78 protein-coding genes, 1 tRNA gene and 1 pseudogene are annotated in these 84,186 nt (G+C 73.0%); 36 read left to right on the plus strand and 44 right to left on the minus strand.

What is annotated here, in order from left to right:
- Nucleotides 1–98 precede the first annotated feature (98 nt).
- On the minus strand, nucleotides 99–1,388 hold the full coding sequence (locus tag ABTW87_RS25215; protein WP_350653436.1) for an adenylosuccinate synthase: 1,290 nt from the start codon (nucleotides 1,386–1,388) through the stop codon (nucleotides 99–101).
- A gap of 126 nt (nucleotides 1,389–1,514) precedes the next feature.
- Here ABTW87_RS25215 and ABTW87_RS25220 point away from each other — a divergent pair, with 126 nt between their 5' ends.
- Both ABTW87_RS25220 and ABTW87_RS25225 read left to right on the plus strand, forming a co-directional pair.
- On the plus strand, nucleotides 1,515–2,510 hold the full coding sequence (locus ABTW87_RS25220) for a hypothetical protein (protein ID WP_350653437.1): 996 nt from the start codon (nucleotides 1,515–1,517) through the stop codon (nucleotides 2,508–2,510).
- Between the two features lie 265 nt (nucleotides 2,511–2,775).
- Nucleotides 2,776–4,677, plus strand: a complete 1,902-nt coding sequence (locus ABTW87_RS25225) for a MinD/ParA family ATP-binding protein (RefSeq protein ID WP_502891642.1) — start codon at nucleotides 2,776–2,778, stop codon at nucleotides 4,675–4,677.
- Between the two features lie 43 nt (nucleotides 4,678–4,720).
- Here the strand turns inward: ABTW87_RS25225 and ABTW87_RS25230 are convergent, their stop codons facing one another.
- Entirely contained in the window at nucleotides 4,721–5,149 is a 429-nt protein-coding gene (locus ABTW87_RS25230; protein ID WP_350653439.1) for a DUF3151 domain-containing protein, read from the minus strand.
- Nucleotides 5,150–5,376: 227 nt separating this feature from the next.
- Between ABTW87_RS25230 and ABTW87_RS25235 the strand changes: the two genes are divergently transcribed.
- Nucleotides 5,377–6,621: an LOG family protein gene (locus ABTW87_RS25235; RefSeq protein ID WP_350653440.1), complete on the plus strand. Its 1,245-nt coding sequence runs from the start codon at nucleotides 5,377–5,379 to the stop codon at nucleotides 6,619–6,621.
- Nucleotides 6,622–6,675: 54 nt separating this feature from the next.
- Here ABTW87_RS25235 and fbaA read toward each other — a convergent pair whose 3' ends face one another.
- Together fbaA and ABTW87_RS25245 are read right to left on the minus strand one after the other, a co-directional pair.
- Complete coding sequence (gene fbaA / locus ABTW87_RS25240; protein WP_350653441.1) at nucleotides 6,676–7,698, minus strand: class II fructose-bisphosphate aldolase; 1,023 nt, start codon at nucleotides 7,696–7,698, stop codon at nucleotides 6,676–6,678.
- A 131-nt stretch (nucleotides 7,699–7,829) separates the two neighbouring features.
- Nucleotides 7,830–8,213: a phage holin family protein gene (locus ABTW87_RS25245; protein ID WP_350653442.1), complete on the minus strand. Its 384-nt coding sequence runs from the start codon at nucleotides 8,211–8,213 to the stop codon at nucleotides 7,830–7,832.
- Between the two features lie 146 nt (nucleotides 8,214–8,359).
- On the opposite strand from ABTW87_RS25245, the gene ABTW87_RS25250 reads away from it, so the two are divergent.
- The 6 genes from ABTW87_RS25250 (at nucleotide 8,360) to ABTW87_RS25275 (ending at nucleotide 16,009) form a co-directional block, all read left to right on the plus strand.
- Nucleotides 8,360–8,572 (plus strand): hypothetical protein, encoded by a 213-nt coding sequence (locus ABTW87_RS25250; RefSeq protein WP_350653443.1) that lies wholly within the window; start codon nucleotides 8,360–8,362, stop codon nucleotides 8,570–8,572.
- A gap of 184 nt (nucleotides 8,573–8,756) precedes the next feature.
- Complete coding sequence (locus ABTW87_RS25255) at nucleotides 8,757–10,325, plus strand: LPXTG cell wall anchor domain-containing protein (RefSeq protein WP_350653444.1); 1,569 nt, start codon at nucleotides 8,757–8,759, stop codon at nucleotides 10,323–10,325.
- A 102-nt stretch (nucleotides 10,326–10,427) separates the two neighbouring features.
- Nucleotides 10,428–11,861 carry a 3' terminal RNA ribose 2'-O-methyltransferase Hen1 gene (locus ABTW87_RS25260; RefSeq protein ID WP_350653445.1) on the plus strand — a complete coding sequence of 478 codons (1,434 nt, stop codon included), beginning with the start codon at nucleotides 10,428–10,430 and terminating at the stop codon, nucleotides 11,859–11,861.
- Nucleotides 11,858–14,377, plus strand: a complete 2,520-nt coding sequence (locus tag ABTW87_RS25265; protein WP_350653446.1) for a polynucleotide kinase-phosphatase — start codon at nucleotides 11,858–11,860, stop codon at nucleotides 14,375–14,377. Before ABTW87_RS25260 ends, ABTW87_RS25265 begins: the two co-directional genes overlap by 4 nt.
- Before the next feature lie 11 nt (nucleotides 14,378–14,388).
- Nucleotides 14,389–15,174 carry a thioesterase family protein gene (locus ABTW87_RS25270; RefSeq protein WP_350653447.1) on the plus strand — a complete coding sequence of 262 codons (786 nt, stop codon included), beginning with the start codon at nucleotides 14,389–14,391 and terminating at the stop codon, nucleotides 15,172–15,174.
- 121 nt (nucleotides 15,175–15,295) lie between these two features.
- The gene (locus ABTW87_RS25275; protein WP_350653448.1) at nucleotides 15,296–16,009 is read left to right on the plus strand and encodes a DedA family protein; all 714 of its coding nucleotides are present in this window, start codon (nucleotides 15,296–15,298) and stop codon (nucleotides 16,007–16,009) included.
- A 79-nt stretch (nucleotides 16,010–16,088) separates the two neighbouring features.
- Here the strand turns inward: ABTW87_RS25275 and ABTW87_RS25280 are convergent, their stop codons facing one another.
- From ABTW87_RS25280 to ABTW87_RS25350, 15 genes are all read right to left on the minus strand, one after another.
- On the minus strand, nucleotides 16,089–16,466 hold the full coding sequence (locus ABTW87_RS25280) for an ArsR/SmtB family transcription factor (RefSeq protein WP_007454255.1): 378 nt from the start codon (nucleotides 16,464–16,466) through the stop codon (nucleotides 16,089–16,091).
- A gap of 57 nt (nucleotides 16,467–16,523) precedes the next feature.
- On the minus strand, nucleotides 16,524–17,057 hold the full coding sequence (locus ABTW87_RS25285) for an orotate phosphoribosyltransferase (RefSeq protein ID WP_350653449.1): 534 nt from the start codon (nucleotides 17,055–17,057) through the stop codon (nucleotides 16,524–16,526).
- Nucleotides 17,058–17,190: 133 nt separating this feature from the next.
- Nucleotides 17,191–18,000 (minus strand): SDR family NAD(P)-dependent oxidoreductase, encoded by an 810-nt coding sequence (locus ABTW87_RS25290; RefSeq protein ID WP_350653450.1) that lies wholly within the window; start codon nucleotides 17,998–18,000, stop codon nucleotides 17,191–17,193.
- A 9-nt stretch (nucleotides 18,001–18,009) separates the two neighbouring features.
- Entirely contained in the window at nucleotides 18,010–18,618 is a 609-nt protein-coding gene (locus ABTW87_RS25295; RefSeq protein WP_350653451.1) for a hypothetical protein, read from the minus strand.
- 72 nt (nucleotides 18,619–18,690) lie between these two features.
- Entirely contained in the window at nucleotides 18,691–19,467 is a 777-nt protein-coding gene (locus ABTW87_RS25300) for an inorganic phosphate transporter (protein WP_350653452.1), read from the minus strand.
- A gap of 78 nt (nucleotides 19,468–19,545) precedes the next feature.
- The gene (locus tag ABTW87_RS25305) at nucleotides 19,546–21,108 is read right to left on the minus strand and encodes a polyamine aminopropyltransferase (protein ID WP_350653453.1); all 1,563 of its coding nucleotides are present in this window, start codon (nucleotides 21,106–21,108) and stop codon (nucleotides 19,546–19,548) included.
- A complete protein-coding gene (locus ABTW87_RS25310; protein ID WP_502891643.1) occupies nucleotides 21,105–21,836 on the minus strand; it encodes a hypothetical protein in 732 nt (243 codons plus the stop codon). Before ABTW87_RS25310 ends, ABTW87_RS25305 begins: the two co-directional genes overlap by 4 nt.
- A gap of 59 nt (nucleotides 21,837–21,895) precedes the next feature.
- Nucleotides 21,896–22,318 (minus strand): DUF350 domain-containing protein, encoded by a 423-nt coding sequence (locus ABTW87_RS25315; RefSeq protein ID WP_350653455.1) that lies wholly within the window; start codon nucleotides 22,316–22,318, stop codon nucleotides 21,896–21,898.
- Nucleotides 22,319–22,351: 33 nt separating this feature from the next.
- On the minus strand, nucleotides 22,352–22,777 hold the full coding sequence (locus tag ABTW87_RS25320) for a DUF4247 domain-containing protein (protein ID WP_350653456.1): 426 nt from the start codon (nucleotides 22,775–22,777) through the stop codon (nucleotides 22,352–22,354).
- Complete coding sequence (locus tag ABTW87_RS25325; protein ID WP_350653457.1) at nucleotides 22,774–23,280, minus strand: DUF2617 family protein; 507 nt, start codon at nucleotides 23,278–23,280, stop codon at nucleotides 22,774–22,776. Before ABTW87_RS25325 ends, ABTW87_RS25320 begins: the two co-directional genes overlap by 4 nt.
- Nucleotides 23,281–23,904 carry a DUF4178 domain-containing protein gene (locus ABTW87_RS25330; protein ID WP_350653458.1) on the minus strand — a complete coding sequence of 208 codons (624 nt, stop codon included), beginning with the start codon at nucleotides 23,902–23,904 and terminating at the stop codon, nucleotides 23,281–23,283.
- 139 nt (nucleotides 23,905–24,043) lie between these two features.
- A complete protein-coding gene (locus ABTW87_RS25335) occupies nucleotides 24,044–24,943 on the minus strand; it encodes a hypothetical protein (RefSeq protein ID WP_350653459.1) in 900 nt (299 codons plus the stop codon).
- Between the two features lie 69 nt (nucleotides 24,944–25,012).
- The gene (locus tag ABTW87_RS25340; RefSeq protein WP_350653460.1) at nucleotides 25,013–25,393 is read right to left on the minus strand and encodes a hypothetical protein; all 381 of its coding nucleotides are present in this window, start codon (nucleotides 25,391–25,393) and stop codon (nucleotides 25,013–25,015) included.
- Between the two features lie 97 nt (nucleotides 25,394–25,490).
- On the minus strand, nucleotides 25,491–28,082 hold the full coding sequence (clpB, locus tag ABTW87_RS25345) for an ATP-dependent chaperone ClpB (protein ID WP_350653461.1): 2,592 nt from the start codon (nucleotides 28,080–28,082) through the stop codon (nucleotides 25,491–25,493).
- A gap of 86 nt (nucleotides 28,083–28,168) precedes the next feature.
- Nucleotides 28,169–28,801: a CGNR zinc finger domain-containing protein gene (locus ABTW87_RS25350; RefSeq protein WP_350653462.1), complete on the minus strand. Its 633-nt coding sequence runs from the start codon at nucleotides 28,799–28,801 to the stop codon at nucleotides 28,169–28,171.
- Nucleotides 28,802–28,888: 87 nt separating this feature from the next.
- Between ABTW87_RS25350 and ABTW87_RS25355 the strand changes: the two genes are divergently transcribed.
- From ABTW87_RS25355 to ABTW87_RS25370, 4 genes are all read left to right on the plus strand, one after another.
- Nucleotides 28,889–29,419 carry a hypothetical protein gene (locus tag ABTW87_RS25355; protein WP_350653463.1) on the plus strand — a complete coding sequence of 177 codons (531 nt, stop codon included), beginning with the start codon at nucleotides 28,889–28,891 and terminating at the stop codon, nucleotides 29,417–29,419.
- Nucleotides 29,420–29,537: 118 nt separating this feature from the next.
- On the plus strand, nucleotides 29,538–30,038 hold the full coding sequence (locus tag ABTW87_RS25360) for a cation:proton antiporter regulatory subunit (protein WP_350653464.1): 501 nt from the start codon (nucleotides 29,538–29,540) through the stop codon (nucleotides 30,036–30,038).
- A 5-nt stretch (nucleotides 30,039–30,043) separates the two neighbouring features.
- Complete coding sequence (locus ABTW87_RS25365) at nucleotides 30,044–31,249, plus strand: cation:proton antiporter (RefSeq protein WP_350653465.1); 1,206 nt, start codon at nucleotides 30,044–30,046, stop codon at nucleotides 31,247–31,249.
- 181 nt (nucleotides 31,250–31,430) lie between these two features.
- On the plus strand, nucleotides 31,431–31,862 hold the full coding sequence (locus tag ABTW87_RS25370; protein ID WP_350653466.1) for a hypothetical protein: 432 nt from the start codon (nucleotides 31,431–31,433) through the stop codon (nucleotides 31,860–31,862).
- 83 nt (nucleotides 31,863–31,945) lie between these two features.
- Here the strand turns inward: ABTW87_RS25370 and ABTW87_RS25375 are convergent, their stop codons facing one another.
- The 5 genes from ABTW87_RS25375 to dnaK all read right to left on the minus strand — a co-directional run bounded on the left by ABTW87_RS25375 (nucleotide 31,946) and on the right by dnaK (nucleotide 36,702).
- Entirely contained in the window at nucleotides 31,946–32,143 is a 198-nt protein-coding gene (locus ABTW87_RS25375) for a hypothetical protein (protein ID WP_350653467.1), read from the minus strand.
- A gap of 132 nt (nucleotides 32,144–32,275) precedes the next feature.
- Complete coding sequence (locus tag ABTW87_RS25380; RefSeq protein WP_350653468.1) at nucleotides 32,276–32,716, minus strand: heat shock protein transcriptional repressor HspR; 441 nt, start codon at nucleotides 32,714–32,716, stop codon at nucleotides 32,276–32,278.
- A 28-nt stretch (nucleotides 32,717–32,744) separates the two neighbouring features.
- Nucleotides 32,745–33,920 (minus strand): molecular chaperone DnaJ, encoded by a 1,176-nt coding sequence (dnaJ, locus tag ABTW87_RS25385; protein WP_350653469.1) that lies wholly within the window; start codon nucleotides 33,918–33,920, stop codon nucleotides 32,745–32,747.
- Nucleotides 33,921–34,003: 83 nt separating this feature from the next.
- Nucleotides 34,004–34,756 (minus strand): nucleotide exchange factor GrpE, encoded by a 753-nt coding sequence (grpE, locus tag ABTW87_RS25390; protein WP_350653470.1) that lies wholly within the window; start codon nucleotides 34,754–34,756, stop codon nucleotides 34,004–34,006.
- Nucleotides 34,757–34,803: 47 nt separating this feature from the next.
- Complete coding sequence (dnaK, locus tag ABTW87_RS25395) at nucleotides 34,804–36,702, minus strand: molecular chaperone DnaK (RefSeq protein ID WP_350653471.1); 1,899 nt, start codon at nucleotides 36,700–36,702, stop codon at nucleotides 34,804–34,806.
- 196 nt (nucleotides 36,703–36,898) lie between these two features.
- On the opposite strand from dnaK, the gene ABTW87_RS25400 reads away from it, so the two are divergent.
- From ABTW87_RS25400 to ABTW87_RS25410, 3 genes are all read left to right on the plus strand, one after another.
- Nucleotides 36,899–38,725 (plus strand): GTPase family protein, encoded by a 1,827-nt coding sequence (locus ABTW87_RS25400; protein WP_350653472.1) that lies wholly within the window; start codon nucleotides 36,899–36,901, stop codon nucleotides 38,723–38,725.
- A 17-nt stretch (nucleotides 38,726–38,742) separates the two neighbouring features.
- Nucleotides 38,743–40,404 carry a GTPase gene (locus ABTW87_RS25405; protein ID WP_350653509.1) on the plus strand — a complete coding sequence of 554 codons (1,662 nt, stop codon included), beginning with the start codon at nucleotides 38,743–38,745 and terminating at the stop codon, nucleotides 40,402–40,404.
- Between the two features lie 86 nt (nucleotides 40,405–40,490).
- The gene (locus tag ABTW87_RS25410) at nucleotides 40,491–41,711 is read left to right on the plus strand and encodes a hypothetical protein (RefSeq protein ID WP_350653473.1); all 1,221 of its coding nucleotides are present in this window, start codon (nucleotides 40,491–40,493) and stop codon (nucleotides 41,709–41,711) included.
- Between the two features lie 73 nt (nucleotides 41,712–41,784).
- Here ABTW87_RS25410 and ABTW87_RS25415 read toward each other — a convergent pair whose 3' ends face one another.
- Nucleotides 41,785–42,771 carry an NAD(+)/NADH kinase gene (locus tag ABTW87_RS25415; RefSeq protein WP_350653474.1) on the minus strand — a complete coding sequence of 329 codons (987 nt, stop codon included), beginning with the start codon at nucleotides 42,769–42,771 and terminating at the stop codon, nucleotides 41,785–41,787.
- Nucleotides 42,768–43,829, minus strand: coding sequence for an SPFH domain-containing protein (locus ABTW87_RS25420; protein ID WP_350653475.1), 1,062 nt, complete (start codon nucleotides 43,827–43,829; stop codon nucleotides 42,768–42,770). The genes ABTW87_RS25415 and ABTW87_RS25420 overlap by 4 nt, the downstream gene beginning before the upstream one ends.
- A 71-nt stretch (nucleotides 43,830–43,900) precedes the next feature.
- On the opposite strand from ABTW87_RS25420, the gene ABTW87_RS25425 reads away from it, so the two are divergent.
- Complete coding sequence (locus tag ABTW87_RS25425) at nucleotides 43,901–44,587, plus strand: NUDIX hydrolase (protein ID WP_350653476.1); 687 nt, start codon at nucleotides 43,901–43,903, stop codon at nucleotides 44,585–44,587.
- 44 nt (nucleotides 44,588–44,631) lie between these two features.
- Here the strand turns inward: ABTW87_RS25425 and ABTW87_RS25430 are convergent, their stop codons facing one another.
- A complete protein-coding gene (locus ABTW87_RS25430; protein ID WP_350653477.1) occupies nucleotides 44,632–45,357 on the minus strand; it encodes a hypothetical protein in 726 nt (241 codons plus the stop codon).
- 527 nt (nucleotides 45,358–45,884) lie between these two features.
- Between ABTW87_RS25430 and pdhA the strand changes: the two genes are divergently transcribed.
- The 6 genes from pdhA (at nucleotide 45,885) to ABTW87_RS25460 (ending at nucleotide 54,823) form a co-directional block, all read left to right on the plus strand.
- A complete protein-coding gene (gene pdhA, locus ABTW87_RS25435) occupies nucleotides 45,885–47,060 on the plus strand; it encodes a pyruvate dehydrogenase (acetyl-transferring) E1 component subunit alpha (protein WP_350653478.1) in 1,176 nt (391 codons plus the stop codon).
- A complete protein-coding gene (locus ABTW87_RS25440; RefSeq protein WP_350653479.1) occupies nucleotides 47,060–48,049 on the plus strand; it encodes an alpha-ketoacid dehydrogenase subunit beta in 990 nt (329 codons plus the stop codon). The genes pdhA and ABTW87_RS25440 overlap by 1 nt, the downstream gene beginning before the upstream one ends.
- A 5-nt stretch (nucleotides 48,050–48,054) precedes the next feature.
- Nucleotides 48,055–49,527, plus strand: coding sequence for a dihydrolipoamide acetyltransferase family protein (locus ABTW87_RS25445; protein WP_350653510.1), 1,473 nt, complete (start codon nucleotides 48,055–48,057; stop codon nucleotides 49,525–49,527).
- 222 nt (nucleotides 49,528–49,749) lie between these two features.
- Entirely contained in the window at nucleotides 49,750–49,887 is a 138-nt protein-coding gene (locus ABTW87_RS25450) for a hypothetical protein (protein WP_350653480.1), read from the plus strand.
- Nucleotides 49,888–50,250: 363 nt separating this feature from the next.
- Entirely contained in the window at nucleotides 50,251–52,875 is a 2,625-nt protein-coding gene (locus ABTW87_RS25455; RefSeq protein WP_350653481.1) for a hypothetical protein, read from the plus strand.
- A 115-nt stretch (nucleotides 52,876–52,990) separates the two neighbouring features.
- The gene (locus ABTW87_RS25460) at nucleotides 52,991–54,823 is read left to right on the plus strand and encodes an NHL domain-containing thioredoxin family protein (RefSeq protein WP_350653482.1); all 1,833 of its coding nucleotides are present in this window, start codon (nucleotides 52,991–52,993) and stop codon (nucleotides 54,821–54,823) included.
- A gap of 55 nt (nucleotides 54,824–54,878) precedes the next feature.
- Here ABTW87_RS25460 and ABTW87_RS25465 read toward each other — a convergent pair whose 3' ends face one another.
- From ABTW87_RS25465 to ABTW87_RS25475, 3 genes are read right to left on the minus strand one after another with little or no spacing between them, the layout of a single operon-like run.
- Nucleotides 54,879–55,628, minus strand: coding sequence for a LamB/YcsF family protein (locus ABTW87_RS25465; protein WP_350653483.1), 750 nt, complete (start codon nucleotides 55,626–55,628; stop codon nucleotides 54,879–54,881).
- Complete coding sequence (locus ABTW87_RS25470; protein WP_502891644.1) at nucleotides 55,612–56,532, minus strand: 5-oxoprolinase subunit C family protein; 921 nt, start codon at nucleotides 56,530–56,532, stop codon at nucleotides 55,612–55,614. The genes ABTW87_RS25465 and ABTW87_RS25470 overlap by 17 nt, the downstream gene beginning before the upstream one ends.
- A 53-nt stretch (nucleotides 56,533–56,585) precedes the next feature.
- A complete protein-coding gene (locus ABTW87_RS25475; RefSeq protein ID WP_350653485.1) occupies nucleotides 56,586–57,230 on the minus strand; it encodes a 5-oxoprolinase subunit B family protein in 645 nt (214 codons plus the stop codon).
- 107 nt (nucleotides 57,231–57,337) lie between these two features.
- Between ABTW87_RS25475 and trhA the strand changes: the two genes are divergently transcribed.
- A complete protein-coding gene (gene trhA / locus ABTW87_RS25480) occupies nucleotides 57,338–58,015 on the plus strand; it encodes a PAQR family membrane homeostasis protein TrhA (protein WP_350653486.1) in 678 nt (225 codons plus the stop codon).
- A 61-nt stretch (nucleotides 58,016–58,076) separates the two neighbouring features.
- On the opposite strand, the gene ABTW87_RS25485 is transcribed toward trhA, so the two are convergent.
- Nucleotides 58,077–58,361, minus strand: coding sequence for a DUF6458 family protein (locus tag ABTW87_RS25485; protein ID WP_350653487.1), 285 nt, complete (start codon nucleotides 58,359–58,361; stop codon nucleotides 58,077–58,079).
- Between the two features lie 113 nt (nucleotides 58,362–58,474).
- Here ABTW87_RS25485 and ABTW87_RS25490 point away from each other — a divergent pair, with 113 nt between their 5' ends.
- Nucleotides 58,475–59,011, plus strand: coding sequence for a SixA phosphatase family protein (locus tag ABTW87_RS25490; RefSeq protein WP_350653488.1), 537 nt, complete (start codon nucleotides 58,475–58,477; stop codon nucleotides 59,009–59,011).
- A 39-nt stretch (nucleotides 59,012–59,050) separates the two neighbouring features.
- Here ABTW87_RS25490 and ABTW87_RS25495 read toward each other — a convergent pair whose 3' ends face one another.
- The 4 genes from ABTW87_RS25495 to ABTW87_RS25510 all read right to left on the minus strand — a co-directional run bounded on the left by ABTW87_RS25495 (nucleotide 59,051) and on the right by ABTW87_RS25510 (nucleotide 63,395).
- Nucleotides 59,051–59,320, minus strand: coding sequence for a DUF6458 family protein (locus tag ABTW87_RS25495; RefSeq protein ID WP_012180335.1), 270 nt, complete (start codon nucleotides 59,318–59,320; stop codon nucleotides 59,051–59,053).
- Nucleotides 59,321–59,529: 209 nt separating this feature from the next.
- Nucleotides 59,530–61,386, minus strand: coding sequence for an acyl-CoA dehydrogenase (locus ABTW87_RS25500; protein ID WP_350653489.1), 1,857 nt, complete (start codon nucleotides 61,384–61,386; stop codon nucleotides 59,530–59,532).
- Nucleotides 61,387–61,537: 151 nt separating this feature from the next.
- Nucleotides 61,538–62,665 (minus strand): PP2C family protein-serine/threonine phosphatase, encoded by a 1,128-nt coding sequence (locus ABTW87_RS25505; RefSeq protein WP_350653490.1) that lies wholly within the window; start codon nucleotides 62,663–62,665, stop codon nucleotides 61,538–61,540.
- 100 nt (nucleotides 62,666–62,765) lie between these two features.
- On the minus strand, nucleotides 62,766–63,395 hold the full coding sequence (locus tag ABTW87_RS25510; RefSeq protein ID WP_350653491.1) for a septal ring lytic transglycosylase RlpA family protein: 630 nt from the start codon (nucleotides 63,393–63,395) through the stop codon (nucleotides 62,766–62,768).
- A gap of 185 nt (nucleotides 63,396–63,580) precedes the next feature.
- Here ABTW87_RS25510 and ABTW87_RS25515 point away from each other — a divergent pair, with 185 nt between their 5' ends.
- Both ABTW87_RS25515 and ABTW87_RS25520 read left to right on the plus strand, forming a co-directional pair.
- The gene (locus ABTW87_RS25515) at nucleotides 63,581–64,132 is read left to right on the plus strand and encodes a phosphoribosyltransferase family protein (protein ID WP_350653492.1); all 552 of its coding nucleotides are present in this window, start codon (nucleotides 63,581–63,583) and stop codon (nucleotides 64,130–64,132) included.
- A 133-nt stretch (nucleotides 64,133–64,265) separates the two neighbouring features.
- Nucleotides 64,266–64,697 carry an ASCH domain-containing protein gene (locus tag ABTW87_RS25520; RefSeq protein WP_350653493.1) on the plus strand — a complete coding sequence of 144 codons (432 nt, stop codon included), beginning with the start codon at nucleotides 64,266–64,268 and terminating at the stop codon, nucleotides 64,695–64,697.
- Nucleotides 64,698–64,706: 9 nt separating this feature from the next.
- Here ABTW87_RS25520 and ABTW87_RS25525 read toward each other — a convergent pair whose 3' ends face one another.
- Nucleotides 64,707–65,600: an LLM class flavin-dependent oxidoreductase gene (locus ABTW87_RS25525; RefSeq protein WP_350653494.1), complete on the minus strand. Its 894-nt coding sequence runs from the start codon at nucleotides 65,598–65,600 to the stop codon at nucleotides 64,707–64,709.
- Nucleotides 65,601–65,702: 102 nt separating this feature from the next.
- Nucleotides 65,703–67,730, minus strand: coding sequence for a cell wall-binding repeat-containing protein (locus ABTW87_RS25530; protein WP_350653495.1), 2,028 nt, complete (start codon nucleotides 67,728–67,730; stop codon nucleotides 65,703–65,705).
- 344 nt (nucleotides 67,731–68,074) lie between these two features.
- On the opposite strand from ABTW87_RS25530, the gene ABTW87_RS25535 reads away from it, so the two are divergent.
- Both ABTW87_RS25535 and ABTW87_RS25540 read left to right on the plus strand, forming a co-directional pair.
- Nucleotides 68,075–70,069 carry a cell wall-binding repeat-containing protein gene (locus tag ABTW87_RS25535; RefSeq protein WP_350653496.1) on the plus strand — a complete coding sequence of 665 codons (1,995 nt, stop codon included), beginning with the start codon at nucleotides 68,075–68,077 and terminating at the stop codon, nucleotides 70,067–70,069.
- A 348-nt stretch (nucleotides 70,070–70,417) separates the two neighbouring features.
- Nucleotides 70,418–70,765, plus strand: coding sequence for a hypothetical protein (locus ABTW87_RS25540; RefSeq protein WP_350653497.1), 348 nt, complete (start codon nucleotides 70,418–70,420; stop codon nucleotides 70,763–70,765).
- A 60-nt stretch (nucleotides 70,766–70,825) separates the two neighbouring features.
- On the opposite strand, the gene ABTW87_RS25545 is transcribed toward ABTW87_RS25540, so the two are convergent.
- Nucleotides 70,826–70,899: transfer RNA gene (locus ABTW87_RS25545), tRNA-Gly, on the minus strand.
- A 269-nt stretch (nucleotides 70,900–71,168) separates the two neighbouring features.
- On the opposite strand from ABTW87_RS25545, the gene ABTW87_RS25550 reads away from it, so the two are divergent.
- Nucleotides 71,169–72,176, plus strand: coding sequence for a zinc metalloprotease (locus ABTW87_RS25550; RefSeq protein WP_350653498.1), 1,008 nt, complete (start codon nucleotides 71,169–71,171; stop codon nucleotides 72,174–72,176).
- 75 nt (nucleotides 72,177–72,251) lie between these two features.
- On the opposite strand, the gene ABTW87_RS25555 is transcribed toward ABTW87_RS25550, so the two are convergent.
- Nucleotides 72,252–72,764: a pyridoxamine 5'-phosphate oxidase family protein gene (locus tag ABTW87_RS25555; RefSeq protein ID WP_350653499.1), complete on the minus strand. Its 513-nt coding sequence runs from the start codon at nucleotides 72,762–72,764 to the stop codon at nucleotides 72,252–72,254.
- Between the two features lie 78 nt (nucleotides 72,765–72,842).
- On the opposite strand from ABTW87_RS25555, the gene dcd reads away from it, so the two are divergent.
- Entirely contained in the window at nucleotides 72,843–73,421 is a 579-nt protein-coding gene (gene dcd, locus ABTW87_RS25560) for a dCTP deaminase (RefSeq protein ID WP_350653500.1), read from the plus strand.
- 109 nt (nucleotides 73,422–73,530) lie between these two features.
- Here the strand turns inward: dcd and ABTW87_RS25565 are convergent, their stop codons facing one another.
- A complete protein-coding gene (locus ABTW87_RS25565; RefSeq protein ID WP_502891641.1) occupies nucleotides 73,531–74,544 on the minus strand; it encodes a C40 family peptidase in 1,014 nt (337 codons plus the stop codon).
- A gap of 226 nt (nucleotides 74,545–74,770) precedes the next feature.
- Here ABTW87_RS25565 and ABTW87_RS25570 point away from each other — a divergent pair, with 226 nt between their 5' ends.
- Nucleotides 74,771–75,445, plus strand: a complete 675-nt coding sequence (locus ABTW87_RS25570; protein ID WP_350653501.1) for a GOLPH3/VPS74 family protein — start codon at nucleotides 74,771–74,773, stop codon at nucleotides 75,443–75,445.
- A gap of 54 nt (nucleotides 75,446–75,499) precedes the next feature.
- Here the strand turns inward: ABTW87_RS25570 and ABTW87_RS25575 are convergent, their stop codons facing one another.
- Nucleotides 75,500–77,698, minus strand: coding sequence for a (Fe-S)-binding protein (locus ABTW87_RS25575; protein ID WP_350653502.1), 2,199 nt, complete (start codon nucleotides 77,696–77,698; stop codon nucleotides 75,500–75,502).
- 304 nt (nucleotides 77,699–78,002) lie between these two features.
- Entirely contained in the window at nucleotides 78,003–78,266 is a 264-nt protein-coding gene (locus tag ABTW87_RS25580; protein WP_350653503.1) for a cell division protein CrgA, read from the minus strand.
- Between the two features lie 194 nt (nucleotides 78,267–78,460).
- Between ABTW87_RS25580 and ABTW87_RS25585 the strand changes: the two genes are divergently transcribed.
- From ABTW87_RS25585 to ABTW87_RS25600, 4 genes are read left to right on the plus strand one after another with little or no spacing between them, the layout of a single operon-like run.
- On the plus strand, nucleotides 78,461–79,267 hold the full coding sequence (locus ABTW87_RS25585) for a DUF881 domain-containing protein (RefSeq protein ID WP_350653504.1): 807 nt from the start codon (nucleotides 78,461–78,463) through the stop codon (nucleotides 79,265–79,267).
- On the plus strand, nucleotides 79,264–81,003 hold the full coding sequence (locus ABTW87_RS25590) for a class E sortase (RefSeq protein WP_350653505.1): 1,740 nt from the start codon (nucleotides 79,264–79,266) through the stop codon (nucleotides 81,001–81,003). Before ABTW87_RS25585 ends, ABTW87_RS25590 begins: the two co-directional genes overlap by 4 nt.
- Nucleotides 81,004–81,008: 5 nt before the next feature.
- The gene (locus tag ABTW87_RS25595) at nucleotides 81,009–81,287 is read left to right on the plus strand and encodes a hypothetical protein (RefSeq protein WP_350653506.1); all 279 of its coding nucleotides are present in this window, start codon (nucleotides 81,009–81,011) and stop codon (nucleotides 81,285–81,287) included.
- Nucleotides 81,288–81,290: 3 nt separating this feature from the next.
- Nucleotides 81,291–81,941: an aminodeoxychorismate/anthranilate synthase component II gene (locus ABTW87_RS25600; protein WP_350653507.1), complete on the plus strand. Its 651-nt coding sequence runs from the start codon at nucleotides 81,291–81,293 to the stop codon at nucleotides 81,939–81,941.
- Nucleotides 81,942–81,970: 29 nt separating this feature from the next.
- On the opposite strand, the gene pknB is transcribed toward ABTW87_RS25600, so the two are convergent.
- On the minus strand, nucleotides 81,971–83,785 hold the full coding sequence (gene pknB, locus ABTW87_RS25605) for a Stk1 family PASTA domain-containing Ser/Thr kinase (RefSeq protein ID WP_350653508.1): 1,815 nt from the start codon (nucleotides 83,783–83,785) through the stop codon (nucleotides 81,971–81,973).
- Nucleotides 83,782–84,186, minus strand: a pseudogene (locus tag ABTW87_RS25610) (serine/threonine protein kinase); the annotation flags it as partial. The pseudogene ABTW87_RS25610 and the gene pknB, both read right to left, overlap by 4 nt.

Genomic DNA, 84,186 nt, shown 5'->3' on the forward strand with positions numbered 1-84,186 from the left:
CATCGACCGCACCAACCACAACACCACGATCAGAATCAAGATCCTCTGGCCCGACCAGTTGACAGCAGGAACGGAACCCTAACTACGCGGCATTGGGGTTAGGGGAGGAGGGGGTGGTATTGGACGTTTTCTTCTCGGCCGGGGCCTACGCCGACGACGGAGACGCGGGTTCCGCAGAGTTCCTCGATGCGGGCGACGTAGCGTCTAGCGTTCTCCGGGAGGTCCGCCTCGGTCCTCGCCTTGGTGATGTCCTCCCACCAGCCGTCGAGTTCCTCGTAGACCGGGGTGGCGTGGTGGAAGTCGGTCTGGGTCATCGGCATGTCGTCGACCCGCCGGCCGTTGATCTCGTACCCGACGCAGATCGGCACCTTCGGCAGCCCGGTCAGCACGTCGAGCTTCGTGACCACCAGGTCGGTCACCCCGTTGAGGCGGCACGCGTACCGGGCGACGACCGCGTCGAACCAGCCGCACCGCCGCTCCCGGCCGGTGGTCGTGCCGTACTCGTGGCCGATCTTGCGCAGGTGCTGGCCGTTGTCGTCGAACAGCTCGGTCGGGAACGGCCCGGAGCCGACCCGCGTGGTGTACGCCTTGCTGACCGCGATCACCTTCGTGATGGCGGTCGGCGGCACGCCCGCCCCGACGCACGCACCGCCGGCCGTCGGGTTCGACGAGGTCACGAACGGGTACGTGCCGTGGTCCATGTCCAGCATGGTGGCCTGGGCGCCCTCCAGCAGCACGGTCTCGCCGCGGTCCAGCGCGTCCCAGAGCAGCGCCCTCGTCTCGGCGATGTACGGCGTGAGCCGCTCGGCGTACCCCAGGTACTCCTCGACGGTCGACTCGACGTCGATCGCCTTACGGTTGTAGACCTTGAACAGGATCTGGTTCTTCTCGCGCAGCGCGAGTTCCAGCTTCTTGCGCAGGATCCCCGGGTCGAGCAGATCCTGCACCCGGATGCCCATGCGGGCGACCTTGTCGCCGTACGCGGGACCGATGCCGCGGCCGGTGGTGCCGATCCGGGACGAGCCGAGGTAGCGCTCGACCACCCGGTCCAGCGCCCGGTGGTGCGGCATGATCAGGTGCGCGTCGCCGGAGATCCGCAGCCGGGAGACGTCCACACCGCGCTCGGCGAGGCCGTCGATCTCACTGAGCAGCACCTTCGGGTCCACCACCACGCCGTTGCCGATGACGATCTTCGCGCTCGGCGAGAGGGCCCCCGACGGCATGAGGTGCAGCGCGTACTTCTGCCCGTCCGGGGTGATGACCGTGTGGCCGGCGTTGTTGCCGCCGGAGTAGCGCACGACGTAGTCGACCCGCCCACCCAGCAGGTCGGTAACCTTGCCCTTGCCCTCGTCGCCCCACTGGGCGCCGAGGAGCACGATCGCTGGCATCTTCTCCGCCTCCAGAAGGCTCGGGTGCCAGGTGGCGACCGGTCAGCGAGCCCGGGGTGTCAGGCTAACAAGTAGTGACGGCGCGACCGGCAGCGGTGCGCGCCGAGAGGCAGGAGGCTGCGACCCGTGTACGACGTGGTGCTGCTCACGCTCGGCTCGGAGCGGGACGCTCCGGCGGCCTGCGGCAGCGGCGACTCCTGCTGCGGTGGCGCGGGCGAGACCGCCGACGAGCGGGCGGCCGACCGCTGCGACACTCCCCGCGTACCGGTGCTGGCCTGCGCGGACGCGCTCACCGCCCGCGGTGCGCGGGTCGAGACGGTGACCGCCCGCTCGGACGCCGAGATCGACGAGGTGCTCGCCCGCCTCGACGGCCCGCCCCGGCCGGACGGGCTCAGCTGGCCCGACCCCGACTCCAAGACCCGGCTCGTCGTCGCCACGGCCAGTGACGCACAGTTGCGCGCCGTGCTGCGCCGGCTGGTCCGGCGATACGCCCCACCGCCGAGCCGCCGCCCGGAGGACCTGGCGGCCAACCGGACCGTGCCGGATCTGCCGGCGGTGGGCGTACTGCCGCTCGACCCGGCCCGGGGCGGCCCGCACCGGGACCTGGTGGCGCAGCTCGGACTGCCCCGCGACCCGGCGGCGGTGGCTGCCGCGGTGCTGGACGGCACCCCCCGCCGGCTGGACCTGCTGCGCAACGACGGCGGTTCGGTGACCCTGGACGGCGCGCTGCTCGGCGCGGCCGACGAGGCGGGCCGGCCGCTGCACTGGCGGGGTCGCGTCGAGGTGGACGACACGATCCTCTCCGACGGCGGCGAGCCGCTGCTGGCCTGCGCGATCGGCAACGCCGGCGGGTACGCCCGGCTGGACGACGTGGCGCTGCTCGCCACCCCGGATCCGGCCGACGGCCGGGTCGAGGTCGCGGTGGCCGTCCCGGTGGTGACCCGGTCCCGCTGGGGCCGCAGGCGGGTACGCCTCGAGGTCCGCCGCGCCCGCGGCCGGGCGGTGGCGGTGGTGCCACGCGACGGAACGGTCCCGTTCGTCGACGACGGCGCCGAGGGCGAGCTGAAGCGCAAGCGGTCCTGGTGGACCGAGCCGGGCGCCTGGGCGGTCTGGACGTCCTGACCGTCACCCCCGGCGATCCGTTCCGCCGGCTGCGGGGGCCTATCCTCGGCAGGAGGAATGGGGAGGAACCGTGGTGGACGAGAACACCGACCGGTCGTACGCGTCCGGCCAACAGCCGGTGCCGGAGCGGGACATCGAACCACTGTGGCCGGCGGCCCAGGTCGACCCGCCGTCCTGGTCACCCGTGCCACCGCAGGGAGCACCCGGTCAACCACCCGCCTACCCGCCGCCGGCCGGCGGAGTGCCCGCGCCGGGCGGATGGGCGATGATCGGCCCGCCCGGCGCCGCCGGCGCGTGGGCACCCGACCCGAACGCCGACCCCGCCGCCCCGCCGCACGGCACGCCCGCCCCGCCGCACGGCACGCCCGTCCCGGCGTACGGCGACCCGGATCCCGCGTACGGCCCGCCGGCGCAGTACGGCGCGAACCCGTCCTCCGGCTGGGCACCCGACGCGAGCGCCACGTCCGGCTGGGCCCCCGGCGGTGACCCGGCCCAGTGGGGTCCGTCGACGCCGGTGCCCCCACCGCCTCCGATCCCTGGCGTGGCCGGCAACCAGCCGGGCCCGGCCCGCTCCGGCGGCAATGCTCCGGCGGCCGGTTCCGGCCCGGCGCCCGCATCCTCCGAGGGAGGCGGCTCCGGGCCGGTGCCGCCTCCCCGGCCCGGGCAGACCACCGGCGTCGACCTCGACCAGCCGTTCAGCCTCGACCCGACCGGTCCGGCCGCCGGCGCGGCGGGCCGAGGCGAGCAGCACGGAACGAGCCCGGCGGGCACGCACGCCGCCGTGGATCGTGGCCCGGCGGGCACGGACAACAGCGCGGCCGGCCCGGACACCGGCGGGGCGAACCCGGAAACCGGCTCGGCGGGCGCGGACTCCGGCGCGGTGGGCCGTCCGCCGGCTGAGTCGCCCTGGGCGCAGCCTCCGCAGCGGCCGGCGACCGCCGACACCGGCGCGGCCGAGACCGGGCCGCCTCCTCCGCCGGCCACTCCGGCCTGGGCCGCGCCGACCGAGGCGGTTCCCGCGGCCGCCCCGCCGGACTCCGCCGCGGCCCCGGGCACGACCGACCTGCCTGCCGTACCCCCGCCGCCCGGTCCGTTTCCGCCCCAGCCCGGCTGGTACCCGCCAGCGTGGCAGCAGAGCGCGGTGGCGCAGCCCGGCCACCACGCGCCGCCGGAGGCGGTGCCAGCGGGTCACTACCCGCCGACGGCCGGATACCCGCAGGCGGGCTGGAGTCCAGAGGCGGGCGCTCCACCGACCGCGGAGGACTTCGCCCGGCGCCGGCAGTTGCGCCCAGCCGACCCGGTGGCCACCATGGGCGTCCGGGCGGTCGCCAACAAGATGGGCCTGCGCCTGCCGCCCGGCCGGCACGAACAGGAGCTGCGACGGGACATCGAGATGGTCCGGCGCAACTTCGGCGGGCTGCGGCAGGTGACCGTGGTCAACCCGAAGGGCGGCGCCGGCAAGACCGTCGCCATCCTGCTGCTCGCGATGACCTTCGGCCAGAAGCGCGGTGGCTACGTGCTGGCGTGGGACAACAACGAGACCCAGGGCACCCTCGGCATGCGCGCCCAGCAGGACTTCCACGCCCGGACGGTCCGGGACCTGCTCCGTGACCTGAGCCAGTTCCACAGCTCGCACGGGCGGGTCGGCGACCTGTCCCAGTACGTCCGGTCGCAGGGCGAGGGAATGTTCGACGTGCTCGCGTCGGACGAGTCGGCCACCGGCGGGGAGATGCTCACCGCGGCGGCGTTCGCGGAGATCCGCGAGGTGGTCAGCCGCTTCTACAAGCTGATCTTCGTGGACACCGGGAACAACGTCCGGGCCCAGAACTGGCAGGCCGCGATGGACGCCACCGACCAGCTGGTGGTCACCATGTCGGCCCGGAACGACTCGGCCGAGACGGCCGCGCGGATGCTCGACCATCTGGAGCAGAGCGGCCGGCAGCGGCTGGTCCGGCAGGCGGTGACGGTGGTCTCGATGCCGCCGTCGCGCAAGGAGATCGACCTGCCGGCGATCCAGGAGCACTTCTCGGCGCGGACGCGGGCGGTGCTGCTGGCCCCGTACGAGCGGCTCATCGACACCGGCGAGCCGATCCGGTACGCCGCCCTCTCGTCGGCCACCCGCGACGCCTGGCTCAAGATCGCCGCAGCGGTGGCCGAGGGCCTCTGACGCGCGGCGGGGGCCGGCGTCGGGCCGACCCCCGCGTGACGGGTCAGTTACTGGCCAGCGCGTCGGCGGCGGCCGGGTCGCAGTCGCGGAGGAACTGGGCGCACCGGGCCGCCTCGTCGGCCTCGCCGATGGCGTCGGCCGTCCGGGACAGCACGTACAGGCAGCGCAGGAAGCCGCGGTTCGGCTCGTGGGACCACGGCACCGGACCGTGCCCCTTCCAGCCGCTGCGGCGCAGCTGGTCGAGGCCCCGGTGGTAGCCGGTCCGGGCGTACGCGTACGCCGTGACGACCTGACCCGCCGCGAACGCGCGGGCCGCCAGCGCGGCCCAACCCGCGCTGAACGTCGGGTGGTCCGCCGCCACCTGGGTGAAGGCCTCGTCGCCGCCGGCCTTCTCGGCGGCGTCCAGGGCAGCTTCCGCCTCGTCGTGCGCGGGCAGGAGGGTGGCTGGTGGCTCCGGCAACAGGTTCTGCATCGTCCCATTCAACCCGCTTCGGAGCGCGACACGCGAGGGGGTTCGCGGACCCGGTTGGCTGAACGGGTGAGGAGTTGGTCACGCTCGCGGCCCATGCCGGTCCGGGATCTTTTCCACTACAACTAATGGTCCGGAGCCTCCCCAGGAACCGGTTTCGCAGGAGCCCGGTGGCGAGCCACCGGGCTCCTGCCCGTTAGAACCTTGCCCGGGCCGGGCAGGATGATCCGGTGCCGACCCCACCTCCCGCGGACGTCATCGAGCCGCACACCTGGACCGACGAGATCGAAACCCGGGCGGAGTTCGACCGGCGGCTGGCCACCGGTGACCTGACCGGGCTGACGGTGCAGGGGCTCCGGCTCGACCTGGATCCCCCCGACCTGACCGGCGTGACCGTCGCCGGCACGCTCTTCGTCGGCTGCCGGTTCGCCTCCCGCGAGGTCGGGGCCGACCTGGTCCGGCGCGGCGCGAACGTGGTGCCCCCGTTCTCCGGTCTGCCGTACCCGACGCAGCCATCGCACCTCTACACCCCCGAGGACCTCGCCGCCGGGTTCGCCGAGGGCGGCTTCGCCGACATGTACGACACCCGGGTCTACGCGCACTTCCGCGCGCACGGCGGGGCGCTGCCGGACGTCCGTGAGGCGCTCGGCCAACGGCTGCACGACCACGGTGTGGACAACGCCCTCGCCGACGCCACCCGGGCGTGGCTCGCCACCCACGGCCCCCAGTCGGTCGTCGGCGTAATGGGCGGGCACGCGGTGCCGCGTGGCAGCACGTCGTACCGGATGGCGGCCGTGCTGGGCCGCGAGCTGGCCCGGGCCGACCGGCTGGTGGTCACCGGCGGTGGGCCCGGGGTGATGGAGGCGGCGAATCTCGGCGCGTACCTCGCCCTGCGGCCGGACGGCGACCTGGACGCGGCGATCGACCTGCTGGCGGAGGCACCGGACTTCACCGACCACGACCGGTACACCTCGGCGGCGCTGCGCGTCCGGAAACTGTTCGGGCCCGCGCTGCAGCCGCCGGCCGGCGGGGAGCCGGCCGACCGGTCGCGGGCGGACTCGGCCATCCTCGCCACCGGCGAGCTGGACTGGGCGCGCAGCGGCGGGCTCGCCATCCCGACCTGGCTGTACGGGCACGAGCCGGCGAACCTCTTCGCCGGCCGGATCGCGAAGTACTTCTCCAACGCCATCCGGGAGGACACCATCCTGCGCCTGGCCCGCGGCGGGATCGTGTTCGCCCCGGGCCGCGCGGGCACGGTCCAGGAGGTGTTCCAGGCGGCGACGAAGACCTACTACTGCACCGACGGCGCGAGCGGCGCGTACGTGTTCCTGGACCGCGCGTACTGGACCCGGGAGCTGGCGGTGGAGTCGCTGCTGCGGCCGCTGCTGGCCGCCTCGCCGTTCGGTGACCTCTCGTCGACCGTGCACCTGACCGACGACGTGCACGAGGCGGTACGCCTGCTCACCGGGGCCTGAACAGGCCGACGGCCGGCTCCCGTCGGGAAGCCGGCCGCCGTACGCGTCAGCGCGTCACTTCATCTTCGTGCCGGTGGAGCGCAGGGCCTCGCAGGCCTCGACCACCCGCGCGGCCATGCCGGCCTCGGCGGCCTTGCCCCAGACCCGCGGGTCGTACATCTTCTTGTTGCCGACCTCGCCGTCGACCTTGAGCACGCCGTCGTAGTTGCGGAACATGTGGTCCGCGACCGGGCGGGTGAAGCAGTACTGCGTGTCGGTGTCGATGTTCATCTTGACCACGCCGTAGTCCAGCGCCTCGCGGATCTCCGAGAGCAGCGAGCCGGAGCCGCCGTGGAAGACCAGGCTGAGCGGCTTGTCCTTGCCGTACTTGGCACCGACCGCCACCTGGATGTCGTGCAGCACCTGCGGCCGCAGCTTGACGTTGCCCGGCTTGTAGACGCCGTGCACGTTGCCGAAGGTCAGCGCCGCCATGTAGCGGCCCTTCTCGCCGAGGCCGAGGGCCTCGACCATGGCCAGGCCGTCCTCGACGGTGGTGTAGAGCTTCTCGTTGATCGCGTTCTCGACGCCGTCCTCCTCGCCGCCGACCACGCCGACCTCGATCTCAAGGACGATCCTGCCCTTGGCGGCCTCGTCGAGGAGCTGCTCGGCGATCTGCAGGTTCTCCGCCACCGGCACCGCGGACCCGTCCCACATGTGCGACTGGAACAGCGGCTCCTCCCCCGCCTTGACCCGCTCCTGCGAGACGGCCATGAGCGGCCGGACGAACTTGTCCAGCTTCTCCTTCGGGCAGTGGTCGGTGTGCAGGGCGATGTTCACCGGGTAGTTCTTCGCCACCTCACGGGCGTACAGGGCGAACGCGGTCGCGCCGGTGACCATGTCCTTCACCGCGGGGCCGGACAGGTACTCGGCACCACCGGTGGAGACCTGGATGATGCCGTCGCTCTCCGCGTCGGCGAAGCCCTTCAGCGCAGCGTTCAAGGTCTGCGAGGAGGTCACGTTGATCGCGGGGTACGCGAACCGGCCTGCCTTGGCGCGGTCCAGCATCTCCGCATAGGCCTCGGGGGAAGCGATGGGCATGTCGAACGCTCCTTACTTACCGCTCTCGGCCGTCGCCGGCCGCTCTTGTCTTGGGCGCGCCGGACTGCGCTGTCCACCGCCGGCAGTATCCCGTAGTCGGCGGACCCCGGCACAACCGGCCCGGAGCGCGGTCATCGCCGGTCCAGGCGGTCCGGCACCACGACGCTGATCAGCCAGGTCACCACGGCCATCACGATGGCGCCCCAGAAGGCCGCCCAGAAACCGTCCACCTGGAACGGCAGGTCGAGCGCCCGGGCGATCCGGTCGGTCAGCAGGAAGAGCAGGGCGTTCACCACAAGTGCGAACAGCCCGAGGGTGAGCAGGTAGAAGACGCACCCCACGACCTTGATCACCGGTTTCAGTACAGCGTTGACCACGCCGAAGATCAGCGCCACGACGACCAGGGTGAGGGCGGTGTTCGCGCCGGACCGGCCGCCCACCTCGACCCCGGGCACGACGAGCGTCGTGATCCACAGCGCGATCGCGGTGATCGCCAACCGGATCAGGAAGCCCATGCCCCCATCGTGGCACCGGGGTGCCGGACCGGTGGCCCATTCCCGTTTCCCGCCGGGCGGCGCGGTTGGCGTCGGCTCCGAGCGGGGACGGGGTCCAGCCCGTACGGTGTGTGGGTAGCGGTCCGCACGAGATCCAGGGAGGGACGATGGGTCAGCCCGACGAGGACTTCGCCCCGAGCGACCACCTCGCTCCGGAGGAGCGCGACCTGGAGGCGGAGCCGGCCGACGCGGTGGAGCAGGCCACCGCTGTCGACCCGGGTGAGGTCGACGTCGAGCCGCACCGCGGCCTGGAGGTCGACGACTGGGACGCGATGGAGCAGGCCCGCGTGGTCGCCGGCGACGAGGACGACTACCGCTAGCCGCCCGGACGACGGGCGCGGGAGCGCACACGGACCGTCATGGCCGACCGGTCCCTTGGGGTGGATCTGATCATCCGTTCGGCTGACGTGGGCCTGAGCGACGGGCAGCGGGGCAGCGGGTTCCTTAAGGGCTGCTTAAGATCCCCAGGCCATCCTTGGTGAACCCCCACCCGAAGGAAACCCCATGCTCAAGCACACCACCCGGCGCTGGCTCGCCGGGCTCGGCGTCGCAGGCGCGTTCGTCGCGGCCTCCGCCACTCCTGCCGCCGCCCAGGCTCCCGATGTGGAGCTGGCGGTGTACATGAACGACATCACCATCGCCACCGATTCGGCAGGGAAGATCGACGAGCCTCGGCTGTTCGCCTCCGAGCCGGTCGTCATCGAGGGGCTGACCGTCCGTTTCGACTACCGCGGTCTGGGCGACAAGGTCACCCTGAAGGCAGAGCACAGCGGCGACAACTGCGAGGCTCCCGAAGCCGGCGTGCTGACCTGCACGCCCTACTTCCCGACCGACATCTACGACGAGTGGGGCACCAACCTCGCCGCGGTCCTCGTCGCGCCGACCGAGGGCGCCCAGAAGGGCGATGCGGGCGACCTGAAGGTGACGGTCAGCGCGGACGGATTCGACACGGTCAGCTACACCTCGAAGATCCGGATCGGCGAGGGTGTCGACCTCGCGGGTGAGAGCGAGACGACCGTCAAGGCCGCCCCGGGCGCCGGCTTCACCGTCCCACTCAGTCTGCGTAACGCCGGGAGTTCCACGGTCGAGGGCGCTGTCGCGGTTTTCCACAACGACTACGCAATCCGCGCCGGGAAGCGCTACAGCAACTGCACGTACACGGATGACCACGTGCGCGCCTGCCACTTCGACGAGACGGTCGCCGTCGGCGAGTCGCGGCAGGCGACCCTCTCCTACCAGCTGGGCAAGGACACCTACGCCCCGGGTCGGGCCTACGGGCAGTTCCAGTGGATGACGGTCGCCGAGTACGAGGACTACAGCAACTACCTCGAGAGTCGTGGCATCTCGACGGGGGAGCCGGGTGACGGTCCGGCTCTCGATCTCGCGCCGGCCGCGAGCGCCCAGCGCGGGACCCAGGCGGACACCAACCCGGACAACAACTGGTCCAGCCTCGACATCACGGTCACCGGCACGAACGGTACCGATCTGGAGGCGGTCGGCGCCTCGATCGCCGGCACCGCGGGCGAGGAGGTCGTGGCGACGGTCGGCTTCCGCAACAACGGTCCGGCCACCCTCGACTACGGTCGTGCCGGATCGTCGGTGACCTACATGACCGTCGGAATCCCCGACGGTACGACCGCCGTCGACGTCCCCGAGGTCTGCGTTCCGGTCAAGGGCAAGGACGAGCACGGTGAGGCCGGCGAGCCCGGTGCCCGGACGTACTTCTGCTACGCCGAGCCGATCGTGCTGGTCGGCGAGGAGCCGACCGTCGACTTCACCTTGAGGATCGACAAGGTGGTTCCGAACGCCACGGGTGCCGTGAAGGTCAACGTCCCGTGCCAGTGTGACGGTGGCTTCTACGACGACCTGAAGCCGGCCAACGACACCGCCAAGCTCCTCGTCAACGCGACCGGCAACGGTGGCGGCGAGGGCGGCGGCGATGGGGACGACCCCACCCTGCCGATCACCGGTGACTCGACCACCCTGGTCGCCGGCATCGGCGGCCTGCTGCTCGCCGCCGGCGCGGCCGGCTTCGTGGTGGCCCGTCGTCGGCGGACCCGCTTCGTGGCCTGACCCACCCCCCCACCACCCGGTGCCCCGCCGACCCTCCGGTCGGCGGGGCACCGCCCATTAACGGGACGACACAAGATCGACCGGGCTGGGAGCATTGACGCCGTGCTGCTCACCCTCTCGACGACCCACCGGCCGGCCACCGACCTCGGCCACCTGCTGATCAAGCACCCGGACCGGGCGCACGCCTTCGACGTGCCCGCCGGCACCGCGCACGTCTTCTACCCGGAGGCCGGCGAGGAGCGCTGCACCGCCGCGCTGCTGCTCGACGTCGACCCGCTGCGGCTCAGCGGCGCGCGGGGCCGGAAGCAGGCGGCCACCCCGGACAGCTTCAACCTCGGGCGGTACGTCAACGACCGGCCGTACGCGGCGTCCAGCCTGCTCTCCTCGGCCCTGTCCCGGGTGTACCGGTCGGCCCTGCGCGGCGAGTCGCGGGAGCGGCCGGAGCTGGCCCGCACACCGATCCCGCTGGAGGTCCGCGTACCGGTGCTGCGCTGCCGGGGCGGCGCCGACGTGGCGGTGCGTCTCTTCACCCCGCTCGGGTGGACGGCCACCGCCACGCCGATCCCCCTCGACGAGCGGCACCCGGAGTGGGGCGACAGCCGGTACGTGGACCTCACCCTCACCGGCACCGTGCGGGTCGCGGACGCCCTGAACCACCTGTACGTGCTGCTGCCCGTCCTGGACGACGCGAAGCACTACTGGGTGGCCCCGGACGAGGTGGACAAGCTGCTCCGGGCCGGTGCGGGTTGGCTGGCCGACCACCCCGAGCGCGGGCTGATCACCCGGCGCTACCTGGCGCACCGGCGGACACTGGCCGGGCTGGCCCTGGCCCGCCTGGCCGAGCAGCGGCTCGCCGACGAACCGGCCGCAGCGGACGCCGACACGGTCGACGACACCGGCCCGGCCGAGGACGGCATCCGCCGCTCGCTGGCCGTACGGCGGCGGGAGGCCGTGCTCGCGGCGCTGACGGAGGCGGGCGCGAGCCGGGTGCTCGACCTGGGCTGCGGCGGCGGGGCGCTGCTCGCCGCGCTGGTGGGTGACCGGCGGTTCACCGAGATCGTCGGCTCGGACGTCTCCGCGCACGCCCTGACGCTGGCCGCGCGGCGGCTGCGGCTGGACCGGCTGCCGGAGCGCCAACGGAACCGGATCCGGCTCCTGCAGTCGGCGCTGACCTACCGGGACGACCGGCTGCGCGGATACGACGCGGCGGTGCTGATGGAGGTCGTCGAGCACCTGGACCCGCCGCGGCTGCCGGCGCTGGAGGACGCCGTGTTCGGCCACGCCCGCCCGCACACCGTCGTGGTGACCACCCCGAACGTGGAGTACAACGTGCGCTACGAGGGGCTGCCGGCCGGCCGGTTCCGGCACGCCGACCACCGGTTCGAGTGGACCCGCGCCGAGTTCGCCGCCTGGACGTCCCGGGTCGGGTCCACGTACGGCTACACGGTGGCGCTGCGGGGCGTCGGCGACGACGACCCGGAGGTGGGCACACCGACCCAGCTCGCCGTGTTCAACCTTGCGGAGGCCGACCGATGACCGTCCTCGACATCCCCGAGCTGGCCCTCGTCGCGCTGGTCGGGATCTCCGGTTCGGGCAAGTCCACCTTCGCCCGCCGGCACTTCCTGCCCACGCAGGTGCTCTCGTCGGACGCCTTCCGGGGCCTGGTCGCCGACGACGAGAACGACCAGTCCGCGTCCGGTGACGCGTTCGACGTGCTGCACTACGTGGCCGGCAAGCGACTGCGCGCCGGCCGGCTCACCGTGGTCGACGCGACGAACCTCCAGCCGCACGCCCGGGCGGCCCTGGTCCGGGTGGCCCGCGAGCACGACGTGCTGCCGGTGGCCATCGTGCTGGACGTGCCGGAGGTGCTGGCCTGGGAGCGGACGCAGGCGCGCGTCGACCGCACCTTCGGCCGCCCGGTACTCGCCCGGATGCAGCGGGACCTGCGCCGCACGTACGGGCAGCTGGCCCGGGAGGGCTTCCGGAAGGTGCACGTCCTGCGGGGCGTCGAGGAGATCGAGGCCGCGCAGCTCCGGTACGAGAAGCTCTTCAACGACCGGCGGGAGCTGACCGGCCCGTTCGACATCGTCGGCGACGTGCACGGCTGCCGCTCCGAGTTGGAGGCGCTGCTGGTCCGGCTCGGCTGGGAGCTGGTCCGTGACGAGCGTGGCCGGCCGGTGGACGCGACGCACCCGGCGGCGCGTACCGCTGTCTTCGTGGGTGACCTGGTGGACCGAGGCCCGGACTCGCCGGGGGTGCTCCGCCTGGTGATGGGCATGGTCGCGGCCGGTCACGCGCTCTGCGTGCCGGGCAACCACGAGCAGAAGCTGCTGCGCAAGCTGCGCGGCCGGGACGTGCGGCTCACGCACGGCCTGGCGGAGACGATGGCGCAGCTCGACGCCGAGCCGCCGGCCTTCGTCGCCGACGTGGCGGCGTTCGTCGACGGCCTGGTCAGCCACTACGTGCTGGACGGCGGGCGGCTGGTGGTGGCACACGCCGGGCTCAAGGAGGAGTACCAGGGCCGCGCGTCCGGCCGGGTCCGGGCATTCGCGCTGTTCGGCGAGACCACCGGCGAGACCGACGAGTACGGGCTGCCGGTGCGCTACCCGTGGGCGCGGGAGTACCGGGGATCGGCGACGGTCGTCTACGGGCACACGCCCACGCCGGAGCCCGAGTGGGTGAACGACACCATCTGCATCGACACCGGGTGCGTCTTCGGCGGCCGGCTCACCGCGCTCCGCTACCCGGAGCGGGAGCTGGTCTCGGTGCCCGCCGAGCGGGAGTGGTACGCGCCGGCCCGGCCGCTGACCCCGGCGCCGGCCCGCCCGGACGAGGTGCTGGAGCTGACCGACGTGACCGGCCGGCGGCACGTCGAGCACGCGTACGGCTCGCTGTCCGTGCCGGCGGAGAACGCCGCGGCGGCGCTGGAGGTGATCAGCCGCTTCGCCGTCGACCCGCAGCGGCTGGTGTGGCTGCCGCCGACCATGGCGCCCTGCTCGACGTCGACCGTGGAGGGCTTCCTGGAGCATCCGGCGGAGGCGTTCGCCGACTACCGGGCGGCGGGCGTGGACCGGGTGGTCTGCGAGGAGAAGCACATGGGCTCGCGGGCGGTGGTCCTGGTCGGCCGGGAGGCGGAGGGCGGCCCGTTCGGTGGCGGGGCCGTGTACACGCGTACCGGCCGGCCGTTCTTCTCCGGCCCGCTGGACGGCGAGCTGCTCGCCCGGGTCCGCGCGGCGGTCGGCCGGGCCGGGCTCTGGACCGAGCTGGACACCGACTGGCTGCTGCTGGACTGCGAGCTGCTGCCCTGGTCGGCCAAGGCGAGCGGGCTGATCCGCGAGCAGTACGCGAGCGTCGGCGCGGCCGGCCGTGCCGCCCTGCCGGCGGCGCTGGCCACGCTGGACGCCGCCACGGCCCGAGGGCTGGACCTCGGTGCGCTGCGGGACCGCCTGGCCCGCCGCCGGGACGACGTTACCGCCTACTCGGCGACCTACCGCGCGTACGTGGGGCCGACGGACGGCCTGCGTGGCGTGACCCTGGCGCCGTTCGCGGTGCTGGCCGGTGGGCGGTCGAGCTACACCGACCGGGACCACGGCTGGCACCTCGACGTGGCCGACCGGCTCTGCGCCGCCGACCCGGAGTTCTTCACGCCGACCCGGCGGCAGGTCGTCGACCTGTCCGATCCGGCGGCCGAGGCGGCGGCCACCGACTGGTGGCTCGCGCTCACCACGGCCGGCGGTGAGGGCATGGTGGTCAAGCCGTACGCCGGGCCGGCTGCGCGCTCGGCGCGCGGCACTCTGCTCCAGCCCGGCATCAAGTGCCGGGGCCGGGAGTACCTGCGGATCATCTACGGTCCGGAGTACACCGAGCCGGAGCAGCTGACCCTGCTGCGCCGCCGCTCGCTGGGCCGCAAGCGGGGCCTGGCGCTGCGCGAGCACGGTCTCGGACTGGCCGCGTTGGACGCGCTGGTCGCCGGGGCGCCGCTGTGGCGCCGCCACGAGCTGGTGTTCGCGATCCTGGCCTGTGAGTCCGAGCCGGTCGACCCGCGCCTGTAGGGTCGCCGACGATGACGTACGAGGCGTTCTACGAGCCCGCCGGCGCGGGCCGGTTCGTCGCCACCCCGGCGACGGCCGGCCCCTGGGATCCGGCGGCCCAGCACGCCGGTCCGCCGTCGGCGCTGCTCGCCCGTGCGTTGACGGCGCACGAGCCGGTCGACGGGCAACTGCTCAGCCGAGTCACGGTGGACATCCTGCGGCCGGTCCCGGTGGCGGCGCTGACGCTGCGCGTGCGTACGCTCCGCGCCGGCCGCCGGATCACGCTTGTGGAGGGGGTCGCCGAGGCCGGCGGGCAGGAGGTGCTGCACGCCCGGGGCTGGCGGATCCTAGCGCCGGCTGAGCCGACGCCGGCCACACCGGACGAGAGGGTGGCCGTTCCCGGTGCGGACTCCGGCACCGAACCTGACCTGTGGGCCACCGCGCACACCGGTGGCTACCTGTCCAGCATGCAGTGGCGCGTCGTCTCCGGAGGTTTCGCCGAACCGGGACCGGCCCGGGTGTGGGCCCGGCCCCGCATCCCGCTGGTGCCCGGCGAGCCGGTCCGACCGGCCGAGCTGGCCCTGCTGGTGGCCGACTCGGGCAGCGGGGTCAGCGCCCGGCTGGACCTGGCCCGCTGGCTCTTCGTGAACGTGGATCTCACGGTCGTGCTGCACCGGCCGCCGCGCGGAGAGTGGCTGCTGCTCGACTCGGCCACGACCATCGGTCCGCACGGCTCGGGCCTCGCCGCGAGCCGGTTGGCCGACGTTGACGGCACTGTGGGCGAGGCGTTGCAGACCCTGGTCGTGGCCCCGCGTTGAGCGGGCGGAGGGGGCGCGGGTGTGACGTCGCGCACCGGACGGATCGGACGGGCACCTAGACTACGGACGTTCCCGTCGCCGCAGGCGACGTCCGCTGCCGGCCGACCACGGAGGTCACCTCGTGTCGACGCCCACCACCACGCTGGCCCTGGGGCCGGACTGGCTCGATCCCGAGGTCCTGATCTCGACGTTCGGCCTGCTCGGCATCCTGGTGATCGTCTTCGCCGAGTCGGGGCTGCTGATCGGGTTCTTCCTGCCCGGCGACTCGCTGCTGTTCACCGCCGGCCTGCTCACCGCCGACGGGCGGTACATCACCTGGCCACTGTGGCTGGTCTGCCTGCTCATCACGCTGTCGGCGATCGCCGGTGACCAGGTCGGGTACGCGTTCGGCCGCAAGGTCGGGCCGGCGCTGTTCCGCCGGCCGAACTCGCGGCTGTTCAACCAGGAGAACGTCCTGAAGGCACACGACTTCTTCGAGAAGTACGGCGCCCGCTCGATCGTGCTGGCCCGCTTCGTGCCCATCGTCCGGACGTTCACGCCGATCGTGGCCGGGGTCAGCCGGATGAACTACCGCACGTTCGTCGTCTACAACGTGCTCGGCGGCATCCTCTGGGGCACCGGCGTGACGGTGCTCGGTTACTTCCTCGGCCAGATCCCGTTCGTCAAGGCGAACATCGAGCTGATCCTGATCGCGATCGTGGGGATCTCGGTGGTCCCGATCGCGGTCGAGCTGCTGCGCGCACGTATCGCGGCGCGTCGCGGCGTCACCGCGGCGGAGCGCGCCGCCGCCGAGGAGGCGATCCGGGAGACCCGGGAGCACTACGGCAAGCACTGACCGGGTCGGCCGCCGGGCAGGCCCGACCGTCCGTCCGGCGCCGTCCCGGTCAGGGAGGGCACCGGACGAGCGGTACGGGTCAGCGCGCCTTCTTGGTGGCGCGCTTGCGCGGCGGCGTCAGCAGATCGGCGATTGTCGCGATCGCGCTCGGCACCAGCCGGTAGTACGCCCAGACCCCACGCTTCTCCCGCTCCAGCAGGCCGGCCTCGGTGAGGATGCGCAGGTGGTGGCTGACCGTCGGCTGCGAGAGGCCGAGGGGTGCGGTGAGGTCACACACGCACGCCTCCCCCTCCGGAGCCGACTGGATCAGGCTGAGCAGCCGCAACCGGGCGGGGTCGGCGAGGGCCTTGAGGACCCCGGCCAGCCGCTCGGCATCGGCACGTTCGATCGGCTCGCCGGCAAGCGGCGAGATCTGAGGCATGGTCATTTCAGCCAACGCAGTTCCCACGTATTCCATCCTTCCACCAGGAGCATCGATCCGCCTGCATATCAGCAGATCCGAATCGGCAGACTTTTACGCCACAAGGCCGAGGTCAGCCAACGTATAGGCCGCCCGATAGGGCAGTCCGGCGGCTCGCACAGCGTCGCCGGCGCCTCGATCAACAATAACCGCCACTCCCACCACCTCGGCCCCGACCTCGCGAAGGGCCTCGACGGCGGTCAACACGCTCTGCCCGGTGGTGGACGTGTCCTCCACCGCGAGCACCCGGCGCCCGCTCACGTCGGGCCCCTCGATCCGGCGCTGCAGCCCGTGCGCCTTGCCTGCCTTGCGGACGACGAACGCGTCCAGCGGCCGGTCGCCACCGGCGTGCAGCATCGACAGCGCGATCGGGTCGGCGCCGAGCGTCAGCCCGCCCACGGCGTCGTACGCCCAGTCGGCGGTCAGCGCCCGCATCACCCGGCCCACCAACGGTGCCGCCTCGTGATGCAGCGTGACGCGGCGCAGATCCACGTACCAGTCCGCCTCGCGCCCCGAGGACAACACCACCCGTCCATGGACCACAGCCAGGTCGGTAATGAATTTACGCAGGTCGTCGTGGTCCCCCATGGGGGAGAGGGTACTGCTCGATGCTGTGAGCCGCGTGCCGGGCCCACCCGGATCAACCCCGCGGGCGATGAGACCGTCGACGATGTACGGCCACGCTGAGCAACCGCCCGTCGGGCGGTCGGGCCGCCCGCGCTCAGCGTCCGTCGCGGCCGATCCGGCCCCGGGTGTCCCGCGAGACGGCCTCCAGCAGCCGCCGCGGCGCGTGCCGCAGCCCTGCCACGGCCAGTTTGTACTTCCACGCCGGCACGCTGACCAGCTTGCCTTTCCGCAGGTCACGCAGGGCTTCCTCGACGACGTCGTCGGCGCTCAGCCACATCCACTCCGGCGTCTTCGACATGTCGATGCCGGCCCGGTCGTGGAACTCGGTACGCGTGTAGCCGGGGCAGAGCGCCATCACGCGGACACCGAACCGGCGGGCGGAGAGCCCGACCGACTCGCTGAAGTTGGTGACCCACGCCTTGCTGGCCGAGTACGTCGAGCCGGGCATCACCGCACCGAAACCCGCGACCGAAGAGACATTAATCACTGCCCCGTGGCCCCGCTCGGTCATCGGTCGCACGGCCGCCAGGGTCAGCCGCATCACCGCGTGCACGTTGAGCCGGAGCAGCCGCTCCTCCGCCTCGACCGACGACCGCAGGAACGGCGTGTTGAGGCTGATCCCCGCGTTGTTCACCAGCAGGTCGATCGCGGGACCCTCGGTGAGCCGCCGCTCAACCTCGGCGCAGCCGTCGTCGGTGGACAGATCCGCGGAGATCGTCTCGACCTCCCGGCCGTGCCGGCCGGTCAGCTCCGCGGCGAACTCGACCAGCCGGGCGGCGTCGCGCGCGACCAGCACCAGGTGCCAGCCGTCGGCGGCGAGCCGGCGCGCGAACGCCGCGCCGATGCCGGCCGTCGCACCGGTAACCAGGGCCCGTCGCTCGGTGGTCGGCTGGTCGAGCGTCACGGGCGGTCCTCACCTCGGCGGGTACGGGGGCGGGTACATCGGGGCGTGCGGGGCCGGCACCGACCGGCGGAACCACACGGCCGCCGGCGGCAACGCCAGCAGCACAGCCACCACAAGGTAGCCGAGCACCTGTCCGACCGAAAGCCCCGCGCCGAGCGGGATCCACCAGCCCGGCCACGCCTCCTCAAGCCGGGCCAGCAGCTCGGCGGTGACCCGGTCCTCCGCGCCGAGCCGCAGCGGCACCGCCCGCATCCCGCCCAACGCGGCGAGCCCGCAGCAACCGGCGAGCACGCCCAACCCGGCGACCACCCAGGTCGCCGGCCGGGCACCGGGGCGACCGGCGCGCAGCCCCACGGCGAGCGCCGCGAGCAGCACCCCGGCGAGCAGGCTCACCAGGGCGCCGAGCACCGTCCAGGTGCCGGCCAGGACGGCCACCGCGCCGACCTCCTCCGCGGCGGCCGGGGTGCGCTCCGCAGCCGACCGGAACGCGTCGATCGTGCCGGGCAGGACGACCAGGCTGACGACCGCGTACCCGAAGGCGACGGCCGCCATCAGCACCAGCAGTAGGACGGCCGCCGTCACCGCCACGGGACGACGGGCCCGATCGGGGTACGACACGACTGGTCCCTCCGGTAGGCGTCGGGTTGCACGCTATCCGGAGGGACCGTCGTCGTCGCCGCTATCCGGCACTCAACTCGTCGGCGGCGGCGTCGGACCGGGCCGGTCGGAGCCGGGCTGAGCCTCCCCGCCCTGCTCCGGCTGGCCCGGCGTACCCGGGGTCGGCCCGGCCTGCGGGTAGCCCGGCTCGCCGGGCGTCGACGGGTAGCCCGGCGTCTGCGGGTAACCCGGCTGGCCGGGGGTCGACGGGTACGCCGGGTAGGCGGCACCGGGCACCGGCGGCTCCCACTGCTGCTGCGGCTTGCGGAAGAACTCGTTCGCCTTCGGCAACGCCAGCAGGATCAGCGCCGTCAGCAGCGCGATGATTCCGAGCACGGTGAGCAGCAGCGAGACCGGCTCGTACCAGGACGGCAGCGCCTCGTCGAGCCGGCGGTTGATCTCGTCCTGGCTCGGCACGTTACCGGAGGTGTCGCCGCCCATCGTGCCGCCGAGCGCGGTGCCGGCCAGCCCCAGGCCGGAGCAGCACAGCGCGATACCGCCGACCACCCAGGTGACGATCCGGGCGACGTTCCTGCCCCGGTTGTTGAGCATGGCGAGGACGACCAGCCCGACCGCGAAGAGCAGGCTGACCACGCTGCCCGCGACGACCATGAACACGGCGACACCCTCGGCACCCTCGGCCTCGGTGCCGGCGAAGGCGTCCCGGTAGACGTCCATGATCGTGCCCATCGTGCTGAGCCCGACGATCAGGCTGAGCACGGACAGGATCGCGTAGAAGATGAGCAGGTAGCTGGAAATTGTCACGACGCTCGGGCGTACCCGGGCGGGTGGCTGATGAGGATCGGCCATAGTTCTCCTTCCCTAGATCGCGCCCACACCGTATCGAGTACGGACCAACGGGGCAGGGCGGCGCGACGGTACGAAGGCTCAGTACCCACGCCACTCGGTACGCGCGTACTCGAGCACCCGTGGTTGCAGCAGGGTGGACGCCGGCACGTCGAGGCGGCGGCGGTCCGGCGGAAAGGCCGCGGCGGCGGCGAGTACGGCCGCGTCGAGGAAGCGCAGCGACGGCGCGCCGGCCGGCAGGCCGAGCACGGGCGACGACCCGCCGGGGGCGGCGAGCAGGAAGCCCCAGTCGCCGAAGGAGGGCACGTCCACGTGGTACGGGGTGGTGGCGAACCCGGCCTCCCGCAGCGACGCCTCGATCGACCAGTACGACCGGGGCGCGAAGTACGGGGAACCGGCCTGCACGACCAGCCGGGCGCCGTCGGCGAGGGCGTTGCGGACCAGCGCGTAGAACTCGACGGTGTAGAGCTTCGCGGTGGCGGTCTCGTCCGGGTCGGGCAGATCGGCCACCACCGCGTCGAACCGTTCGGTGGCCGTCCGCAGCCACGCGAACGCGTCGGCGTGCACCACGCGGACCCGGGGATCGTCGAGCGACCCGCCGTTGAGCCGGCGCAGCTCCGGCTCGCTGCGGGCCAGCGCCACCACCGCCGGGTCGAGGTCGACGACGGTGACCCGCCGGACGTCGGGATACCGCAGCACCTCCCGGACGGCGAGTCCGTCGCCGGCGCCGAGCACCAGCACCTCGCCCCGCGTCCCGGCGAGCACCGGATGCACCAGGGCCTCGTGGTAGCGGTACTCGTCGACCGAGCTGAACTGGAGGTCCCCGTTGAGGAACAGCCGCAGGTCGGTCCGGCCACGGCCGGGCTCGGCGACCGAGCGGGTCAGCACCACCTCCTGGTAGCGGCTGCGCTCGGCGTGCACCACCGGGTCCCGGTACAGCTGCTGCCGGGCGGTCACCTCGAAGTCCCGCGCGGTCAGCCACGCGTACCCCAGGCAGAGCGCGACCACGACGGAGGCCGCGGTGAGCGCGGTGCGCGCCCGGCGGCTCAGCTCCCGCCGGAAGACGGTGAAGACCAACGCCAGGCCGGCGAGCGCGTTCACCGCGCCCACCACCAGCGCACCCTTGAGCTGGCCGAAGAGCGGCAGCAGCAGGAACGGGAAGGCCAGCCCACCGAGCAGCGCGCCGACGTAGTCGGCGGCGAACAGGTCGGCCACCGCGCTGCCGGCGGCCTGTTCCCGGATCCGTTGCAGCAGCACCATCAGCAGCGGGATCTCCGCGCCGATCAGCAGGCCGAGCGCGAAGGCGGTGCCGACGAGCGCCGGCCCGTAGAGGTCCAGCCAGGCGAAGGCCGCGTAGAGGCCGAGCACCGACAGGCCGCCGAGCAGGGCCAGCGCCAGCTCGATCGCGGCGAACGCGGCGGCGGCCCGGGACTGCAACGGCTTCGCGGCGAGCGCACCCACGCCCATCGCGAAGACCATCACGCCGAGCACGATCGACGCCTGACCGACCGTGTCGCCGATCAGGTAGCTGCCGAGGGCGACCAGGGCCAGCTCGTAGACCAGACCGCAGGCGGCGCAGACGAACACCGCGGCCAGCACGGCGGCGCGGGAGAGCCGCCACCGTGCCGGCGCGTCGACCGTCACGCCCGCTCCGGCGTACGCGTGGTGGCCTTGCGGCGCTGGGCCGGAACCTTGGCGGCGGCGGCGCGCTGCCGGCGGCGCTGCACCAGGCCGACGGTGACCATCAGGACGGTGAGCAGCAGCAGTCCCGCCGCGCCGAGCAGCCAGCCCCACCGGTCCCGCCACATGTCGTTGCCGGCGTCCGCGAGCGCGGCGGGCGGGTCGGCGGGCGCGGCGGTGGCCACCGGCTCGGGACTGGCCAGCTCGCGCTCGGCCACGAGCAGCGGCAGGGTGACCGCGGCCCGGGTGACCGCCCAGCCCGGGTCGTCGACGAAGGCGTCGGCGGTCAGGTCGAAGTCGGCCAGCCCGCCCTTCACCAGGAGCAGGTCGAGGTCCTTGAAGTCGGACGATCCCTCGACGGTCACGTACGCGTAGTCGTCGGACTCGCTGCTCTCCGAGGTGTAGGTGACGTCACCGACGACCTGCACCCAGCGGGGGCACTGCGGGTTGCCCTCGACCGGGACACCGTCGCCGAGGTTGGAGCCGACGCTCACCACGTCGTCGCCGTACCCCTCCTGGAGCCGCCAGCCGTAGCAGATGCCCTGGCTCTCGAAGGCCTGCCGCAGGATCGGCACGGTGTCGTTGCGCTCGGTCGCGGTCGGCGGGGCCACCGACGTGCCGGCGTCGTCGCCGTTTGTTGCCTGACCGATGACACATCCGCCCAGCAGCACCGCACCGACGATGCCCCACACCAGGACGGCCTGCCCGGTCTTCTTCGGCGCCGCCCTGCCGGGCGCCTTACCCGTGGCCATCAGCTGATCGCGGCGGCGATGATCGCGCCGGTGGCGACGTGGATGACGGCGGAGACCCAGACCGCGGGGTGCGGTTCCGGGTCGACCAGGATCTCGCCGAGCCTGCCGGGGGTGGCGAGATCCAGCAGCAGGAACGCGGCGGCCATGATGACCAGGCCGAGGATGCCGTACGCCGCCGCGCCGACCAGGCCGAGGAAGAAGTCGTCCTCGCTGGCGACGATCGCGGCGACCACGATCGTGCCGACGCCGAGCAGGTTCGAGGCGAGCAGGAGCGCGGCGTTGCGGTTGCGCTCGTTCCAGATCAGCTCGTTGAGCCGGCCCGGGGTGGCCACGTCGACCAGGACGTAGCCGATACCCATGAGGAGGACGCCGACCACTCCGTAGGCGAGGGTGACCAGCAGGTCGGTGACGAGGGTCTGCAAGGGGTGCTCCAGGATTCGTTCGGTCGTGGGGGTCTACTTGCCGCTGCCGGGGCCGCCGCCCCGGACGGTGTTGCCCCGGCCCCAGCCCCAGTGGTTGCCGACCCGGGAGTGGTAGCGCGGGTACGCGGTGCTGAGCCGTTCCAGGAGGATCAGCGAGCCGGCGGCGACCGGCAGGATCACCACCGAGTCGTCGTCGTAGCGCAGGTACACACCGCTGCCGTCGACGTACTGGTCGGCCGGCTTCCAGGCTTCGGTGATCTGCTTGGCCACCTCGCTGGGCCGGCTGTTCGACGTGTACGCCACGGCCTCGCCGCCGATGTCCCGGGCGGCGGCGCGGGCGTACCGGTCCTCGACGAAGCCGCGCGGGGAGAAGTTGCCGTAGAAGATGGCGAAGGCGGCGACAAGCGCGCCGATGACGGCGAACACCACCCCCACCACGAACCAGCGTCGGTACGTCATCGCAGTGCCACCACCGTTTCGGTCAGGACCAGCTCGTTGGTCTGGGGGTACGCGTGCCAGGTGCGCCAGCCGAGGGCGCCGTCCGGCGGGTCCGGGCGCACCGACAGCGCGGTGACCGCGTCGACGTCACCGGGGAAGACCCCGACCAGCGCGTACGGGTCGTCGGCCAGGTCGGCGCGGAGCGTGGCGACCCGGTCCCGAAGGCCGCCGCCCTCGGGACGCAGGACGGTCGCGGTGAACCGGTAGCCGGTGTGCTCGTCGTGCACCGCGCCGGGCAGGTCGGGCCGGCGGCCGGGCAGGCAGGCCACCGTCTCGGTGAGCGCGGTGCCGGGCGCGCGCAGCACCACCTGGTGCGAGGCGCCGAGCAGCCGGAGTCGGACGTGGACGCCGCCGGGCAGGTCGAGGTCGAGCACGTGCAGCGCGGGGCGCTCGACGTCGTCGAACGCGAGGCTGAGGTCGGCGGCGCTGGTGTCCACGTAAGGGGCGTCGATGGTGACGAGCACTCAGGCCCCCTCGGCCTGCGGGTAGATCATCACCTCGGCCCGCTGCAGCTTCTCGCCGCGGGCCACCTCCCAGCCCGCCTCGCCGTACGCCTCGAACGACAGCCGGGCACCACCGGGGGCCTGGTAGTCGTGGTACCGCATGGTGCCGCTCGGGTCGAGGCCGGTGGTGCCGACCGCGGTGTAGCGGGCCTGGCCGGACTCGTCCCAGCTGTACCGGCGGCCGGCGAAGTCGATGGTCGGTGCGCCGGGCGTGACCGTGGCGCCCGGCTCAGCCTCCCAGAGCACCAGCTCCAGCTCCGGGTCCTCCTCGACGGAGAGCCAGCGGCGGACCCCGCCCGCGTCGTCGAGCAGGTGTTCCGCCCAGCTCCAGGCGCCCTCCACCAGGCGGATCGAGCCGCGCACCGCGTACGTGACGCCGCGTACCTCCACGATGTCGCCGGGCGTGAGGCGGCGCGGGTCACCCCGGAGCGCGTCCGCGTCCCGGTCGCGCAGCGGGTCGCCGAGGCCCTTCGCGCCAGGCGGGCGGCGGCGGGAGCGGCGCTGGGCGAGCACCGCGATCACCACCCCGGCCACGCCGACCAGACAGCCCGCCCCCGCCAGCAGGTACGCCACCGACCCGTCCACCCCGACAACCTCCCCAGGTTCGTCGGTCGGAGACGGTAACAACCGCGCGCACCTGGCGAGATTCGCCCCTGTACCGTGCTCGTCCGACTACCGTCCGTACGTCCGGCAGGTCGGCGGGGCCGGTCCGGGACCCGTCCGGTCAGCCAACGTCCGAAGCGGACCCGGAGGCGTCGGTTCGGGGCTCGGGCGGTTGCGCGTGCGCCGACGGGTCCGGGCAGAACGGGTATCCGGGCGGCGCGACATGGCCGGGCGGGAGGTAGGCGGGCGGGGCGTAGCCCGGGACGGGGTAGCCCGGCGGGGCGTAGCCCGGGACGGGGTAGCCCGGCGGGGCGTAGCCGGGGCCGGGGTAGGGCAGGGCGACCGCCGGGAGTACCGGCGGCGCGGGAGGCACAGGTTCGGCCGGGACGAACCACCGGTGAGCGGGCGGCAGCGCCAGCAGCAGGACCACCGCGGCGGTCAGCACGAACACGGCGAGCGCCCCGAGCATCCCGAGCGGGAAGAACACGGCCTCGAACGGGCCGGGCGTGCCGTACAGGGCGTCGAGGAACGGACTCTCGTCCCAGAAGTCCGGCGGCATGCCCTCCTCGTCCGGGAACACCGGCTCCTCGTCGAAGCCCGTGGCGAACAGCATTGGAGCGAAGAGGGCGCCGAAACAGCCCTGGCAGACGCAGACGAGCAGTTGGCCGCCGGCGGCGACGAAGACGAGGATCCGAGCGACGTTCCCGCCCCGGCGCACCGGCCGGGCGGTCGCGGCGTACCAGCCCGCGAGCAGCAGGAGCGGCACCCCGATGATGAGCGAGCCGGTGACGTTGCTCCAGCGCTCGGCGCGTACCTCGTCCGGGGCGGCGTCGGGGACCTTTCGTACCGCGTCGTCGATCCGGCCGTCCCATTGCACGGTCTGCACGATCACCAGGGCCACCAGGCCGAGCAGGATCAGCACGGCAGCGAGCTGCAGCCAGAAGGCGATGGTGACGGTATGCGGCCGGGGCGGACGCGCCGGGGCGTCCACGGGCGCGGGTGGATCGACGGTGGTGGCCATGGCTGGCAACGTACGGGTCGATCAGCCGCGTCGGCAGAGCCGTTCGGACGGCTCGCGCCGCCCTGTTGATCACGATAGGCCGAGACGGTCCTCGGCGTACTCCCGGAGGGTCGTGCGGCCCATCACGCAGCCGGTGAACGTGCCCACCTCGGCCGGGTCGTCGCGCAGCCGTTCCCAGGCCGCCCGGCCGGCGGTCGGGTCGAGCCGCTGCAGCAGTGCGGCGGCGTACAACCTCCCGGCCGGCGAGCCGGTGGCGAGCAGGCGGTCGAGCTGCCCGCGTACCTCCTCGGGGTAGTCGGCCAGCGCGGCCGCCACCCGTCGGTACGCCTCGGTCACCGGCAACACCGATCCGGCGACGCCCACCGGTCCGAAGGCGACGGTCTCGGCGCGGTGAAGCTCCTCGATCGCGGCGGCCAGCTCCCGCCCCCGCTTCCTCCCGATGCCCAACATCCCGTCCTCCTACCCGGTCCCCGGCCCCGCACGCTCCTGATCATGAGGTTGGCGGCGACGTCTGTTGCCACCGCCAACCTCGGATCGACGGAGCGGGTCAGGCGGACCGCACCGCCAGGGCGTCCTTCGAATCAGCCAGGTCGACCCGAACCGTGTCGCCGTCGCGGATCGCGCCGGCCAGGAGGGCCTTCGCCAGTTGGTCGCCGATCGCGGTCTGGACGAGGCGGCGCAACGGGCGGGCACCGTAGATCGGGTCGTAACCGTGCTCGGCGAGCCACGTCCGCGCGGCATCGGTGATCTCCAACGCCAGCCGCCGGTCGGCGAGCCGCCTCCGCATCCGGTCCAACTGGATGTCCACGATGGCCCGCAGGTCCGCGCCCTGCAGGGCGGCGAAGACCACGATGTCGTCGAGACGGTTGAGGAACTCCGGCTTGAAGTGCGAGCGGACCACCGCCAGGACGCCCTCACGCCGCTGCTCCTCGGCCAGTGTGAGGTCGCTGATCATCGACGAGCCGAGGTTCGAGGTGAGGATCAGGATGGCGTTGCGGAAGTCCACCGTACGGCCCTGGCCATCGGTGAGCCGGCCGTCGTCGAGCACCTGGAGCAGGATGTCGAACACATCCGGGTGGGCCTTCTCGACCTCGTCCAGCAGAATCACCGAGTACGGCCGGCGGCGCACCGCCTCGGTGAGCTGGCCGCCCTCCTCGTAGCCGACGTAGCCGGGCGGGGCACCGACCAGACGGGCGACGGAGTGCTTCTCGCCGTACTCGCTCATGTCGATGCGGACCATCGCCCGTTCGTCGTCGAAGAGGAACTCGGCAAGCGCCTTCGCCAGCTCGGTCTTGCCGACGCCGGTCGGGCCGAGGAAGAGGAAGCTGCCGGTCGGGCGGTCCGGGTCGGCGACGCCGGCCCGGGCGCGGCGCACCGCGTCGGAGACGGCGCCCACCGCCTCCGCCTGGCCGACCACACGCCCGCGCAGCGACTCCTCCATCCGCAGCAGCTTGGCGGTCTCGCCCTCGAGCAGCCGGCCGGCGGGGATGCCGGTCCAGGAGGCGACCACGGCGGCGATGTCGTCCGCACCGACCTCCTCCTTGAGCATCGCGCCGTCGGCCTGGAGGCGCGCCAGCTCCTCCTCGGCCTGCTTCAGCTCGTTCTTCAGCGCCGGGATCCGGCCGTACCGCAGCTCGGCGGCGCGCTCCAGCTCGCCGTCGCGCTCGGCCCGCTCGGCCTCGCCGCTCAGCCGCTCCAGCTCCTCCTTGGCGGTGGAGAGCTTGGTGATGTGGCTCTTCTCCAGCTGCCAGCGCTCGGAGAGGGCGGTGAGCTGCTCGCGCTTGTCGGCCAACTCCTTGCGCAGCCGCTCCAACCGCTCGGCGGACGCGGCGTCCGGCTCCTTGGCCAGTGCCATCTCCTCGATCTCGAGCCGGCGGACCGCCCGCTCGATCTCGTCCACCTCGACCGGGCGCGAGTCGATCTCCATGCGCAGCCGGGACGCGGACTCGTCGACCAGGTCGATGGCCTTGTCCGGCAGGAACCGGTCGGTGATGTAGCGGTCGGACAGGGCGGCGGCGGCGACCAGCGCGGCGTCGGTGATCCGTACGCCGTGGTGCACCTCGTAGCGCTCCTTGAGCCCGCGCAGGATGCCGATGGTGTCCTCGATCGTCGGCTCGCCGACCAGCACCGGTTGGAAACGGCGCTCCAGGGCCGGGTCCTTCTCGATGTGCTCGCGGTACTCGTCCAGCGTGGTCGCACCGACCATCCGGAGCTCACCGCGGGCCAGCATCGGCTTGAGCATGTTGCCGGCGTCCATCGAGCCCTCGCCCTTGCCGGCGCCGACCACCGTGTGCAGCTCGTCGAGGAACGTGATGACCTGGCCGTTCGAGTTCTTGATCTCTTCGAGGACGGACTTCAGCCGCTCCTCGAACTGCCCCCGGTACGACGCGCCGGCCACCATCGCGCCGAGGTCGAGCGAGACCAACCTCTTGTCGCGCAGCGACTCGGGCACGTCGCCGGCGACGATCCGCTGGGCCAGGCCCTCGACGATGGCGGTCTTGCCGACGCCCGGCTCGCCGATCAGGACCGGGTTGTTCTTCGTACGCCGGGACAGCACCTGGATCACCCGACGGATCTCGGCGTCCCGGCCGATGACCGGGTCGATCCTGCCGTCCCGGGCGCTTGCGGTCAGGTCCACGCCGTACTTCGCCAGCGCCTGGTAGGTCTGCTCCGGGTCGGCCGTGGTGACCCGCCGGTCCCCACCACGGACGGTCGGGAACGCGGCGACGAGGTTCTCCTCGGTGGCGCCGACGGCCTTGAGCGCGGTCGACACCGCGCCGCCGACCCGGGCGAGGCCGGCGAGCAGGTGCTCGGTGCTTGTGTACTCGTCGCCGAGCGGCCGGGCGATCTGCTCGGCGGCACCGATCGCGTTGACGAACTCGCGGGCCAGGGTGGGCTCGGCGACGCTGGAGCCGCGCGCGGCGGGGAGCGCGTCGACCGCGCGCCGGGCGACCCGGCGCAGTTCGTCGGGGTCGGCACCGGCGGCGCGCAGCAGGCCGGCCGCGGTCGAGCCGTCGGTGTCCAGCAGGGACAGCAGCAGGTGCCAGGGTTCCACGGTGGCGTGCCCGCGCTGGTTGGCGAGTGCGACGGCACCGGTGATGGTCTCGCGGCTCTTGGTGGTGAGACGTTCGGTGTTCATGGGCTCCCCCGGGATCGGCGTGTCCACTGGTACGGACATTCCCAGAGTTGAGCCTATTCCGCTCAACCTTGTCGCTGTGACCTGAGTCACTCGTTGGCGTGTCGTGCGGCGTGGGCGCGCACCTTGGCGCGGTTGCCGCAGCTCGCCATGTCGCACCAGCGACGGCGGCCACGCGGGTCGAGGAAGAGCCACCCGCAGTCCGGCCCCGGGCACGCGCCCACCGACCGGACGGCCTCGCCGGTCACCAACTCCTCGGCGGCACGCGCGACGGCGTACAGCGGGTGGGCCAGCCCGGTCGAGTCGGGCAGGACCCGCCGCGCACCGCCCCCGTCGGCGGGCGCCAGCTCCGTGGCCCGGACCGCCGCCTGCGCCACCCGCGCCACCTCACCGAACGCCTCCTCGTCGGTCGGGTCGCGCAGCAGCCGGTAGAGCGCGTTGCGGAACCGGTAGGCCTGGCGGAGGACCGTACCGGCGGTCCGCGCGTCGACTGTCGCGTCGGCCCGGAGCCGCTGTCCGGAGGCCGCCGGCAGCAGGCCGGCGTGCCCGGCCCAGATCACGAAGCGGTCGTACGTCGGGATCCACTCGCGCTTCGGATCCGGCGGACCGGACGGCGCCCGGACGACGGCGTCCCAGCCGGACCAGGTGTTGCAGAAGTCGAGCGCGGGATGCCCGCCGTAGAGCTTCGGCAGGGGAACGCCGTCGACCTCGACCCAGTGCACCGGTCGATTGTGCCGCTTGACAAGCCGGGCCAGGAAGGGTTGCCTCTCACTAACCGGTAACTATTCACTTAGCGGTTAGGAGAACACATGGGGCGCCTGTTCGCCGCCACCCTCGGAGTGCTCACCGTCACGGTCGCCGCCACCGTGGCCGCCGCCGGCCCGGCGCTGGCCGGACCGGCGGCGGCCGGCCTGGACTGGCAGCCGTACCGGTCGCAGCCGTACACGGTCGCCGCCGGCGAGCGGTGCGCCTTCGCCGTGCACGCCGAGCCGGTCGTCGACGAGGAACGCATCGCGACGCTGACCAGCTACCCGGACGGCAGCCCGCACCAGCAGGTCATCACCGGCGACCTGCGGGTCCGCTACACGAACCTCGACAGCGGCGCGACCGTCGAGCACGACCTGAGCGGGACCGCCTTCATCGACTACGGCACCGACGGCTCGATGACCCACCGGTACCTGGGCGCGGTGGCCGTCGGCTTCCGGGCCACCGACGCGTACCCGAAGGGGATCTGGCGGCTCGACGGCTACCACGAGGTGACCTTCGCGGCGAACGGCGGCGTACGCCAGATCCGCGTCGACGCCGGCACCGAGCACGACGTCTGCACCGACCTGCACTGACGCGCCGTTGATCCGGCGAGTTCCGGCCGTCGGCGGCGCCGGAACTCGCCGGTCCCGGAAGGTGCGCCTCGGGGACCGGCCGGATCATCAGCGCGCGACGTGCGAGTACGCTGCGCGGGTGCGAGTACGTGTCGAACAGACTTCGCTGCCGGGGATCGGCGTACGTCACGACCTGATGACGGAGTCAGGACGGCGCCTCGGCGTCGTCTCCCACCGAAACGGCCGGCGTGACCTCGTCCTCTACGACCCCGACGACCCCGACGCCTGCCAGGCCGACATCCCGCTGACCGACGACGAGGCGGAGGCGCTGGCCGACATCCTCGGCGCGTCGCTCATGCTCGGTCAGCTCTCCGGCCTCCGGGAGCAGGCCGCCGGCCTGCTCACCGAACAGATCGCCATCCCCGCCGGCTCGTCGTACGTCAACCGGAAGCTCGGGGACACCAAGGCGCGCACCCGCACGGGCGCCTCGATCGTGGCGGTCCTCCGCCGCGGCGAGGTGATCGTCTCTCCGGATCCCTCGTTCCGCTTCGCGGCCGGCGACGTGGTGGTCGTGGTCGGTACCCGGCAGGGTCTCGACAGCGTGACCGCCATCCTCGCCGACGGTGACCCGGACGGCTGAGGCGGATGCACGAAACCACGACGCTGCTCATCGAGGTCGGGGCGCTGCTGTTCCTGCTCGGCCTGCTCGGCCGGATCAGCCGCCGGATCGGCCTCTCGCCCATCCCGCTCTACCTGCTCGCCGGCCTGGTCTTCGGGCACGGCGGCGTGTTCGAGTTCAAAGCCAGCGAGGAGTTCTTCGCGATCGGCGCCGAGATCGGCGTGATCCTGCTGCTGGTCATGCTCGGTCTGGAGTACTCCGCCGGCGAGTTGGTCGGCAACCTGCGGGCCGCGGCGCCGGCCGGGCTGGTCGACGGCGTGCTCAACGCGCTGCCGGGCGCCGCGTTCGCGCTGCTGCTCGGGTGGGACTGGGTGGCCGCCGTCGTGCTGGCCGGCATCACCTGGGTGTCGTCGTCCGGTGTCATCGCGAAGGTGCTGGGCGACCTGGGCCGGCTCGGTAACCGGGAGACCCCGGTGATCCTGTCGGTGCTGGTCATCGAGGACCTGGCGATGGCCTTCTACCTACCGCTGCTCACCGCCGTCCTGGCCGGGACCGGTCTGATCGCCGGCGGGGTGGCGCTCGGCGTCGCGGTCGCCACGGTGCTGATCGTGCTTGTGGTGGCGATCCGGTACGGCCGGGCCATCTCGAACGTCATGTCGGCCGGGGATCCCGAGGCGCTGCTGCTGGGCGTGCTGGGCCTGACCCTGCTGGTCGCCGGTGTGGCCGCGAAGCTCCAGGTGTCGGCCGCGGTCGGCGCGTTCCTGGTGGGCATCGCGCTGTCCGGGCCGGTGGCGCACCACGCGACCGAACTGCTCACCCCGCTGCGGGATCTGTTCGCCGCCGTGTTCTTCCTCTTCTTCGGTCTGGTCACCGACCCGCGCGACATCCCGCCGGTGCTGCTGCCGGCGCTCGCCCTGGCGGTGATCACGATGGGGACGAAGACGCTCACCGGTTACCTCGCGGCGCGGCGGGCCGGAATCGCCGAACCCGGCCGCTGGCGCGCCGGCCTCGCCCTGGTGCCCCGGGGGGAGTTCTCGATCGTCATTGCTGGACTCGCGGTGGCGGCCGGGAGCGTCGAGCCGCAACTTGCCGCGCTCGCCACCGCGTACGTCCTGATCACGGTCGTGACCGGGCCGATGTTGGCCCGGGTGCCCGACCTGGACTGGTTCAAGAGCTGGCTGCGGCGCCGGGCGGCGGAGCAGCGCGCGCGGCCGGCGCCCGTCCCGGACTGACCGGTCCGTCCCGTCCCGGCCGGGTCCAACCGTACGGTGCGACCCGGCCGGTCCAACGGTTGTCGAATTGCTCCCGCGAGGGACTACCGCTGATGGCGCGCTCGCGTTACCGTTTCGGCCCAGCAGCCATGGGTTCGCGGTGGTGCGTAAGCCCCGCGACGAGGAGCGGGAAGGTTGGCCGGTGAGCGTGCAGGAATCGACGTTCCACGGCTTCGCCAACCCTGTCGACCCGTCGCCGACGGAGTTGCGGGCGTGGGCGTACCACCCCGACTCGGTCCCACTGGCGTCGATGCCGCCGGACTGGGACCTGCTGGTCTCCGGTGACCGGCTGGTGATGACCCTCTTCGACCTGGCCATGGATCCGGCCTGCCCGGCCCGCCGGTTCGCGCTGCACTGCCTCTACATCTACGCCGCCGACGGGATCCGGACGAATTTCCGCGCCCATCCCAAGCGGCGCTTCCGGAAGCTGGTGGAGCAGGCGGAGCGCGACGGCGACGAGCTCATGCGGACGTGGGCGCACAACAGCCGCGTCCTGCTGGCCCGGCCGAACCTCTTCGCGTACCGCGACTGGTGCGAAGGCGGCCTGGTCCGCGAGAACCGCCGCCTCGGCTGACCTCGGTCCAGCCCCGCCCTTCCCCGTCGTGCCTGTGCGGACGGGCCGGGACCCCCCGTGGGTCCCGGCCCGTCCGCCGGCGGTCAGCGCGCCCTTCGGTCGCGGCTCTCGCGTCGGCCCTGGTCGACGCCGTGGTCGACCGAGTCGGCGAACCGCCCTTCGTTGATCGTGTCGCCGAGCCTGCCCTCGGTGAGCTTGGCGAACCGCTTCCGGACGTTCTCGGCCACCTGCTCGAGACGCTCTTCCGTCTGCTGGGCAACCTTCTTCGCCGATTCCGCCATGGCTCCCCCTGCCATCGGAGTCCGGATTGAGTCGGTTGAACCTGATTTCGAGGCTAGTCGACCTGCCTCACCCGACGGAGGAAAACAGCGAACGGCGGTGCCCCGGGCCGGGACACCGCCGTTCGCGAGGGCTCAACGCTCCGGGTTCCGGCGGGGACGCCAGACCACAAGCGCGGTGGAGGTGCGGTTGGTGGGCACGAGGTCACCGCCCGGGAAACGGGCGAGCGCCTCCAGTTCGGCGATCCGGCGGTACGCGGCGTCCAGCTCCGCCTCCAGCCGGGCCACCCGCTGCTGCGCCTGCTCCAGCAGACGCTCCAGACCGATGATCCGCTTCACGCCGGCGAGGTTGATGCCGTCGTCCTGGCTGAGCCGCTGCACCTCACGCAGCAGCACCACGTCGCGGACGCTGTACCGGCGACCGCCCCCGGCCGCCCGGCCGGCCTGGACCAGACCGAGCCGGTCGTACTGGCGCAGCGTCTGCGGGTGCATGCCCGCCATCCGCGCCGCCACCGAGATCATCAGCACCTTGGCCTCGTAGGCAGGGTCATCCGCTCCGACGAACCCGTCCGACATCCCCGCTCACCTCCACGTGCACTCAACCTCAACCAACTCGACGTACCCGCGCCTCGAGATGTTCCCGGGCGGCCGGCGGGGTCTGCGCGGCGAACGTCTCCAACGCCGCCCGCGCCTCGTCCGACAGCTTCGCCGGAATCACCACGTCGAGCGTGACAAGCAGGTCACCGGCCCGCCCGTCGTTGCGGACCACCCCCTTGCCCCGCGCCCGCAGCACCCGCCCGCTCGGCGTGCCCGGCGGCACCCGCAGGGTCACCGCGCCGTCCAGCGTGGGTACCCGCAGATCCGTGCCGAGGACGGCCTCCGCGAAGGTGATCGGCACGGTCAGGGTCAGGTCGTCACCGGATCGCCCGAACAGGTTGTCCGGGCGTACCTTGACCTGGACGAAGAGGTCGCCGGCCGGGCCACCCCGCTCACCGGGCTCGCCCCGCCCGGCCAGCCGGATCCGTTGGCCGTCGGCCACCCCGGCGGGGAACCGGACGTTGAGGGTCCGGGTCTTGGTGACCCCGCCGGTGCCCTGGCACTCCGGGCACTTCTCGTCCACCACCGTGCCGACGCCCTGACAGTTGCGGCACGGCTCGGAGAAGCTGAACGACCCCTGGTTGCGGGTGGTGACCCCGGCGCCGTGGCAGACCGGACAGGCACGCGGCTGGGTGCCGGGCTTCGCCCCGTTGCCGTGGCAGGTGTCGCACACGCCGGGGGCGCGCAGCGTCAGCGGGAGCGTCACCCCACGGACCGCGTCATCGAAGTCCAGGGCGACCTCGGTCTCGACGTCCCGCCCCCGGGCCGGGCCACGGGGCGCGGCGCCACCGCCACCACCCGAGAAGATCGAACTGAACAGGTCCTGGAAGCCGGCCCCACCGAACCGCCGGTCCCCGCCCGTCGCGCCGCCGAACAGGTCGGACACGTCGAACGGCACGCCACCGGGCCGACCTCCCGCGCGGGCGTTGCGCCGGAACGCACCCGAACCGAACAGGGAGCGCATCTCGTCGTACTCCCGGCGCCTGGCCTCGTCGCCGAGCACCGCGTACGCCTCGGAGACCGCCTTGAACCGCTCCTCGGCCTTCGGGTCGCCGGGGTTGTGGTCCGGGTGCGACTCGCGCGCCAGCTTCCGGTACGCCTTCTTGATCTCGTCAGCGGAGGCGGCCTTCGGCACGCCCAGGACGGCGTAGTAGTCCTTCTCGATCCAGTCCTTGGAACTCACCGGTCCACCCCCTTCCCGCCGAACGGTCGTCCCGCCCACCCGGTGCGGGCGGGCGGGACGATCCGGTCGTCGTGTCGCACCACTTACTCAGGGTCGGCGACCCCGACCAGCGCCGGCCGGAGCAGCCGCTCGCCGATCAGGTAACCCCGCCGCATGATCTGCACACAGGTCGGCTCGCTGACCTCGGCCGAGGTCTGGTGCGCCACCGCTTCGTGCCGCGTCGGGTCGAACGGGTCACCCTCCTCGCCGAACGGGGTCAGGCCGAACTTGCCAAGCGCGGTGGTCAGCTGCTCCGCCACCGACCCGAACGGCCCGACCAGGTCACCGTGCTCACGGGCCCGGTCCAGGTCGTCGAGGATCGGCAGCAGCGCGGCCAGCACGGAGCCGGTGGCCTGCTCGGTGACGAGGCCCCGGTCCCGGTCGACCCGCTTGCGGTAGTTGGCGTACTCGGCGGTCACCCGCTGCAGATCCCGGGTCCGCTCGTCGAGCTCGGCGCGCAACGCCTCCAGCTCGGCGCCGAGCGAGGTGGCCGCGGCGGCGTCGACCGGCTCGGCCGGGGCGTCCACCACCGGCGGACCGCCCGGCGTACCCTCGTCCGCCTCGGCGGTCTCCGCCTGGATCTCGTCGACCACGACCTCGGCCTCCTCGACCAGCCCCTCGGCCGGGACGTCCGACCCGGCGTCGGCGGCGGCCGGGTCGGACGCCGGAGCCTCCCTGATCTTGCGGTTGTTACGGATGACGACCCGCGGCTCCGCACCAGCCTTGCCGGCGGACGCGGAGCCACCCCGCGCCGACCCGGTGCTGCCCGGGTCGGCGGCTCGTGGCTTGTCCGTCATGCGGCTACCTCATCCCTGTGCGTGGAGTGCGTGTCCGAGGGCGATTGTCACTTCTTGTCCTCGTCCACGATCTCCGCGTCGACCACGTCGTCGGGGCCGCCGGCCTGGGCACCGCCGGGCTGCGCGCCGCCGGCCTGGGTGCCGCCGGCCTGGGTGCCGCCGGCCTGGGTGCCGCCGGCAGCGCCGGCGTCCGCCTGACCGGGCTGCTCGCCCTGCTGGCTGTAGAGCAGGGAGCCGGCCTGCTGGGAGACCTGGGCCAGCCGCTCGTGCGCCGACTTGATCTTCTCGATGTCCTGGCCGCCGAGCGCACTGCGCAGCTCGCCGAGCGCCTCGTTGATCTGGTCCCGGGCCTCGGTGGGCAGCTTGTCGCCGCTCTCGGCCAGGAACTTCTCGGTCTGCCACTGGAGCGCCTCGGCCAGGTTGCGGGTCTCCGCCTCGTCGCGGCGCCGCTTGTCCTCCTCGGCGTGCTCCTCGGCGTCCCGGCGCATGCGTTCGATGTCATCCTTCGGCAGCGAGGAGCCGCCGGTGATGGTCATCTTCTGCTCCTTGCCGGTGCCGAGGTCCTTCGCGTGGACGTTCACGATGCCGTTGGCGTCGATGTCGAACGTGACCTCGATCTGCGGCACGCCACGCGGCGCCGGCGGCAGGCCGGTCAGCTCGAAGGTTCCGAGCTTCTTGTTGTACGCGGCGATCTCGCGCTCACCCTGGAAGACCTGGATCAGCACCGACGGCTGGTTGTCGTCGGCCGTGGTGAAGACCTCGGAGCGCTTGGTCGGGATGGTGGTGTTGCGCTCGATCAGCTTGGTGAAGATGCCGCCCTTGGTCTCGATGCCCAGGCTCAGCGGGGTCACGTCGAGCAGCAGGACGTCCTTGACCTCGCCCTTGAGCACACCGGCCTGCAGGGCGGCGCCGACGGCGACGACCTCGTCCGGGTTGACGCCCTTGTTGGGCTCCTTGCCGGTGAGCTGCTTGACCAGGTCGGTCACGGCCGGCATACGGGTCGAGCCGCCGACCAGGATGACGTGGTCGACGTCGGCGACCTTGATCCCGGCGTCCTTCACGGCCTGCTCGAACGGGCCCTTGCAGCGGTCCAGCAGGTCCTGGGTCATCCGCTGGAACTCGGCGCGGGTGAGGGTCACGTCGAGGTGCAGCGGGCCGGCGGCGCCGGCGGTGATGTACGGCAGGTTGATGTTGGTGGTGGTCGCGGCGGACAGCTCGATCTTCGCCTTCTCGGCCGCCTCCTTGAGCCGCTGCATCGCCATCTTGTCCTGGGACAGGTCGATGCCGTGCTCGCCGCGGAAGGTCTTCACCAGGTGGTCGATGATGCGCTGGTCCCAGTCGTCACCGCCGAGCTGGTTGTCACCGCTTGTCGACTTGACCTCGACGACGCCCTCGGCCAGCTCCAGCAGCGACACGTCGAAGGTGCCGCCACCGAGGTCGAACACCAGGACGGTCTGCTCCTTGGAGCCCTTGTCCAGCCCGTACGCCAGGGCGGCCGCGGTCGGCTCGTTGACGATCCGCAGCACGTTGAAGCCGGCGATCTCACCGGCCTCCTTGGTGGCCTGGCGCTGGCCGTCGTTGAAGTAGGCCGGGACGGTGATCACCGCGTCGGTGATCTGCTCGCCCAGGTACGCCTCGGCGTCCCGCTTGAGCTTCATCAGCGTGCGGGCCGAGATCTCCTGCGGCGTGTACTTCTTGCCGTCGATGTCGACGGACCAGTTGGTGCCGATCTCGCGCTTGACCGAGCGGATCGTCCGATCCGGGTTGGTCACGGCCTGACGCTTGGCGACCTCACCGACGAGCACCTCGCCGTTGCGGGCGAACGCGACGATCGACGGGGTCGTCCGCGAACCCTCCGCGTTGGCGATGACGGTGGGCTCACCGCCCTCCAGGACGCTGACGCAGGAGTTCGTCGTGCCGAGGTCGATACCGACCGCACGTGCCATCTTCGCTTCCTCGCTTCGTTCGTTTGAGCAGGTGACGGGCACCGCCCGCAGCACACCCACCACAAGTTGAGTGAACTTGACTCAATAGTGCCACGCCCCCGACGATCGTCAAGTCGAGGTTGAGCCAACCCGACGCAACCTACCCGTTATTACCGTCTGGTTGTCTTCCCTTGCATCGGTCGGGCACGCTTTAGCGGTGACGACGCACGGCGATCCCGCCACCCACTCCGCCGCGCCCGCCGTCGCAGCCCGCACCGGCCCCACGGACGCCGGGGAGGCCCCGTCGTCCACCGCCGCGGACGACACCCTGCCCGCCGCGCTGACCGGCCTGCGCGCCGCGATCGGCGCGGCGCGCTTCCCGCTCGTGCTGCCCTCGGCCGAGGCCGCCACCCGCGTCGGCCGGGCCCTGACCGACCAGCTCGACGACTACCTGCTGCCCCGGCTCCGCCGCCTCGACGCGCCCCTGCTGGTGGTGGTCGGCGGCTCCACCGGTGCCGGCAAGTCGACCCTGGTCAACAGCCTCGTCAAGGCCCGGGTGAGCGCCGCCGGAGTGCTGCGCCCCACCACCCGCTCCCCGGTGCTGGTCTGCAACCCCGTCGACGCCACCTGGTTCCGCCAGGGCGAGCTGCTGCCCGGCCTCACCCGGACCGGCGGCCCCAGCGAGGACCCGCGCACCCTGCACCTGGTCACCGCGCCGGCGCTCCCGCCCGGGCTGGCCTTCCTCGACGCCCCCGACATCGACTCGGTGGTCGACGCCAACCGGGCCCTGGCCGGGCAACTCCTCGCGGCCGCCGACCTCTGGCTGTTCGTGACCACCGCCGCCCGGTACGCCGACGCCGTTCCCTGGGAGCTGCTGCGCACCGCACAGGCCCGCGGCACCGTGATCGCCATGGTGCTGGACCGGGTGCCGCCGGAGGCGGGCGACGAGGTGGCCGCCCACCTGTCGGAGATGCTCGCCGACCAGGGCCTCGGCGCGGCGCCGCTGTTCGTCCTTCCGGAGACCTGGGTGGACGGGCAGGGCCTGCTTCCGGAGCGCGTCACCGGGCCCCTCGGCGACTGGTTCGCGCGGCTCGCCGCCGACGCGGACGCCCGGGCCGCCGTCGTCCGCCAGACCCTCGACGGGGCGCTGGCCACCCTCCACCCGACCGTCAGCGGGCTGGCCGACGCCATCGACGAGCAGTTGACCACCGCCGACGCGCTGGACGAGCGGGTCGCCGCGGCGTACCGGGGGGCCCAGCGGACGGTCGAGCAGGGGCTCTCCGACGGACGGCTGCTGCGGGGCGAGGTGCTCGCCCGCTGGCAGGAACTGGTCGGCACCGGTGAGTTCTTCCGCACGCTGGAGGCCCGCATCGGGCGCCTGCGCGACCGCTTCGTCGCGGCCGTCACCGGGCGACCCGCCCCCGCCGCCGAGCTGCGCGTCGCGATCGAGTCCCAGCTGGTCACGCTGCTGCGCGGGGTCGCGTCGGAGGCCGCCGAGAACGCGCACACGGCGTGGCGGGCGCACCCGGCCGGAGCCGAGCTGCTCGATCCGGAGCTCGCCCACCCGTCACCCGACCTGTCGGAACGCGCCGAACGGCTGGTCCGTGACTGGCAGCGCGGGGTGCTGGAACTGGTCCGGGCCGAGGGCGGCGACAAGCGGTTCGTGGCCCGGACGGCCGCGTACGCGGTCAACGCCACCGGGCTGGCCGTCATGGTCGCCGTGTTCGCCTCGACCGCGTTCATCCCGACCGGGCTGGAGGTCGCCACCGGGGCCGGCACGACCGTCGCCGCGCAGGCCGTGCTCCAGGCCATCTTCGGCGACCAGGCGGTACGTACGCTGGCCGGCAGGGCCCGCACGGACCTGCTGGCGCGGGTGCGGGCGCTGCTGGACGAGGAGGCCGCGCGCTACCTCGCCCGCACCGCCGCCGCCCGGCCCGCCGCGGAGACCGCCGAGGCGCTGCGTCGGGCCGCCGACCGGGTCGAGGTCGCCCGGCGCCGCAGCGGCCTCGGCCTGGACGCGCCGGCCGAGGAGGACGGGCGGTGAGCAACATCGTCGGGCGGATGCGCGGTGCGTTCCGCGGCGACCAGCGGGTGAACGCCAACGCTCTGGTCGCCCGCCTGGAGGCGGTCGGCCGGTTCGTCGAGCTGGCCGACGGCCACCTGCCGGACAAGCAGCTCGTCGCCGCGCACACCCTGCTCGAACGGGCCGGCACCCGCCTGGCGCTCTCCCGGGACCACACCGTGGTGGCCCTGGCCGGCGCCACCGGCAGCGGCAAGTCGAGCCTGTTCAACGCCCTCGCCCGGATGGAGCTGTCACCGGTGGGGGTACGCCGGCCGACCACGGGCGTCACGCACGCCTGCGTCTGGGGGCCGCTCGACGACGGCACCCGGCTGCTCGACTGGGTCGGCGTGCTGCCCCGACACCGGTTCGTCCGGGAGAGCGTGCTCGACGGTGACGACGAGAGCGCCCTGCACGGGCTGATCCTGCTCGATCTCCCCGACTTCGACTCGGTGCAGCGGTCCCACCAGCTCGAGGTGGACCGGCTGCTCGGCCTGGTCGACCTGGTGGTCTGGGTGGTCGACCCGCAGAAGTACGCCGACCGCGTGGTCCACGCGACCTACCTGCGCGAGTTCCACCGGCACCGGGAGGTCACCCTCGTCGTGCTCAACCAGGCCGACCGGCTGCCCCCGGCGGAGCTGCCCCGGGTGCTCGCCGACCTGCGCCGGCTGCTCGACGCGGACGGGCTGGCGGGCGTACCGCTGCTGGCCACCACCGCCGTCGACCCGGACGGGATCGGCGGGCTGCGGCAGGCGCTGGAGCGGGCGGTCGCCGAGCGGCAGGCCATGCTGCGGCGGCTGCGCGCCGACCTGGACGCGGTGGTGACCGACCTGGCCGGGCTGGTCGACGCCGGCGAGCCGCCCCGGCTCAACGACGCGACCGTCGCCGCGCTGCACCGGGCGCTGTCCGGCGCCGCCGGGGTGCCCGCCGTCGCCGACGCCGTCGAGTCGGCGTACCGGCACCGGGGGGCCGCCGCGACCGGCTGGCCGCTCGTTCGCGGCTGGCGGCGGCTACGGCCGGACCCGCTGCGCCGGCTGCACCTGCCCGGCGCTGCGGGCGGCGGTACCGATCCGGCGGAGAGCCTGGTCGCCGCGACCTCGGTACCCGACCCGACCGCCGCTCAGCGCTCGGCGCTCGGGCTGGCCATCCGCTCGGTGGCCGACCGCGCCGGGGCCGGCCTGCCGGCGTCCTGGCCCGCCGCGGTGACGGCCGCGGCCCGCTCCCGGCTCGCCGACCTGCCGGACGCGCTGGACGGCGCGATCGCGCGCACCGACCTGGGCATGACCCACCGGCCGCTGTGGTGGCGGCTCGTCGGGGGCCTCCAGTGGCTGGTCACGGCGGCGGCGGTCGTCGGGCTCGGCTGGCTGGTCCTCGGGTACGCGCTACGCGCACTCGGGCTGCCCGAGCTGGACGACCCGAACGTCGGCGAGGTGCCTCTGCCCACCCTCCTGCTGCTCGGCGGCCTGCTCGCCGGGCTGCTGGTGGCGGCGCTCACCCGACCGGCGCTCCGGCTGGCCGCGCGTCGGGCCCGGCGCCGGGCCGAGCAGCGGCTCACCGCCGCCGTGGCGGACGTCGGGGCGGCGTACGTGCTGGCGCCCGTGCGGGACGTGCTGTCGTCGTACGCGGAGGCCCGCAGCGCTCTCCGGGACGCGTCCGGGCACTGATCCGGCGACCGGCCCCGGGCACGCGGGCGGAGTTGCCCGGGCGCTTCGGGGGCACCCGGACGCGGGTGGCGGCGTAGGGTCGGTGGATGGGAACTCCGCAGACCCCCTACGAAGCGGTGCTGCACGCGGCCCGCGACGTGGCCAAGCTCGACAACGCTCTGGACGCCGAAATGCTCGGCGCGGCGCTGCTGGGCAGCGTGTACGCGGTCGCCGAGACCCGGCGCGACGACGCCGTCCGCGAGTTCGTCGGCGATTTCCTCGCCGCCACCTCCCGCCGCCGCGCGGCCGCGGCGACCACCATCCGCTCGGTCTTCGCCGCGCTGGTCCCGAACGCGGACGGCGCCGACCGGGTCCGGCCCGGCGCCGCCGCGCCCGCCTGGTCCGGCCAGCTCGGCCGGGTCCACCTGACCGGCTGCTGGTCGTACGGCGACGTCTACGGCGACCAGACCTCCTACCTGGCGACGTTCGCGTACGACGATCCGGCGGGCGGGCCCGAGCACGCGCTGGTGGCGCTCGTCGACCACAACATCGGCATCACCAAGGACGTCTTCGTGGGCGGCCCGCCGGCCCGGGTCCTGGACCAGATCCGGCAGATGTGCGCCGGTGACGAGCTGACCTGGTTCCGGGACGAGGAGCCGGCGCGCATGCACGCCGAGGTGTGTCGGCACCTGGCCGTCACCGACGATCTCAGCGAGCTGCCCGGGGAGGGGTCGCTCGCCACCGACCGCGCCCTGGTCGGGGCCCGACTGGGGCTGCTGCCGGCGGGCCGGCCGGCGCCCGTGCGGGTGGTGGAGCCGCTCACCGCCGCCGAGCGTACGGACCTCGTCCGGCGGTTCCTCGCCGCGCCGGAGGCCGCCCGGTCCGGCCTGGACACCGTCGACGGCCCGCAGCTCGCCTCGCTGCACTTCTGCCTGGGGCTGCTGCTGGATCACGCGGCCACCTTCACCGACCCGGACCCGCTGCGGTGGAGCCCGACGGTGGCCGGGCTCTTCCTGCTCGACTGGGTGCATCGGCGGGCCGTGCTGGACATGGACGACGCGGCGTTGCTGCCCCGGGTGCTGCGCGCCTGGGCGGCGTACGCCGGCCGCAAGCGGGGGTTGCCGGAGACGGCGACGGCCCGCACGGACGCCGCCATCGAGGAGATGGTGCCGGAGTTCGCCCGCCTCTACACGACCGGCGAACGGCGCAGCCCGGCGACCGCGGCGGTCGCCCAGCTGCTCGCCGACGGCGTCGACCCGGACGACCCGGCCGCACTCGACGCCTGGATCGAGGCCAACCGCCACCACCTCACCGACGACGGCGCGTGAGTGCGGTGCGGCCGTCCGGGTGTTAAGAAGGGACCCTTTCACCGCACGAGGCGTTAATAAGGGGCCCTTCCTTTCACTCGACGAGCGCGAGCCGGCGGGGCGCCACGGAGACCGTGAGACGCTGGCCCCAGTCCAGCGTGAGGCGGTCGGTCTCCAGGCCGTCGGCGAACGTCACAAGCCCGTCCGACTCGACGGACAGCTCCAGCCGGTCGGTTGCGTCGAGGCGGCCGGCGGTCAGGGTCGCCCCGGTCACCGGGGACGGCCACGCCTCCCGTACGTACCAGCAGAGCGCCGCCTCCTCCGGGGCGGGCGGGCGCGGCGCACCGGTGCGGTCCCGCGCGATCGACGCGCACCACCCGGTCGCCCCCGTGCCGCTGCCGACCACGACCCCGGAGGAGGAGTGCCGTTCCCGCCGCGCCCGCCCCTCCGCGGGCGCGGTGAGCACGTACCGGGCGGACTGATGGGAGAGGTGTCCCACGTACACCTCGTTGAGTCCGACCAGTTCCTGGCCGTCGTCGAGCGCGGCCCGGACCATCGTGCGGGTCCGGACCGGCGCCGCGCCCGCGACGACGGCCGGCAGCAGCTCGGTCAGGGCCGCCGCGCGGTGGCGGACCAGCACACCGGCGTTGCGGCCCGGCTCCGGGTCGACGCCGACCACCGGCTGCCCGGCCAGGTACTTCGCCACGTTGGCGACCAGACCGTCCGGGCCGACCGCGACCACGACGTCCTCCGGGCCGAAGAGGAACCGGGGCAGGTCGTCCCGGTCCACCGCACCGCGCCGCCAGTCCGTGGGAACCGCCGCCGCGACCGCCGTGAGCGCCGCCTGACGCGCCTCGTGCCGGTCGACGACCGCCGCTAGGTCCCGGCCGCGCTCACGCAGGTACCACTCAGCGGCCGCCCGGGTCCCGTGCCGGGCCAGCAGTTCCTCCAGCTCGCTGCGTCGGCTCACCACGACCACGCGGGGCGGAAGCGTGCCGGCGCCGCCCGCCAGACCGGCGCGGGCGCCGCCCGCCAGACCGGCGCGGGCGCCGCCCGCCAGACCGGCGCGGGCGCCGCTCATCGGGCCGGTGCCAGTCGGGCGAGCAGGTCGCTCAGCAGGTCGGGGGTCACCGTGAGCTGGCCGATCTGGGGAAGCTGGCCGGCCAGGTCCCGGACCGTGAGGGCCCGCAGCACCTCCGGCGGCAGTTCGGCGTACGCGGCCAGCTTCGCCGCCTCCGCCTCCGCCTCGGCGTGACCCACCGTGCGCACCTGCTCGGCCCGCGCGGCGGCGAGCAGGCGCTCCTTCTCGGCCTCGGCGGTGGCCAGCACCCGGGCCCGTTCGGCCGCGGCGGCGTTGGCCACCTTCTCCCGCTCCGCCTTGCCCTGGGCGGCCGCGAGTTCGGCCGCCGCGTCCAGCTCGGCCCGGCGGCGGGAGTTCGCGCCGTGCTGCTCGACCAGCTGCTGTTCCCGCCGGGCCAGTTCGATCTTGTTCTGCAGCTCGTTCTCGGCGATCGACCGCTCCTGCTCCACCGCCTGCGCGCGGCGGGCGTACGTGGCGCGGTCCGCCTCGACCTGCACCGCCTCCCGGGTAGGGGTCTGCAGCGCCCGCTCCAGCTCCGGCTCGGGACGGATCGCGACGACCCGCGCGCTGACCACCGCCACGCCGATGTCAGCGAGCCTCGGCTCGGCCGCGAGCGCGGTGGAGACCGCCTCGCGGACCGGCGCGACCGTGGTCAGCGCCTCCGCGAGAGGAACCCGGGCGAGCAGGTCGAGGGCCGGCTGCTGAGCCAGCTCGGCGAGGAGCGTGGCGACCTGGTCCAGCGGCCGCGAGCGCGGCTGGCCGGTGCGGGGGTCGACCGAGAAGTCCAGCCGTTCGGCGGCGAGCGCCGGATCGGCCACCCGGTAGGTGACCGTCGCCTGCACGGTGATGTCCGCGAAGTCACCGGTGCGGGCGTGGAAGAGCAGCGGCAGCTCCCGGTCGTCGACCGGCACCTCGCTGAGGACGGCGCGCAGCGGCCGGTACCAGAACGACTGGCCCGTCCCTTCCCGCCGCACCCGGCCGCCCACGTGCAGCCGCACCCAACTGGTCGGTGTGCCGCGCAGGTGGCGCAGGAAGAGTCGTCGCGTCACGTCGGCCATCTCATGCCTCCCCTTTGTCGTCGAACTGACGATAAACGCTCTGCTAGATTATCGTCAAGGTGGTGATAAAGATGACCGGGTATCCGCCCTTCGCGGTCACCGTGGACCTGGTGGTCCTCACGGTCCGAGCCGGAGACCTGTCCGTGCTGCTCGTCCGGCGCGGCATCCCGCCGTACGAGGGGTGCTGGGCACTGCCCGGCGGCTTCGTGGGCATCGACGAGGATCTCCCGGACGCCGCCGTCCGGGAGCTGACCGAGGAGACCGGGCTCGCCGAGCCGGCGGGACACCTGGAGCAACTCGGCACGTACGGCAAGCCGCACCGCGACCCGCGCGGGCGCGTCGTCACCGTGGCGTGGCTGGCTCTCCTACCGGACCTCGCCGCCCCGGTCGCCGGCACGGACGCCGCCTCGGCGGACTGGCTGCCGGTCGACCGGCTCACCCCCGGCCAGCTCGCCTTCGACCACGGCCGGATCCTCGCCGACGGGGTCGAACGGGCCCGGGCGAAGCTGGAGTACACCCCGCTGGCGGCGACCTTCTGCCCGCCCGAGTTCACCGTGGCACAGCTGCGGGACGTCTACGAGACGGTCTGGGGCAGCCACCTCGACCCGCGGAACTTCCACCGGAAGGTCACCGGCACGCCGGGCTTCGTCGAGCCGGTGGGCCGGTCCACCGAGGGCGAGCGCGGACGCCCGGCACAGCTCTTCCGCCGCGGCTCGGCAACCCTGTTGCACCCGCCGATGCTCCGCCCCGCCCGCTAGCCCACACCCCCACCAAGCCCGTCGCGGAGGACTTGGGGGGTGGGTTACGGGTTTGTGGGTGCGGTCGGGGTGGGCGAGCCGACCGCTTCGGTCGGGGTGGGATCGGCCGGCGGCGGGGACAGGGTGGTCGTCGGCTCGGGCGACGGTTCGTCTGTCTGGTCGGTGCCGTCGGTGGGCTCGGGCGTGGGGTTGGGCGACGGCGTGGGCGTCGGTGACGGGGCGGGCGTCGGTGACGGGGCGGGCGTCGGTGAGGGCGGCGGCGTCGACCCGGGCGACGGCGACAGGGCCGGCGGAGTCGTGGCGGGCGGCGGTGGCGGTGTCGTGGTGGTCGGTGACCCCGGCGCGGGCTCGGCGAGCTGGTCCCGCGGCGGCGGGACGGGACGCGCCGGACGCCCGGCACGCGGCGCCACGGGCCGCCAGGTGCGGCCGTCCGGGACGGCGACGGCCGGCGTCGGGGTGGGCCGCGGCGAGGCACCGGGCTGACTGCTGGAGGGCAGCGGGATGACCACCGGACCCACCGACGGCGTCGGGATGAACGGGGTGCCGCTGTCGGGCAGAGCCGTACTGCCGACAGTGGCCGAGCCGGTGCTGATCGCGGCGAGGATCGGCATGGAGGCGGTGCCGGCGAGCAGCGCCACGGTGAACAGGTAACCGCGGGAGGGGCCCGCGCCGGCGGGAGCGCGGTGGGCGCCGACGACCCGGCGGTAGCCGGCGCCCGAACGGTGCCGGCCGATCACCGGAGCACCCGGAGCGTCACCTGGCTCGGACACGGCAGCCTCCTCGTCGTCGTCCCCTCAGCCGGCGGGCGGCCGTGACCGGGCCGGGAGCCGCGGGCTCACCATCGGCGGGCGGTCCCGCGCCCTCACACTGGTCCAGTCACGCTGCGTCAGCCAACCCCGTACAGCGTGTCGACACGCGTATATACCCGAACGGTGACGAACCACCACCGAATCGGCGGTGCGTCGATGGAGCAGACACTCGGCAATCTGTGTAACGAAGCGGGCGGGCGGCGCGGTGCGGTCCGGCCGGACTGTGGGCGCGCTCACGTGTGATGCGACTATGGACCACGACGGCATCGCAGCCGCGACCTCCGCGCACCCCCGCGGGCGGTACGGCTGGGCGCCGGCGCTCCCGAACCGGATCCACTCCCCTGGATCCGGCTCACGCCGCACGGCAACCCCCACCGGGGCTAGGTGCGGTCGCCAGGATCTTGTCCGACACCAGTCGGGCAGGCGCAGGAGTTGCGTGTTGCCGGGTGACCCCCCGGTGCCGACGCAGACACGACAGGGAGAGACGGATGGCAAAGGGCGACCCCGGGGTCAACACCCGCGGCCGGCGGGCCGCACCCCGATCCAGGAAGGGCGCGACCGGCGACCCCGAGCTGGTGCAGCTGCTCACCCCCGAGGGCGAGCGCGTCGACAGCGTGACCGGGCCGGACGGCACCGAGTACCGCGTCGACTTCACCGACGAGGAGTACCGCGGCCTCTACCGCGACCTCGTGCTGGTGCGGAAGCTGGACGCCGAGGCGACCGCCCTGCAGCGGCAGGGCGAGCTGGGCATCTGGGCGAGCCTGCTCGGCCAGGAGGCGGCGCAGGTCGGCTCGGGCCGGGCGCTGCGCTCGCAGGACATGGCCTTCCCGACCTACCGGGAGCACGGCGTCCTCTACTGCCGGGGCATCGACCCGATCATGCCGCTGGGCCTGTTCCGCGGCGTCGACCAGGGCGGCTGGGACCCGAACGAGTTCAAGTTCAACATGTACACGATCGTGATCGGGGCGCAGACCCTGCACGCGACGGGGTACGCCATGGGCGTCACCATGGACGGCAAGACCGGCACCGACGAGGGCGAGGCGGTGATCGCCTACTTCGGCGACGGCGCCAGCAGCCAGGGCGACGTCAACGAGTCGTTCGTCTGGGCCGGCGTCTTCAACGCACCGCTGGTCTTCTTCTGCCAGAACAACCAGTACGCGATCTCCGAGCCGCTGGAGCGGCAGACCCGCATCCCGCTCTACCGGCGGGCCGCCGGCTTCGGTTTCCCCGGCATCCGGGTCGACGGCAACGACGTGCTGGCCACGTACGCGGTGACCCGACACGCGCTGGACAACGCGCGGCACGGGCAGGGGCCGAGCCTCATCGAGGCGTACACCTACCGGATGGGTGCGCACACCACCTCGGACGACCCGACCCGGTACCGGATCGCCAGCGAGGTCGAAGCCTGGCAGGCCAAGGACCCGATCGCCCGGATGAAGGCCTTCCTGGAGAAGCAGCAGATCGCCGACGCCGACTTCTTCGCCGAGATCGACGAGCAGGCCAAGCGCGAGTCGGTGCACCTGCGCGAGCGGGTGCTGGCGATGCCGAACCCGGAACCGAGCACCCTGTTCGACCACGTCTACCCCAACGGATCGCCGCTGCTCGACGAGCAGCGGGAGCAGTTCAGCCGGTACCTGGAGTCGTTCGAGGGGAGCGCGCACTGATGGCCACGGAGACGCTCACGCTCGGCAAGGCCCTCAACGTCGGTCTGCGCAAGGCCCTGGAGAACGACCCGAAGGTCGTCATCATGGGCGAGGACGTCGGCAAGCTCGGCGGCGTCTTCCGGATCACCGACGGGCTCCAGAAGGACTTCGGCGACCAGCGGGTGATCGACACGCCGCTCGCCGAGTCGGGCATCATCGGCACCGCGGTCGGCCTGGCCATCCGCGGCTACCGGCCGGTCTGCGAGATCCAGTTCGACGGCTTCGTCTACCCGGCGTACGACCAGATCGTGTCGCAGGTGGCGAAGATGCACTACCGCTCGCGCGGCAAGCTGAAGATCCCGATGGTCATCCGCATCCCGTTCGGCGGCGGCATCGGCGCGGTGGAGCACCACTCGGAGTCGCCGGAGGCGTACTTCTCGCACACCGCCGGGCTCAAGGTCGTCTCCTGCGCCAACCCGCAGGACGCGTACGTCATGATCCAGCAGGCCGTCGCCTCGGACGACCCGATCGTGTTCCTGGAGCCCAAGCGCCGCTACTGGGAGAAGGGCCCGGTCGACGTCGACGCGCCGCTGTCCGACGCGTACCCGCTGCACGCGGCCCGGGTCGCGCGGCCCGGCACCGACGCGACCCTGCTCGCGTACGGGCCGATGGTCCGCACCTGCCTGGACGCGGCGACCGCCGCCGCCGAGGACGGCCGGGAGCTGGAGGTCATCGACCTGCGCACGCTCTCCCCGCTGGACCTGGGCGTGGTGTACGAGTCGGTGCGGCGCACCGGCCGCGCGGTGGTGGTGCACGAGGCGCCGTCCAACGTGGGCCTCGGCGCCGAGGTCGCGGCGCGGATCACCGAGGAGTGCTTCTACTCGCTGGAGTCCCCGGTGCTGCGCGTGACCGGCTTCGACACCCCCTACCCGGCCGCCCGGGTGGAGGAGGAGTACCTGCCCGACCTCGACCGGGTGCTCGACGCCGTCGACCGCACCTTCGGCTGGTGAGCGGCATGTCGCGGATCAAGGAGTTCAACCTTCCCGACCTGGGCGAGGGCCTCACCGAGGGCGAGATCCTCACCTGGCTGGTCAAGGTGGGCGACACGATCGAGCTGAACCAGCCGATCGTCGAGGTGGAGACCGCCAAGGCGGCGGTCGAGATCCCGGCGAAGTGGGCCGGGCGGGTGCAGACGATCTTCCACGAGGAGGGCACGACCGTCGAGGTCGGCACCCCGATCATCGCGATCGACACCGATCCGGGTGCGGGTCCGGTGGAGACGCCGTCGACGACCGGCGCCTCCGGCGGTGACCTGCCGACCCCGTCGGCCGCGTCGCTGGCGGCGGTCGAGGTGGCCCCCGCCGAGGGCGCGGTCGAGCCGGGCCTGATCGGCGGGCCCGCGCCGGGTGGTCGCACGGCGGTGCTGGTGGGCTACGGTCCGCGTACCACCGCCGCGAAGCGCCGCCCCCGCAAGGGCGACGGCGTCCCGGTGCCGGCCCAGCCGGCCGCGGCGGCCGCACCGGTCCAGCCGGCGCCCGCGCCGGTCGCCGCCCCGCCGGCCACCGACCGCAACGGCCACGGCGCCGCGACGCGAGGTGGTCTCGTGCTGGCCAAGCCGCCGGTACGCAAGCTCGCCAAGGACCTGGGCGTCGACCTGTCGACCCTGACCGGGTCGGGCCCGCTCGGCTCGATCACCCGGGACGACGTGCAGCGGGCGGCGGGCACGGCCACGGCGACCGCCGAGCCGCTGACGGTGACCGTGCCGACCGCGGCGGCGAGCTTCGGCGCCGATCGTGAGCAGCGGATCCCGGTCAAGGGGGTCCGGAAGCTGACCGCGGAGAACATGTCCCGCTCGGCGTTCACCGCCCCGCACGTGACGGAGTTCCTGACCGTCGACGTGACCCGGGCGATGAAGGCGCTGGACCGGCTCCGCCAGCGGCGGGAGTGGCGGGACGTCCGCGTCTCGCCGCTGCTGCTGGTCGCCAAGGCGGTGCTCCTCGCGGTCAAGCGGCACCCGATGGTCAACTCGACCTGGGCCGGCGACGAGATCGTGGTCAAGGAGTACGTGAATCTCGGCATCGCGGCGGCGACCGAGCGCGGCCTCATCGTGCCGAACGTCAAGGACGCCGGGCGGCTCACCCTGCGGGAGCTGGCCGACGCCCTGACCGACCTGGTGCAGACGGCCAAGGCCGGGAAGACGTCGCCGGCCGACATGTCCGGCGGCACCCTGACCATCACGAACGTCGGGGTGTTCGGAGTGGACACCGGCACGCCCATCCTGCCGCCGGGCGAGTCGGCGATCCTGGCCTTCGGCGCGGTCCGCGAGATGCCGTGGGTGCACAAGGGCAAGGTCCGCCCGCGCCAGGTGACCACGCTTGGCCTCTCGTTCGACCACCGGATCATCGACGGGGAGCTCGGGTCGAAGTTCCTCCGGGACGTCGGGGACTTCCTCGCCGATCCGGAGGCGGCGCTGCTCGCCTGGACCTGAGTCGACCGCTCCGGTCGACTGCGGACGGCCGGTGTGCCACGGGTGAACGCCCGGCACACCGGCCGTTACCTTTTGGTGAGGTACCTTCGGTCTGAGATCTCTCTAGCCTTCGATTGTTCGGCGGGTGTCTCAACTCACCTAAGAATCGTTGGAAATCTGGGCCCGAACGCGGTTCAATTGAGTCACCAGGGGCCGACAACCGAATAGCTGCAGGAGAGACCCATGAGCATGATCGAGCGAATCCGCAACCGCCGCGACGCCAGCCGCCGCGCCCGCGCCATCGAGCGCGCGCTGCGCTCGGCGAACTCGCCCGCGGTCCGCGACGAGATCCTCGCCATCGCCCAGCGTCACATGCACTGACGCTCAACACGTTCCTCGCCTCCTCAGCCGAAAGCCCGCCCGGTATCCCGGGCGGGCTTTCGGCGTTCACGCTGGGCGACGCTGACCGCCGTCCCACACCGACTGACCGGGATTCCCCCATCGGCCCGCCGCCCGGTACGGTGGGGTCCGGTTGTCGCCCGCCGGCCCGGCACGTCGACTCCGATAGAAGCCGATCGGCACGGTCCGGCGACGCGGAGTGACGATCCTGTGCTCCCCGACGCCCCCTCAAGGGGGACCGGATACGGTGCGGGGAGCCGGCACGGCCGGTAGCGACCGGCGACGCCGGCCGCCGTGCCGCGCACCCGGCGCCGGCGGCCGACAGGTGATGGAGGAGGCGCACGCATGACGTCCGAGGGCACGCAGCACCCCGGCCAGCAGCCGGACGAGGCGTCGCCGGGCGCTGGCGGACCGACGCCGTACGGCGACCGCCCGACGCAGCAGGACAACGGTTACTCCGCCGGCAACCCCGACCTGGGCTGGGCACCCCCGCCACCCGCGCAGCCGAACCCGGCCGCGCCCGCCTGGTCGACCGACGTGCCGCCGGCCCCCGCCTGGGGCAACGCCCACTCGCCGCAGCAGGCCGAGACGCCCGCGCCGGCGGCGTGGGCACCCGACGGCGGCGCTCCCCAGTGGCCCGCGCAGAACGAGCAGCCCGCCCGGTCCGAGACCCCGGCGTGGGGCCAGGCTGGGCCGGCCGCGCCGACCTGGGCGCAGCAGGGCCCGGCCGCCCGCGGTGCCGCCCAGGTGCCGTCGCCCGCACCCGCCTGGCCCGGTCAGGAACCCCCGGCCAACCCGACCGCCGCCCAGCCGGAGCCCGGCTGGAGCAACGGCGCCGCCCAGCCGGACCCGACCCGCGTCGGCGGCTGGACCCCTGCCGGCCAACCCGACCAGTCCTCGGGCGGATGGCCGACCGGCACCGCCACCCGGCAGGACGAGCGGCCGCAGCAGCCCGACTGGGCTACGCAGCAGGCCGACACCGGCACGCAGACCCACCAGCCCGCGTGGGCGGCGCCCCAGACGGACTCCGCCGAGCAGCCGGCACGGGCGCCGGAGGCGTCAGCGCCGGCCTGGGCACCCGCCCGGGGCGCGGCCCAGGTGGCCGGGACGGCGGCCCCGCCGCAGGCCTGGCCCGTCCAGGACGGCTCCGACCGACCGGCCGAGCAGTCCACTCCGGATCGTTCCGACGCCGGCTGGCCCGCCGGCCAGCAGGAATCCGGTACTTCCGGCGGTTGGGCCGCCGGTGCCGGGAGCCAGGACGACCGCGGCGGTTGGGCGACCGGTGCCGCCGCCGACGAGCACCGGCAGCAGCCGCAGTTCGCGGCGCACCAGGAGGACTCCGCCCGGTCCGGCGGCTGGCCCGCCGGACGGTCGGACGAGCAGGTACAGCCGCAGTGGGCGTCCTCGGTGGACCGGGACGCCACCGGCCAGCCCCGCGCCGCCGACGCCTGGCCGGGCGACGACGGACAGCGCCCCGGTGAATGGGCCGGCCGCGCCACCGCCCAGAGCAGCGACGACGGCGGCTGGAGTCCGGGCGGGTCGGCCGCCAGCGGCTCCGCCCCGGCCGGGGACGGCGCACCACAGCCCTGGGTTCCGGCGCCGCGTGGCAGCGCCGACCGGCCCGCCGTTCCTGAGGCCGAGCCGTGGGCGCCGGGCGAGGCGTGGGGTCGCACCGAACCGTCCACCGAGGCCGCGCGAGAGCCCGAGCACGCCGAGTCGGCGGTCTACCAGCCCGCGCCGGGCCCCGGCATCTCGCCGGCCAACGCGGTTCCGCTTCCCCCGCAGGAGCAGCGCGTGCCGGGTGCCAGCCTGGCCGTCGAACCGCCGGCCGACTACACGCCGCCGCAGTTCGCCCCCGAGCAGCCCGCCCGGGACGACACGGCCGCGGCGTACGAGGCCGAGCAGCAGGGTTGGGCGCCCGCCGCCCGGCACGACGAGGCCCCGGCCGCACCGGTGGTGCCCGCCCCGCGTACCTCCCCGGAGTCCGCCGGCCGGGCGTCCGTGCCGGCAGCGAACGGCGGCGTCTCGGCCAGCGCCTCCGTGCCGCTGGCCAGCCGGGTGAGCCCGCCCACCGACCAGGCGCTGCGGCCGACTGCCCCGGCCCCGCAGCCCCGCGTCTACGGCCGGCCGGCCCGACCCGAGGCGGCCGAGGAGGCGGAGGCCCCGGACGGCCACCAGGGCGACCAGCAGCCGTTCCGCCCGGAGGCGCAGCCCGAGCGCGACGGCGGCTTCGGCCCCGACGGCGGCTTCGGCCCGGGCGGCGACCGGCCCGCCGGACCGGCCGCCTACGCGGCTGCCGCGCCGGTCGCCCCGGCCTCCCCGGCGCCGTTCCCGCCGGGCGTGCCGTCCTTCGCCGACGCGCCGGTCAGCGACCGACCGGTCAACGGGACCCGGCCGCACGCTGGCGGCGACCGGCCCGCCGACCACTTCGGTACGCCGGCCACGGGCGCCGCCAGCGTTCCAGGATCCGGCTTCCCGCCGCCGCCCGAGCCGGCCTTCCCGCCGGCCTTCCCGCCATCGGCGCAGCCCGCCGTACCGTCCTGGGACCAGGGTGGTCATGGCGGTCACGGTGGACCGGCCGCGCCGGAGCAGGAGCAGGGCCGCTTCGACGCGTTCAAGCCGATCGCCGAGCCGGCGGCCGACGCGCCCCCGCCGAAGGTGCGCAACGGCCGGGTGCTGGCCGCGGTGCTGGTCGCCGCGGTACTGATCCTGGCCGTCCCGCTGGGCCTGCTCGTGCTGCTCGGCAAGGTCGGCGGTGACAACGCGGCCCCGGCGTTCGACCCGGCGGTCGGCAGCTGCGTCAAGCAGGACGGCACCGGCGCCGCCGCCGCCAGCTGCGGCGAGGAGGGCGCCTTCACCGTGGTGTCGAAGGTGGACGCCAAGGAGAAGTGCACCGACCCGGCACAGCCGCACGTGGTGCTCCCGGGCGACGGCAACAACCGCGTGCTCTGCCTGAAGCCGGCGAGCTGACCCACCCACGCCAGCCGGCGGGGCCACGGATTCACCGTGGCCCCGCAGTGTCACGTACACCTCGCCCTTCGCCCGTCCCGCTGGACGCCGGCCGGCGGTGCGGCACGATGGGGGCATGAGCGCACGAGTACGAGCCCCGGAGCTACGCGGACGCGGCTGGCTGAACACCGGTGGACGGGAACTGAAGCTGTCCGACCTGCGCGGCAAGATCGTGTTGGCCGACTTCTGGACCTTCTGTTGCATCAACTGCCTGCACGTGCTCGACGAGCTGCGCCCGCTCGAGCAGAAGTACGCCGACGTGCTCGTGGTCATCGGCGTGCACTCCCCGAAGTTCGAGCACGAGAAGGACCCGGACGCGCTGGCCGCCGCCGTCGAGCGGTACGGCGTGCACCACCCGGTGCTCGACGACCCGGAGCTGAACATGTGGCAGCAGTACGCGGCCCGCGCCTGGCCGACCCTGGCCGTCGTCGACCCGGAGGGCTACGTGGTGGCCACGATGGCCGGCGAAGGGCACGCCGAGGGCCTGTCCCGGTTGATCGACGACCTGATCGCCACCCATGAGGCCAAGGGCACCCTGCACCGGGGCGAGGGCCCGTACGTGCCACCCGCCGAGCCGGCGACCACGCTGCGGTTCCCCGGCAAGGCGGTCGTACTCGACAGCGGGAACCTGCTGGTCTCGGACTCGGCCCGGCACTCGCTCGCGGAGCTGGCACCCGACGGCGAGACGCTGGTGCGCCGGATCGGCACCGGCGAGCGCGGCCGGGCGGACGGGCCCGCAGCGGCCGCGACGTTCTCGGAGCCGCAGGGGCTCTGCCTGCTCCCCGCGCATGCCGCCGAGGTGGCCGGGTACGACCTGGTGGTCGCCGACACCGTCAACCACCTGCTGCGCGGCGTCCGCTTGGCCACCGGCGACGTGGTCACCGTGGCCGGCACCGGCCGGCAGTGGCGCTCGTCGGTCGACGACCACGCGCACGACGCGCTCGCCGTCGACCTCTCCTCGCCCTGGGACCTGGCCTGGTACGACGACAAGGTCGTCATCGCGATGGCGGGGATCCACCAGCTCTGGTGGTTCGACCCGGTGAAGCGCACCGCCGGCATGTACGCGGGCACCACCGTCGAGGCGCTCAAGGACGGCCCGCTGGCCGATGCGTGGCTGGCCCAGCCGTCCGGCCTGTCGGTCTCCGCCGACGGCGCCCGGCTGTGGGTGGCCGACAGCGAGACCAGCGCGATCCGGTACGTCGAGGGCGGGGTCCTCAGCACGGCCGTCGGTCAGGGGCTGTTCGACTTCGGGCACGTGGACGGACCGGCGGGCGAGGCACTGCTGCAGCACCCGCTGGGGGTCTGCGCGCTGCCGGACGGCTCGGTGCTGATCGCCGACACGTACAACGGCGCGGTACGCCGCTACGACCCGGCGAGCGATTCGGTCGGCACGGTGGCCGACGGGCTCGCCGAGCCGAGCGACCTGGTGCTCACGGCCGACGGGGACGTGCTTGTGGTGGAGTCGGCCGCCCACCGGGTGACCCGGCTCGCGCCGGGCGTGCTCGACGCCGCCGGGGCGAGCGTGGTCGACGGCCCGCGGCACCGCACCGAGCGGAAGCCGACCGACCTGGCGGCCGGCGAGGTGACCCTGGACGTCATCTTCACGCCGGCACCGGGGCAGAAGCTCGACGAGACGTACGGCCCGTCGACCCGGCTGGTCGTCTCGGCGTCCCCGCCGGAGTTGCTGCTGGAGGGGGCGGGCACCGGCACCGAGCTGTCCCGGCGGCTGGTCGTCAACGATGCCGTGCGAGACGGCGTACTCCAGGTCACCGCACAGGCCGCTACCTGCGACGCCGACGTGGAGCATGCGGCCTGCCACCTGACCCGGCAGGACTGGGGGGTGCCGGTTCGGGTGGTCGACGGCGGTGCCGGCCGGCTCCCGTTGGTGCTGCGCGGGATGGACGCCTGAGCTGTTAAGAGGGGTCCCTTCTACAACGCGAGGCGTTAAGAAGGGGCCCTTCCTTTCACGCGAACGGAGTGAGCGTGACCCCGGCGTCGATGAGGGTGGCGCGCACCAGCTCGGCGCAGCGCACCGCGCCGGGGGTGTCGCCGTGCAGGCAGATCGACTCGACCGGGCAGGGGATGACGCTGCCGTCGACCGCCACGACGGTCCCGTCGGTCGCCATCCGGACCGCCCGCGCCGCCATCTGTTCCGGGTCGGCGATCAGCGCGTTCGGTGCGCCCCGCGGCACCAGGTGGCCGTTGGGCAGGTAGCCCCGGTCGGCGAAGCCCTCGCCGACCACCCGCAGCCCCGCGCCGGTGGCGAGCTGGGCGAGCACCGAACCGGGCGGGCAGAGCAACGGCAGCTGATCGTCGTACTCGCCGATCGCGGCGACCAGTGCCGCCGCCTCGGTCTGCTGACCCGCGGCGGCGTGGTAGAGCGCACCGTGCGGCTTCAGGTAGCGGACCCGGGTGCCCGCCACCCGGCAGAACGCGTCGAGCGCGCCGAGCTGGTAGAGGACCTCGTCGCGCAGCTCGGCGAACTCGTACGCGATCTGCCGGCGCCCGAATCCGATCAGGTCCCGGTATCCGACCTGCGCGCCCACCGCGACTCCCCGCTTCGCGGCGCCCGCGCAGACCCGGCGCATGGTGGGGGCGTCGCCGGCATGGAAGCCGCAGGCGACGTTCGCGGAGGTCACCAGGTCCAGCAGCGCCGCGTCGTCGCCGAGCCGCCAGATGCCGAGGCCCTCACCGAGGTCAGCGTTGAGGTCCATGAAAGGTCACGGTAGTCCCTGGCCGGGCCTGGGCGAGCGGGGTCACGTCGTCCACCACCCCGATGACCGGGTAGCCGCCGGTGGTCGGGTGGTCGACGAGGAACACCAGCGGCTGGCCGTCGGCCGGCACCTGCACCGCACCAAGCACCAGCCCTTCGCTGGGCAGTTCCCCGGCGACCGCGCGGGGCAGGGGCGCGCCGGTCAGTCGCGCGCCGACCCGGTTGCCGACCGGCGAGAGGGTGTACGCGGTCGCGAACAGCCGGTCGATCGCGAGCGGCGTGAACCAGTCGTCGCGCGGGCCGAGGCGCAGTGCCAGCCGTACCTGCGCCGGCGGCGGCGCGGTGACGGTGACGTCGACCGGGGCCGGCGGGCCGGTGGGCGTACCCAGCGGCAGCCGGTCACCGTCGCGTAGCGGGGGCGGGCCCAGCCCGGAGAGGGTGTCGGTGGCGCGGCTGCCGAGCACCGGCTCGACGGCGATCCCCCCGGCGACCGCCAGCCAGGAACGCAGCCCGGTGCGGGGCGGACCGAGGTGAAGGACCGCGCCGGCCGGTACGGCGAGCGGCCGGCCCACGTCGCCGGGTCGATCGCCGATCCGCACGTCGGCATCCGCTCCGGTCACGGCCACGGTGGTGGCGCGGGTGAACCGTAGTACGCACCCGGTCAGCGTGATCTCCAGACCGGCGGCGGTCTCCGGATTGCCGACCAGCCGGTTGGCCAGCCGGAGCGCGGCCGGGTCCAGCGCGCCGGAGCGCGGCACGCCGAGGTGCGCCCAGCCGGGACGGCCGAGGTCCTGCACGGTGGCGAGGGCACCGGCGCGCAGCACGTCGACCGCGCCGGGCGGGACGGTTGACCGGGTGACGGCCGGCGGGCCGGATGCCCGCGCACCGGGCGGCGGGCCGGGCAGCGGGCCGGGCGGCGCACCGGGCAGCGGGCCGGACGGCGGGCCGGGTCGGGGGGTCATGCCGGCACCAGGCGCACGCGGGCGCCGGGCCCGAGCCGGGCCGGCGGCTCGGCGTGCACGTCGAACAGGGGCAGGTCGGTCCGGCCCACGAGCAGCCAGCCGCCGGGTGAGGCGGTCGGGTAGATGCCGGCGTACGGGCCGGCCAGGGCGACGGAGCCGGCCGGCACCCGGGGCCGGGGTGTCGGTAGCCGGGGCACCGCCAGCCCGGCGGGGAGCCCGGTCAGGTACGCGAACCCGGGCGCGAAGCCGCAGAAGGCCACCCGGAACTCCGTGGTGGTCAGCCGGTGTACGACGGCGGGCACGTCGACACCCCAGTGCCGGGCGACGGCCGGCAGGTCCTCCCCGTCGTACGCGACGGGTACGTCGACGGTCGTACCGTCGGTGGCCGCGCTGGCCGGTGCCGGGGTCCAGCCGGCGAGGAGCGCGGCGGTTCGGGCGGGATCGGATACGCCGTCGAGCAGCACGGTGGTCGCGGCCGGCACGATCTCGGCGACGTCCAGTTCGCCCCGTTCCCGCCGGCGCCACAGCTCGGCCCGCCACGCCTCCACCTGGTCGGCGATCCCGGGTGGCGGTGGCTGGCCGGGTGCCGGGTCGGCACAGTCGAGCAGCAGCGCATGGGCCCCGGCCGATCGGATCCGCATGCCGCCATCCTCCCGGACGGGACGGGTCGTGCGGATCCGGCCGATGTTCATCCGGCGTGACCAGATACACTACCGCTAAGTAACCTACGGTGTCGTAACCTGATTGCGTGAGCACCTCCGCCCCGCTTCGCCTCAAGCCGGTCGACATCGGCAAGCCGCGGCTGCGCGGCTGGCTGCACGCGTACGCCTTCTTCGTCGCCCTCGTCTGCGGCATCGTGCTGTGCTCGATCGCCGCCACCCGGCCCGGCCTGGCCCCCCTGGTCAGCTGCCTGATCTACAGCCTGACCGTGTGCGGCCTGTTCGGTACCAGCGCGCTGTACCACCGTCGGGTGTGGACCGAACGCGGCTACCAGATCATGCGCCGGCTCGACCACTCGATGATCTTCGTGTTCATCGCCGGCACGTACACGCCGTTCTCCGTCCTGCTCCTGGAGCCCCGGCCCGCGAGCGTCATCCTGTCGGTGGTGTGGGGTGGCGCGCTGGGCGGCGTGGCGCTCAAGCTGGTCTGGCCACACGCCCCGCGCTGGGTCTCCGCGCCGCTCTACCTGGCGCTCGGTTGGGTCGCGGTGGCGGTGCTGCCGGACATCCTCCGGCAGGGCGGCGTCACCGCCCTGGTCCTGTTGATCGCCGGCGGCGCCGTCTACAGCGTCGGCGCCGTCTTCTACGCCCTGCGCCGGCCCAACCCGTGGCCGACCGTCTTCGGCCACCACGAGTTCTTCCACGCCTGCACCCTGGTCGCCGCGATCTGCCACCACATCGCGATCTACTTCGCCCTGTTCGCCTGAGCAGAAGGAAGGGCCCCTTCTTAACGTCTCCGGTAGAAGAAGGGGCCCCTCTTAACAGTTGTCAGACGGTCGGGCCCGGGCGGCGCACCTCGCGGTACTCCTGCACGACCCGGTCCTGCACCGGCACCGCGGGGTCGGCGACGACCCGCTGCTCGCGGACCGGGCGGGTGACCACGGTGCGGCGGCGGGAGTTCCAGAAGTAGAGGGTGACCAGCAGGCCCGCCACACCGGCGAGCATCAGCACCCAGCCGACCACCGAGATGTCGAGCCATCCCAGGTTCGCCTCCACGGCGAACGCGAAGATCGCGCCCAGCGCGATCAGGAAGATACTGCCACCAATGCCCATGTCGTCGCCTCCTCGGCTCCACGTGGCGTTCCGGTCGCCGCGGCCATCGGTGAGGTAGCGGCAGACATCGACTTACCCAGGCGGTTAGATCGCCAATCGGGCAAGCTTGGGGCATGACGGACGCGTACGCCGACGACCGCACGCTGGTGCTGCTCCGGCATTCGAAGGCCGAACCGCCGAACGACGGACCGGACGTACAGCGGCCACTCGCGGCCCGGGGTCGGGCCGACGCGGCGGCGGTCGGCGCGTGGCTCGCCAAGCACGCCCTGCTCCCGGACGTGGTGATCTGCTCGGCGGCCCGGCGGACTCGGGAGACCTGGCACGACGTGGCCCTGGGCATGACCGGCACCCCACCGGAGGGCGGATCGGCCGGTCCCGCGCCCGACGTGCACTACGAAGGGGACGCGTACGAGGCGCACCCGGAGGACCTGCTGACCCTGGTCCGCCGGGTCGATCCCGGCACCCGGACCGTGCTGCTGATCGCCCACAACCCCGGCATCTCGCTGCTGTCGGCGTTGCTCGACCCGGAGCGGGCGGACCAGGACGGGCTGCGCACCAGCGGCGTCGCCGTGCACCGGACGACGGTCGAGTGGGCGGGGCTCGGCCGCGGGGACGCCGTCCTGACCGCCACGCACACCGCACGTGGCTGAGCCACGCACCGCATCGGTGCGTGGCTCATTCCGGGCAGGTCAGGACGGGGGCGCCGTGGGCGGTGGCGGGTCGGGAGGCGGCGGCATCATCGCGGTCGGGTGCGACAGCCGGTTCTCCTCCACGATCAGGGTCCGGGCCCGCTTGCGCCGGTCCTGCCAGAACCAGAGCGTGGTGAGCAGGACGGCGAGCCCGGCCAGGATGAACACCCAGCCGACCGCACGCAGGTCGACCCACCAGACGTTGGCCCGGATGGCGAAGGTGAGGATCGCGCCGAGGGCGATCAGGAAGATGCCGCTACCAATGCCCATGTGCGCTGCACTCCCCCGTGCGGTGGCTCTGGGCGTTCTCTGACGTGTCCGGGGGCCGATTACCCGCCGCCAGCCCGGGCTACCCCGGATCCGGCCGCCGCTACCGGGTCCCCGGAACGCGACCTGGACGGCAGGACGGCCGGCGGGCCTGTGCCCGCCGGCCGTCCGTGCCGGGTCCGTCCCGGATCAGCCCTTCATCGCCGTACGGCTCAGAAGGCCTCCTCCGGGAGGTCCATGACGTCGAGGTCGGTGTTCTCGATGATGCGCCGGTCGGCGCCGATGCGGGGCAGAACCTCGCGGGCGAAGAACCGGGCAGCGGCCACCTTGCCGGTGTAGAACGCCTTGTCGGCCGCGGTCACGTCGCCGCCCAGCGCCTTCAGCGCCACGTCGGCCTGCTTCTGCAGCAGCCAGCCCACGACCAGGTCGCCCACCGCCAGCAGGAACCGGCGGCTGCCCAGGCCGACCTTGTACAGGGCGCGCGGGTCGCCGCCCTGCGCCTCGCCCAGCCAGCCGGTCATCACGCCGAGGATGTTCTGGATCTCGGCGAGCGCCTTGCCCAGCGCCTGCCGCTCCTCCTTGAGCTGGCCGTTGCCGCCCTCGGTGGCGATGAACTCCTGGATCTCGCCGGCGACCGCCATCAGGGCCTTGCCGTTGTCCCGGACGATCTTCCGGAAGATCAGGTCGAGGCTCTGGATCGCGGTGGTGCCCTCGTACAGGGTGTCGATCTTGGCGTCCCGGACGTACTGCTCCAGCGGGTAGTCCTGGAGGAAGCCGGAACCGCCGAACGTCTGGAGCGACTCGTGGCCGAGCAGCTCGTACGCCCGCTCGGAGCCGACGCCCTTCACCAGCGGGAGCAGCAGGTCGTTGACCCGCTTGGCGAGCTTGATGGCCTTCTCGTCACCGGCCGCCTCGGCGATCGCGACCTTGTCCTGCCAACTGGCGGTGTAGCAGACCAGGGCGCGCAGGCCCTCGGCGTACGACTTCTGCAGCAGCAGCGAGCGGCGCACGTCCGGGTGATGGGTGATGGTGACGCGGGGGGCGGTCTTGTCGGTCATCTGGATCAGGTCGGCGCCCTGCACCCGGCTCTTGGCGTACTCGAGCGCGTTCAGGTAGCCGGTGGAGAGCGTGGCGATCGCCTTCGTGCCGACCATCATCCGGGCGTACTCGATGATCATGAACATCTGCCGGATGCCGTCGTGCTTCTCGCCCAGCAGCCAGCCCTTCGCCGGTACGCCGTGCTCACCGAAGGTCATCTCGCAGGTGTTCGAGACCTTCAGACCCATCTTGTGCTCGACGTTGGTGGCGTAGACGCCGTTGCGCTCGCCCAGCTCGCCGGTCTCCTCGTCGAAGTGGTACTTCGGAACGACGAACAGGGACAGGCCCTTGGTGCCCGGGCCGCCGACGCCCTCGACGCCGACCGGGCGGGCCAGGACGTAGTGGACGATGTTGTCGGACAGGTCGTGCTCACCGGAGGTGATGAAGCGCTTCACGCCCTCGATGTGCCAGGAGCCGTCCGGCTGGGGGATGGCGCGGGTGCGGCCGGCGCCGACGTCCGAGCCGGCGTCCGGCTCGGTGAGCACCATCGTGGAGCCCCACTGCTTGTCGATGAACAGCTTGGCCCACTTCTTCTGCCGCTCGGTGCCCTCGACGTGCAGCACGTGCGCGAAGGACGGGCCGGAGGCGTACATCCAGATGGGGGCGTTGGCACCCAGCACCAGCTCGGCGAGGGACCACCAGAGGGCGCGCGGCGCGTTGGAGCCGTCCAGCACCTCCGGCAGGTCCAGGCGCCAGAACTCGGAGTCCATGAACGCCTGGTACGACTTCTTGAACGACTGCGGCAGCGGCGCGGTGTGCGTCGCCGGGTCGAACGCCGGCGGGTTGCGGTCGCTGTCCGTGTAGCTGGCAGCGAGGTCCTCGCGGGCCAGGCGGTCGACCTCGGAGAGGAAGCTGCGGGCGGTGTCGACGTCCAGCTCCGTGTACGGCGCCTGGCCGAACGTCCGGTCCGCCCCGAAGACCTCGAACAGGTTGAACTCGAGGTCCCGAAGGTTGCTCTTGTAGTGGGTCATGCTCGCTGGCCCCGCTTCCGGACAGGTGTTACCGATCAGTAACCCCGACTGTATTACTCGCGGGTAGACAACGACAAGCCGATCTCTGAAGTGACAGCGATTACACACTTCCGGTTCAGGTTCCGGTCGCACTCGGCGACCGGCGCCCGGCTCAGCCCTCCGCCGCGCCGACCTCCCAGCTCGGCACCGCCGCCGTGACGTCGGTACGGGCGCCCGTGTACTCCATCAACACCAGGGCGATGTCGTCGTCGAGCCGGCCGTGGACCCACTCGACCAGGGCCGCCTCCAGGGATGCCAACCCGTCGGCCACCGTGCCGTGCCCGAGCAGGCGCCACGCCCGGTCCGCGGTCGGGAAGAACTCGCCGTCCCGGCGCGCCTCGCCCAGCCCGTCGGTGAACAGCAACAGCCGGTCACCGGGCTCCAGCCGCTCGACCCGGGGCCGGACGACCGGCATGAAGCCCAGCGGCGGCGCCGGGGCGGGCGGCTCCAGCGGGATGACCGCGCCGTGACGCAGGAGCAGCGGCGGCGGGTGACCGCAGTTGACGATCGTCAGCGTGCCGCCCCGCTCCTCCACCAGGGCAGCGGTCACGAAGTCCTCATCGCCCACGCTGCGGGCGACCGCCCGGTCCAGGTCGGCGACGACCGCCCGCAGGTCCGCCCGCTCGTACGCCACGTGCCGGTAGGAGCCCAGGACGATGCTGGCCAGCCGGACCGCGTCCAGGCCCTTGCCGCGGACGTCACCGATGATCATGCGTACGCCGTACGGCGTGTCCAGCGCCTCGTACAGGTCGCCGCCGATCTCCGCGGTGGCGGTGGACGAGATGTAGCGGGCGGCGACGGCCAACGAACCCACCTGCGGGCCGAACGGCCGGAGCACCGCCTGCTGGGCGACCGCGGCCAGCTTCGACAGTTCCGCGATCTGCTCGGCCTGCCGCTGCCGTACCGCCGCCGTCGCCGCGGCCAGCGCGGTGCCCAACGCGATGCCGGCGACGGCGACCGCCGTGGAGAGCGAGACGGTCCGCTCGCCCAGCGCGAAGCTCGCCCCGATGACGGTGGCCGCGGCGCCCACCGCCAGCACCACACGCCAGGACCCGAGTGCCGCCGCGAGGAACGGCGCGGCCACCATCAGGGCGATGTAGTTGGCACCCCGGCCGTCCGCCAGTTCCATCGCGGACACGAGTGCGAGCAGAGCGAGGGCCGCGCCGAGGCCGGCGCGGGATCCGGGGCTCAGCGGGCCGCGACCCGACTGAAAGGCGTGCGTGCGTACGAGGGACAGCATGCCTGATGGACGTGAGCCGGTGAATGAACCTGGCCCGACGTCCGAGGTGGATGTGGCCGGGCGGTCCACCCACGGGGCCCGATCGCGGCCCCGCACCGGCTCAGCCCAGCACCTCGTACCGGACCTCGACGTGCCCCGCGCTCAGCGGCGCGATGGCGGCGAAGGCCGCACGCGACAGGTCCAGGCAGCGCCCCTCGATGAAGGGGCCCCGGTCGTTGATCCGCACCGTCACCGACTTGCCGGTGGCCGGGTTGGTGACCCGGACCTTCGTGTTGAACGGCAGCGTCTTGTGGGCGGCGGTCATGGCCGACGGGTCGAAGTACTCACCGTTGGCGGTGAGTTGCCCCTCCGAGTAGAAGGACGCACCGCACGACCCGGCGTCCACCACGGACGGGGCCGCGGTGGTCTTCTTCGTCGCGGTCGGCTTCGGCGCCGCGCTCCGTGGCTTGCTGCGCGACGGCGCCTGGGTCTCACGGGTCACCGTCGTGCTCGTGCTCGGGCTCGGTGCGACGCTGGCGCTCGGCGACGCGGTCGGCGATCCGGGGGTGGTGCTGGTCGGGACGTCGGTGGGGGTCAGATCGACCGCGACGGGCCGCTCGGGCTCGGCACCGGAGGTCAGCTGGACGGCGCCGACGGTACCGCCGACCGCGAGCGCGACACCGAGGGCCGCCGCGGCCGCGATGCCGGTCGGGGAGGAGAACCTACGGGTACGGGAGTGCCTGCCAGCCACCGGCCCGGTCCTTTCGTCATCTGAACAAACCGGGTCGGACCGTAACGAGCGAAGCACTTCCGAAGTCAACGTGATCACGATGATATGACCGGAATTGCGGGGAAACGTGTAGCCGATCATCCGACCCTCGGTGGCCCGGCCGACCCGGGGCCCACGCCGGCACCCGTTGCCAGAGGATGGACGACATGCGCGTTGAGCTGAGCCGACGTCTCGCCGAACTGGTCCAGTGGATCGACCCCGGGCCCGGTGCGACCCACCTCGTCAGCGACGTCTCCGGCTGGTGGCGCGACGCTCCGGTGCTGGCCGGCCTCGGCCCGGCCCTGGTCGAGCCGTTCCGGGCCGCCCGGCCCACGCTGGTCCTCGCCCCGGCCGTCACCGGATACCTGCTCGGGCCGCTCGCCGCGACGGCGCTCGGCGTCGGGTTCGTCGCCGCGCACAAGCCGGGCGACGGCCGGCTGCCACCCGGCGCGCTGACCTGGGCACAGAGCCCACCGGACTTCCGGGGCCGCCGGGTCGACCTCGCCGTACGCGACCGGCACCTCGGGCCGGACGACCGGGTGCTGGTGGTCGACGACTGGGTCGCCACCGGCGCCCAGGTACGCGCTCTCTACGAGATCTGCGCGGCACGCGGAGCCGCCACGGTCGGGGCCGCCGCCGTGGTGGCCGACTGCTCCCCGCAGGTCGCGGACGAACTGCGGATCCGGGCGCTGCTCACCGGGGCCGACCTCGCCCCGTGACCATCGTCCCGGCCCCGAACTCCTCGGCCACCCAGCGACCGGCGGTGGTCACGTCGAAGCCGTCCGGCAGCGCCGGCCGCGGTACCGCCGCACCGGCCCGCCACGGGGGACGGCGCCCGGTAGCCTCGGCAGGATGTGGCCTCGGATCGGTGGACTGCGCACCCTCGACCTCGGTACGCCGGGTGAGCTCCGCGCGAACCTGAACGCCCTCGTACTCGCCGGGGTGAAGCAGGCGACCGCCGGGCTGCTCAGCGAGTACGAGCGGGAAGGCGAGGAGCTGGAGCAGGTCGGTGAGCGGCTGGCTCTCGTCGACGACGACGACGGGCTGGTCGCCGTCGTCGAGGTCACCGGTGTGGAGGTCGTCCGCTTCGCCGACGTCTCGTGGGACTTCGCCCGGTCCGAGGGGGAGGGCGACCGGTCGATCGAGGAGTGGCGGGCCGGTCACCGGGCGTACTGGGCCCGGACGGGCACTCCCGTCGACGACGACACCACCGTCGTCTGCGTCCGGTTCCGCCTCGTCTCCGCCGGCGACGGCGGCCTCACCACCGGCGACCTGGGCACGTAGCGCGCCGGGTCACCGGGTGACGCGCCGCAGCTCGGGCAACAGTCGGGTGGCCACGTCCACCAGGACGGCCTCGTCGCCCGCGTACCAGCTGCTGTGCCGCGGCCAGTGGGTGATCACGTCGGTGAACCCGAGCCCCGCGGCCCGCCCCACCTGCTCCGCGAAGAAGTCGGCGCTGCGCAGCGAGAAGACGGGTGCCGAGTCCAACGACAGGTACCGGTCGAGCGAGGCCGGGTCCCGGCCGGCCGACGCCAGGGTCTTGTCCATCCGGGCGGTCAGGTCGGCCACGCCGCGCCACCAGGCCTCCAGGTCGTCACCCCCGCTACCGGTGGTGACCCAGCCCTGGCCGAAACGGGCCGCCAGCCGCATCGATCGGGGGCCGTTGGCGGCCACCACGAACGGTACGCGCGGGGTCTGTACGCAGCCGGGATTGTTCCGGGCGTCCACGGCGGCGAACCACTCTCCGCTCCACGTGGTCCCGTCCTCGCGCAGCACCAGATCGAGCAGTTCGAGGAACTCGGCGAACCGGTCCACCCGCTGCCGCGGAGGCAGGGTCCCGCCGCCCAGCACGGCGGCGTCGAACCCGATCCCGCCGGCGCCCAGACCCAGCAGGACCCGCCCGCCGGACACGTCGTCGAGGGTGGTCACCTGGCGGGCGAAGACGGCCGGGTGCCGGAAGTTGGGTGAGGCGACCAGGGTGCCGAGCCGGATCCGGCGGGTGACGGACGCCGCGGCGGTCAGCGTGCCCATCGAGTCGAACCACGGCCCGTCCACCAGGTCCCGCCAGCCGAGGTGGTCGTACGTCCAGGCGTGGTCGAAGCCCCACTCCTCGGCCAGCCGCCACCGCCGCCCGGACTCCGACCAGCGCTGGTCCTGAAGGATCACGATGCCGATCCGCATGATCACCACCCTAGCCGCCGCCGGTGCGGCGCCCGGGCGGATACCGGGCCCCGGGTACGGAAAGGGCCCGACCGTTTCCGGCCGGGCCCTTTCGCTGAGGTTGAGCGGTCAGCGCCGGGCGTCGAGGTGCTCGCGCGCCGTCTCGGCGGCCTCGGCCGCCTCCTCGGCGGTGCGCAGGTCGACGGTCTGCGTGCTGGCGGCACGCAGGCCGGCGGCGGTGCGAACCGACGGGTTGACGTCCGTCGGGTTGTTCACCACGGCGGCGCCGAGCGGGCCGCTGATCCAGTAGCCGGCCCGGTTGCGCTGGTGATCGGTCACGACGGCGGCGGAGCCGAAGACCAGCACCTCCCGGGTGGACCCGGCGGACTGGCCCAGCAGCAGCTCGGCGTCGACACCGAGGTCGGCGGCGGTGCCCGGGGTGAGCATCAGCGGGCCGTTGAGCAGGCCCATCAGCGCACCACCGGCCAGGGCGTCCGGCCAGTTGCTGCCGGTCGCGAGACCCACATGGCTCTGGCCGCCGAAGAACGTCCAGGCCGTCAGGAGGGCCGTCTGGTACCGGTCCGGGCCCCAGACCGGGACGGCGTTGTCCTCGTCGTAGCCGGTTGCGGCCTGTGCGGCGAACCGGCCGATACCGAAGATGGTCTGCCCGCCCTCGGGCAGCGAGTCGAGGTAGGTCTTGGTGACCGGCGGTAGCTGAGCCTCGTTGGTGAGCACGACGACCGCGGACGCGGGGCTGCCCGGGGTGTTGTACGAGCCGGCCGCCGCGCCGGCCGCCAGCGCGTCCGGGAAGTTCATGCCGGTGGCCAGCAGCACCAGGTCGGGATCCGGGTTGATCTCCTTGGCGATCGCCACCGAGGTGCCGAAGCGGTCGCTGCCCTGGACGCGCTTCACCGTGAAGCCGAGCGCCTTGACCGCGTTCTCCACGCTGGTGGACAGAGCGCCCGGGCTGCCGAGCAGGTAGACGGTGCCACCCGGGGCGAGCACCCGCTGGATCTCCGCCTTCGTGGTGGCCTCAAGCGAGGTGGGCGGGGTCATCAGCAGCGGACCGCGCTTGGCGGTCGCCAGCGCGGAGCCGGCGAGCGCGTCGGCGAAGGTGTCCGAACGCGACAGCACGACGGACTGGGCCTGCTCCCGGGTGTCCGACCCGTTGCCGACGGTCTTCCAGTGCGACTGGGAGACGGCGGTGGCGGTGGTGTACCGGGTCTGGCCGGCCAGCCGGGCCACCCGGTCCCGCTTCCGCGGCTGGTAGGCCGGCTTGCCGCTGGCGCCCGGCACGTTGATCGGGGCCGCCGCCTGGGAGCCGTTCGCGGCGGCGGTCGCCACCGGGGTGCTGCCCTGGTTGAAGGCGATGGTCTTGCCGTCCGGCGACCAGACCGGGTTGTCCTTCGTGCCGGCGTTGCTGGTGACGACGACCTCGTTCGCGCCGCTGAGGTCGGAGACGACGATCTGACCGGCGCGGACGAAAGCGACCTTCGTGCCGTCTGGCGACAGGGCCGGGTTGGACCCGTTGTCGTCGATCACCGTGATCCGCTGGTCGGCCGGCTTGGCCGGGTCGTAGAGCACGACGCTGGACTGGCCGGTCGGGCTACCCGAACCGTTATCCTCCTGGCGCTGGAACACCACCTTCTGGTCCGGACCGCCGTCCGGGTTGCGGTAGTGCCGGGTGTCAGCGACCGGGGAGAGCTGGCCACCGAAGTCGACCGTCGAGGAACTCGGGGCGATCCGGATCCGCCAGGGCCCGCTGCCCGGCTTCTCGGCCCAGATCAGGCTGGCGCCGTTGCCCCGCCAGGTGGGGCTCTCCCAGGTCGCGGACGGGTCGCGGAAGAGCTGGTAGAAGGCGTCCGCGCCGTCCCAGCGGATGGTGCTGATGCCGCCGTCCGGGTCGATGTAGGCGCCGACGCTGCCGTCCGGCGACCAGGCGACGTCGCGCATCGTCTCGCCGTAGGGGTTGGGGATGGCGCCGCGGCTGGGGTCGTTGAAAACCTGCAGCGAGATGCCGTTGTTGCTGGTGGTCAGCACGTTGCCGGAGCCCGGCAGGCTGGCGCTGGCGGTGGGGGCGCCGGCCACAAGTGCGGTCGAGCCCAGGGCGAGGGCCGACGCGAGCACCGCGTAGCGGCGAACGGAGGTTGGGGGCAAGGGAACTCCCTGCTGATGAGAGGCGCCGTTGGGGTGCACCCGTCTGCCGGCTGATCCGACGCGGGGCGGCGCAGATGGTCAGCACACTAAAAGATCTCTTAAGTCGCCGCCGCCCCGGGCCGGGCTCGTGGGAAATGTCTGGCCGAAAGGATGACCTGCCACCAACGCTTCGCCGCGCGGTGGAGCATCCTGCACCGATCCGAGGCCCTTACGTTGCGTGGCTCGACGCGTACGACTCGGGGCAGCGCGTCGGGGCGGTGGTCCTCTACAGTGAAGCGGCGCCGCCCCCGGCCGATCCGGCCGCCGATGCCGCCGCGGCGCGAATCGTCTTCGAGGAGCTTTCCTTGCCCCGATCCTTCTTGCGGCGTCGCTCGGGAGCGGGCGTCGTCCTGCTCGCCATCGGCGCCACCACCCTCTTCGGCGGCGCCGGCCCAGCGCACGCGACCCACGGCCCCAGCGGGCTGGTCACCGGCAGCGACGGTGGCACGGTGATCCGCGCCGCCGACGACAGCGTGGTGACCTCGTACGACGGCTACGACATCAGCGACGCGGCGTGGTCGCCCGACGGCAGCCGGGCGGTGTTCGTGACCGACCTGGGCGACATCGCGACCATCGGCGCCAACACCGAGTTCGTCTACCCGATCGTCGAGGCCACCGACGGCGTCACCCGTGCCACCCCGGAGTGGGTCGGCGACGGCTCGACAGTCGTCTGGGCCGCGAAGTCCAGCGGCACCCCCTGGCGGATCGAGGAGAGCGTCGCCGCCTACGGCTACGACGCGGTCCGCCGCTCGCCGAACGACGGCAACCACTACTCGGAGCCGGACACCAACGGCAGCAGCCGCCTGGTCGTGCAGAAGCAGGCCTCCGACGCCTCCGGCAACCCGACCGGCACGCCGGAGATCGGCTTTCTCGACGGCAGCACCTACACCCGCATCGTCACGGACGCGGCCAGCCCGTCGGTCTCGGCCGACGGGTCGAAGGTCGCCTTCATCCGCGGCGGCCAGGTCTGGGTGACCGCCACCTCGGCCGGCGCCACGCCGATCCAGGTCACCACGGGTGGCTCGGCCAAGTCGGATCCGGTGCTCAAGGCCGATGGCACCTCGGTCGCCTTCAACCAGGGTTCGTCCGTCGGGGCCGCCGCGACCACCGCCGGCGCGGCCGTGTCCGTCGTGCCCCACGTGCTCGGCGTCCCGGACTTCCAGCCCACCAAGAAGGACCGGGTGGTCCGGCTCGCCGGGACCGACCGGTTCGGCACGGCGAACGCGATCTCCCAGTCGCACTGGGCCAGCCGCAGCAACGCCTCAGACCCGCGGCCCAAGGCCTCCGTCGCGGTCCTGTCCCGTTCGGACACCTTCGCCGACGCGCTCGGCGGGTCCGCCCTGGCCACCGCCAAGACCGGCCCGCTCCTGATGACCCCGACCACCACCCTGCAGCCGTCGGTCGGCACCGAGCTCACCCGGATCCTGAACCCGGGCAGCACCGTCTACCTGTTGGGCAGCGCCGCGGGTGCGCTCTCCACCACCGTCGAGAACCAGGTCCGCGCGCTCGGGTTCACCCCGAAGCGGGTCGCCGGCACCGACCGTTTCGCGACCTCCATCGCGATCGCCAACGAGATCGACCCGACGCCGGGCAAGGTGCTCGCCGCGACCGGTATGAACTTCCCGGACGCGCTCGCGGCCGGCGCCGCGGCCGGCGCACAGAACCTGCCCGGCAAGGGCAGCTCGGCGGTCGTCGTGCTGACCAACGACGACAAGCTGCCGCCCGCCACCAAGAGCTACCTGGACACCGTGTCCAGCAGCGCCGAGATCTACGGCATCGGGCTCTGGGGTGACATCGCCACCCGGTCGTACGGTGGCAAGCCGCTCGCCGGCGCCTCGCGCTACGAGACCGCGATGTACATCGCCTACGAGTTCTTCGGCGGCTCGAACCACCTCGGCGTCGCCACCGGGGCGAACTGGCCGGACGCCCTGGCCGGCGGTGCCCTCATGGGCTCGCTGGACGCTCCGCTGATGCTGACCCCCGGCACCTCGGAGGACCTGCTCTTCGAGCTGGCGATCGTCGCTGACGAGATGTCCGGGTCGGTCCACACGGGCCTGGTGTTCGGTTCGGCACCGGTGGTCAATGCGACGCAGCTGGACATTCTCGGCTACTTCATCAGCGGCCCGAGCGGCTACACCGCAGTCAACAACGCCACGAACGTGTACCGGGCGACGGAAACCGCCGTCGAGGTGGACGCCCGGCGTGCGGCGGCGGACTCGACGGCTGACCACAGCCAGCGGGACGCCGCCACCATCAAGGCCGCCGCCGAGGCGGTCCAGAAGGCCCACGCGGAGCGGTAGGGACGGCACACGTTGACGGGGCCCGGCCGATCGGCCGGGCCCCGTCGCGTTCAGCCGGCATCGATTCCGGACGGCGGACGTCGTACGACGGTCAGCCGGCCAGCTGACAGGAAGCGGAGACGCGACGTGATCTCTCGGGGAAAACTCACGAATCAGGCAGGTCGTCGACGGCCCACCGTCACCGCCATCGCATCGGGCGCCGCCATTCTGATCCTGGCCGTTGTGCTCGGGGTTCCTGCCGCTACCGGTCACCGCTGGAGCAGCCTGTGGTCACCGTCGCCGCCCTCGCCCGCGTCGGCACCGGACACCACGGCGGCATCCGAGCCGGCACCCCCTCCGGCGAAGCTGATGCAGGCATGCGTCAAGCAGACCAAGGGCCAGGCCGGGTACGAGTTCTTCTTGAGCGACGTACCTGCGGACCGGTGGGGTGATCCCGTCCGGGGCACTCTGACGACGTTCAGCGAGGCGTACGTGCTGTGGCTCTTCGACGCCGACTGCCAGGCGTACCCGGCGGTGACGGTGCCACCTCGCACCAGCCGCAGCTTCCGGGCCTACCTGGGACAGGTCTGGTACTACGCCGAGGCTTCGGTGAAGCAACCCACCGGTCCCTGCAACTGCCGCGTCTTCAGCCCCGCCAACGACGGTGTCCGCCAGGAGTTCAGCGACACCGGCTGGCTCACCTACCAAATCGGGTAGGCCGCTGCATGACATCGAAGGCCCCGGCTGGGATTCGCGTCCCGGCCGGGGCCTCGATCGTGGAGCGGGTGACGGGAATCGAACCCGCACTGTCAGCTTGGGAAGCTGATGTTCTGCCATTGAACTACACCCGCAGGCGGCACCACTGTACCTGAGGCGCAGCCCTGCGTGCACCCAGGTACCCCTGGACACGGCCGGGCCCGACACGGCCGGCTCGCACGGCGGGAAGGGCTGGACACCGTCTGCCGAAACATCGATCATGAATCGACCCGTGGCAGAGAAAAGTTTCTTCCGGGCAACATATGGGCGTTTTCAGATCCGTCTATCCGATGTAACGTCTGCCACACGTTTCCAGCCACGGCGCGACACACCCCCTGCCGCGCCGCCAGAAAGAGGTGGGCCCATGGGACTTCGTCCCAACCTGCTGACCCGTCGTTACGCCGGCATCGCGTCGACGTCGTTCGCCCTGCTCCTCGGTGCCGCCACGGTCGGCTTCGCCCCGGCCGCCGCGGCACCGGTCGACACTCACGGGGCCGCGCACGCGGAGAGCGAGGACTGCGAGCCGGTCGACGCGCACGCCAAGTCGAAGGCCCGGCCCGGTGGTGGCGTGGTCAAGCACGACCCGAACCACCTGACGGTCGCCCAGGTGATGGCTCGGGAGAACGAGCTGACCGACCTGGTTCAGGAGCGCGTCAAGCGCAAGGGCATGCGTTCGACGGTGTCCGCGGCCGCCGCCTCGATCACGGTTCCGGTCGTGGTGCACGTGATCCAGCGGGACAGCACCCGGGCCGGCGGCAACATCCCGGACTCGATGATCAACTCGCAGATCACCGTGCTGAACAACTCGTTCAGCGGTGCGACCGGCGGCGCGGCGACGGCCTTCCGGTTCCAGGTGCAGAAGATCAACCGGGTCACCAACCCGAGCTGGTACCCGATCGTCCAGGGTTCGTCGGCAGAGCGGTCGATGAAGACCTCGCTGCGTACGGGCGGCAAGAGCACGCTCAACCTCTACCTGGGCGAACTCAGTGACGACCTGCTCGGCTGGGCGACGTTCCCGACCCGGTCGCTTAACAAGATGGACGGCGTCGTCGTGCTCAGCGAGTCGCTGCCGGGCGGCAACGCGACCAACTACAACCTGGGCGACACGGGCACCCACGAGGTCGGTCACTGGCTGAACCTCTACCACACCTTCCAGGGCGGGTGCACCGGCTCGGGCGACAGCGTCAGCGACACCCCGGCCGAGGCTTCCCCGGCCTTCGAGTGCCCGACCGGGCGGGACACCTGCTCCGCGCCGGGCAAGGACCCGATCACCAACTTCATGGACTACACGTACGACTCCTGCATGTACCAGTTCACCGCGGGCCAGGCCAGCCGCATGCTGACCGCCTGGAACGCGTACCGGGCGGCATAGCTCCGGACGTACCTCATGGCGGTGCCGGCTCCGAGCCTCGGAGCCGGCACCGGCGTTTTCAGGGGGCGGAGCCGGTCAGGCCGCAGCCGGATGGCGCGCGCGCCCGACGGCAGGCGCCTCCGCGGCGCCCGGCGCGGCCGGATCCAGCCAGACCTGTACGGCGGGCCGGCCGCGGCCGGCGCCGGCGTCGTGGCGGGCGAGCATCGCGACGTCGATGGTGAACTCGAAGAGCCGCCAGTCCACGTCGAACGCGGCGCGGTGCAGGCGGGCCAACCGGGTCACCCGGGCGGGATCCGTCACCGGCCGGGCGTGGCCCGCCACGTACGCCTCGTCGTCGCTCTCCTCGGCGGGGAAGGAGTGCAGCGCGTAACGCCCGTCGCGCTCCAGGTCGCGCCGTTTCGGCGACTCGATCACGAAGCAGAAGAGGCCCTCGTCGGTGACCACGGGAGAGACCGGGTGCACGCGGGGCCCGCCGTCGGCGCGGACCGTGGCCAGATAGCCCAGGCCTGGCCCGTACTGCTGGAGGAGATGACGGATCCCGTCGGCGAGTCGGGGCTCGTCGGCGGCGAATTCGGACCAGGAAGCCATGGTGGCATTCTATCGAACAGATGTACGAAGATGCACGCCGACACGGGACCGGAACACGCCTCTCGATATGGTGGTGCGATGCTGCTCTCCGACCGCGACCTGGTCCTCGAGATCAAGGCCGGCACGCTGGCGCTGGAGCCGTTCGACCCCGAGCTGGTCCAGCCGTCCAGCATCGACGTACGGCTCGACAAGCTCTTCCGGGTCTTCAACAACCACCTGTACACGCACATCGACCCGTCCCGCCAGCAGGACGACCTCACCTCGACCGTCGAGGTGCCCGACGGCGAGCCGTTCGTGCTGCACCCCGGCGAGTTCGTGCTCGCGTCGACGCTCGAGGTCATCTCGCTCGGCGAGCAGCTCGCCGGGCGGCTGGAGGGCAAGAGCTCGCTCGGCCGACTGGGGCTCCTCACGCACTCCACCGCCGGCTTCATCGACCCCGGCTTCTCTGGCCACGTCACGTTGGAGCTCTCCAACGTGGCGAACCTGCCGATCACGCTGTGGCCGGGCATGAAGATCGGCCAGCTCTGCATCTTCCGCCTGTCCTCACCGGCCGAGCACCCGTACGGCTCGGCCGTCTACGGATCGCGGTACCAGGGGCAGCGCGGCCCGACGCCGAGCCGCTCCTGGCAGAACTGGCGCACCTGGCCGACCCGCTGACGTGCCGGCCGGCGACCGCCGGCCGGCGCCGCCACCAGCGCGACGAGGGCACACGCGAAGCGGGCCCCGGGACGTGTCGTCCCGGGGCCCGCTGTCCGCTGTGGCCGGATCAGCCGGGCCGTCGGAAGCCGGCGACCGGCATGTTGTTGATGCTGGCGACGGTCACGTCCTTACCGGTCCGTGGCGCGTGCACCATCTTGTCGTTGCCGATGTACAGGCCGACGTGGCTCAGGTCGCTACGGAAGAAGACCAGGTCACCGGGGCGGGCGTCGGCCCGCGCGATGGCCTTGCCCTCGTTCCACTGATTGCCCGTGTGGTGGGTCAGGTAGATACCGGCCGCCTTGTACGCGTACTGGGTCAGGCCGGAGCAGTCGAACGAGTTCGGCCCGTCGGCACCCCAGACGTACGGATCACCGATCTGCTCGCAGGCGGTCCGGATGGCGATCCGGGCGGCCTCGCTGACCACGCCGTTGATGGTCGGGCACTTCTCCGTCTTCACCGTGGTCTTCGGCAGCGACTTCTCGAGGCGCTTGATCTCGGCGTCGATCTGCTTCTTCTTCGCCGCCAGCTCCTGCTCCTGCTTGACCTGGTTGGCGATGAGCGTGTCGAGAGCGGCCTTCTGGTCGTCGTACTTCTTGCGGACCGCCAGCACGCCCTCGAGCTGCTTGCGCTCCGCGGCGGCCAGCCGGTCCAGCAGGGTGAGCTGCTCGCCGAGCGCGCTCGGGTCGGCGTTGACCAGCAGCGCGCCGATCTCCTGCGACGGCCCGGTGATGTAGTACCGGGAAGCCAGGTCACCGACCCGGTTCATCGCGATCTCGCTCTCCAGAGCGAGCGGCGTGATCTTCTTCTGGATCTCGGCCGACTTCTTGCGGTTGGTCTTCAGCTGCGCCCGGACCTTGTTGTACTGCTCGATCGTGGGCTCAAGCTGGCTCCACTGCTTGTCGATCGCGGCCTCGATCTCGTCCACGGACGGCTCGGCGTACGCGGGCGCCGCCAGTGCGCCGGCACCTACCGCGACGGCGGCGACCAGGGTGAGCAGACGGTGGACGACTCGGCGCAGGCCGCCCGGACGGGGGGACCGTCCCGGGGCGTGGCGATGAAGGGGCATGGTTGCCACCGGCACCGACTCCTTTTGCAACCCGGCCGTCGGGCGCCTCGCGACGGGGAAGTGGGCGAGACAGACGAGCCACAGCGGCCGACGCCCAACATTAGGGAAGGACCGTTACGGAATCAAGGCGACAATCGTCCCCGTCACTGCTGCGCAACCCCCTCGGCACGATGCGTGAGGGCGCATTTGCAGAATGGCATCGGTCGATACGGAGCTTGGTGGTCGCGGTTACTGTCGGGACATGGTCCACCACACGCTCGCCCACGATCTGGTCCTGCTCAGCTACGACGACGAGGGTGTGGACCGGCTCGGCCGGCCGGCGCTCGACCACGGGCTCGCCGGTGCCCTCCTGGTGGAGCTGGCCCTCGCCGGCCGCGTGACGGTCACCGACGATCGGCTGGTGGTGACCGACGCCACCCCGGTCGGGCAACGCCAGCTCGACGAGGCGCTGCAGCGGATCAACGCCGAGCCGAAGCGGCGCCGGCCCAAGGAGTGGGTCACCCGGCTCGCCCGGGACCTCCCCGAGCAGATCCTGGACGGGCTGGTGACCGCCGGGGTGCTGCGCCGCGAGTCGGACAAGGTGCTCTGGGTCTTTCCGCGTACCCGGTATCCGTCCTCGACCGGCGCGGAGCCGACGGTGGAGGCGGAGGCCCGGCAGCGGATGCTGGCGGCGGTCGCCGCCGACAGTCCCGTGGACCCGCGCACCGCCGCCCTGCTCGGCCTGGTCAAGGCCGTGGGGCTGCACCGCGGGCTGTTCCGCGACCTGCCGAAGGATCGCGTGAAGCGCCGGCTCGCGGAGATCGGCGCGGGCGACTGGGCTTCGGCGGCGACCCGGAAGGCGATCGAGGAGACCCAGGCCGCAGTCCTGGTGGCGACGACGACCGCGGCCACCGTCATGGTCACCACCACCTCCTGACGCCGACGGCGGCGGCACCGTCGGGTGCCGCCGCCGTCGGTTCGGCGGTACGCGTCAGCCCGCTACCGCCGGCTCGCTCTCCTTGTCGCCGGTCGCCTGCTCCGGCTTCACCGAGCGGAGCAGCACGCTGGCCACGTCGACGACCTCGACCTGCTCGCCGGCGCCCTTGCCGTTCACGCCGTCGTTCAGCATCGTCGAGCAGAACGGGCAGCCGACGGCGACCGTCTTCGCGCCGGTGGACATGGCCTCCTCGACCCGGTCCACGTTGATCCGCTTGCCGATCTTCTCCTCCATCCACATGCGGGCGCCGCCGGCGCCGCAGCAGAAGGAGCGCTCGCTGTTCCGCGGCATCTCGGTCAGCTCGCCCTCGATCGCGGTGCCGAGCACCTCACGCGGCGGGGCGAACACCCGGTTGTGCCGGCCCAGGTAGCACGGGTCGTGGTAGGTGACGCCGCCGTCGACCGGCTGCACCGGGGTGAGCTTGCCGGTGCTGACCAGGTGGGCCAGCAGCTGGGTGTGGTGCACGACCTCGAACTCGCCGCCGAGCTGGCCGTACTCGTTGCCGAGGGTGTTGAAGCAGTGCGGACAGGTCGCGACGATCTTCCGCTTGCTCTTCTCCCGACCGTCGAACGCCTCGTTCAAGGTCTCGACGTTCTGCTGGGCGAGCATCTGGAAGACGAACTCGTTGCCGATCCGGCGGGCGGGGTCGCCCGAGCAGGTCTCGCCCTCACCGAGGATGGCGAAGGAGACGCCGGCCTCGTGGAGCAGCGTGGCGACGGCACGGGTGGTCTTCTTGGCCCGGTCCTCGAACGCGCCGGCACAGCCGACCCAGAACAGGTACTCGAAGTCGTCGACCTCGCCGACCCGCGGCACCTCGAAGCCGAGGCCCTTGGTCCAGTCCTCCCGGGTGTTCTGCGGCGCGCCCCACGGGTTGCCCTTGTTCTCCAGGTTGCGCAGCATCACGCCGGCCTCCGAGGGGAAGCTGGACTCGATGAGCACCTGGTAGCGGCGCATGTCGACGATGTGGTCGACGTGCTCGATGTCCACCGGGCACTGCTCGACACAGGCGCCGCAGGTCGTGCAGGACCAGAGGACGTCCGGGTCGATGACGCCGTTCTCCTCGGCGGTGCCGATCAGCGGCTTCTCCGCCTCGGCGAGCGCCAGCACGTCGACGTGGGCGAGCTGCGCCGCGGTGGCCTTCTCTTCGCCGGTCAGGTCCTTGCCACCCCCGGCCAGCAGGTAGGGGGCCTTGGCGTACGCGTGGTCCCGCAGGCTGAGCACCAGCAGCTTCGGCGACAGCGGCTTGCCCGTGTTCCACGCCGGGCACTGCGACTGGCAGCGGCCGCACTCGGTGCAGGTGCTGAAGTCGAGCAGGCCCTTCCAGGTGAACTGCTCGACCTGGGCGACGCCGAACTGGTCCTTCTCCGGGTCCGCCTCCTCGAAGTCGAGCGGCTCACCGTTGCTGGTCATCGGCTTGAGCGCGCCGAGGCCGGAGCCCTTCCGGCCGGGGTCGCGCTTGAAGAAGATGTTGGGGAAGGCCAGGAAGCGGTGCCAGGCCACGCCCATGGTGACGTTCAGCGAGATCACGATGAGCCAGGTCATCGAGATCACGATCTTGATGACGGCGGCGACGCTGACGCCGGCCTCCCAGTTCGGCAGCAGGCCGCCGACCGCGTGGCTGAGCGGGGCGGCCCAGACCGGGTACTCGAAGTGGTCGGTGGCGACCTTGAAGCCCCGGATCATGAAGCCCATGATCAGGACACCGAGGATGACCGCCTCGACGAAGTAGCCCTGCCACATGGTGGAGCCGGTGAACCGCGACCTGCCCCCGGGCCGCGTCGGGCGGTTGCGCAGCCGGATGGTGATCAACACCAGGATGCTGACGATGCCGAGGATGCCGAGCCACTCGGTGACCAGGCCGTAGAGGGCCCAGCCACCGATCAGCGGCAGCCCACCGGTCGGGGAGACGACCTCGAAGTACGCCTCCAGCACCAGCAGCGACAGCACGATGAAGCCGACCATCACGAACCAGTGCGCGGCACCCACCAGGCTCCAGCGGAGCATCCGGGTGTGCCCGGCGGTCTCGGCCAGCATGGTCTTGGTCCGGGTGGCCCAGTCACCGGCACGCGACGGGTCCGGCTGCCCCAGCCGGATCACCGCCACCATCTTCATGACCGCCCGTACGGCGAGCCACACCGCCACGGCGGTGATGGCGGCCGCGACGATCGTGGTGACGATCTGCACGCTGCCCATCGAGTCGGCCCTCCCCGGTCTGCTGATGCGTCGAGCGGCTCGGCGACCGGCGCCGGGTCAGGGCGCGGTCGGCGAGCCGCCGCTGCCGCACCCTCGACCGGACCGGTCGATGACCTCGCTCCGCTCGGTCATGCAGTGCAGCCTACGCGCAATGTTACCCAGCGGTAACGTGAATCGCGTCGCACTCGGCCGCGCCGCCCTGCGCACACCATAGGGGGCCCCGCCCGGAACCGCCGGGCAGGGGGCGCGCCGAGTGACGTGATCGCCCGGGCAGCGGGCCCGGACGGGAGTGCCGAGCGAGGCGTCAGCGCCAGCGCGAGAGCAGGATCAGCGAGGCGACCATGGCCCCGAAGCCCACCGCGAGGTTCCAGTAGCCCCAGGTGGCGACCGGGTACTCCTGCTCGGAGAGGTAGTAGACCACCAGCCAGCCGATGCCGGCGACGATCAACGCGACCGCCGTGATGGGCAGCCAGATCGGGCTAGGCTTGCGCGTCGCCGCCGTCGCCGTCGGACGTACGTCCGTCGGCGGGGTGTACACCTTCTTCTTGCGGACCTGAGACTTGGGCACGACGCTCTCCAGAGGGGGTGACGACCTCGTCCGGCCTGACAACCGGGCGCGAGGGCGACGGTCCTTGGCCAATAATGTTCGACAGCTAGCGTAGTCCCGAAGACCCGTCCAGGCCACGAAAGGGTCTTCTCCGGTGCCCGGAAGTGGTCACCGCCAGCGGGACCGGCTGCCACGACGAGGGGGAGGAACGCCCCGTGGAGTACACATCCGGCGCGGCCTCCTGGCAGAAGGCGCTCCGGCGGGCCGTCGCCGCTCTCGTGCGGCGCCCGCGGCAGCGGCGCCCCGGGTGGTCGATCGGCGTACCGCTGATCGCCGCCGCGGCCGGGCTGCTGTTCACCACCACCGCCACCACCGCCGGTGGCACCACCCTGCGCGAGGACCGGCGCCCCCAGCTCAACCAGCTGATCGAGGACCGCCGGGACGCGGTGGCGGCGAGCGAGCAGCGGGCGGCGGCGCTCCGCGAGGAGGTCGAGGGCCGGACCGCCACCCTGGCCGAGTCCGACGAGCCGATCCGGGAGCAGCAGGACCGGGCGGCGGCCAGCCGCGAGGCGGCCGGCTTCACCGAACTCGCCGGGCCCGGCGTGGTCGTGGAACTCAACGACGCCCCGCCGCGTCGCGAGGACAGCCAGCTTCCCGACGGGGTCACCAACGACGACCTGGTGGTCCACCAGGGCGACGTCCAGGCGGTGGTGAACGCGCTGTGGGCCGGCGGCGCGGAGGCCATGGCAATCATGAATGTCCGCGTGCTCGCGACCAGCGCGGTACGCTGCGTAGGTAACACCCTGCTGCTGCACGGCCGGGTGTACTCCCCTCCGTTCAGGATCGAAGCGATCGGCGATCCCGTCGCCCTCCAGCGGGCGCTCGCCGAGTCTGAGGGAGTCCGGTTGTTCAGGGATCTGGTCGACACCTACAAGCTGGGCTACAAGGAGACCGTCACCACCGTCGAGGTGCCGGCGTTCGACGGCTCGACCACACTGCGTTCGGCGACGGTGCCCCGGTGACCAGGGCACCGGACGACTGGCGGGACAGCCGGGACGGCCGGCACCGGGATCGGAGCGACGACCCGACGGCGTTCCTGCCGAAGGTCGACCGGCCGCGTCCGGAGCCGTCGCTCGACGCGGACCAGCATCCGGTCCGTCCGGGACCATCCAACCAGCCACCCCAGCCGTCCGGCCCGCCGCCGTACCCGACGAACCAGCCGACGGGCCGCTGGCCGGAGCAGGTGCAGCCGCCGCGTCCGCCCGCACCCCAGGCCGACCGCCGGCCGCCCGCACCGGCCTCGCCCGGCGCACACCCGCTCGGCGCACACCCGCTCGGCGCACACCCGCCCGGCGCACACCCGCCCGGCGCACACCCGCTCGGCGCTCGGCCGGCCGATGACCGGACCGGCACCCCCGCGACAGGCGCTCCACGCGACCCGCGCCTGGACCTACCGCCACACCACCGTTGGGCCGGCCTGCCGAACGACACGGGCCCGCAGGGGGACGACGCGGGCCCGCAGACCCCGCCACCGGCACCGCACCGCGTGCCGCAGGGCGCCGACGCCCCGACCGCCTTCATCCGGCCGGTGAGCCGCGGCACCACCCCGGAGGCCGGTGCGACACCCGGACCCGCCCCACGCGCCGGCGCTCCGTCCGCGCCGCCCGCGCCCGGCTCGCGCACCGGCGCTCCGTCCGCGACACCCGCGCCCGGCTCGCGCACCGGCGCTCCGCCGGCCCCACCCGGTCCCGGCCCGCGCACCGGGGCCGCACCCGGTCCGGTACGGCCAGGTCAGGGCGCACCGGTGTCACCGGCCCGCCCGCCCCTGCCGGTCGACCCGGCGGCCACCGCGCTCATCCCGCCGGTGTCCAGCCGTACGCCGCCCGCTCCGCCGCTCGACTCCACCGCCCTGATGGGCGCCGTGCCGCGGCCGCCCCGCAGCGAGCAGCCCGTGGACGAGCCGGCCGCCCCCGAGCCCCCACAGCCGCGCCGCGGCGAGCGGGTGGTCAAGCTGCGCCCGGAACAGACCGGCGACGGCTACCGGAGCGTCTACTCGGAGCTGACCCGGCCGACCCTCTGGTCCCGCCTGCGCACCGGTGTCCGGGTCGCCGGCGAGCTGCTCATCACGTTCGGCCTGGTGGTGCTCCTCTTCGCCGGGTACGAGGTGTGGGGCAAGTCGGCGATCGTCGACGCCCACCAGGACGACCTCAGCCATCAGCTCGCCCAGGCGTGGGGGCCCACCGGGGACCCGACCGTCGCACCCTCCGCCGCGCCGTCCGCCTCGGCGAAACCGCCGGCGGCGGCGCAGGGCAAGCCCATCGCCGGCCTCTACATCCCCAAGCTCGACAAGAAGTGGGTCGTCGTCGAGGGGGTCTCCCAGAAGGACATCCGGTACGCCCCGGGCCACTACCCGTCGAGCGCGATGCCCGGCCAGGTCGGCAACTTCTCCGTCGCCGGGCACCGCAACCGGGCCACGTTCTGGCGGCTGGACGAGCTGGACGAGGGTGACGTCATCGTCGCCGAGGACCGGAACAACTGGTACGTCTACCGCGTCACCCGCAACCACATCGTCAAGCCGTCGCAGGTCGAGGTGGTGGCCCCGGTGCCCGGCCGGCCCGGCACCCGACCGACCACCGCGATGCTCACCCTCACCACGTGCAACCCGAAGTTCGACAACTACGAGCGCTTGATCATCCACGCGGAGCTGGCCCGTAAGCAGGCCAAGTCGGCGGGTCGCCCGGCGGAACTGGGGAACTGAGGACGATGTACGCCTGGATCTGGCGGAAGCTGCCGTTCGGTCTGCCCGGCAAGCTCACCGGCAGCGTGCTGCTGGCGACGGCCATGGTCGCGCTCCTGTGGTACGTGGTCTTCCCCTGGGCCGAGCCGCTGCTCCCCTTCGACGACGTGCAGGTCACGCAGGATTCGGGGGTACCCGGGGAGCCGCTGCCCGGTGACGGGGAGGCCCCCGGCGGCGACGAGCACGACCTGCCGTACGACACGGAAGAGAACAACACCCCGCCGTCCCCCTCATCGGAAGAGTGACCCGTGCGCGTCCTGGTCATCGACAACTACGACTCGTTCGTCTTCAACCTGGTGCAGTACCTGGGCCAGCTCGGGGCGGACTGCGAGGTACGCCGCAACGACGAGATCAGCATCGCGGAGGTCGGCAGGGCCGGCGCGGACGGCGTCCTGCTCTCCCCCGGGCCGGGCAGCCCGGACCGCGCCGGAATCTGCCTGGAGGTCATCAAGGAGTACGCCGGCACGCTGCCCCTGTTCGGCGTCTGCCTCGGCCATCAGGCGATCGGTGAGGCGTTCGGCGCCACCGTCGCCCGGGCTCCGGAGCTGCTGCACGGCAAGACCTCCGAGGTGCGGCACCACGACAACGGTGTGCTGGCCGGCCTGCCGGACCCGTTCACGGCGACCCGCTACCACTCGCTCGCCGTCGTGCCGGAGACGCTGCCCGACGAGCTGGAGGTGACCGGCTGGACCGGCTCCGGCGTGGTGATGGCGATGCGGCACCGGACCCTGCCGATCGAGGGCGTCCAGTTCCACCCCGAGTCGGTGCTCACCGAGGGCGGCCACCTCATGCTGGCGAACTGGCTCGCGTCCTGCGGCTACCCGGAGGCGCTGGAGCGGGCCCCCGCTCTGGCCGCCGAGGTGGACGCCCGCCGCCGGGCGGCCTTCGCCGCCTCCTGAACCGGTCAGCCCGCCGGAGGGGTTACGCGTCAGTCCGCCGGGAGACGAGCCGGGGGTGTGGTGGGCAGGGGGAGGCCACCGCCGCCGCCCCCCGGCGGCGTGGTCGGTGGGGTGGTCGGCGGGGTGGTCGGATCCGTCGTCGGTTCCTGGGTCGGCTCCTCCTGCGGCACCGTGACGACGATGGTCACCGTCTTGTCCTGGGCGAGATCGCTGCCACCCTTGGGGTTCTGCTCGACGACCCGCCCGGCCTCGTCCGGCGGCACCGCGTCCCCGCGCCGGACCTGGACCTTGAAGCCGGCGTCCTTCAGCTCGTCCTCAGCGTCCTCGCGCGTCTCGCCGATGACGTCCGGCACCTTCCGGACATTGCCCCTCGACACCTCGACGGTGACCTCGGTGCCCTCGGCGACGGCGCTGCCCGAGGCCGGCGTGACCTTGACGACCTGGCCTTCGCGTTCCGCGCTGTCCACCTCCTTACGGACGGGCACAAGTTTCAACTCCTTGAGCCGCTCCTCAGCGCTCTCGTAGGTGCTGCCGACGAGGCCGGCCGGGATGGTGACCTCCTGCGGACCGCCGCAGATCTGGACGGTCACGGCCTGGGTCGGTTCGAGACGCGCATTCGGGCCGGGGCTCTGGTTCGCCACCCGGCCCTCCTGGCAGGTGTCGTTGAAGACCTCATCCCCCAGTCGCGGCGTCAGGTTGGCCCCTTGGATCTCCGCGAACGCCTCTTCCCGGGTCATGCCGACCACCTGCGGCACCGTGATCTGGTCCGGCCGCTGGTTCATGAGCAGGGCGGCGACCAGGGCGATCACCGCGAGCACGCCGAGCGCGGCGAAGGTGGCGATCAGCCAGGACGACGCCTTGCGCCGGCGTGGGTCGCCGACCCGGGCCGGGATCTGCTGGGTCCGGGGGCCGCCCGGCACGGCGGCCGGGTAGCCGGCGCCGGACGGCGCGAGCTGGGTGGTTTCGTCCTCCCGCAGGACCGGCGTCGCCATGACCGGGCGGCCGGCGGCGGCGCGCAGCAGGTCGGCGCGCATCTCGCCGGCGCTCTGGTAGCGGTTGAGCGGGTTCTTCGACAGTGCCTTGAGCACGATCGCGTCGATGGCCGGGCTGACCTCCGGGTTGAGGTCGCTGGGCGTCGGCGGCGTCTCCCGGACGTGCTGGTACGCGACGCTGACCGGGCTGTCCCCGACGAACGGCGGGTGCCCGCAGAGCAACTCGAACAGCACGCAGCCGGCGGCGTAGACGTCGGAGCGGGCGTCGACGGCCTCGCCCCGGGCCTGCTCGGGCGACAGGTACTGCGCGGTGCCGATCACGGCGCTGGTCTGCGTCATCGTGGTCGCGCCGCTGGCCAGGGCACGGGCGATGCCGAAGTCCATGACCTTGACCTGGCCGGTCTGGGTGAGCATCACGTTGCCGGGCTTGATGTCCCGGTGGATGATGCCGTGCCGGTGGCTGAACTCAAGCGCCGCGCACATGTCGGCGCAGATCTCCAGCGCCCGTCGCGGCTGGAGCCGCCCCTCGGCGCCCAGCACCTCTTTGAGGGTACGCCCGTTGACGAACTCCATGACGATGAACGGCAGCGTCTCGCCGGTCGGCGCGTGCTCCTCGCCGGTGTCGTACACGGCGACGATGGCGGGGTGGTTGAGGGACGCGGCGTTCTGCGCCTCCCGGCGGAACCGCATCTGGAAGGTGGCGTCCCGGGCCAGGTCGGTGCGGAGCATCTTGATCGCGACGTCCCGGCCGAGCCGCAGGTCGCGACCGCGGTGCACCTCGGCCATGCCGCCGTAGCCGAGGAGCTCGCCGACCTGGTACCTGCCTCCGAGCAGGCGGGCCTGCGCTGTCATCGCGTCTGTCGTCCTTCGCTCGTCGTCGTCTCGTCGCCGCCCGGCCGGGGCAGTTGCTGTCGACGGTACGACGTTCCGGCAGGATCGTCGCGTCCGTCCAGCCGGAGCGCGCTGGACGTCACCGTCCGCGGCGCCGGCGGGCCGGAGATCCCGGCCTGTGTCGACTCCCGCAGGGAGTAGGAAATCACGCCGGAGCAGACCAGGACCAGTACGGCAAGGAGGATGAGGAGGAACACCCTCCCGGGCCGGGACCGGCTCGGTGGCGGCGGCGGAGAAACGGACGTCGGGGCGTACGCCGGGCGAGCCGGCGCCGACGGCACGGGCGCCGCGCCGTGGGGCCACCCGGACTGCGCGGCCGGCGGGCGGGGCGCCGAGGTGGCCGCCACCACCGGCGGGCGGGG

Origin of the sequence: Micromonospora sp. NPDC126480, from assembly GCF_040302465.1 — a bacterium.
Taxonomy (GTDB): Bacteria; Actinomycetota; Actinomycetes; order Mycobacteriales; family Micromonosporaceae; genus Micromonospora.

Excerpts from the sequence above, each read along its gene's own strand:
- ABTW87_RS25215 (WP_350653436.1), bottom strand. The coding sequence starts at position 1,388 with ATGCCAGCGATCGTGCTCCTCGGCGCCCAGTGGGGCGACGAGGGCAAG.
- ABTW87_RS25225 (WP_502891642.1), top strand. The coding sequence starts at position 2,776 with ATGATCGGCCCGCCCGGCGCCGCCGGCGCGTGGGCACCCGACCCGAAC.
- ABTW87_RS25230 (WP_350653439.1), bottom strand. The coding sequence starts at position 5,149 with ATGCAGAACCTGTTGCCGGAGCCACCAGCCACCCTCCTGCCCGCGCAC.
- fbaA (WP_350653441.1), bottom strand. The coding sequence starts at position 7,698 with ATGCCCATCGCTTCCCCCGAGGCCTATGCGGAGATGCTGGACCGCGCC.
- ABTW87_RS25245 (WP_350653442.1), bottom strand. The coding sequence starts at position 8,213 with ATGGGCTTCCTGATCCGGTTGGCGATCACCGCGATCGCGCTGTGGATC.
- ABTW87_RS25250 (WP_350653443.1), top strand. The coding sequence starts at position 8,360 with ATGGGTCAGCCCGACGAGGACTTCGCCCCGAGCGACCACCTCGCTCCG.
- ABTW87_RS25255 (WP_350653444.1), top strand. The coding sequence starts at position 8,757 with ATGCTCAAGCACACCACCCGGCGCTGGCTCGCCGGGCTCGGCGTCGCA.
- ABTW87_RS25265 (WP_350653446.1), top strand. The coding sequence starts at position 11,858 with ATGACCGTCCTCGACATCCCCGAGCTGGCCCTCGTCGCGCTGGTCGGG.
- ABTW87_RS25270 (WP_350653447.1), top strand. The coding sequence starts at position 14,389 with ATGACGTACGAGGCGTTCTACGAGCCCGCCGGCGCGGGCCGGTTCGTC.
- ABTW87_RS25280 (WP_007454255.1), bottom strand. The coding sequence starts at position 16,466 with ATGGAATACGTGGGAACTGCGTTGGCTGAAATGACCATGCCTCAGATC.
- ABTW87_RS25285 (WP_350653449.1), bottom strand. The coding sequence starts at position 17,057 with ATGGGGGACCACGACGACCTGCGTAAATTCATTACCGACCTGGCTGTG.
- ABTW87_RS25300 (WP_350653452.1), bottom strand. The coding sequence starts at position 19,467 with ATGGCCGATCCTCATCAGCCACCCGCCCGGGTACGCCCGAGCGTCGTG.
- ABTW87_RS25320 (WP_350653456.1), bottom strand. The coding sequence starts at position 22,777 with ATGACGTACCGACGCTGGTTCGTGGTGGGGGTGGTGTTCGCCGTCATC.
- ABTW87_RS25335 (WP_350653459.1), bottom strand. The coding sequence starts at position 24,943 with ATGGCCACCACCGTCGATCCACCCGCGCCCGTGGACGCCCCGGCGCGT.
- ABTW87_RS25340 (WP_350653460.1), bottom strand. The coding sequence starts at position 25,393 with ATGTTGGGCATCGGGAGGAAGCGGGGGCGGGAGCTGGCCGCCGCGATC.
- clpB (WP_350653461.1), bottom strand. The coding sequence starts at position 28,082 with ATGAACACCGAACGTCTCACCACCAAGAGCCGCGAGACCATCACCGGT.
- ABTW87_RS25355 (WP_350653463.1), top strand. The coding sequence starts at position 28,889 with ATGGGGCGCCTGTTCGCCGCCACCCTCGGAGTGCTCACCGTCACGGTC.
- ABTW87_RS25365 (WP_350653465.1), top strand. The coding sequence starts at position 30,044 with ATGCACGAAACCACGACGCTGCTCATCGAGGTCGGGGCGCTGCTGTTC.
- ABTW87_RS25375 (WP_350653467.1), bottom strand. The coding sequence starts at position 32,143 with ATGGCGGAATCGGCGAAGAAGGTTGCCCAGCAGACGGAAGAGCGTCTC.
- ABTW87_RS25380 (WP_350653468.1), bottom strand. The coding sequence starts at position 32,716 with ATGTCGGACGGGTTCGTCGGAGCGGATGACCCTGCCTACGAGGCCAAG.
- grpE (WP_350653470.1), bottom strand. The coding sequence starts at position 34,756 with ATGACGGACAAGCCACGAGCCGCCGACCCGGGCAGCACCGGGTCGGCG.
- dnaK (WP_350653471.1), bottom strand. The coding sequence starts at position 36,702 with ATGGCACGTGCGGTCGGTATCGACCTCGGCACGACGAACTCCTGCGTC.
- ABTW87_RS25405 (WP_350653509.1), top strand. The coding sequence starts at position 38,743 with ATGCGCGGTGCGTTCCGCGGCGACCAGCGGGTGAACGCCAACGCTCTG.
- ABTW87_RS25410 (WP_350653473.1), top strand. The coding sequence starts at position 40,491 with ATGGGAACTCCGCAGACCCCCTACGAAGCGGTGCTGCACGCGGCCCGC.
- ABTW87_RS25415 (WP_350653474.1), bottom strand. The coding sequence starts at position 42,771 with ATGAGCGGCGCCCGCGCCGGTCTGGCGGGCGGCGCCCGCGCCGGTCTG.
- ABTW87_RS25420 (WP_350653475.1), bottom strand. The coding sequence starts at position 43,829 with ATGGCCGACGTGACGCGACGACTCTTCCTGCGCCACCTGCGCGGCACA.
- ABTW87_RS25425 (WP_350653476.1), top strand. The coding sequence starts at position 43,901 with ATGACCGGGTATCCGCCCTTCGCGGTCACCGTGGACCTGGTGGTCCTC.
- pdhA (WP_350653478.1), top strand. The coding sequence starts at position 45,885 with ATGGCAAAGGGCGACCCCGGGGTCAACACCCGCGGCCGGCGGGCCGCA.
- ABTW87_RS25440 (WP_350653479.1), top strand. The coding sequence starts at position 47,060 with ATGGCCACGGAGACGCTCACGCTCGGCAAGGCCCTCAACGTCGGTCTG.
- ABTW87_RS25445 (WP_350653510.1), top strand. The coding sequence starts at position 48,055 with ATGTCGCGGATCAAGGAGTTCAACCTTCCCGACCTGGGCGAGGGCCTC.
- ABTW87_RS25450 (WP_350653480.1), top strand. The coding sequence starts at position 49,750 with ATGAGCATGATCGAGCGAATCCGCAACCGCCGCGACGCCAGCCGCCGC.
- ABTW87_RS25455 (WP_350653481.1), top strand. The coding sequence starts at position 50,251 with ATGACGTCCGAGGGCACGCAGCACCCCGGCCAGCAGCCGGACGAGGCG.
- ABTW87_RS25460 (WP_350653482.1), top strand. The coding sequence starts at position 52,991 with ATGAGCGCACGAGTACGAGCCCCGGAGCTACGCGGACGCGGCTGGCTG.
- ABTW87_RS25465 (WP_350653483.1), bottom strand. The coding sequence starts at position 55,628 with ATGGACCTCAACGCTGACCTCGGTGAGGGCCTCGGCATCTGGCGGCTC.
- ABTW87_RS25475 (WP_350653485.1), bottom strand. The coding sequence starts at position 57,230 with ATGCGGATCCGATCGGCCGGGGCCCATGCGCTGCTGCTCGACTGTGCC.
- ABTW87_RS25485 (WP_350653487.1), bottom strand. The coding sequence starts at position 58,361 with ATGGGCATTGGTGGCAGTATCTTCCTGATCGCGCTGGGCGCGATCTTC.
- ABTW87_RS25490 (WP_350653488.1), top strand. The coding sequence starts at position 58,475 with ATGACGGACGCGTACGCCGACGACCGCACGCTGGTGCTGCTCCGGCAT.
- ABTW87_RS25495 (WP_012180335.1), bottom strand. The coding sequence starts at position 59,320 with ATGGGCATTGGTAGCGGCATCTTCCTGATCGCCCTCGGCGCGATCCTC.
- ABTW87_RS25500 (WP_350653489.1), bottom strand. The coding sequence starts at position 61,386 with ATGACCCACTACAAGAGCAACCTTCGGGACCTCGAGTTCAACCTGTTC.
- ABTW87_RS25505 (WP_350653490.1), bottom strand. The coding sequence starts at position 62,665 with ATGCTGTCCCTCGTACGCACGCACGCCTTTCAGTCGGGTCGCGGCCCG.
- ABTW87_RS25515 (WP_350653492.1), top strand. The coding sequence starts at position 63,581 with ATGCGCGTTGAGCTGAGCCGACGTCTCGCCGAACTGGTCCAGTGGATC.
- ABTW87_RS25520 (WP_350653493.1), top strand. The coding sequence starts at position 64,266 with ATGTGGCCTCGGATCGGTGGACTGCGCACCCTCGACCTCGGTACGCCG.
- ABTW87_RS25540 (WP_350653497.1), top strand. The coding sequence starts at position 70,418 with ATGCAGGCATGCGTCAAGCAGACCAAGGGCCAGGCCGGGTACGAGTTC.
- ABTW87_RS25550 (WP_350653498.1), top strand. The coding sequence starts at position 71,169 with ATGGGACTTCGTCCCAACCTGCTGACCCGTCGTTACGCCGGCATCGCG.
- ABTW87_RS25555 (WP_350653499.1), bottom strand. The coding sequence starts at position 72,764 with ATGGCTTCCTGGTCCGAATTCGCCGCCGACGAGCCCCGACTCGCCGAC.
- dcd (WP_350653500.1), top strand. The coding sequence starts at position 72,843 with ATGCTGCTCTCCGACCGCGACCTGGTCCTCGAGATCAAGGCCGGCACG.
- ABTW87_RS25570 (WP_350653501.1), top strand. The coding sequence starts at position 74,771 with ATGGTCCACCACACGCTCGCCCACGATCTGGTCCTGCTCAGCTACGAC.
- ABTW87_RS25575 (WP_350653502.1), bottom strand. The coding sequence starts at position 77,698 with ATGGGCAGCGTGCAGATCGTCACCACGATCGTCGCGGCCGCCATCACC.
- ABTW87_RS25595 (WP_350653506.1), top strand. The coding sequence starts at position 81,009 with ATGTACGCCTGGATCTGGCGGAAGCTGCCGTTCGGTCTGCCCGGCAAG.
- pknB (WP_350653508.1), bottom strand. The coding sequence starts at position 83,785 with ATGACAGCGCAGGCCCGCCTGCTCGGAGGCAGGTACCAGGTCGGCGAG.